Source organism: Denitratisoma sp. agr-D3, from assembly GCF_054658675.1.
This window is the reverse complement of sequence record NZ_BAAGIA010000001.1, coordinates 562,501-676,929: the sequence shown is the minus strand read 5'-3', so window position 1 is coordinate 676,929 and position 114,429 is coordinate 562,501. Positions and strand designations below refer to the sequence as shown.

Below are 114,429 nucleotides of genomic sequence, written 5' to 3'. Positions count from 1 at the left end.
GTCGGAAGCGCAGTAAAGTTCAGTACGGTTGCAGGTGGACAGGATGGCCGCCTCCCGCACCGCTTCCCGCCGCAACAGATCGTGCAGGGCCTTGGGCAAGCCGACCACGTCGAACGCCACCTGCTCGCGCACGGCGAGGGGGGCAGTAACATGGTTGAGACCGAGGGCAAATACCTGCATAAGCGGTGGGGAAAAGGTCGATGGCGAATTATACGGGCAGGGCCTGCATAATGCCGCGAAGATGGCCGGGGTGATCCGGGTCTCGGGCAGGGACCAGCAGGGGATCATCTCCGCTGCTCGCGGATCAGGCACCCTAAACCCCCACTATTCCCAGGTTTGATAGGGTATTACCAAAGGAGTATTCTCGGAAAGCTAAAAAAACAAAGTTGCCGGCTTCGGCAACAAGGAGGAACGTGATGCAGACCGACCCATCCGCCGCGACGGCGCAACGGGTGCCCCGCGACTATTGCTGGCTTTCCACGGCCGAACTGAAGCCGGGCATGGTGGTCGCCAGGCCCCTGTTTGCCAGTGCCGGCATGAAGGCGACCATCCACTTGGCCGTGGGCAGCACCATCACGGCGGGGACCATTGACCAGATCATCAGCAAGGGGGTCGAATGCGTCGCCGTGCGCCTGGACACCCCGCCCGACGCCACTACTCTCGCCGACCTCGCCAGCCGCCACGCGGCGCGCCTGGGAGAGATTTTCGGTCCCGCACCGGACGAACACTGCCGCCCCTTGCTGGCGGCGCTGCTCGAGGATGGTCCCAGCCTATGCTGAACGCCGACACCCTGGCGGACAACGTGGCCCAGCTGGCCAAGATCCTGCCCCCCTTCCCGCAGATCGTCACCGCGCTGCTGGACCAGCTCCAGGACGATGAAACCTCCATCGAAACCCTGACCCGGCTGGCTCGCAACGACCCGGTCATTTCCTCCGGCATCCTGGCCACGGCCAATCGCATACGCCGCATCAATGCCCAGGCGGACATCCACGATCTGTTCATTGCCGCCTCGCTGATCGGCATCGATCAATTGCGGCGCGTCGTGGTGGCCGCCGCCATGAACAAATTCACCGCCGGAGAAAAAGGCGCCACCTTCCTCCTCAGCCACTCCCGCGCCGTCGCCATCGTCGCTCAGGAGCTGGCCATGCTGTGCGGCGTCTCCCCGGAAAAGGCCTACGTCGCCGGCATCCTGCACGACGTCGGCCAGCTTTGTTTCCACATCATGGACTCGGCCCTCTTTCACGAGGTGTACCTGGCATCCGCCAGTGACGGTCGCCTCACGGACCGGGAACGGGAAACCTTTGGCGTGGACCACACGATCATTGGCGAAGCACTGGCCCGGCACTGGCAACTTCCCGAGGACTTTGCCGTCGCCATTCGGCTGCATCACGACGATGGCCCCGTCGCCAGTCCATTGCAGGCGGTGGTCAATCTCGCCGAAAGCCTGAGCCGAGCCCTGGACATTCCCCCTTCCCCCAAGAACCGGCTAACCAGGCTCAACGCCCTCGCCGTGGAATTCCTCGGCATCACCTGGGACAGTCCTGAAATCCGGGACTGCTTTGGCCGCTCCCGGGCCCGGTTCCGTCAGACCATGTGCTGACGGAATCGAGCCCGTCGTCACATACAGGCTGCCCCCCCTCAATCCGCGTTACACCGTCCCCCAAACCCTATCTACTTCCGACGAAACGTATCCAGAAATGCCTTGATAGCTGATATCAAAATATCTACACAGCTAGCTGAAAGCTAGCTTAGTAAGTCAACCACATAATCTGCAATGGCTAGGCTAGATGTCAGCCCCGGTGACTCGATGCCAAACAGATTGATGAGTCCCGAAACCCCATGACATTCTGGCCCCTGAATAAGGAAATCGGCAGCAGCTTCACCGGGGCCTGTAATCTTAGGACGAATCCCGCAGAAAGCTGGAACCAAGGCGCCATCTTGTAATCTGGGCCAATAACGGCGCACTTCAATGTAAAAATGATCTGCCCTAGACGGCGCCACACTGTAGTCCAATTGAGAAACCCATTCGACATCCGGGCCAAAACGACCTTGTCCCCCAAGATCCAAAGTCAAATGAACCCCCAGCCCTCCGGGCTCCGGGACTGGATAAATAAGATGCGAAAAGGGTATTTTTGCTCCGTGAGCATAGTAGTTTCCTTTAGCCCAATGAGTAGGCGGAATACGATCTTGGGGAAAGCCTAATACTGATGCTGCTACCCTTTGGGCAGACAGGCCTGCTGCATTGACCACGAAATGTGTCTGCAAAGACGATTTGCCATCTGGAGTGTCGACATCCAATCGAATACTCTTTGCAGAAACGTCCCCTGAGACAACCGCACTCCGGCGAGCGAGCACGGCACCACTGCGCTCGGCATCACCAAGGATTGCCAACATCAATCCGTGGCTATCCACAATCCCGGTCTCTGCTGACAATAAAGCCGCTTTACACTGAAGCTCGGGTTCCCGCATGCTGGCTTGTAGCGAACTAAGCATTTCAAGACCAGTGACACCATTGGCAAGTCCCTGAGCATAAAGTGCCTCCAACTTACCAACTTGCTCATCACTCGTTGCAACGATCAACTTGCCACAGCGACGATGAGAAACACCATGGTCTTCACAGAAATCATAAAGCCGTCTATTGCCCTGAACACATAAAGTGGCTTTGAGCGAATCTTTCGGATAGTACAGCCCAGCATGGATCACTTCACTGTTGCGAGCACTCGTTTCGGTACCGAAGGTTTCATGCCTTTCGAGAATAACTGTCTCATATCCCCGTAATGCTAGTGCCCTTGCACAAGCCAATCCGACCACCCCCGCCCCAATGACAACCGCATCAACTGATTCCATGATAGCTACCAACATAAAGATGACGCGGAGAATAGCCCAAAAACGGCGGAATCACTGACCGCCAAATCGGCCGAGCCTAGACTCTCGTATCTCAAGCTCGCCACCAAACCCGCTGAGATGGCAGAATTCCCTACTTTCCATATTAGTCACACCATGGCTCTCGCCTTGCCACAGTTGCCTCGTCTACTTGCACAGAGTTCGGTTCTTGTGCTTTGCGCCACCCGGCGCCTGGCCCAGGCATTGGGCCAACAATACGACCAGTTGCAAGCCGGTGCCGGGCTGGTCCGTTGGCCGACCCTGGCGGCCCGCACGGTGGGGGAATGGCTGGCCGAACAGGCGGAGGTGTTGCAATTGCGCGCCGACGAGGCCCAGCTGTCGGCCCAGCCGTTGTTGCAGCGGCGCCCCCTGGGCGGCTTCGAGGAAAGGCTGTTGTGGGAAGGGATCATCAGCGGATCCCTGGAGGACGGACAGCGATCCCTATTCGATATCGCCGCCATGGCCGCCACGGCGAAGGAAGCCCATGCCGTCGCCGTGGGCTGGAAGCTGCCCCTGGATGGCGCTTTCGCCAGCGATGAAACCCGCCGTTTCCTGGCCTGGCGCAAGGCTTTCCTCGCCGCCTGCGACAAGGCCGGCCTGGTGGACGAAACCCGCCTGCACTGGGCCCTGCTGGCCTTGATCAGCAACCCCGCCGCGGTTCCGAGCCTGCCGCGACACATCCTGCTCGCTGGCTTCGACCGCTACACCCCCATCGAACAGTCTCTCCAGGAAATCTGCCGCGAGCGCGGCTGCTGGGTGGACGAACTCGATACCGCCCACCCCGCCGTGCAAGACGACGCGGAGGATCAGGACGAACTATGGGAGCGGGAGGCCGACGCCGGACCACAACGGCAGCGTGCCGTCTCCTATCCCGACACGGCCGCCGAATGCCTCGCCGCCGCCCTCTGGGCCCGGGCCCGACTGGCGGACAATCCCCAGGCCCGGTTGGGTATCGTCGTCCCCGACCTGGCCGCCTGTCGCACGCTGATCCAGGACACCCTGGACGACGTGCTCGCTCCCTGGGCCATCCGTCCGGCCGGGGCCGAGGGGGCCCGGCCCTACAACATCAGTCTCGGCCTGGCGCTGCACCGCCATCCCCTGGTGGCGACGGCCCTGGCACTGCTGCGCCTGGTCGCCATGCCCAAGCCCATTGAACAGGGCCAGTTCAGCCAGTTGCTGCGCAGCCCCTACTGGTCCGCCGGCGGCAGCGAAGCCGACGACCGGGCCCGCATCGAAGCCGGCCTGCGCCAGGGGGTGGCGCCCAAGGCCAGTCTGCGCCGCTATCTGTCCTTCGCCACGTTCTACGGGGAGCGCCATGCCCTGGCCGTACCGCGCTTGCTGGCCGACCTGGACGCGCTGATCCAGGCCGGCGACCAGCTGCCCCGGCGCAAAGCCCCTTCCTACTGGGCCGAAGCCTTCCTCGCCCTGCTCGACCAGGGCGGCTGGCTGGCCGAGCGCACCCTTACCAGCCACGAATACCAGACCCGACTCGCCTTTCTGGAAGAGACCCGCAAGCTGGCGGGACTCGATACCCTATTGGACGAAGTGAATGCCGCCACCGCCCTCAAGCACCTGACCCAGTTGTGCGGGGAGCGGGTCTTCCAACCCAAGACCCAGGGCAATCCGCCCATCCAGGTACTGGGCCTGCTGGAAACCACCGGCCTCAATTTCGACGCCCTCTGGGTGATGGGCATGACCGACGCCGCCTGGCCGCCCCCGGCCCGGCCCAACCCCCTGCTGCCCGCCGAATTGCAGCGGGACCGGCGCACCCCCAACGCCAGCGCCACGGTGCAGTTGGCGTTTGCCGCCACGGTGCAGCGTCGGCTGGGCCGCAGCGCGCCGGAGGTGGTGTTCTCCTGGCCCCGCAACGAAGGCAGCAGCGGGCTGCGTCCCAGTCCGCTCTTGTCCAGGCTGCTGCCGGCCGAGGAACGGGACGCCCCGGACTCGCCCCACTGGGCCAAGCACCGCGACCCGGCGGCCTTCGCCCCGCCCCTCGACGACCACTTGGCACCACCGGTGGCGGAAGGCGAGACCGTCCAGGGCGGTACTTGGCTGCTACGGGCACAGGCCATCTGCCCCGCCTGGGCCTACTACCAGTACCGGCTCGGCGCGAAGAAACTGGAAACACCGGTGGAAGGCCTGGACCCGGCGCAACGGGGCAGCCTGGTGCACGACACCCTGGAGTATTTCTGGCGACAGGTGAAAACCCTGCACGCCTTGCAGGCCATGGACGACGACCGCCGCCGCGATGCCGTGCTGGCCGCCATCGATGCCGTGCTGGCCGGCCACGACGAGGACCCGCGCCGGGAGTCCCTCAAACCCCGCTTCCGTGCCCTGGAGCGGCAGCGCATCCTGCGCCTGGTGATGGGTTGGCTGGCGGTGGAATTGCAACGGCCGCAACCGTTCACCGTGGTCGCCTGCGAGGAATCGGTACGGGTGGAAATCGAGGGTATCGCCGCCAACATGCAGATCGACCGCATCGACCAATTGGAAGACGGCCGCCTGCTCGTCATCGACTACAAGACCGGTGCCGCCATCGATACCCAGAACTGGGCCACGGAGCGCATCACCGAACCGCAATTGCCCATCTACGCCGCCATCGCCCAGCCGGCGGACAACGCCATCGCCGCTGTGGTGTTCGCCAAGGTACTGCTGGACGATCCGTCCTTCATCGGCCTGGGCGAGGAAGACGGCCTGCTGCCCAAGGTGGCGGGCCTGGACAGCAAGGCGGGACGCAAGCTGTTCGCCGACAGCCAACGTTTCCCCGACTGGCCCAGCGTCCTCGAACACTGGCGGCAGCGCATCGCCGCCATCGCCCGGGAAGTGAAGGCCGGCGAGGCGGCGGTGAGCTTTAGCGACGAAAAGGACTTGCGTTACTGCGACGTCCTGCCCCTGCTGCGGCTGGCGGAACGCAAGGCACAGCAGGAAAGGGCCGGCCATGAGTCATGACGACGACGCCCTGCTGAACGCCGACGGCGCGGCGCGCCGCGCCGCCCTGGCGCGGGAATCCATCATCGTCGAGGCCCCCGCCGGCGCCGGCAAGACCGAACTGCTGACCCAGCGCTTTCTGGCCCTGCTGCCCACGGTGCAGGACCCGGAAGAGATCGTCGCTCTCACCTTCACCAACAAGGCGGCAGCGGAAATGCGCGCCCGCATCGTGGACAGCCTGGCCCTGGCCGCCTCGGGCCAACGTCCCGGCGATGACCAGCCCCACAAGCAAATCACCTACGACCTGGGCCGCCAGGTGCTGGCGGCGGACGAAGCCCGGGATTGGGGCCTGCGCTACCACCCGGGCCGGCTCCAGGTCACCACCCTGGACGCCCTGTGCGGCAAGCTGGCGCGGCAGATGCCCTTCCTCTCCCGCTTCGGCGCCCAGCCGGCGGTGAGTGCCGACGCCGCCCCCCTCTATCGCCAAGCGGCGCGCAACACCCTGGACATGCTGGAAGACGACGGCGAGGAAACCGTCGCCGCCCAGGAAGTACTGACCCGGGTGTTGACCTATTTCGACAACGACGCACGCAAGGTGCAAAGCCTGCTGGAAGCCATGCTCGCCACCCGCGACCAGTGGCTGGGCCACATCCACGGCCAACACCATGACAGCGGACCGAGCCGGACCGCCCTGGCGAGCCTGGTCAACGACGAACTGGCCGCCATTGCCACCGCCCTGCCGCCTGCCCTGCAACAGGCCATGATGGCCGCCGCCCGCTACGCTGGCGACATGGCCCGGCAAAACGGCGGCGCGGACAACGTGGCCAATCTGCTCGACTGGACCCGCCCCCTCGCCGGTCATGCCGAGGAACTGCCCCGCTGGCGCGGCCTGGGGGAGTTGCTGCTGACCAGGACCGGCACCCTGCGTAGCCGTTTTGACCCGACCCTGAAACTCAGCGAGAAAGACGTCAAACCCCTGGCCGAAGCCCTCAAGGACGTCATCGCCACCCTCAAGCAAAGCGCCAGCAGCGAGGCGCAACTGGCCCGCATTGGCCAACTGCCCGACCCGCAGCCGGGCGAGGACGAGTGGCAATTGATCGCCGATTTCGCCCTGCTGCTGACCTTGGCCTCGGCCCAACTCTGGCTGGTGTTCCTCGAGCAGCGCCAGGTGGACTTCATCGAGGTGGCCCAGAACGCCCTGGCCGCCCTGGGCAGCAGCGAGGCCCCGAGCGAATTGCGGGAAAAGCTCGACTATCGCCTCAGCCATCTGCTGGTGGACGAATTCCAGGACACCAGCCCGGTCCAGGTGCGGTTGCTGGAACAACTCACCGCCGACTGGCAGGCGGAGGATGGCCGCACCCTGTTCCTGGTGGGCGATCCCATGCAGTCGATCTACCGCTTCCGCAAGGCCGACGTGGGGTTGTTCCTCAAGGTGCGGGAACGGGGCATCGGCGGCATCCGCCTCAAGCCCCTGCGCCTTTACCGCAACAACCGCTCCCAGCGGCAACTGGTGGCGTGGGTGAACGCCACCTTCCCCAGCGTGTTCGCCGCCGCGGACGATCCCCGCCGCGGCGCGGTCAGGTTCGCCCCTGCCGCCCCGACCCTGGGCAGCGCCCCCGAGGCCGGGGTGTGGATCCATCCCGTCGTGGACGGCGCGGATGGCGAGATGGAGGAAGAGGGACCGATGGATCACCGGGAAGCACGGCAAATCATCAGCCTGTTGCGCCAGACCCGGCGGGAGGACCCCAACGGCAGCATCGCCGTGCTGGTGCGCGCCCGCAGCCATCTGCAAGCCCTGGTCAGCGAACTGCGCCAGGAAGCTGCCGATCTGCGCTACCAGGCAGTGGAAATCGAGGCCCTGGACCAGCGGCAGGCGGTGCAGGACCTGCTGTCCCTGACCCGGGCCCTGCACCACCGGGCCGACCGGGTCCATTGGCTGGCGGTGTTGCGCGCGCCCTGGTGCGGCCTGACCCTGGCCGACCTGCACGTCCTCGCCGGCGACGACCATCGCCGCACGATCTGGCAGTTGATGCAGGACGATGCCCGTCTCGGCCGGCTCAGCGACGACGGTCGGCAACGACTGGGCCATGTCCGCGCGGTGCTGGCGGAGGCCTTCGCCCATCATGGCCAACACCGGCCCCGACGCTGGGTGGAAGGCGTCTGGCAATGCCTGGGCGGCCCCCTCTGCCTGCGGGACGACAACGATGCCCTCGACGTTGAGGCCTTCCTGACCCTGCTCGACGGCGCGGAAAGCCAGGGCAGCCTGGACCTGGAGCAGCTGGCGGAGGACATGGCCAAGCTCTACGCCGCCCCCGATCCGGCGGGCGGCGCCATCCAGTTGATGACGGTGCACAAGTCCAAGGGGCTGGAGTTCGACACGGTGATCCTGCCCGGCCTGCATCGCCCCCTGCGGGGCAACGACCGTCCCCTGCTGGTGTGGGAGCAGGTGCTGCTCGACGACGGCGACGAACACCTGGTGGTCGCACCCCTGCCGCGCAAAAAAACCGACAAAAGCGGTCCCCCCAGCCGTTACGACTACCTGCTGGAATTCGAGAAGCAACGCGCTCAGCATGAAAGCCAGCGCCTGCTTTACGTAGCGGCAACCCGGGCCAAGCGCCAACTGCATTTGTTCGGCGCCGTGAGCCCCAGCGGCAAGGAGGGGGAAATCTGTCGCCCACCGGCCAAGAACGCCGCCCTGGCCCTGCTCTGGCCCGCCATCGGCGGCGAGTTCGAGGCAGCCGTAACGTCCCGGGAGGAAAAAATCGGCGACGACGCCACCGTGGCGCCCCCTTTCACCCCCCGCCTGGAACGGCTGGCCGCGCCGGCCATCGCCACAGCCCTCGGCATTCCCCCGGGCGCGGTCAAAGCGGATGCCGGCAACGACGAATTGGACGCCGCGACGGCAAGCCACAGCCTGGAGGCGGACATCGGCATCCTGGTGCATCGTTATCTGGAACTCATCGCCGACGACGATCCGGCCCGCTGGCCCAGCACCCGCCTGGCCGCCTTGACCGAGCCGGTCCGACGCTGGCTCCTGGCCCGGGGCCATGGTCCCGCCGCCGCGCAACAGGGCACACAGACGGTCCTGCGCAACCTGGGCACCACCCTGGACAGTACCGAGGGACGCTGGCTGCTCAGGGCCCGGCCCGGCTCCGGCAGCGAACTGGCCCTCACCAGCCGGGAGGACAACGGTCTACGCGCCCACGTGGTCGATCGCAGCTTCATTGATGACGGCATCCGCTGGATCGTGGACTACAAGAGCCTTTTCGCCGGCACCGACGTGGATGACGCCACCCTCCGCCAGCAGGCGGAAACCCATCGCCCCCAATTGACCCGCTACCGGGGACTGTTCGAGGACACGGGCATTCCCGTCCGCTGCGCGGTTTTCTTCACCGCCCATGGCCGCCTGATTCCCCTGGACGACGCACCAGCCGGCTGACGGCCGTGACGGCCGACCTTTTCTTTATATAACTTTTGTTATATAAATCGAAAATCGTCATATTTGCTTCATACTGCAAATAAGTTTGCCATCCACATCGCCTGGAGCCCTTCGCCATCTCCATGACCACCGTCCCGAGCCTGCGCCGCCTACTGGTGCTCTCCGTTTCCCTCACCCTGGTGCTGTGCGTTGCCGGCGTCCTGATGCTGGCCAACGTCCTGCAATCCCGGGAGGTGGAGCGGCAATCCGCGCAGCGCATGGCGACGGTGGCGAAGAACGCCGAGCACCGCGTGTTGATCAGCCTGCAAGAGCGGTTCTATGAACTACGCACCGTGGGCGAAACCATCGGCCGTGGCGAACGCTTCTCCATCCAGGGCCTGCAACCCGTGTTCGACCAGATGCTGCGGGAATACGAAGGCTATGCCTGGATCGGACTGACCGACCGCCAAGGCCGCGTCCTGGTGGCCAGCCACGGCCATTTACTGGGCCGGTCCATGGCGCAACGGCCCTGGTTCCAGCGCAGCCTGAGCGGCCCCTACATCGGCAGCGTGCACCGGGCGGAAATGCTGGCCCCGCTCTTGCCGCCCGATGAGGATGGCCTGCCGCCGCGCCTGCTGGACATCGCCATCCCCATCGGCCCGGAGGGCAAGAGGGAAGCTGTCCTCAGCGGCCGCCTCAACTGGTTCTGGCTCGACGGCCTGTTGCAGGAATACGAACTGGAGTCCTCCCAGGGGGTTCACCGCCAGGTGCTGTTGCTGGATGAAAAAGGCATGGTATTGCGCGGGCCGAAGAACCTGGTGGGCAGCCCCCTGCCGGATCGCCCACCCGGCACGGGCGATGCCCCCAGTCATTGGGCCACGGCCGATTGGCTCAATCTGGCCCAGGCGATCCCCGACGACCCCAAGCTCGGCTCGCCACGATGGACATTGGTGGTGCGGGAAAGCCGCGAGGACCTGGTGCACATCAGCCACCAGATGCGCAGCGCCCTTATCGTCGCCGCCCTGCCCTTGCTGGCCCTCTTCCTCGCGGCGATCTGGCTGCTGGGACGCTACATCGCCCGGCCCCTGGAACAAATCAGCCAGGCCGCCGGAAAAGGCGAGGACATTCCCAACGTCGCCGGTTACCGGGAAGCCCGCGAACTGCAAGAAAACCTGCGGCGCATGACCCAGGAACTCAAGGCTCAGCACGCCCAGGTGGAAGCCGAGGTGGAGGCCCGCATGGCCGAAATGAACCAGCTGCTGAAGGCCCTCAACATGCACACCCTGGTGACCATGGCGGACAGCAAGGGCAACATCACGTATGTGAACGACCTGTTCTGCCAAGTCAGCGGCTACAGCCGGGAAGAAGTGCTGGGACAGAACCATCGGGTGGTGAAGTCGGACGTGCATTCACCGGAGTTCTACCAGGACATGTGGGCCACCCTCACGGCGGGGAAAATATGGTCCGGCGTTGTCTGCAATCAAAAGAAGAACGGCGAGCTCTACTGGGTGAAAAGCGTGATCGCCCCCGCCGACCCCGGCAATCCCTCGCCCCACGCCTTCGTCTCGGTGCGCACGGACATCACGGAACTGATGGAAGCCCAGCAGACCCTGCAACGGCTCAGCAACGACCTGCTGCGGCGCAGTGCCCTGACCACGTTGCTCAACGACATCACCGCCACCGCCAACGAAGCCTTCGACCGCCGCGATGCGATCCGCCGCTGCCTGGCCAAGGTGTGCGACTTCATGCATTGGCAGGTGGCCCACGCTTACGTGATCGACCCGCAGAATCCCAGCGTCCTGCGCTCGTCGAAGCAGTGGTATCTCTCCAATGCCCGCCGTTTCCAGGCATTCCGGGAACAAACCGAAGCCCTCTGCTATCGGCGCGGCACGGGCCTGCCGGGACGGGTGCTGGAGTTGCGGCGCCCCGTGTTCGTCACCACCAGCGAACCCCACGAAACGGCCCATCTGCCGCGCTATCGGGCCGGGGTGGAAGCCGGCCTGAGCGCGGCCCTGGGCATACCGATCACCGCCGGCGATGAAATCCTCGGCGTGGTGGAATGCTTCGGCGTGGGCATCCCCCAGGTCGACAATGAACTGATGGAAACCTTTCGCAACATCGGCGTGCAAATCGGCTTCGCCTTCAAGCGCCACGAGGATGCGATCACCCTGCAACAGGCCATGGATGCCGCGCAGAAGGCCAACCGCGCCAAGACCGAGTTTCTCTCCAGCATGAGCCATGAACTGCGCACCCCCCTCAACGCCATTCTCGGCTTCGCCCAAATCCTGGCCAACAGCACCCGCCACCCCCTCAATGAAAAACAGGCGGGACAGGTGCAGCACATTTTGCGCAGTGGCGAATACCTGCTGCACCTGATCAACGAAGTCCTCGACCTGTCCCGCATCGAGTCGGGGCGGCTCTCCCTGTCCATTGAAAAAACCAGCTTGCGGGCCATCATGGAGGACTGCATCGCCAAGGTGCTGCCCCTGGCGGAGCAGGCTGGCATCACCGTCGAGACCCAATGCACCATCGACGGCGGCGACGCCCTGGTGCGGGTGGACCGGGTACGGCTGCAACAGGTCATGTTCAACCTGCTGTCGAACGCGATCAAGTACAACCGTCCCCAGGGCTCGGTCCGGGTCCGGGGGGAAACGGACGGCCCCGGTCACGTCAAGGTCACCATTGCCGACACCGGCTACGGCATACCGCCGGAACGCCAGGCCGAGATGTTCCAACCCTTCAACCGGCTCGGCGCGGAGAATAGTGAAATCCAGGGCACCGGCATCGGCCTCACCATCACCCGCCAACTGATCCACGCCATGCACGGCGACATCGGCTTCACCAGCTGCGCTGCCGGCACGGAGTTCTGGGTGCGGATTCCCATCGCCGGCGCGGACACGGAAACGCTCGCACGCGAACTGCCCACCGAGGTCGACACCGTACCGCTACGGCACGAAGGCACCCTGCGGGTGCTCTGCGTCGAGGACAACCCGTCCAACATCCAGCTCATGCACAGCATCTTCGACAACCTCGCCGGCTACGAACTGCGCATGGCCCGATCCTGCGACGAGGCCTTCGGCCTGATCCGCGCCGGCAAGCCCGACATCATTCTGATGGACATCAACCTGCCGGGCATCTCCGGCATTGAAGGCACCGCCATCCTCAAGGCGGACGAAAGCACCCGCGACATCCCCATCATCGCCCTCAGCGCCGATGCCATGGAGGAAACCCGCCAGAAGGCCTTGGCAGCGGGCGTGGTGGAATACTTGACCAAGCCGGTAAAGGTGAATCTCTTGCTGGCCAGCCTGGAGCGTGTCGCCCATGGACAAGATGCCTGATTTCGACAATCTCGACAGTTGGATTTACGCCGCCCGCATTCTGGTGGTGGACGACAATCCGGCCAATGTGGAACTGCTTCTGACCATTCTCGACGAAGCCGGCTACGACCAGGTGGACGGCCTGACCGATCCCCGGGAGGTCCTGCCCAAGCACCTGGAGCGTCGCTACGATCTGATCCTGCTCGACATCCGCATGCCTCACCTGGACGGCATCCAGGTGCTGGAACTGCTCTCGCCCCACATCCGCGCCGACTATGTGCCGGTGATCGTCCTCACCGCCCAGAACGACCAGGAAACCCGGCAGAAGGCCCTCCATGCCGGCGCCCGCGACTTCCTGACCAAACCATTCCAGCACTGGGAAATCCTGCTCCGCATCCGCAACACCCTGGAGTCCCGGGCGTTTTACGTGATGGAAAAGCAGCGGGCGGCGCGCCTGCACCAGGAGGTCCTGGACGCCACCGCCGAAATTCGCGAAACCCAGATGGAACTCCTCAGCCGCCTGGGCCAGGCGGCGGAATTCCGCGACACGGAAACCGGCGCCCACGTGGTGCGGATGAGTCGCTACTGCATGATCCTGGCCAAAAAACTTGGCCTCAGCGACGAGGCGGCGCAAATGCTGCTGGCCATCTCCCCGATGCACGACGTGGGCAAGGTCGGCATTCCAGACAGCATCCTGCTCAAGCCGGGCAAGCTGACCCCGGAGGAATTCGAGCAGATGAAAAACCACTCATGGATCGGCTACACCCTGCTCGACGGCCATTCGTCGGAACTGCTGACCCAGGCCAAGACCGTCGCCCTGACCCATCACGAAAAATGGGACGGCAGCGGTTACCCGCGGGGACTGAAGGGCGAGGAAATTCCCCTGGCCGGTCGCATCTGTGCCGTGGCGGACGTTTTCGATGCTCTGACCAGCCGTCGCCCCTACAAAGAAGCCTGGCCGGTGGAGCAGGCGGTGGATTATTTGCGCACCCACGCCGGCAGCCACTTCGATCCGCAAGTGGTGCAGGCCTTCATCGACAGCCTGGACGACATCCTCTTGGTGCGGGCCAGCCACCCGGATGAAAGCCACGCCATGACGGCGCCGGAGCAGCAGCCCTAGCAGGCCCCGGCCGTCACAATACGGTCCGGTCGCTCTCCGCCCGGGCGCGGCGGGACAACAGGGTTCCCGTCGCCACCACCAGCAAGGCTCCCAGCACACCGGCCAGCCAATGCACGCCATGACCCGCCGGCAAACGGCCGGTCAGCAGGGGATCGGCCACCAGCATGTCCCCCGCCACATAGCCCAGCAGCGCGGCGCCCAGGGTCACGACCACCGGGAAGCGTTCCATCAGATGCAGCACCAACTGGCTGGAAAAAATGATCAGGGGAATGCTCACGGCCAGGCCGAACAGCAGCAGCCAGAGGGAATCGTGGGCCGCCGCCGCAACGGCGATGACGTTGTCCAGGCTCATGACGAAGTCGGCGACGATGATGGTCTTGACGGCACCGATCAGGCGGGAGGAGCCCTCGATGTCATGTCCCTCCTCGTCCTCGGGCAACATCAACTTGGTGCCGATCCACAACAGCAACAGCGCACCGATGATCTTGAGATAGGGCAGCCCCAGCAAGGTGGCGGCCAGGGCCGTCAATGCCAGGCGCAGGCCCACGGCGCCCACTACGCCCCAGAGGATGCCCTGCTTGCGCTGCTGGGGCGGCAGGTTGCGGCAGGCCATGGCGATCACCACGGCGTTGTCGCCGGAGAGCAGCAAATCGATGACGATGATTTGAAAAACCGACAGCCAGAAGGCAGAGGAAACCAGATCCATAAATACCGAGGACGAAAATAAAAAAACCGCGCCGGCTGACGCCGACGCGGTTTTATACCCGATTAAGGGAGATTACAGCAGGGCCTTGAGCAACTTGCCCATTTCGGACGGGTTGCGGGTCACCTTGAAACCACACTCTTCCATGATGGCGAGCTTGGCATCGGCCGTGTCGGCACCGCCGGAGATCAAGGCGCCAGCATGGCCCATGCGCTTGCCCGGAGGGGCGGTCACGCCTGCGATGAAGCCGACCACGGGCTTCTTCATGTTGGCCTTGCACCACAGGGCGGCTTCGGCTTCGTCGGGGCCACCGATTTCACCGATCATGATCACGGCGTCGGTTTCGGGGTCGTCGTTGAAGGCCTTCATCACGTCGATGTGCTTCAGACCGTTGATGGGGTCGCCACCGATACCAACGGCGGAAGACTGGCCGAGACCGATTTCGGTCAGCTGGGCCACGGCTTCGTAAGTCAGGGTGCCGGAGCGGGAAACCACGCCGATGCGACCCTTGCGGTGGATGTGACCGGGCATGATGCCGATCTTGATTTCATCGGGGGTGATCAGGCCGGGGCAGTTGGGGCCCAGCAGCAGGGTCTTCTTGCCACCGGCGGCTTCCTTGGCCTTCATCTTGTTGCGCACTTCCAGCATGTCGCGGACGGGGATGCCTTCGGTGATGCAGATGGCCAGGTCCAGATCGGCTTCCACGGCTTCCCAGATGGCGGCAGCGGCGCCGGCGGGGGGCACGTAGATGACGGAGACGGTGGCGCCGGTTTCCTTGGCGGCATCCTTGACGGAACCGAAGATGGGAATATCAAAAATCTTTTCGCCAGCCTTCTTGGGGTTCACGCCAGCCACGAAGCAGTTCTTGCCGTTGGCGTATTCCTGGCACTTCTCGGTGTGGAACTGACCGGTCTTGCCCGTGATGCCCTGGGTGATGACCTTGGTGTCTTTGTTGATGTAGATGGACATTCTTCTTCCCCTTACTTGACGGCGGCGACGATCTTCTGAGCGGCCTCTGCCATGCTGTCGGCAGAGATGATGGGCAGACCGGAGTCTTTCAGGATCTGCTTGCCCAGGTCTTCGTTGGTGCCCTTCATGCGCACCACCAGGGGTACGGACAGTTTGACTTCACGCGCAGCAGTCACCACGCCGGTGGCGATGGTGTCGCATTTCATGATGCCGCCGAAGATATTCACCAGAATGCCCTTGACCTTGGGATTCTTGAGCATGATCTTGAAGGCTTCGGTCACCTTCTCGGTAGTGGCACCGCCGCCCACGTCGAGGAAGTTGGCGGGCTCGGCGCCGAACAGCTTGATGGTGTCCATGGTGGCCATGGCCAAACCAGCGCCGTTCACCAGACAGCCGATGTTGCCGTCGAGGGAGATGTAGGCCAGATCAAACTTGGAAGCTTCGATTTCGTCGGCGTCTTCTTCGTCCAGGTCACGCAGGGCGACGATTTCGGGATGACGGAACAGGGCGTTGGAATCGAAGTTGAACTTGGCGTCGAGGGCGATGATGTTGCCCTTGCTGTCACGGTTCAGGGGGTTGATTTCGACCAGGGAAGCGTCGGTTTCCATGTAGCAGGTGTAGAGCTTCTTGCACAGGTCGACGAACTGGGGCACGGAGTCTTCCGGCAGGGTGATGCCCTTGGCCAGTTCCTTGGCTTGGGCGTCGGTCACGCCAGCCAGGGGATCGATGAAGATCTTGACGATCTTTTCGGGAGTGCTGTGAGCCACTTCCTCAATGTCCATACCGCCTTCGCTGGAGGCAATGAAAGCCACCTTTTGGGAAGCACGGTCGGTCACCAGGGAAATGTAGTATTCCTTCTGGATGTCTGCGCCATCTTCGATGTACAGACGACGCACCTTCTGGCCTTCCGGGCCGGTCTGGTGGGTCTTCAGCTGCATGCCGAGAATCTGGCCGGCCAGCGTTTTCACGTCGTCGAGGGACTTGGCGACCTTCACGCCACCGCCCTTGCCGCGACCGCCCGCGTGAATCTGGGCCTTGACCACCCAAACCGGGCCGCCCAGCTGCTTGGCAGCCTCGACCGCCTCTTCGACGGTGAAGGCGGGAATGCCGCGCGGGACCGCCACGCCGAATTTCTTCAGGATTTCCTTGCCCTGATACTCATGGATCTTCATGCGTCTTCCTTGCTGTAAGGTGCGTTGAGATTTTTGATACGGACCGAAGCGGAACGATGCAGGCCCTTATGGAGCCGAACGGGAGCGCATCGCCTTTGGATTCTGACCGTGCCGCCGTTTTTGAGCGGGTCGTCAATGATAACCCATTCAGAAGAATAAAACTCTTACCTCAACCACTTACGACTTGCTTACGCAAACAGGGAGACGGCGGCGGCTAGGCCGTTTCAAGCCGCCGGGCGCTGGGTCTGGACGAGGAAAAAGCGGCGGGAAACGAAGGCGGAATCGGTGAAACTGCAATTGGCCCCCGGATTGGCCCCGGTGCCGTAAAAGTCGGCATAGGCGGCGTACTGGTTCATCAACACCTTCCCGGTCAAATTCAGGTGCAGGGGCACCCCCAGGCGCAAGGAAACGTCCTCGGCCAGGGCCTGGAAATGGGGATTGAGCGAATGGAGCCCGAACGCCAGGGCGCCGTGGTGTTCCATGACCTTTTCCGCCAGGACGAGGGCCTCGGCCGTGGTGGCCGCTTCGGTGAGAAAACAGACCGGACCGAAGGGCTCCCCTTCCAGGGGGCGGCCGTCGCGGCTGCCGATTTTCACCAGCATCGGACTATGGACGCGGGCCTGGGGCCACTGCGGGTGCTCCAGGGGCGCGGAATCCCGCAGCACCTCGCCGGCCTGACGAGCCAGGGCCAGGGTTTTCAGCAGGCGTTCGCTGCGCAGGCAACCGAGCACGTCCAGGGCCCGTTCGCCCTCATCGCAGAAGCGCCCCAAAGCCAGGGCCAGATCCCGGCCGAACTGCTCGGAGGAGACGATGCCCTGGGGCGTTTTCACCCCCTCCCGCGTCGTCAGGATCAAGCGCGGCGTGGCGCCCAACTGGCCGGAATTGAGGCACAGGGTCAGGGTCAGGTTGCGCAGCAGGCCGCGATAGTCGTCCGTGCCATCCACCACCACGCAGTTGAGGCTGGACTTTTGTGCGAACAACACCGCCTGGTGGGCATTCTCTTCCAGCCACTGGCCCTGCAAGCGACCGCCGGTGTAGTCGATTAGCCGGACCTCGGTCTTGAGGGCGGCGATGCGCGCCATGGTGCCGGTTTCGTCGTCCACCAGCAGGCTGATCAGGTCGGGATCGAAACCCGCCTCCTTGAGCACGCCCCGGGCCGTGGCGACGGTGATGGCCAGGGGCAGGATCACCTCCGGATGGGGTTTGACCATGACCGGGTTGCCCGTGGCCAGGTTGGCGAAAATGCCGGGGAAGGCGTTCCAGGTGGGGGACACGGAACAGGCCACCACCAGCCCCATCCCCCGCGGCACGGGGGTGAAGGTCTTGTCCATGGCGATGGCGCCATGCCGATTGCCGCGGGTCCACGTGGAACGGCCAGGCACCTGCTTCATTTCCCGATAGGCGCAGGCAACCGCCTCCAGGCCCCGGTCCAGGGCCTGGGCCACGGAAAACTGATAGGCGAAGCTGAAGGACTGGCCGGTGGTGTGCATGGCCGCCTGGGCCAGTTCCACGCCATGGGCTTCCAGGCGCTTGAGGATTTCGATGCAGACGCCCACCCGCGCCTCGGGACCCGCCTTGACCCAAGGTACCAGGGCGCCGCGGGCGGCCAGGATCAGGGCATCGGGATTACAGACGGGATAGGAGACGTTGAGGACGAAGCCGTAGGGCGACACCTCGCGCCCGTTGCGCCCCACCACCCCCGGTTGGTCCAGATAGAAAGAGGCATCGCGGTAGGCCTGGAAGGCCGCCTTGCCCGCCGCCAGGCTTGCTTCATCAAGGGCAGCGGGGTTCTCGGTGAAGGGCGTCCAATAGACCCGGTTGCCCACCGCCGCTAGCGCCTGTCGCAACAGGGGCAGATGGTGGTCGAACAACTGGCTGGGGGTCATAGGGGCTCCGGGAATGACGCGGGCTCCCACTCGAAACGGAACCCTGAAACCCTCGAATGATAGCCAAGTCTGCCGTTGCCGTGCCGCCACCGACTTGCCGGGAGCATAATGGCGCCCTCGCGGGAACGACAAAACGGAGGCGAACCATGGTTGACCCGACATCCCCAGCCCAGGAAATAGCGGTCCTCGGCGGCGGTTGCTTCTGGTGCCTGGAGGCTGCCCTGAGCCAGTTGCAAGGCGTGGCCTCGGTGGTTTCCGGCTACAGCGGCGGCGCCCTCGATCACCCGGATTACCGCAGCGTGTGCAGCGGCCATAGCGGTCATGCGGAGGTGGTGCGGATCGCCTTTGATCCGGCCGTCATCGACTACCGCACCCTGTTGCTGGCCTTTTTCGCCATCCACGACCCCACCACCCTGAACCGCCAGGGGGACGACGTGGGCAGCCAGTACCGTTCGGTGATCCAGTTCCAGAATTCAGAACAGGAAACCATCGCCCGCCGACTCATCGCCGAACTGGAAGCGTCGGGCACCTGGCAAGCCCCGGTGGTGACCGAACTGGTGCCGGCAGCGCCCTTCTGGCCCGCCGAGGAATACCACCAGCGCTATTTCTCCCGCAATCCGGAACAACCCTACTGCCAATACGTGGTGGGCCCCAAGACCCGCAAGTTGCGGGAACTGTTCCGCGACCGACTGAAGGCGTGAGCCGTCCCGGTCAAGCCGGGTTGTCCACCTCCACGTAGGTGCAGTCCAGGCCGCAGGCCGCCGTCAGGTGGCGGGCCAGGGCCTGGACGCCGTAGCGTTCCGTGGCGTGGTGGCCGGCGGCAATGTAGGGCACGCCGGATTCCCGTGCCAGGTGGGTGGTCTGTTCGGAAATCTCGCCGCTCACGTACACGTCCGCGCCGGCGGCAATGGCCTGTTCGAAATAACCCTGGGCACCGCCGGAACACCAGGCGATGCGCCGTACCGGCCGCGTGCCGTCGCCCACCAGCAGGGGTTGGCGCGCCAGGACCCGCTGCAAATGATCTGCCACGTCCGCGGCGCTTTGCGTCGATGTGGGGCGGCCAAGGAAGCCGATGTCCTGGTCGGCAAAGCGTCCCTCCACCTGCCAAACGGCCAGGGCACCCCATTGGGCGTTGTTGCCCAGTTCGGGATGGGCATCCAGGGGCAGGTGGTAGGCGATCAGGTTGATGTCATGGCGCAGCAGGGTCCCCAGGCGGGACTTGCGCAGCCCCGTGACGCGGCTGTCCTCGCCCTTCCAGAACCAGCCATGGTGCACCAGCACGGCATCGGCCCCGGCGGCAACCGCGGCATCGAGCAAGGCCTGGCTGGCGGTGACGCCGCAGACGATTTTGCCGACTTCCCCCCGACCTTCCACCTGTAGGCCGTTTGGGCAATAATCGCGAAAACGGCCCGCCTCCAACAAGGCGTCCAGATAACTGCACAACTCATTGCGCTGCATCACATCCATCCCCACTATGAAACGACTTTGGTTGATCTTCGCACAGACGGTGACGGTCTGCATCGCCGCCCTCTTCACCGTCCAGACCCTCAAGCCCGAATGGCTGCACCGGGATAGCGCCACCGGCGTCGTTACCGTGCAGGAAGCCGGCGATAGCGGCGCCGATAGCCGGCGCGTTGCCAGCTATGCCGACGCCGCGCGCAAGGCCCTGCCGGCGGTGGTGCACATCTACACCTCCCAGGAAGTCCGCACGCCGCGCAACCCCCTGTTCAACGACCCGCTGTTCCGCCACTTCTTCGGCGACCGGGGCGGCGAGGAAACCCAGCGCCGGGCCGGCCTGGGCAGCGGCGTCATCGTCAACGCCGAGGGCTACATCCTGACCAACAACCACGTGGTCGAAGGGGCCGATGCCATCGAGGTGGCCCTCAACGACGGCCGCAAGCTCAAGGCCAAGGTGGTGGGCACCGACCCCGAATCCGATCTGGCCGTGGTGCGCATCGCCGCCCCGGAAAAGCTGCCCGTGATCACCTTTGCCAACTCCGACGCCCTGCGCGTGGGCGACGTGGTGCTGGCCATCGGCAACCCCTTCGGCGTCGGCCAGACCGTCACCTCCGGCATCGTTTCCGCCCTGGGCCGCAGCCACTTGGGCATCAACACCTTCGAGAACTTCATCCAGACCGACGCCGCCATCAACCCCGGCAACTCCGGCGGCGCCCTGGTAGACAGCAATGGCAATCTGGTGGGCATCAACACCGCCATCTATTCCCAGAGCGGCGGTTCCATGGGCATCGGTTTCGCCATTCCCGCCTCCCTGGCCCGCAGCGTGCTCGATCAGATCATCAAGAACGGGGCGGTGACCCGGGGCTGGGTCGGCGTGGAAATCCAGGAGATCACCCCCGAACTGGCCGAGTCCTTCCGCCTGCCCAACACCAACGGTGCCCTGATCGCCGGCATCATGCGCGGCAGCCCCGCCGACAAGGCTGGCATCAAGCCCGGCGACGTGCTCCTGTCCATCAATGGCAAACCGGTGAGGGACGCCCAGTCCCTGCTGGAACTGATCGCCGGCCTGGAGCCCGGTCAGACCGGCACCTTCCACCTGCGGCGGGAAAATCGGGAAGCGGACGTGAGCGTCACCGTGGGCAAGCGCCCCAAGCCTTCCCAGGGCTGAAAGCCCGGGACTAGGAGGCGCTGGTTTCGGTCAGGGCGGTGGTCTTGGGCGCCACGAAGCGGGCGCAGAACAGGCCCAGCTCGAACAGCAGACACATGGGCACCGCCAGCATGACTTGTGACGTCACGTCGGGCGGCGTCACCACGGCGGAAATGACGAAGGCGCCCACCACGGCGTAGGGACGCATCTCCCTCAGCTTTTGCAGCTGGACCACGCCAAAACGTACCAGCAAGACCACGATCACCGGCACCTCGAAGGTAGTGCCGAAGGCGACGAACATGGTCATGACGAAGGACAGGTACTGCTCGATGTCCGGCGCCGGGGTGATGCTGCTGGGCGACACCTCGGCGATGAACTTGAACACCGTGTTGAAGACGAAGAAATAGCAGAAGGACATGCCGGCCAGAAACAGGGCGGTGGTGGCGACGATCACCGGCAACACCAGCTTCTTTTCGTGGGCGTACAGGCCGGGCGCGACGAAGGCCCAAGCCTGGTAGAGCACGATGGGCAGGGCAATGACGAAGGCCACCAACAGTGTCACCTTGAGGGGCACCAGGAAGGGCGTCACCACCCCCGTGGCAATCATCTTGGTGCCCGGCGGCAGGGTGGCGATCATGGGCTGGGCCAACAAGTCGTAGATCTTGCCGGACCAGGGCATCATGGCGAGGAACAGCAACAACACGGCGCCCATGGCCTTCATCAGGCGCTGGCGCAGCTCGATCAGGTGGGAGACAAAGGTCTCCTGGATGCTATCGGATTCAGCCATGATCAGGCCTTGCTCGCGGGGGACTCGGCCGACGCGGGGGGATGGGATTCGGCGAATAGGTCGGCCTGGCCCGCAGCGACGGCCGGGGCTTCGCTCGGGGCAGCGGAGGTCACGGTCGGCACGACCATCGACTCGCCCACGGATTGAGTGGCAGCGGCCGCAGGCAAGGCAAGGTCGGCCGTATCAGCCGCAGCGACCGTTGCCACGGGCGCGGGCGCAGGATCGTCCAGGGCGGTCGCGGCGGAATGGACATCGGTTTCCAGGCGCGCCAACTCGGTCTTGACCTCAGTTTCCATGGCCATGACCCGGTCGTAGGTTTCCTGCTGGATGCGCTTGAGTTCCTCCAGCTGCAACTCCCGGTTCACCTCGGCCTTGACGCTGTTGAAATAACGCTGGGCGCGCCCCAGCAGGCCGCCCACGGTGCGGGCGACGGCCGGCAGGCGCTCGGGGCCGATCACCACCAGGGCGACCACCGCGATCACCATCAATTCGGAAAAACCGATGTCGAACATCCGGACTGCGCCAAGCCACTCAGGACTTGGTCTTTTCCTTCACTTCCACGTCGATGGTGCGACCGGTGACCTGCTCGGGTTCGCGCGGGGCATCGCTGTTGTTGCCTTCCTTGACGCCTTCCTTGAAACCCTTGACGGCACTGCCCAGGTCCTTGCCGATGTTGGCCAGTTTCTTGGTGCCGAAAATCAACACCACGATGACCAGCACGATCAACCAATGCGTAATGCTGAAACTGCCCATGTCGTTCTCCTTTGAATGGGGTTAGCGGACCACCATGGGTCCGACGGGCTCGGGGCCGCCCAGGATGTGGATGTGCAGGTGGAACACCTCCTGCCCACCGATGCGGCCGGTATTGATCAGGGTGCGGAAACCGTCCGTCAGCCCGACGCTGCGGGCCAGTTCACCTGCCTTGACCAGCATCTTGCCCAGCAGTTCCTGATGCTCCGGCCGCGCCTCGTCGAGGCTGGCCAGGTGCTGCTTGGGAATCACCAGGAAGTGTACCGGGCGCTGGGGATTGATGTCATGAAAAGCGAAGATATCGTTATCCTCGTAGATCTTTCGGCTGGGGATCTCGCCCTTGGCAATACGGCAGAAGATGCAGTCGCTCACTTACTGGCTCCGGCTCTTCTTTTCGTCGATGCCGGAAATGCCTTCCCGGCGGCGGAACTCCACCAGCACGTCGTCCACGCCGATGCCCATGTGGGCCAGCAGGACCATGCTGTGGAACCACAGGTCGCAGGTTTCCCGCACCAGGTGCAGACGGTCGCCATCCTTGGCGGCCATGATGGTCTCCGCCGCTTCCTCGGCCACCTTCTTGCAGATGGTGTCGGTACCCTTGGCGTAAAGCCCGGCCACGTAGGAAGAATCCGGCGCGGCGCCCTTGCGTTCAAGCAGGGTGGCCTGGAGGCGGTGCAGCACTTCCATGTCGATCATTTTTACGGCCTTTCTCCCATGCTCTTTCCCACGGAAAGAGGCGACGGGTATTCGCGGGCCAGGCCCGCTCCAAAGAAAACGCCCGACCGCCCCCTGTGCAATCTCATGGCGGCCCAGCGGCGGCTCACTTGTAGATCTCCTTGGGATCTTTGAGTACGGGATCCACCGCCTGCCACTGATCGGTTTCCAGGCGGTTGAAAAAACAGCTGCGGCGGCCGGTGTGACAGGCGATGCCACCCCCCTGCTCCACCTTGAGCAGGATCACGTCGTCGTCGCAATCCTTGCGGATTTCCACCACTTTCTGCACGTGGCCGGATTCCTCGCCCTTGTGCCACAGCTTGCGGCGGGAACGGGACCAATAAACGGCCTCGCCCAGCTCGGCGGTCTTGGCCAGGGCCTCGCGGTTCATCCAGGCGAACATGAGCACTTCGCCGCTGGCCGCATCCTGGGCGATCACCGGCACCAGGCCGTGTTCGTCCCACTTGATTTCGTTCAGCCAGAGGGACATCAGAGACGGACCTCGATGCCGCGCTGCTGCATGTATTCCTTGGCCTGGCGCACGGTGTATTCGCCATAGTGGAAGATGCTGGCGGCCAGCACCGCATCGGCCTTGCCTTGACTGACGCCATCGGCCAGATGCTGCAAGTTGCCGACACCGCCGGAGGCGATGACGGGAATGTTCACCGCCTCGGACACGGCCCGGGTCAGGGCCAGGTCGAAACCGGCCTTGGTGCCGTCCCGGTCCATGCTGGTGAGCAGGATTTCACCAGCACCGAGGGATTCCACCTGCTTCGCCCATGCGATGGCGTCCAGGCCCACGTTCTTGCGGCCACCGTGGGTGAACACTTCCCACTTGCCGGGACTGGTCTGCTTGGCGTCGATGGCCACCACGATGCACTGGCTGCCCACCTTGCCGGAGGCATCCGCCACCAACTGGGGGTTGGTCACCGCGGCGGTGTTCATGCTCACCTTGTCGGCGCCGGCGTTGAGCAGGCGGCGCACGTCGTCCACGCAGCGCACCCCGCCACCCACGGTGAGGGGAATGAACACCTGCTCGGCACAGGCCTCGACGATGTGCAGGATGATGTCCCGCTCGTCGGAACTGGCGGTGATGTCGAGGAAGGTGATTTCGTCGGCGCCCTGCTCGTCATAGCGGCGGGCGATTTCCACCGGGTCGCCGGCGTCCCGCAGCTCGACGAAATTGACGCCCTTGACCACGCGGCCGGCGTTGACGTCGAGACAGGGGATGATGCGCTTGGCCAGCATGAATTACTTCTTGGCGCTGAGCTTGTCCGCCTCGGCCTGGGCCTTGGCGAAATCCAGCTTGCCTTCGTAGATGGCGCGTCCGGTGATGGCACCGGTGATGCCCTCGTCCTCCACCGCGCACAGGGCCTTCACGTCGGCCAGGCTGCCGATGCCGCCGGAGGCGATGACGGGAATGCGCAGGGCCTGGGCCAGCTTGACCGTGGCCTCGATGTTCACGCCTGTCAGCATGCCGTCGCGGCCGATGTCGGTATAGATCACGCCCTCGACGCCGTAGTCCTCGAACTTCTTGGCCAGGTCGATCACGTCGTGGCCGGTGAGCTTGGACCAGCCATCCACCGCCACCTTGCCGTCCTTGGCATCGAGACCGACGATGACGTGGCCGGGAAAGGCGGAGCAGGCGTCGTGCAGGAAACCGGGGTTCTTCACCGCTGCGGTGCCGATGATCACATAAGTGAGGCCGTTGTCGAGGCAGCGCTCGATGGTATCCAGGTCGCGGATGCCGCCGCCCAGCTGGACGGGAATCTCGTCGCCGACCTCCTGGAGAATGGCCTTGATGGCGGACTCGTTCTTCGGCTTGCCGGCGAAGGCGCCGTTCAAGTCCACCAGATGGAGTCGGCGGGCACCCTGATCGATCCAATGGCGGGCCATGGCGGCAGGGTCGTCGGAAAACACGGTGGCATCGTCCATATCGCCCTGTTTGAGGCGCACACAATGTCCGTCTTTCAGGTCAATAGCGGGTATGAGCAGCATAAGCGTCGAAGGGGCGTGAAATTCGCGGGAAAGGGGGACGGAGGTTGGGATCAGGGGTTCCACTGCATGAAGTTGCGTAACAACTGCAAACCGGACTGGGCGCTTTTTTCCGGATGGAATTGAACAGCGGCGATGTTATCCCGAGCCACCGCACTGGTAAAGGCGATGCCATAGCGGGTGGTGCCCAGGGTCAGGGCCGGGTCCGTCGGCGCCACGTAATAGCTGTGCACGAAGTAAAAGCGGGCGTCGTCGGCGATGTCTTGCCAGAGCGGATGGGGCTTGGCCTGGTGCACTTCGTTCCAGCCCATGTGGGGCACCTTGAGGGGGCTGCCGTCGGCCGCCACCATCACCCCACCCCGAGGAAACCGGGGCACTTGTCCGGCCAGGATGCCGAGGCCGGGCACATCGCCCTCCTCGCCATGGTCGAACAGCATTTGCAGGCCAACGCAGATGCCGAGGAAAGGCTTTTCCGCGGCGGCGCGGATCACCGCCTCCTTGAGTCCACGGCTGGTCAGTTGCGCCATGCAATCGGGCAAGGCGCCCTGGCCCGGAACCACCACCCGCTGGGCGCTGGCGACGACGGCCGGATCGGCGGTAACGATGACCTGTGACGCGGGCGCGACATGCTCCAGGGCCTTGGCCACGGAACGCAGGTTACCCATGCCGTAATCAACGACGGCGACAGTGCTCATGGTCGTGCTCGACGAGTAAGGGGTTGTTAGAGGGTGCCCTTGGTGGAGGGGATACCGCTGGAACGGGAGTCGGCCGAAACCGCCATGCGCAGGGCACGGCCGAAGGCCTTGAACACGGTCTCGGCCTGATGGTGGGCGTTTTCCCCCTTCAGGTTGTCGATGTGCACGGTAATGGCGGCGTGGTTCACCAGGCCCTGGAAGAATTCCCGCACCAAATCCACGTCGAACTCGCCGATGGCGGCACGGGTGAAGGGCACGTTGAAATCGAGGCCGGGACGTCCGGACAGATCCACCACCACCCGCGACAGAGCCTCGTCCAGGGGCACGTAGGCGTGGCCGTAGCGCAGCAGGCCCTTCTTGTCGCCCAGGGCCTTGGCCAGGGCCTGGCCGAGGGTGATGCCGATGTCTTCCACGGTGTGGTGGGCGTCGATGTGCAAATCCCCGGTCGCCTTCACCGTCAGGTCGATCATGCCGTGGCGGGCGATCTGGTCCAGCATGTGGTCGAGAAAACCGACACCGGAAGAGAGATCGGACTTGCCCGAGCCGTCCAAGTCGAGACGGACGGACACCTGGGTTTCGAGGGTGTTGCGAGAAATTTCGGCTTGCCGCATGGCTGGGGAAAATGAGGGCTGAAAGCGGCTGCATGATACCATTTTGGCCTCTCGCCGCGCGCCCTGGCGCCCGCTTTCCGCGCCCTGGCGGCGCCCCTTCCTGCCGACCCGCACAACGTCCCATGAGCCGCTTCTGGAGCCAAACCGTCCAAACCCTGACTCCCTACGTCCCTGGGGAGCAGCCCAAACTGGCCAATCTGGTCAAGCTCAACACCAACGAAAACCCCTACGGCCCCTCGCCCCGGGCCATCGCCGCGATGCAGGCGGAACTGGGCGACGGCCTGCGCCTCTATCCCGATCCCAGCGGCGACAAGCTCAAACAGGCCGTGGCGGCCTTCCATGGCCTGGCAAAGAACAATGTCTTTGTCGGTAACGGTTCCGACGAGGTGCTGGCCCACGTCTTCCTCGCCCTGCTCAAGCACCCGCGCCCCATCCTGTTCCCTGACATCACCTACAGCTTTTATCCGGTCTATTGCGGCCTCTACGGCATCGATTACCGGGCCGTGCCCCTGGATGGGCAATTCCGCCTGCGGGCGGAGGACTATGCCGCCCCCAACGGCGGCATCATCTTTCCCAATCCCAACGCCCCCACCGGCATCCTGCTCGGCTTGGACCAGGTGGAGGCCATCCTCACCGCCAATCCCGACTCGGTGGTGGTGGTGGACGAGGCCTACGTGGACTTCGGCGGCGACGCCATTCCCAGTGCCGCCGGCTTGATCGCCCGCCATCCGAACCTGCTGGTGGTGCAAACCCTGTCCAAGTCCCGCTCCCTGGCCGGACTGCGGGTCGGCTTCGCGCTCGGCGCCGCCGAGTTGATCGAGGGCCTGGAGCGGGTCAAGGACAGCTTCAATTCCTACCCCCTGGACCGCCTCGCCCTGGCCGGCGCCACAGCCGCCCTGGAAGACAGGGAATATTTCGACGCCACCCGGCGCCGGGTCATGGCCAGCCGCGACGCACTGACCGCCCACCTGCAGCGCCTCGGCTTCGAGGTGCTGCCCTCCGCCGCCAACTTTGTCTTCGCCCGCCATCCCGGCCGGGATGCGGCGGATCTGGCACGACTGCTGCGGGAACGCAGCATCATCGTGCGCCACTTCGCCAAGCCACGGATCGACCAGTATTTGCGCATCACCGTCGGCGACGAGGCGCAATGTGCCGCCCTGGTGGCCGCTTTGACGGAAATCGTCGGATAATCCCCCTCGTCCCGACGGAAAGGGCGGCCTCCGCAGAGGGGCCGTCACCGATACCGCAAGAGAAACGGCCTCCAGGCCGACGGCGGTTCCGAAGACACATGGAGGAGACGAGACCCGTATGGGCACAATCTTGAACGGCCTCACCGCCCGCCGACGTTTCTGGCTGGCGTTGATCCTACTGGGCTTCCTGATGACGGGGCCCTTCTTGCTCACCGCCACCGTCCTCCTGCTGGACATGCCGGCGGAGGAACGGCAGACCCTGATCCAGGTGCTCCAGCACCGCATGCCCATCGGCGTCGTGCTCACCATGGCCGGCTTCGCGGTGGGCGCCGCCCTGTTGCGCCACCTGTTTGAACAGTACGTCACCGGCCTGCATCGCATGGCCGAACACCTGCGCCTGATGCTGGGGGCCAACCGGGATTTCCGCGTCACGCCCGAAGGCCCGCCGGAAGTGCAGGAACTGGCCCGGGCCGCCAACGAACTGGCCCAACAGCGGGACAGCCTGCTGCTCGACGTGGAACAGCAGATCGCCGCGGCCAAGTCCAGCGTCGAAAGCGAGCGCAATCGCCTGGCGGCCCTGATGTCCGAACTGGCCATGGGCGTCATCGTCTGCAATCTGGATGGCCGCATCCTGCTCTACAACCAACGGGCCCGCAGCCAGTTCGGCGTCGGCCTGCCCACCGGGGCCGCCTGCCCGACCCTGGCCCTGGGCCGATCCATTTACGCCCTGCTGGACCGCAAGCGCCTGGCCCACGGCCTCGCCCTGATCGAACAACGCCTGCGCGGCGGCAACCTGCATCCCGTCACCCACTTCGTCATCACCTTGCGCGAAGGCCGCCTCCTGCACCTGCACATGGCGCCGGTACTGGCCGGCGGCGACACCGCGCCCGCCGCCATCAGCGGCTACGTACTGACGGTGGAGGACATCACCCGCCGCTTCGAGCGGGACGTCCAGCGCAACCACGCCTTCCACACCCTGACCGCCGGACAGCGCAGCCAGTTGGGGCACATGGCGGAAGGCGGCGACGGCGCCCTCAAGCGCGCCCTGGCCGATATCCAGGCCCAGTTCGACCGGGACGCCCTGGCCCTGATGGACACCCTGAAAAGCCCCTGGCCCCTGGAGGACATTCCCGCCGCCGACCTGGTCGCCGCCCTGGTCCAGGGCCTGGCCGCCCATACCAGCCTGAGCCTGAAGCCCGAGCCGGTGGCCGAGCCGCTGTGGGTCCAGGCCGACAGCTACGCCCTGATCGAGGCCGTGGTCTTCCTCGCCCAACGCCTGGAGGACCAGTACGAATTGCGGGAATTGCGCCTGGCCCTCCACGACGACCCCGCCGACCCGGGCCGGGCCAGTCTGGACCTGATCTGGAGCGGCACCCCCATGTCCTCGGAAACCCTGTTCACCTGGGAGCTGGACCCGGTGGCCGGCAGCGACGCCGACGCACTGACCCTGCGCCAGGTGATGGAGCGCCACGGCGGCACGCTGCGCTTCCTCCACGACAGCGCCGCCCACCGCCGCATCCTGCGCCTGTCCCTGCCCCTGGCCGCGCCGCCGGCGGCAGAGGCCTTGCGCGCGGGCAACACCGCCGGCAGCAGCCGTCCCGAGTACTACGACTTCAATCTGTTCGACTTCCACCACGAGGGCGTGGACCTGGAGCAGAAACTGACGGCCCTGGCCTGCACCGCCTTCGATACCGAAACCACCGGCCTGGAGCCGTCCAAGGGGGACGAAATCATCCAGATCGGCGCCGTCCATCTGCTCAACGGCCGCCTGATCGCCCAGGAAACCTTCGACCAACTGGTCAATCCGGGCTTCCCCATCAAACCCGAGGGCATCCCCATCCACGGCATCACCGACGATATGGTTCGCCACCAGCCCGGCATCGATGCCGTCCTGCCGAACTTCCACGGCTTCTGCGCCGACACGGTATTGATCGGCCACAACGCCGCCTTCGACATGCGTTTCCTGCAACTCAAGGAAGCCCGCAGCGGCCTGCGTTTCTCCCAACCGGTGCTGGATACCCTGCTGCTGTCCACCCTGATCCATCCGGGACAAGAGTCCCACCGGCTGGAAGCCATCGCCGAGCGCCTGGGCATTCCCCTCGGCCAACGCCACAACGCCCTGGCCGACGCCCTGATGACGGGACAGTTATTCCTGCGCATGCTGCCCCTGCTGGCGGACAAGGGCATCGTCACCCTGGGCCAGGCCCTGGAGGCTTCGGAAAAATGCTGGCACGCCCGCCTCAAGTACTGAGCCCTTCTCCTTCCCGCTTTCCATCCGCCCCAGCCAGGAGGCTTTCGCCATGACCGCAACGCGCAGCAAACGGCTCAATCTGCACAGCCCCCTGGCGGACTTCATCCGCCAGATGCCGGTTTCCGTCACGCCGGAAACGCCCCTGCGGGAAGTGGTGGCGACCATGGCCGAAAAAGCCATCGGCTCCGTGGTCGTCGTGGAACCGGAAAACCTGCGCCCCCTGGGCATCTTCACCTTGCGCGACCTGCTCAAGCAGGTGGCCGCGCCGGACTTCGACCTGGACCGCATGGTCCTCGGCACCCTCGGCCACCAGCCCCTGGTGGCCCTCAACTGGCGTGCCACCGCCTACCAGGCGGAAATGCTGCTGGCCCGCCACGGCATCCACCACATCGTGGTGGTGGACAGCGCCGACCGCCTGGCCGGCGTGGTTTCCCAGAGCGACATCCTCGACGTCCAGCGCGGTGGCGCCAAAGCCATGGCCAGCGCCATACGCGGCGTGCGCGATGTGGGCGGCCTGGTGGCGGCAGCGGAGGACATCCGCCGCATCGGCCGTCAGATGCTGAACGAAGGCGCGGCGGCGGAGCAATTGACGGAAACCCTGTCCACCCTCAACGACCTACTGGCGGTGCGCTTGCTGGAACTGACCTGCCTCGATTTTTCCTTGCCCCGGGTGGACTGGTGCTGGCTCGCCTTCGGTTCCGAGGGACGCTTCGAACAAACCCTGTCCACCGACCAGGATAACGGCATCATCTTCCGCGCTCCGCCGGGGGAGGAGGAAGCCCTGCGCAACGTTTTCCTGCCTTTCGCCCAGGAAGTGAACCGCCGCCTCGATACCTGCGGCTTTCCCTTGTGCAAGGGCAACATCATGGCCGGCAACCCGGACCTGTGCCGTTCCCTGGACGAATGGAAGGAGCGCTTCCTGGCCTGGATGCGTAGCGCCGATCCGGAGGCCCTGCTCAACGCCACCATTTTTTTCGACTTCCGCCCGATCCAGGGCCACACCGAGCTGGCGGAGGAACTGCGCGAATGGCTGCTGGCGGCGATCCCCTCGGAACCCATGTTCCAGCGCTTCATGGCGGAAAACGCCTTCCGCGCCAAGCCGCCCCTGGGGTTTCTCGGCAACTTCCTGACCGACAAAGGCGGCGACCATCCTCGCACTATCGACCTCAAGGCCTTCGGCTCCCGCCCCTTCGTCGATGCGGCCCGCATCCTCGCCCTGGCCAACGGCATCGGCGAGACTTCCACTGCCCAGCGACTGCGGGCCCTGGAGAAAAAAGGCAAGATGGCGGGCGAGGATGTCAGTGCCCTGGTGGATGGGTTTTACTTCATCCAGCAACTGCGCTTGCGCAACCAAGAGGCTGGCGCGGAGGAAGGCCGGGCGAACCGCATCGACCCCCACCGGCTCAACCGGCTGGACCGACACGTGCTGAAAGAGGCCTTCCAACAGGCGAAGCGCCTGCAACTCAAGTTGCAGATGGAGTACCGGCTGTAGAACGCCGCCCCGCAGAAGAGGGCCACGCTCCCCTGGTCAACAACGAACCTAGGGGGCGGCGGCCCGGCGGCTGGCGACGTCTTGCAGGGTCGAGGCCACGGTGCGGATCAACTCGGCCTCGTCCACCGGTTTGCTGATGAAGCCGTCCATGCCGGCATCCTTGCAGCGTTGCTGGTCCTCCGCCATGACGCTGGCGGTCATGGCGATGATGGGAATCTGTGGATCCAGCACCACCGGATAGTTGGCGCGAATGCGGCGGGTGGCCTCGTAGCCGTCCATGACCGGCATCTGACAATCCATCAGCACCAGGTCGTAATTGTGGCGGGCCAATTTGAACAAGGCCTGCTCGCCGTTCTCGACCACGTCCACATGGTGACCGTGCTTGGTCAGCATGGCCTTGGCGATCATCTGGTTGGTGCGCACGTCTTCCACCATCAGGATGTTGCCCTGGCCCTTCTCCGGCGCGCTCTTGACGACTTCCTCGTGCTTCGCCTTGGGCTCCGCCGGCTTGCAGGGGATGCGGAACCAGAAAACGCTGCCCACGCCGGGACGGCTTTCCACCCCCACCATGCCCCCCATCAACTCCACCAGGCGGCGGGAAATGGACAAGCCCAAGCCCGTACCGCCGTAACGGCGGGTGACGGAACTATCGGCCTGAGTGAAAGGAGAAAACAAGCCGGGTAGTTTGTCGGCGGGAATGCCGATACCGGTGTCCTTCACCTCGAAAAACAGCATCGGCGCCGCATCGGCCTCCTGATGCAGCCCGGCGATGATGGTGACGCTGCCGTCGTGGGTGAACTTGATGGCATTACCCACCAGGTTCAGCAGCACCTGGCGAATCCGTACCGGATCCCCCGTGACCCAGCGGGGCATGTCCGGCGCCAGACGGCTTTCCAGGGAAAGGGATTTCTCCTTGGCCCGGGGCAGCATCAGGTCCACCGTCTGCTGCATGATTTCCGTCAGGTCCATGTCCACCTGCTCGATATCTAGGCGCCCAGCCTCGATCTTGGACAGATCGAGAATGTCGTTGAGGATCGTCAGCAGGCTATTGGCGCTTTCCGAAATGATGTCCACATACTCCTGCTGTTCCTTGTCCAGGGTCGTGTGCTTGAGGAGCTGGGCCATGCCCATGACGCCGTTCATGGGAGTGCGGATTTCGTGGCTCATGTTGGCCAGAAATTCGCTCTTTGCCCGACTGGCGGTTTCGGCCGAAAGCCGCGCCTGCATCAAGGCTTGGCTGCCCTGCTGTAGTTGATGGTTACGCCGCACCAGCAGGACGATCAAAACCGCGATGACGCTCAGGGATAACAGGATGAGGGCAGCCGGAATTTGATATTGGCGCCAGATATCCGCCAGGGTAATCGGCTCCACCCGGTCAAAGGGCGGAGACTTGAGTTCCCGCATGATGGTTTCCACCGGCAGATAGTCGGCGGGCGGGGCAAAACCGGCGATCCCGGCGGCCAGGGAAACGGGGCTGTCGGCTTCCAGCAGCATCAGGCTGGAAGCAATCTTCCGCACCCGACGGCTGTCCACATGGGGTAAGGCGACGAAGGCCCACTCGGGATACAGCCGCGTGGACACCAGGTAGGGAAACCCGGGAAATTGCTGGGGATTGATGATGCGTAGGCGAGCGACATCCAGTTTGCCCTCCCGCGTCAGTTGCTCGATCATGCCGGTGCGGACGAAACCGGCATCCGCACGCCCATCCAACACCGCTTTGACCACGTTGTCGTGGCTGCCCATTTCCTCGAAGCGCACGTCGCCGGGCAGGCTCAGGCCGGCTTGGCGCAGTTCGTAGGCCTGGGTTTGATAGCCCCCCAGGTACTTGAGTCCCGGCACGGCGATGTGCTTGCCCTTTAGGTCGGCCAGGACCTGGGGCGAGCCCGCTTCATTGCGGGCGACAATGACGCCCCCCAGCCGCTCGGTGGCTTGTCCATTTTCCAAGGCGATCTGGGTTGCCAATGCGCCCGTCAGATTGAACTGGGTGCGCACCAGCACATAGTGGCTGGGATTGGTCAGCAGCAAGTCCAACTGCTTTGCCGCTAGGGCACGCTCGATTTCTTCCTGGCTCAGCACCCGCAGCTTGACATCGACATCCCCCAGTTCCTGCCCGAGGTAGTCGGCCAAGGCTTGGTAGCGCTGTTCCAACACGTCCTTGGCGCGATAGGCAAACACACCCAAGGTCAGCGTGTCCTTACCCCAGCCTACGCTCGCCAAGCCTCCCAAGCAGAGCAAGCAAAGAAACAATTTAATTTTCTTATACAAGGCGTTACACACTTTCATGAAAGGGGTTTCTGCCGATTGCATGTTTTGATTATGCTCCTTTTGCTTCTTCTTATTGTGACGGTCGTCCAGCGGGTCGGGAATGCCACGAGCCCGCCTTGCACTATGCATGGATCCGTTTTCTTAGACCGAAAACCATCCATCATTCTACCCAGTGGGCATGGTTCTGTCGCCCATGCCCAAAAAACAAAAGGCCCCGGATTCCGGGGCCTTTTGCAGCCGGACCGCCCGAAGGCGGCCGGTAAAAACATCAGTGGGCGGAAGCAGCCGCGGCACCGATGCCGGTTTCGGAACGAACCTGCTGGGCTTCGAAGCCGGCGCGGTCGATCTTGGCCCGTTCGCTGTTGTCCGTGATGGAGAACAGCCAGATACCTACAAAGCCGGCAGTCATGGAGAACAGGGCAGGAGAGGTATAGGGGAAGGGCGCGCTGCCTTTGGGATTACCCATCACAGCAACCCAGATCGAGTCGGACAGCACGGTCAGCACCACGGCGGTGATCAGACCCAGGAAACCGCCGATGAAGGCGCCACGGGTCGTCACGCCACGCCACAGGATGGACAGCAGCAGCACGGGGAAGTTGGCGGAAGCGGCGATGGCGAAGGCCAGGGACACCATGAAGGCGATGTTCTGCTTTTCGAAGGCGATACCCAGCACCACGGCCACGACACCCAACGCCACGGTGGTCATCTTGGACACGCGCATTTCGGTCGCGCTATCCACGTTGCCATGACGCCAGACGGAAGCGTACAGGTCATGGGACACGGCGGAAGCACCGGACAGGGTCAGACCAGCAACCACGGCCAGGATGGTGGCGAAGGCCACGGCGGAGATGAAGCCGAGGAAGATGTTGCCGCCCACGGCGTTGGCCAGGTGGATAGCCGCCATATTGCCGCCGCCCTTCAGGCCGCCCTTCACCGCATCCAGGAACTCGGGATTGGTGGAGACCAGCACGATGGCGCCGAAGCCGATGATGAAGGTCAGCATGTAGAAGTAGCCGATCCAGGTGGTGGCCCAGAACACGGACTTACGAGCTTCCTTGGCATCGGGAACGGTGAAGAAGCGCATCAGGATGTGGGGCAGACCAGCGGTACCGAACATCAGGGCCATGCCGAAGGAAATGGCGGAGATGGGGTCCTTGACGAAGGAGCCGGGAGCCATGATGGACTGACCCTTGGCGGCAGCCTTGGCCATATCGACGCCTGCAGCCGCGGCCGCAGGATCGGCTCCGGCCTTGACGGCCTCGGCGATCAGGGCCTTGGTGGCACCGTCAGTCTTGATGGACACGGCCTTGGCAAACAGAGCCTCGGGGCTGAAACCGAACTGGGACAGCACCATGAACACCATGAAGGAAGCGCCGGACAGCAGCAGCACGGCCTTGATGATCTGCACCCAGGTGGTGGCGGTCATGCCACCGAAGAGCACGTAGACCATCATCAGGGCGCCCACGATCACCACGGCGATCCAGTATTCCAGGCCGAACAGCAGCTTGATCAGCTGACCGGCACCGACCATCTGGGCGATCAGGTAGAAAGCCACGGTCACCAGGGTGCCGGAAGCCGCCAGGGAGCGGATGCGGTTCTGTTCGAAACGGTAGGCGGCCACGTCGGCGAAGGTGAACTTGCCGAGGTTGCGCAGCCGTTCCGCCATCAGGAACATGATGATGGGCCAGCCCACCAGGAAGCCGATGGAATAGATCAGGCCATCGTAACCGTTGGCGAACACGGCGGCGGAAATCCCCAGGAAGGAGGCCGCGGACATGTAGTCACCGGCGATCGCCAGGCCGTTTTGGAAGCCGGTGATACCGCCGCCGGCCGTGTAGAAGTCCGCCGCGGTCTTGGTCTTGGCAGCGGCCCACTTGGTGATCCAGAGGGTCGCGGCAACAAAGACGCCGAACATGATGATGGCGGTCCAGTTGGTGGCTTGCTTTTCCGCTTGCCCTTCTAGGGCGGCGGCGAGCACGGGATTGGTGGCCGCCCACAGGCAGAGGGGGGCCAGGAGTTGGATCAGACGACGCATTATTTGATCTCCTTCAGCAGCTTGGCGGTCATTTCGTCGAATTCGGTATTGGCACGGCGCACGTACAAGCCGGTGATGATGACCGTGAACACGATCAAACCGATACCCACGGGAATGCCCAGGGTGGTAACGCCTTCGCCGATCTTGCGGGCAAACAGTTCCTTGTCGAAGGCGATCACGGCGATGTAGCCGTAATAGGCCACCAACATGATGATGGTCAGCACCCAGCCGTAGGCGGTGCGCTTGGCCTTCAACTCTTGGTAGGTGGGATTACTTTGGACTTTTTTAACCAAGTCTTCCTGCATGGTATGTCTCCTTCCGGTTGGTACTTCGGTGACCGGCCGAGGCGAACCCCGGCGCGATTCCTGGATGTAGCGGTAGCCAAACTACAACAACGACATCGTTTGGTTACCTCAACATTTTAGGAGTCTAGTAATCAGTTCTGACTCGTTGCTTACAACCCGAATGCCGGATGCAAGAAGATGAACATCCCGGAGGCAGAGGTATGTCCGCTGCAACGCAGCAAAACAACAGGGGGAATGGCGGCGAAACGCGGTCGCCTAGATGTGGTGGATTTCCCGGTCCTTGGTTTCCGGCAAGAAGAAGGTGCCAACCAGGGCAGTGACCAGGGCGGTCACGACCGGATACCAAAGACCGTAATAAATGTCGCCGGTGGCCGCCACCATGGCGAAGGCCACCGTCGGCAGGAAGCCGCCGAACCAACCATTGCCGATGTGGTAGGGCAGGGAAAGGGAGGTGTAGCGAATGCGGGCCGGGAACAGCTCCACCAGCCAGGCGGCGATGGGGCCGTACACCATGGTGACGTAAATGACCAACAGACTCAGGAGTCCCAACACGACCGGAATGTTGATCTGGGCCGGGTCGGCCCGGGAAGGGTAGCCGGCCTGGCGCACGGCGCTCAGCATGGCTTGGTCGAATTCGGCGAAACGGTACTTGAACTGCTCGGGCGGCACCTTGGTGCCGTCGAGGCTTGGCACTTCGACACTGCCAACCCAAATATGGGCCGGGCTGCCGACCGGACCGGGACGCAAGCTGTAAGGCACGGCTTTTTTCGCCAGCCAGCCCTTGGCAATGTCGCAGTCGCTGAGGAAACGGGCCTTGCCCACCGGGTCGAATTGCACCGAGCACTGGGCCGGATCGGCCACCACCACCACCGGGTTCAATTGCTGGGCCTTGAAAATGGCCGGGTTGGCATACTCGGTCAGGGCCTTGAAGATGGGGAAGTAGGTCGCGGCCGCCACGATGCAGCCGATCATGATGATGGGCTTGCGGCCGATGCGGTCGGACAGGGAGCCGAACAGCACGTAAAAGGGGGTGCCGATGACCAGGGCACCGACCATGAGCAGATTGGCGGTCTGGGGATCGAGCTTGAGGGCTTGCAGCAGGAAGAACAGGGCGTAGAAGTGGCCCGTGTACCAGACCACCGCCTGACCCGCCGTACCACCGAACATCACCAGAATCACCACCTTCAGGTTGTCCCAACGGGCGAAGGACTCGGTCAGGGGCGCCCGGGAGGCCTTGCCCGCATGCTTCATGCGCAGGAACACCGGCGACTCGTTCAACTGCATGCGGATGTAGATGGAGACGATCAGCAGCAGGATGGAAATCAGGAAGGGCAGGCGCCAGCCCCATTCGTCGAACTCCTTGCCCAGCCAGGAACGACAGACCAGGATCACCAGCAGGGACAGCAGCAGGCCGACGGTGGCGGTGGACTGGATGAAACTGGTGAACAGTCCCCGCTTCCCCGCCGGCGCGTGCTCGGCCACATAGGTGGCCGCTCCGCCGTACTCACCGCCCAGGGCCAGGCCCTGCAACAGCCGCAGGGTGATCAGGATGATCGGCGCCAGCATGCCGATCTGGTGGTAAGTGGGCAGCATACCCACCACGGCGGTGGACAGCCCCATAATCAAAATGGTGACCAGGAAGGTGTACTTGCGCCCGATCAGGTCGCCCAGGCGGCCGAACACGATGGCCCCCACCGGGCGCACGGCAAAACCGGCGGCGAAGGCCAACAGGGCAAAGATGAAGGCCGTAGTCTCATTGACGCCGGCAAAGAACTGTTTGCTGATGATGCCGGCCAGTGAGCCGTAGAGATAAAAGTCGTACCACTCGAACACCGTGCCCAGGGATGAGGCCACCAGTACCCGCCATTGGTCCCGATCAAGGCCGCCGCGCCACCAGCCGCGACCTTGGCCGGACGACGGGGAAGCGGAAGGCGGCGGGGACGTCACATCAGTCTCCCTCGGCGGCGGCCAGCGGCAAGGAAACCGTGACCAGGGTACCGGGATGCAGCGCGGGCACCCCCATCGTGGCCTGGCCGCCGTGCAGATCGGCGATCTCGCGGACGATGGCGAGGCCGAGGCCACTGCCCTCCTCCGCCGTGTACAGGCCGCGATAAAAACGGTCGAACACCAATTCGCGTTCTTCCGGCTGGATACCGGGACCGGAATCCTCCAGTTGCAGCAAGGCGTTGTCCCGCAGAGTCTTCACCCGCAGGGTGATCCGGCCCTCGGGCGGCGTGTACTTCACCGCGTTGTCCATCAAATTGACCAGCATTTCCCGCAACAGGAACTTGCTGCCGGTGATGACCACGGGCTGCGGATCCTCCTCGTAACCGAGGTCGAGATTCTTCGCCAGGGCGCGGTCCGCCCATTCCTCGGCCACGGAACGGGCCACTTCCCGCAGGTCCAGCGGAGCAAACTGGCTGGCCTGCTGGGTCGTCGCCTCGGCCCGGGCCAGGGAGAGCAACTGCTGGCTCAGGTGGGACAAGCGCTCCGCCCCCAACGCCACGTTGCGCAAAATGCTGCGCAGGGCCTGGGGATCGTTTTCGCGCAGGGCAATCTCGGTCTGGGTGCGCAGCCCGGTGAGGGGGGTCTTGATCTGGTGGGCGGCATCGGCGATGAAGCGGCGCTGGGCATGGAGATTGTCGTCAAGGCGCTTCATCACGGCATTCATGGCCTCAATCAGGGGCCGGATTTCCTCGGGGATGCCGGTGGTGCTGACCGGGCTCAGATCGGAGGAGCGCCGCCGGCGCAAATCCTGTTGCAGCCGTTGCAGGGGCGTGATGCCCCGGGCCAGGCCGAGATAGACCAGCAGCACCGCCAGGGGCACGATGACGAACTGGGGCACGATCACCCCGGACACCATGCTGGCCGCCAAACCCTGGCGCTTCTTGCGGGTTTCCGCCACCTGCACCAGGACCACGCGCCCGCTGTCCGCCACGGGGAAGTAGCCGAAGGCCACCCGCACCTCGTCGCCGCCGATCTCCTCGTCCCGGTAACGCACGCTTTCCGGCTCGCCGCCTTCGGGAATGTCCACCCAGGGAATATCCTGATCCCCGGCGACGATCTGGCCCTTTTCATCCACCACTTGATAGAACACCCGGTCCCGGGCGTCCGCCCGCAGCAGGTCGCGAGCCACACCTTGGTAGCTGAAATTCACGGCGCCGCGCTGGACGCTCAACAACTTGGCCACCGCGCGCACGTCGTTGGCCAGTTGTTCGTCGTAGGGCTGATTGGCGATGCTGTTGGCGGCCTGATAGGTCATCAGGATGGAGATGGCCCAGAGGAACAACAACAGGGAGAAGATCCAGAGCAGGATTTCCCCGAGCAGGGAATCAAAAGCGAAGTGCAACCACCAGAAGCGGCGTTGCTCAGACATGCTCGACCGGTTTTTCCAAACTGTAGCCGAGCCCCCTCAGGGTGGTGATGCGGATCCCCAGGGGTTCCAGTTTCTTGCGCAGGCGATGGACGTACACCTCGATGGCGTTGGTGCTGACCTCCTCGCCCCAGCCGCAGAGATGATCCACCAGGTGTTCCTTGCTCACCAGGCGCCCCACCCGCAGCATCAGGATTTCGAGCACCCCCAGCTCCCGGGCCGACAACTCCACGAGCTGGTCGCCGGCGGTGACCACCCGCTCCGCCTGGTCGTACACCAGCGGCCCCACCTCGATCTGACGCGGCTGTCCCGTGCCACGGCGAGTCAAGGCGCGCACCCGTGCCTCCAGCTCGGGCAGGGCGAAGGGTTTGGTCAGGTAGTCATCGGCACCGGCGTCGAGGCCCTTGACCCGGTCTTCAACGCCATCCTGGGCGGTGAGGATCAATACCGGCAGGGGAGACTTGCGGTTGCGCAGGCGGCGCAACACTTCGATGCCGGGCACCTTGGGCAAGCCGAGATCGAGGATCAGCAGATCGAACTGCTGGGACAGCAAGGCGGTATCCGCGTCGGCGCCATTGCCCACATGATCCACCGCATAACCAGACTTCTTCAGCACCTGCACCAACCCGTCGGCAATGATCGGGTCGTCCTCGGCCAGCAATATCCGCATGGGGTTACAACCTGCGTAAGTTGAACGTCAGAGGGCCGCCGTAGATTTCGGCTGCACCGTTCTCCTTTGATTGATTCGGCCTGAGAACATCGCCGCCGCATGACGACCGCGAGTTTTCCGGGGTGGGAACTGCTGCCTCCCCGCGCCTTTTCCTTGTTAAGTCTAACACGGCACCCGCTGCCAAACCCTTCCCACGCCTGCCCGACGCCCGTTTCCTGCCGGTGCACCGCAGCACGTTGGCCCGTTGTCTTTGCCTGTTTCCGCTGTTGACTTCCGTCACAAAGCGGTCATCCTCGTTTTCCTAGAATCAGACCATCCGTACTTCGTACTTTGTTCTGCGCGCCAAGCGCAAGGAGGATGAAAATGAGTGCAACGATGCAAGCTGCCGTGGTCCGTGCCTTCGGCCAACCCCTGGTCATTGAGGAAGTGCCCGTGCCGGAAGTTCCCCCCGGTCAAGTGTTGGTCAAGGTCGTCGCTTCCGGCGTCTGCCACACCGACCTGCACGCCGCCGACGGCGACTGGCCGGTGAAACCCAATCCGCCCTTCATTCCCGGCCACGAAGGCGTCGGCCACGTGGTCAAGGTGGGCGCCGGCGTGACCTACCTGAAGGAAGGCGACCGGGTCGGTGTGCCCTGGCTGCACACCGCCTGCGGCCATTGCGAACACTGCATCACCGGCTGGGAAACCCTCTGCGACAACCAGCAGATGACCGGCTACACCGTCAACGGCAGCTTCGCCGAATACGTGCTGGCCGACCCGGCCTACGTGGGCCACCTGCCGGACAACCTGGACTTCGCCCCGGCCGCACCCATCCTCTGCGCCGGGGTCACGGTGTACAAGGGTCTCAAGGTGCTCGATTGCAAACCCGGCGACTGGGTGGTGATTTCGGGCATCGGCGGTCTCGGCCACATGGCCGTGCAATACGCCAAGGTGATGGGCTATCACGTGGTAGCGGTGGACGTGGCCGACGACAAGCTGGCCCTGGCCCGCAGCCTCGGTGCCGACATGACCATCAACGCCGCCCAGCAAGATCCGGTGGCCGAGGTGCAAAAAGCCCTGCACGGCGCCCACGGCGTGCTGGTCACCGCCGTCTCGCGTACCGCTTTCGCCCAGGCCGTGGGCATGCTGCACAAGCGGGGCACCATGTCCCTGGTGGGTCTGCCTCCCGGCAGTTTCGACCTGTCCATTTTCGATGTGGTGCTCAACGCCAAGACCGTGCGCGGTTCCATCGTCGGCACCCGCAAGGACCTGGAGGAAGCCCTGGCCTTTGCCGGCGAGGGCAAGGTCAAGTCCCACTACAGCACCGACAAGCTGGAAAACATCAACGACATCTTCGCCCGCATGCGGGCCGGCAAGATCGACGGCCGCATCGTCCTCACCTTCTGACCGCCGGCAACGACGCCCCCATGGGGCGTCTTGCCGCGCTCAGTCCTTGACGCCGAACTTGCGCAGGATGTTTTCCAGGGGGCAGAACTTGGTGAAGCCGCTCTGGAACAGATTGGCGCCGACGAAGGCGGTGAACCAGAGCCAGGATAGCTTGCCCATGTCCGCCTGAGCGTTGACATGGGCCAGGGTCAGGGAGATGAGGATGAAGGCGCCGGCGAAGATGCGGACGAATTGATTGACGGTCATGGTCAGGTCTCCTGATTAGGGGTGGGGGATGCGGTTTCTCATGGCCGCGTAATACAGCACCGGGATCACCACCAGGGTCAGCACGGTGGACACCAGAATGCCGAAGATCAGGCTGATGGCGAGCCCGTTGAAGATGGGGTCGTCGAGGATGAACAGCGCCCCCAGCATGGCGGCCAGGGCGGTGAGACCGATGGGTTTGGCCCGCACGGCCGCCGAGCGCATCACCGCCGTGGCGAACTCCACGCCCTCGGCCACCTGCTGATTGATGAAGTCCACCAACAGGATGGAGTTGCGCACGATGATGCCCGCCAGGGCGATCATGCCGATCATGGAGGTGGCGGTGAACTGGGCGCCGAACAGGGCATGACCGGGCATCACGCCGATGATGGTGAGCGGAATGGGCGCCATGATGATCAGCGGCACCAGATAGCTGCCGAACTGGGCCACCACCAGCAGATAGATCAGCACCAGGCCCACGGCGTAGGCGGCGCCCATGTCGCGGAAGGTTTCGTAGGTGATCTGCCACTCGCCGTCCCACTTCAGGGCGTAGGCGGCGTAGGGGTCCTTGGGTTGGTGGATGAAGTATTCGTCCAGTCCTGCGGGCAGCTTGCTGCGTATCCCGAACATGCCGTACAGGGGAGAGTCCAAACGCCCGCCCATGTCGCCGGTCACGTACACCACGGGCAGCAGATCCTTGTGATAGATCACCTGCTCCCGGCGGCTCTTCTTCACTTCCACCAGTTCCGACACCGGCACCAAGGCGCCGCTGCTGGCCCGCACCCGCAGGCGCAGGAGCTGGTCGATGTTGTCCTGCCGCTCGGCGGGCAGCACCACATGGACCGGCACTTCGTACTTCGATTCCCCGTCATGCACCGGCGTCACGTCCTCGCCGGAGAGCGCCATGCGCACCACGTCCACAATGTCCCGCTGGGCCACACCGGCCAGGGCGGCCTTGGCCTGGGAGACCCGCAGCACCACCTTGTCCGCCGGAGCGCTGATGGTGTCATCCACCCCAACGATGTCCGGCGTGGCCTCGAAAGCCGCCCGCACCTGTTTGGCGGTGGTGATCTGACCGTCGTAGTCGGGGCCGTACACCTCGGCCACGATGGGCGATAGCACCGGCGGCCCGGGAGGCACTTCCACCAGCTTGGCGTTGCCGCCATGGGCCTTGGCCACCGCCAGCACCTTGTCGCGGATGGACACGGCCACCTCGTGGCTCTTGCGACTGCGGTGGTGCTTGTCCACCAGATTGACTTGGATGTCGCCCATTTCCGGGTTGCTGCGCAGGTAGTACTGGCGCACCAGGCCGTTGAAGTTGATGGGGCTGGCTACCCCGGCATAGGCTTGGTAGTCCCGCACTTCTTCCACCTCGGCCAGCACCGCCGACATTTCCCGCAGCACCCGGGCGGTTTCTTCCAGGGGTGTGCCCACGGGCATGTCCAGCACCACCTGGAATTCGCTCTTGTTATCGAAGGGCAGCATTTTCAGGATCACCAGCTTGAACACGCCGAGGGATACCGAAATCACGATGGCAGCCCCGATGCCGAGCCAGAGCTTGCGCCGGTTGGCGCTGCCTGCCGCCCCCAGCAGCGGCGTCATGATGCGTTGGGACAGCGCATCCAACTTGCCCGCCAGTTTCTGATCCTTGGCATCGTCACCGCCATGGTGGCCGTGCTTCATCAGCTTCAACGCCAGCCAGGGCGTCACCACAAAAGCAATGGCGAGGGAGATGAACATGCCCATGGAGGAGTTGATGGGGATGGGGCTCATATACGGCCCCATCAAGCCCGAGACAAAGGCCATGGGCAGCAGGGCGGCGATCACCGTGAAGGTGGCCAGAATGGTGGGGCCGCCCACCTCGTCCACCGCACCGGGGATGATCTCCAGCAGGGTCTTTTCCGGGTACAGGGCCTGCCAGCGGTGGATGTTCTCCACCACCACAATGGCGTCGTCCACCAGAATGCCGATAGAAAAAATCAGCGCGAACAGGGACACCCGGTTCAAGGTAAAGCCCCAGGCCCAGGAGGCAAACAGGGTGGCCGCCAGGGTCAGGGTGACTGCCGTGCCGACGATCACTGCCTCCCGCTTGCCCAGGGCAAACAACACCAAGAGCACGACGAAGGAGGTGGCGAACACCAGCTTGCCAATGAGCTTTTGCGCCTTGTCCGTGGCGGTTTCGCCGTAGTTGCGGGTCACGGTGAATTCAATGCCCTCGGGAATCACCGTGCCCTTGAGCCCCTCGGCCCGGGCGATGACGGCCTCCGCCACATCGGCGGCGTTGACGCCGGGTTTCTTGGAGATAGACAACGTCACGGCTGGACTCTCGCACCCAACTCCGTTCGTGCTGAGCTTGTCGAAGCATGAATGGAATGCATCGCCATTTTCCCGCCCTTCGACAGGCTCAGGGCGAACGGTAGCTGCACCTCGACCAAGGCCAAACCACACATAACGACTCGGCTGATCCGGCCCATCAATCACCTTGGCCACGTCCGCCACGGTGATGGGCCGCCCGTTCTGCACGCCCACCACCAGGGCCTTCACGTCGGCGGCGGATTCGATATAGGTGCCGGTCTGCACCAGCACTTCCTTGCCGCCGCTCACCAGACTGCCGGCCGGTTGCGAGGCGTTGGAAAGCTGAAAGGCGTTTCGCAGATCCTGGGCCGTCACGCCGTGGGCGTTCATGCGCTCGGTGTCCATGGCGACGCGAATCACATGACCGGGACCGCCGATGGTTTCCACGTCCCGGGTGCCACCGATGCGCTTGAGTTCGATCTCCGCCGCGCGGGACACCTGCTGCAACTCGAAGGCCGACTTGTCCGGATCGCGGCTCCAGAAGGTCAGCGCCACGATGGGCACATCGTCGATGCCCTTGGGTTTGATGATGGGCTGGCCGACGCCCAGATTCGGCGAGAGCCAGTCCTGATGGGAATGGATGGTGTCGTAGAGCCGCACCAGAGCCGTCTGGTTGGGCACGCCCACCTGGAACTGCACGGTGATCACCGCCATGCCGGGGCGGGAGACGGAAAACACATGGTCGATGCCCGCCATGCGGGAGAGCACCTGCTCCGCCGGTCGCGCCACCAGACTTTCCACATCCTTGGCCGAGGCGCCGGGGAAAGGCACCAGCACATTGGCCATGGTCACGTCGATCTGGGGCTCTTCTTCCCGGGGCGTGATCAGGGTGGCAAAGAGGCCCAGCAACAGCGCCACCACCGCCACCAGGGGCGTCAAAGGATGGTGCAGGAAAAAGTCGGCCAAGCGGCCCGACAGGCCGAGGGAAGAACGTTCCTGCCCAGGCGCGGAATGACTCATTTCTTCACCGCCGCCATGCCCGCCTTCACCGGTTCCAATGCCACGGTTTCACCACTGGCGATGCCGGCCAGCACCTCGATGCCATCGGCCATGGTCTCGCCCAGGCGCACCTGGCGCAGGCGCGGTTGGCCCTGGCCGTCGAGCACATACACCAGGGTCACCTCGCCCCGGCGCACCACTGCGCCAGCAGGCACCAGCAGTTTCTCGGCCTTGCCGGTGACCAAGTGCAGACGGGCAAAAGCGCCGGGGACGACGCCCTCGGTGTTGTCCGCCAGATAGGCGCGCACCGTGGCGGTATGGGTGCGGCCATCCACCGTCGGCAGCACTTCGACCCGCACCGCGTCCAGCCACTTGCCGTTTTCCGTGAATTCGATCCGCGCCTTCAGGCCGCTTTTCGCGCCCTTCATTTCCGCCAGTTGCTGCTGGGGCACCGCCGCCGTCACCCGCAGGCTGCGGGGATCGAACACCGTCATCAGGGGCTTGCCCGGTGCCGCCATTTCCCCCATTTCGGTCAGGCGCAGGCCCACCACGCCGCTCATGGGCGCGGTGATGGTACCGTAGCCCGCCCCCACGCCGGCCTGGGCCGCCATGGCCTTCGCCGCCTTGTAGTCGGCCTCGGCCTTGTCCAGGGCGGCGGCGCTGACGAACTTCCTTTCCATCAGGCTGCGGGTGCGCTCGTATTGGGCCTGGGCCTGGATCAACTGGGCCTGGGCCGCCGCCGCGCCCTCCGCCGCTTCCCGGGAGTCGATACGCATCAACACCTCACCGGCCTTGACCCGGCTGCCCGCATCGACCCGCACCTCCAGCACCCGACCATTGACCTGGGCCGCCACGGTGGCCTGGCGCACCGCCTCCACCGTGGCCTCGGCGGCCAGGGTGCGATCCACGGCGCGCAGCACCACTTGCTGGCCGCGCAAAGGCTCGCCTGCCCAAACAGGGGAAAGCGCGGCCCCCAGCACCAGGGCGGACAAGAGGCAAAAGGTCGGTCGGAAGAGCATGTCGGCGATTGAGCGGAATGAGTTCATATATAAGTATATTCTAATGGTTGTATTTCAAGGGCCGCCGGGACGCGGCTCTGTATCCTCCGTCACCAAGGCTACACTCCCTTCCCATCATGGATACCCCCCGCATCGACACCGCCCCGCCAGAACTCCCTCCCTACCCGGGCCTACGCTTGGAACAAGTGCAACTGGTGGAGGGAACCGCCGCAACCCAGGCCATGGCCGCGTTGATGGACTGCGACGTGCTGGGCTTCGACACCGAGTCCAAACCCACCTTCCGCAAGGGGGAGGAATCCACCGGTCCCCATCTGCTGCAACTGGCGGCGCTGGATAGGGCCTGGCTGTTCCCCCTCACCGCCCGCTTCGACGGTGACCTGCTCAAGCCCCTGCTCGAATCGGAGCGCATCCTCAAGGTGGGCTTCGGTCTCAAGGACGACCTCAAGCGCCTCGCCGGCAAATACGGCATCCAGATGCGGGGCGTGGTCGATCTGTCCATCGCCCTGCGCGGCATCCAGCGCCAGGACTTCGGCGCCAGGACGGCCGTGGCCCACTTTCTCGGCCAGAAACTGCAAAAGTCGAAAAAGATTTCCACCACCAACTGGGCGCGGCTGCCCTACACCCCGGGCCAGATCCTCTACGCCGCCAACGACGCCCACGCCGCCCTGGCGGTGTACCTGGCCTGGCAAAAACAAAAAGAAAATTCACCGCCCCCTGTCGAAAAGGATGGTCGCCCATCGTCATGACCATGATGGACGGCCTACCGGTCGGTCCGTCTCCCCATGACACTCAGGAGTCCGCCATGCAATACACCATCGCCATCTACGAAACCCCGGAGGGCTTTGCCTCCCGCACCGACCCGGCCCTCGCCCAGGACTATTGGTCCGGCACCATGCACTATCTGGCCGCCCTCAAGGAAGCCGGCGTTTTCGTCGGCGGAGCCGGCCTGCAAGGGCCGGAAACGGCCACCACCATCCGTTTCCAGGACGGCAAGCACCTGGTCCAGGACGGTCCCTTCATCGACGTAAAGGAGCAACTGGGCGGCTTTTTCATCATCCGGGCCGACAACCTCGACGCGGCGCTGAAGTGGGCAGCCCGCTTCCCTCCCCGTCCCGGCGTGGTGGTCGAAGTCCGCCCCAATGTGCCCCAGGACGGTGGCTGATCCCTCGCCCGACCCCGAGGCCGCCGAACAGGCCGAGGAGCGGGCGGCTATCGCCGTCCGCCAGGCCTCGCGCAAACTGGTGGCCTTTCTCGCCGCCCGCAGCGGCGACATCGCTGGGGCGGAGGACGCCCTGGCCGATGCCGTTTGCGCGGCGCTGGAACACTGGCCCCAGAGCGGCGTGCCGCGTTGTCCCGAGGCATGGCTGCTGGCGGTGGCGCGGCGGCGCCTGATCGACCAGGCCCGGCATCGCCAGGTGGCGGATGCCTACGCCGCCGACTGGCTGGCCCTGTCCTCGGAGGCCATGGTCCACGCGGACGAAGGCGCCCGCTTCCCGGACGAACGCTTGCGGCTGATGTTCGTCTGCGCCCACCCGGCCATCGACCCCGGCATTCGCAGTCCACTCATGCTGCAAACCGTCCTCGGCCTGGACGCGGGCCGGATCGCCTCCGCCTTTCTCACCAAGCCGGCTACCATGGGCCAGCGCCTGAGCCGGGCCAAGCAGAAAATCCAGAAGGCCCGCATCCCCTTTGCCATTCCCGCCAGCGCTGAACTGCCCGAGCGCCTGGGGGCCGTGGCCGAGGCCGTTTATGCGGCCTTCACCTGCGGCGGCGCTCCAGCATCCCTCGGCCCCCTGGGTGGCGAAGCCTTCACCCTCGCCGCGCTGCTGGTGGAACTGTTGCCGGAGGAACCGGAGGCCTTGGCCTTGCTGGCCTTGATGCAATACCACTACGCACGGCATCCCCCCAGCCGCGGCGCCCCGACCGCGTATTTACCCCTGTCGGCGCAGGATCCCGGCCAGTGGTGCCCAACCACTTTTCAAGCAGCGAACCGGCTCCTGGCCAAGGCCGCGAGCCATGGTCGTCTCGGTCGTTTCCAGATCGAGGCGGCAATCCAACAAACCCACATGCAAGGGCGGCTGTCGGGACGGGAAGACTGGGCGGCCCTGACCGCCCTCTACCAGGGATTGCTCGCGATCGCCCCCACCCTGGGCGCGGCGATTGCCGCCATCGCCGTCCAGGCCCGGGCCGAATCACCGGCGGCCGCGCTGGCCGCCCTCGACCGCCTGCCCGCGCACCCGCTCCAGGACTACCAGCCCCACTGGGCCTTACGCGCGCAGCTGTTGGCAGATTGCGGCCGTGGACAGGAAGCCCGCCAGGCCTACGACCGCGCCATCGCCCTGTGCACCGACCCGGCGACCCGAACCTTCCTGCAAAACCGTCGCGACCGCCGCGACGGCTGAAGCCACGCGCGGCTAGTTGAGCGCGGCGCCCTGCTCCAGGCGTTCGAGGAAGGCGCGCGCCTCCTCGTGGCCCAGGCCCGCCGCCTGGCGCAACCAGCGCAGGGCCAGCTTGGGATTGCGCGGCACGCTCTGTCCCACGCCGCGATAGTAGGCGCTGCCCAGTTCGTACTGAGCGTTGGCCTCGCCCAGGGTGGCGGCCCGGCGCAGATGCTTGACGGCGAGCTTGCCGTCGCGCCGCACGCCCTGGCCGTGGAGCAGGCAGAAACCGACGCAATACAGCACGTAGGCGTCCTCGTGCTGGGCCAGGGCCTGTTCGTACCAGCGCCAGGCCTCGCGCGGGTTCTGTTCCACCCCGAGGCCGTCGTAATACAGATCACCCAGGGCCACCTTGGCATCGAACAGGGTGATGGCACGGCGGAACCAGAGCGCCGCCTGGGCAGGGTCCTGTTCCACGCCCCAACCGTGGCGGTAGCACTCGCCGAGGCGAAACGCGGCTCGGCGATGGCCCAGTTCGCCGGCCTTGCGGTAGAGCACCGCGGCCTTTTCCATGTCCGCCGGCACGCCGTCGCCCCCTTGCATGAAGGCCTCGGCCCGGGCGAACCAGTACCGTTCCAATTCGCCCAGGGCGGGCTTCCAGCCCGCTTCCGCGGCGGCCCGCAACAATTCCTCGCCCCGCGCCAAGTTGATGTGGGTGCCGATGCCGTGCAGGTAACAGCGCCCCAGTTCGGCCTGGGCATGCACATCGCCGGCCGCGGCGGCGGCGCGGTAGAACTCCACCGCCGCCGCCACGTCGGGCTTCACGCCCTCGCCGTGTTCATGGCAATCGCCCAGCCAGACCTGGGCCGCCACGTCCCCGCCCTCGGCGGCGCGGCGATACCAGGCCAGGGCCTGGTCCTTGTTTTCCGCCACGCCCTCGCCCCAGCGATAGCAGTGGCCGAGCTTGAGCTGGGCCTTGGCGTGGCCCTGGCGGGCGGCGGCCCGATACCAGCGCACGGCCTCCTCCATGTCCTGGGGCAAACCACCGTGGCCGAAGGCATGGGCCTCGCCCAGGGCGAACTGGGCTTCCCGGTGGCCCTGAGCGGCGGCCCGGCGGAACCAGGCCAAGCCCAGTTCAATATCCTTGTCCACGCCGTGGCCCTGGAAGTGACACTGCCCCAGGAAAAACATGGCACCGGGAATGCGCGCCTTGGCCGCCTCGGCGAACTGGCGCACGGCGGCGCCCACGTCCTGGGCCACGCCCTCGCCGGAGTACAGACAGAGCCCCAGGCAATAGCGGGCGGCGGGGATATCCCGCTCCGCCGCCAGGGTCCACAGACGGACCGCCTCCGCCCGGTCCTCCGCCAGGCCCCGGCCGAAAAAGCGGCAACGGGCCAGCAGGTCCCAGGCGTTGGCCTCCCCCTGCTCGGCGGCGGCCTTGAGCCAATGGGCGGAGCGGACGAAGTCCACCTCGCCGCCCTCGCCGAAATACCAGATCCGGCCCAGCCAGTACTGGGCATCGCGTATACCTTGCTGGGCCATGGTTTCCAGCAACTGACGGGCACGGGGAACGTCCGCCGCCATGCCGTCGCCGCGTAACAGGCACAGGGCCAACCAGGTCTGCCCGCGCGGATCCTGGCGCTCCGCCGCCGAGCGGAACAGGCGGGCAGCCTCCGCCACGTCCGCCGCCAGGCCGTGGCCGTGATACATCAACCAGCCCAACACCGCCTCTCCGGCCCCGCATTGGGCCTGGGCGCTGCGGGTGGCCCACAGCACCGCCCGCACGTGGGACTGGGTTGCCCCCTGGCCGCTGGCGTGGCGCCAGGCCAGTTCCGCCTGGGCCCGGGCGTTGCCGGCCTCGGCCATGCGATCCAACTCCGCCGCGGGCACGTCGCGCCAAAAAGCATCGGCCGGACCGAGCAAGGCCAGGGCCCGTTCCGCCCCCCGCACCACCAATTGGCTGTCGAGGGCCTCCCTGAGCAGACCCAGCGCGAGGGAGGAGGAAAGGGCGGGAACCGAAGCTGACATGGTTGTAAGAATAGGCGATGGAAGCGTCATAAAAGCACGGCGCGGAAGGGCTGTAGCTTTATCCACAAAATCTGTGGATAAACGTGTGAATAGAAGTGGATTGCCCCGGCTAAACCGGCCTGCCGCTTGGCTTCGCCACAAACTGGCGCAAAATTGCGCAATCTCGATGACTCTATAAAAATCAAACGGTTATGAAAAAACAGCGGCAATGACGCAGGTTTCACGCTGGGCGTGAAATTTGTTTGACAAAAACATAAAAAGCATTCCCGGGGCGGTGGAAAACTTTGCTGGATTGATGACACGATTCTGTAACCAAGCTGTCACAAGGCCCCGCGCCAGAAACGCTATGACTTTCGCCGGAGGAATAACCATCCTATATCAATAGTTATAGTCAATGGGCATTCCTGCAAAGGGGTGGCGGAGGCAATCCCACGAGCCCCCGGCCATCGTTCGGCATCCGGGGAAAGCGGTCCCGCCGGGACGCCCAGGGTGCCGGCCCCTTGGGCTTTGGCCCTACAATTCCGGCCTCCTTCATCGTGCACCGCGTCATGGCCCAGGACACCCTTACCGTCAGCGAACTCAACCGCCTTGCCCGCCAGGCCCTGGAGCGGGCCTTGCCCTTGTGCTGGGTGGCGGGCGAAGTGTCCAACCTGACCCGGGCCGCGTCGGGCCACGTCTACTTCACCCTCAAGGACGAGGGCGCCCAGGTGCGTTGCGTCATGTTCCGCTCCCGCGCCCAGTTGCTGCCCTGGCAACTGGCGAACGGCCAGCAGGTGGAAGCCCGCGCCCTGGCCGGCCTGTACGAGCCCCGCGGCGACTTCCAGCTCAATGTGGAAGCAATGCGCCGGGGCGGCCTGGGCCGACTGTTCGAGGCCTACGCCCGGCTCAAGGAACAATTGGCGCAGGAGGGCCTGTTCGCCGAGGAGCGCAAGCGTCCCCTGCCCGCCTATCCCCGCGCCATCGGCATCGTCACCTCGCCCCAGGCCGCCGCCCTGCGCGACGTCCTGGCCGCCCTGCGGCGCCGGGCAGCCCACGTGCCGATCATCCTCTACCCCACCCTGGTCCAGGGCGAGGGCAGCGCCGCGCAAATCGCCGCCGCCATTGACGCCGCCTCGACGCGACAGGAATGCGACGTGCTGATCGTGGCCCGTGGCGGTGGCAGCATCGAGGATCTTTGGGCTTTCAACGAGGAGATCGTGGCCCGGGCCATCGTCGCCGCATCGATGCCCGTGGTCAGTGGCGTCGGCCACGAGACCGACGTCACCATCGCCGACTTCGCCGCCGATCTGCGCGCCGCCACCCCCACCGCTGCCGCCGAGCTGGCAAGCGCCGGCTGGCATGCCGCCGCCGCCGAGGTAACGGCGTTGTCCGCCGGGCTGAAAAACGCCATGGCCTGGCAGTTGGACAGCCTCTACCAGCGCCTGGATTGGCTGCAACGGCGGCTGGTGCATCCGGCCCAGCGCCTGGCCCGTTCGCGGCAACACTTGGCCCTGCTGGCTGGCCGCCTGGCCGCCGCCAGCCGTGCCGCCCTGCGCCGCAGTGAGCAGGTCGTGCATGGCCTCGCCCTGCACTTGCAGCGGCGCCGTCCCGATCCATCGCGCCAGGCATCCCGCTTGGCCAGCCTCGCCAACCGCCTGGAAAGCGCCACCCAGAACCATCTGCAACAACAACGGGCGACCCTGGCACAACTGGCCGCCAGCCTCGCCGCCCTCAATCCGGAAGCCACCCTGGCCCGGGGCTACGCCATCGTCCGCGATGGCGACGGCAAGCCGGTCGCCGACGCCGCCCAATTGCACCCCGGCGCGACCGTTCACCTGCAATTCGCCCGGGGCCGCGCCCAGGGCCGCATCGACAGCATCCAGCCCGAAACGAAAGCCAGCAAGACAACCAAGGGCAATTGAGTTTGCCCATGACCTCCATAGGCCTGCGCTGTTGTCATCGGCGTCGACCGCCACTACACTCGTGAGCTGCCGCTCCTCGCGAGCGCCAACCAACCCAACACAGTCCCTCAGGAGAAGAACCATGGCATTCACCCTGCCCGCCCTGCCCTACGCCCAAGACGCCCTGGCACCCCATATTTCCGCCGAGACCTTCGAATACCACTACGGCAAGCACCACCAAGCCTATGTGACCAACCTCAACAACCTGATCGCCGGCACCGAGTACGAAAGCCTGGGTCTGGAAGAAATCTTCAAGAAGGCCCCCGCCGGCGGCATCTACAACAACGCCGCCCAGGTGTGGAACCACACCTTCTTCTGGAGCAGCCTCAAGCCCAACGGCGGCGGCGCTCCCAGCGGCGCCCTGGCTGACGCCATCAACAAGAAGTGGGGCTCCTTCGACGAGTTCAAGAAGGCCTTCCAGGCTTCCGCCGTCGGCAACTTCGGTTCCGGCTGGACCTGGCTGGTGAAGAAGGACGACGGCTCCGTGGACATCGTCAACACCGGCGCCGCCGGCAACCCGCTGAAGAGCGGCGAAGGCAAGCCCCTGCTGACCATCGACGTGTGGGAACACGCCTACTACATCGACTACCGCAACGCCCGTCCCAAGTTCGTGGAAACCTTCCTGGCTTCCCTGGCCAACTGGGACTTCGCCAGCGCCAACTTCGCCTGATCAGCACAGATCCGGTTGCGACCTCCCGGTCGCGCGGCAAAAGGGCATCCATCGGATGCCCTTTTTCTTTGTGCCGCCCGTGTCAGAAGTTAAAGACGGTCTTCAGCATCACCGTGCGGGGATCACCGAGGGGAATCACGTTGTTGTTCAGCACCCCGGCGAAATACTCCTTGTCGAAAATGTTCTTGATGCTCAGCAGCAGTCGATAACCGTTGCCTTCGTAGCTGACGCTGGCGTCGGCCACGGTGTAGGCGGGAATGCTGTAGGTCACCGACGGGCTGGTTTTGCTACCCTCGAACCGTGCCCCCAGCCCGAAGCCGAAGCCGCGCAGGGGGCCGGAACGGAATAGGTAGTTACTCCAGACGCTGGCGCTGTGGAGCGGCACATTCTGCAAGCGGGCCCCGATCGGCAGGGTGGTGTCCCGGGTGATGCGGGCATCGGTGTAGGACCAGGAACCGGTCAAGCTCCAACCATTGCGCAGGTCGGCGGAGATTTCCGCTTCGAGTCCCTTGGTCCGCTGCTCACCGGTTTGAATACTGAAACTCGTGTTGTTGGGATTAGTCGCCAACGCATTCTGCCGCGTCAGTTCATAGCGGGCAATCGTGGCATTGATGCGCCCCTGGTCGAACTGAAACTTGATCCCAGCCTCGCCCTGTTGCCCAGTCTCCGGCTGGAATTGCTGGCCGTTCACATCGGTATCGCCGAGGGGCAGGAAGGACGTGGCGTAGCTGATATAGGGGGCAACATTGGGCGTGGCCTGGTACATCAGCGCGCCGTTGCCCGTGGTCTTGGACAGGGACTGCTTGCTGGTGGTTTTTTTCAGGTGGTTTTCCACTTCATTGTCCGCATAGTCCTGACGGGCCGCCAGGGTGAGGCTCAAGCGATCGCTGAGCTCCACCCGGTCCCGCAGATAGAAAGCGGCGTAGCTGATGGTGGTGGTGTTGAAAGAAGTAGGTGTCGTCGGGAAACTGATTGCCGAGTAGTAAACCGGATTGCTCAAATTCAGAGGAGCAACAGTGAAACCGCTGGTAGTGGCGTTGCGCAACTTGTCCCGATTCAAATCCAGGCCCAACATCACGGTCTGTTTCAGGCCGAGGATGTTGAAAACCTTCTCGACATTGCTGTCCAGGGCCACGGAGTTCTCGTGCACGTCCTGCAAGGTGCCGGTGCGGTTCTGGGTGATGCCGTTGGCCGCCAGTGTGCCCAAGAAAACGCCACGCCCCTGCATGTCCATTTCCGTAATGCGGAAGTTCTGTTGCAGTTTCCAACCCGATGAAAACTGGTGAGTCAGGGCATAACCCACTTGCGCCTGCTTGGCCTGATAGGGACCAATGCCGGGGTCGCCCATGAACAGGCTGCGGGAAATGCTCACGGCCGGGTTGGCGAAAAGACTACCCCGTAGCGGCAAGCCTTGCTGCCGCAAATACTCCCGATTATTGAAGGATGCCAGCAGGACAAAGTCGGTCGCCGGTCCCAGGTCAAGAGACAGGGATGGTGCTAGATATTTGTTTTTGAAATACACGAAATCGGTGGGATCGTCCTGATCGGAAATCATGCCGTTCACGCGAAAAGCGCTTTTCCCCGACTCGGAAAGGGGACGCCCCAGATCGAAGGTCAGTTGTTTGTAGCCATAGCTACCCACGCCCACGCCGACCTCGTTGAAGGACTCCGCCTTGGGGCGCTTGCTGATCATGTTCACCATGCCCCCCGGCTGGACCAGGCCGAAATTGATCGAGGCCGGCCCCTTCAACACCTCCACCCGCTCAACGCCGAAAATTTCGTTGGCCATCCAGTTGCCCTGATTGACCCGCAGCCCGTCCACGTAAACCGACTCCGATGCCCGCTGGCCGCGAATATAGAAATCGTCCCAACCGCGCCGACCGTAGCTTCCCGCCGAAACCCCGGCCACCCCTTGCAACGCTTGGCTCAGGCTGGTGACTTGGCGCGAATCCATCTGTTCCCGGGTCAGGACCGTGATGGACTGAGGCGTCTCGAACAAGGGCAGATCGGACTTGCTGGTGCTGCCCGCCCGTCGCGCGGAAAAACCGGACTCATCGCCCGCCACGGCGGTGACCGCCACCTCCGAGAGTTGGGTCTCTGCGGTTGCGGACTGACCAAGCGCCAGATGGGGGTGATAAAGCAGGCTCAATGCGGCGACGGCGGCAAGCCGTGGGGGAACGACAGGGGAAACGCCCTTGGTGAAGGGTTGTGTAAACATTGGGGACTCACATGTAGGTTTTATTTTGACCAATCGCCTGCCACGCGGACAGACAAGGGCGACACCAAGCCAACGCCCCTCTCTGCCGACCGAAAATGGCATGAGCGAGGGCTTGCCTTCCAGCGAGGAAGACCGAGGCTTAAGCAGGGGGAAGATGCCCTTTAGGGCACGGCGAGCGGCACGTTACGGTAGCGCACGAAGTTCTCCTGGAAAGAATGCTTGCGTGGCTGGCTGCCCGGGACAACAGGAACTGGCTGGCTGATCATGCCCTTGATGTGCAACCAAGGGCGCTTGCATTGAAGCGGTTGTTGATAGTAGTTCTCATCTTCTGCTGAGTCAAGGTATCCGCGGCGAAGACGATCGGTCGCCTTGAATAACCTTAAAACGACAGGGATAACCAGAGCATGCAGAGACCCCATGCCCCCACCGCTATGCTGATCGTTCCAGCGTTGCCCTTCTGGCGCGACCACGTCGGCGGTCGCTTTCCAGTACATGAGGAACTCAAAATAAAAACGGGGCCCGAGGCCCCGTTTTTATTGCTCGGCATCCGAGGCGGTGTTACTTCACCCCCTGACCCAGCTTCTTGCCGTTCACCTCGACGCCGTACAAGTTGATGCCGTCGTTGTCGTGGAAACGCTTGCGGGTTTCGTCGATGCTGCCGTTCACCAGGCGCGGATCCTGGGGACGCTCGTGGGAATTGATGAAGGCGGCCACGTCCCAGGCTTCCTGGTCGCTCAGGGTCTCGCCCCGGCCGAGGGGCATGTTGTGCTGGATGAAACCGGCGGCGGTGTTGATCCGGTGCATGCCCGCGCCCCAGTTGTAGGAGTCCTTGCCCCACAGAGGCGGGAACACGGAGGTCACGCCCACCTTCTTGCCTTCGCCGTTGGCGCCGTGGCAGAGGGCGCACTTGGCATCGTAGACCGCCTTGCCGCGGACGATGTCGTAGCCCCCCTTGGGCGGCGGCGGTTCGTCAAAGCCTCGCCCCGGCAGGGCTTTGCCCGTCGGCGCGCCGGTGGACATCCAGTAGGCGTAGGTGGTGAGGGCGGTGAGGATTTCGCTGTCGGCGGCGGGGGCCTTGCCGTTCATGCTGAACTGGAAGCAGCCCTGCATGCGCTCGACGAAGGTGTTCACCTTGTTGTTCTTCTTGCGATAGGCCGGATACATGGGATAGGCGGCCCACAGGGGCGCTGAGTTGGCCTTGCGGCCCCGGTCGATGTGGCAGTTAACGCAGTTCATCTCATTACCCACGTACTCCGGCGCCAGGGCCTTGGTGTTCATGAAGATGTCCTGGCCACGGCGCACCAGGTCGCCGAAAGCATTGTTGGGAATTTCCTTGTCGGTGGGCGGCTGGAAAAACTTCAGCTCCGGCGCCTTGGCCGGCGCCTTGGGCAGTTGGGTCTGGTCGTCCAGTCGGGGATTGCGGGCAGGCTCGGCCGCCTGGGCGTGGTGCAGGACCAGGCACAGCAGGGCGGGCAGCATACGGAGGGCAAGTGTTTTCATGGTTGTCATCACTCAAATTGGGGCGGGGTTCACTTCAGCGCAGCCGATGCTGGCTTTCGTCGAAAGCCTCTTTCGATTCGCCGAGGCCGGCGAAATAGGCAGCCACGGCCTTGATCTCGTCATCGCTCAAATCCTTGGCGATGTGCTGCATCAGGCCGTTGGGGTCGTTGCGCCGGGTGGCGGGCACGGCGGCCATCGCCTTGATCTTGCCCTTGGCGCGAACGGCCGGCTTGCCGCGCCAGGCGTGCAACTGGGCCTCGATGTACTCCGCTGATTGGCCGGCCAGGGGCGGGAAGGTACTGCCCACGCCCACGCCGGAGGGGCCGTGGCAGAGGGTGCACTCGGGAATATTGCGCTCCCAGGCGCCGCGCAGGGCGATCCAGGCGCCGCTGCCCTGCTCGGGACGCTCGACGGGGCCGGCCTTGACGTTCACCTTGGGCATCTCGGCGTAGGCCTTGGCGACGGCCTCGATCTCTTCGTCGCTGAGGGACTTGGCGACGGGTTGCATGATCGGATTAATCCGCAAGCCGGCACGAAGGTCCCGCAATTGTTTGGTGACGTACTCGGCGGGCAAGCCGGCCAGGCGAGGGAAACCGCCCGCCGCCATGCCCTTGCCGTCGGTGCCGTGGCAGGTGATACAGGGCAAGGCCGCCGGATTGGCGCCGCCTTTTTGCATGATGGCTTGGCCGTCGACGGCATGGGCCGCCAAGGGAAGCTGCGTCAGGGCGCAGCCCAATAAGAAGAACAGCGACTTGAAACGCGACACGTTCACGGGAAATCTCCTGGGTTGGCGATGAAATCGTTAACAAGCCGATTCCCCGTCGCAACGGGGAATCGGCCGACTCGGCGCCGCCTCATCCACGCGGAATGGGCGGCATTGTTATTCCTTTGGCAAATACTCAGTAACGAGCATCCACCGGCTTTTTATCCTTGGGCCAGTCCTTCACCTTTTCCGGGAAGTCCGGGCGGGGTTGGTGGGAGAAGTATTCGGCCACGTCCACCACCTCCTGGTCCGTCAGGTCGTTGCCCTGGCCCAGGGGGAACTTGTTGTGGAAGCCGATGGGCATGTTGCGCTTGACGAAGGCGGCGGCGGTGTAGGTACGCGCCATGCCGGCACCGATGTTGTAGGACTCGTCGCCCCACAGCGGCGGATAGACGTAGCGACCGTCGCTGCGCTTGAGGCCCTCGCCATCCTGGCCATGGCAGACGGCACATTGCGCGGCATAGACTTTCTTGCCGTTGTCCGCGTTGGGCACGATGGACGGATCCACCTTGCCCACGCCCCGACCTGCGACCTTGTCACCGGGCTTGGTTTCCCGCTTCATCCAGTCGAAGTAGGCGACCATGGCCTTCATGTCGGCGGAGTCCACCGGCAGGGGCTTGCCGTTCATCGAGCGCTTGAAGCAGCCGTTGATGCGGTCTTCCAGGGTGATGATGCGACCGGCGCGGGGAGCGTAGCTGGGGAAAAAGGCCGAGACGCCGACGAAGGGCGAACCGTCCGCCACGGTGCCGGCGTTCAGGTGGCAGCTGGTGCAGTTGAGAGCGTTGCCGACCTTCTCCGGCAGCAGGGCCTTGGTTTCCACGTGGAGGCGCATGCCCCGCACCAACTGGTCGGCGTTGGGCTTGGCCAACATGTCGGCCAGGCGCGGCGTGTCGAAGGGGCTGGAATCGGTCTTGGGATCGAGCTCGGCCCGCATCTTTTTCACCTCGGACGCACTCACGGCGGAAGCGCCGCCGCCCCAACTGGCGCGAACGAAAGTGAGGATATCGGCGATCTCCTGGTTATTGAGTCGGGCGAAGCCGGGCATGGTGAACACCCGGGGATGGGCGGCGGTGGAGGCCGTCTTGCCGCCGGTGAGGACGATGTGCAGCAGGGTGGCGGGATCGCCGGAGGTCACCGTCGGGTTCTGCGCCATGGGCGGGAAAATCTTGTCCACGCCACCGCCATCGCTACGGTGACAGTCGCTACAGAATTGCAGGTAGCCCAGGCCGCCGCGACTGTTGTAGAGCTTGGCCGGCACCGCGGCCACCACCGTCTTGGGCGTGGCGGGCACCGCCAACTCGCGCTCGCCGGGAGGCAGGGACTTGAGGTAGGTGGCGATGGCGACCAGATCCTCGTCCTTCACGTGCTGGGTGCTGTGATGGATCACCTCGGCCATGTTGCCGGAGGCGGTGGCGAAACGGTTCTGCCCGGTCTTGAGGAACAGGGCGGTGTCCTCCACCGTCCACAAGCCGCGCAGGCTCAGGGCGCGCCAGGACTCGACGGTTTCCCCGGCCAGGTAGTACTTGCCCTTGTCGCCGCCGTCACCCATGGCTTTTTCCTGGAAGCCGATGCCGCGCGGGGTATGACAGGAACCACAGTGGCCCAGACCCTGCACCAGGTAGGCGCCACGGTTCCAGACCGCGTCCTTGCCCGGCTCGGGCTTGAAGGGCGTCGCGTCGAGGAAGGCCCAGTTCCACAGGGACATGCCCCAACGCATGCTGAAGGGCCAGTGCATCTCGGACGGCTTGTTGGCCTGCTTGACCGGCGCCAGGCCCTGCATCAGGTAGGCGTAGAGAGCCTGCATGTCCTCTGCCGTCATCTTGGCGTAGGAGGGATAGGGCATGGCCGGATAGAGATTGTGGCCGTCGGCGGCGATGCCCTTGCGCATGGCCCGGTCGAACTTCTCGAAGGAGTAGGTGCCGATCCCGGTATCCCGGTCTGGCGTGATGTTGGTCGAATAGAGCTTGCCGAAGGGGGTGGCGAGTTCCCGTCCGCCGGCCATGGGGGCGCCCTTCTCCGTGGTGTGGCAGGCGACGCAATCCCCCAGATGAGCCAGGTAGCGGCCCCTGGCAACGATGTCGTCGTCCGCCGCAAAGGCCCGGCCCTGGGCCAGGACCACCAGGGCCAATATCAGGAAGGCGGCCGCCATCACGTCCCACAGATGGTCACCAAAAGGATGCGGCAAGGCCTGGGCCCGGGGGGCTGTCGACCGCTGATCCATGCGGGTGTTCATGTCCATTCTCCTTCTCGCTAGTTTGCAGCGAGTGTACGGAGACCGGCCGTAGCCGGCTATTCGGACATCGGACTAAGGCAATAACCGATATCGGTTAGTCGAGGCTGGCGGGGTCGGCGCGCAGGATGAGCCGGGCCAGTTCGGCCACGCTGCCGGTGTCGGTCTTGCTCATCACGTGCTGGCGATGCACGTGCACCGTGTTGTCGCTGATACTGAGCTGGCGCGCGATCTCCTTGTTGGCCAGGCCCTGGGCCAACAACCGGGCCACTTCCCATTCCCGGGCGGAAAGCCGGTCCAGGGTGGCCTTGGCCTCGCGCTGGCGCAGATCGGCGGCATGGCGCGCCAGGCTCAACTGCACGGCGCTTTCCACCGCGTCGAGGAATTGCTGGTCCTTGAAGGGTTTTTGCAGGAAATCCACCGCGCCGTTTTTCATGGCCTGCACGGCCAGTTCCACGTCGCCGTGGCCGGTCATGAAAATCACCGGGAACAGGGAGCTCGCCCCCTGGAGGCGACGCTGAAGTTCCAGGCCGCTGATGCGCGGCATGCGGATGTCCAGCACCAGGCAGCCGCCCCCGGCGGACAGACCCGGCGCTGCCTGGAGAAAGGCTTCTGCCGAGTCATAGCCGACGGCCTGCCAGCCCGCCGATTCGAGCAGGAAGACCAGGGAGCGGCGGAAGGGAGCTTCGTCGTCCACCACGTGGACGACGGGGGCACTGTCGGGATGGTTCATGCGGCATTCTCCACGGTGGGCGAGGTATCGTCGGCATGGTCCTCGGCCAGGGGCAGGCTGAAACGGAACAGCAGGCCGGGCTTGGCGTCCTCGGCCTGCAATTCGCCGCCGTGGGCCTCGACGATGGTCTTGCAGATGGACAAGCCCAGGCCCAGGCCGTCCGGCTTGGTGGTGAAAAAGGCCTCGAAGATATGGGCTTGCAACTCGGGGGTCAGGCCTGGCCCGTGGTCGCGTACCGTCACCAGACAGCGGTCCCCTTCCCGGGCCAGGGCCACCTCGATCGGCGCGGTCACATCGACGCCTTGCTGGGCATCCCAGGCATTCTTGAACAGATTGAGCAGCACCTGCTGGACTTGCAGCGGGTCCACCAGCACCCGTCGTTCCGTCGCCGACAAGGCATGGCGCAGTTGGATGACGGGGGCCTGGGGCAACACCCCGCCCAACAGGGTGGCGGCCTCGCGCACCAGGGCCGCGATGTCGTGGACTTCCCGCACCCGGCTGCGCTTCCTGGCGAAGGCGCGGATACTGGCGAGGATGCCCGCCGCCCGATCCGATTCGGCGGCGATCTCCTCCGCCGCCTGGCGCAGGGCCTGGGGCGACAGGTTGCCACTGTCCTGACGGCGCAACAGACTGCGGGCGTAGTTGCCCATGGCGGCCAGGGGTTGATTCAACTCGTGGGCCAGGGTGCCGGACAGTTCCCCCAGGATGGACAGGCGCGATAGGTGGTCCATCTGCTGTTGGCCGGCCTGGATGCGGGCCTCGAGCTGGTGGCGCTCGTCGAGCAACTGACTCAGCTCCCGGGTGCGGCGCTGGACCAGGTGTTCGACGCGGAAGGTGTAGCCGCCCCAGAACAGCAGGGCGATGAGCAGCACCGCCAGGCCGGGCCAATAACGCTGGAACAGGGCGTCCCAACCCGTCTCCCGGAGGAAGGCGTAGGGCCCGACCTTGAGGCTTTTCAGCAGTTCATGGACGGGATGGTAGTCGGCCGGCACGGTCCAGGTCTGGCCGGTCTCGTCCGGCGGCACGGACAACAAAGCGAGCATCACCTCCCGCGACAGGGGCGGCGGCGTGCCCTCGGCAGCGGCGAAGGCCCAACCCGGATAAAGCGGCGTGGTGACGCGGCAGGCGAAGGTTCCCGGTCGCGGCGAGATGACCCGCAACTGGCCGGGACGCAGGGTGCCGTTGCGCTCCAGGCGCTCGAGCAGGCAGGCCCGCAATACGCCAGCGTCGGCGCTGCCCTTGAGCACGGCATCCACCACCCGGGTCATGGGAAAGTCGGTGAACAGGGGCGTGGGATTGCCTTGTTCGGGGTCGAGGCCGAAGCGGCGCAACTCGGCCCAGGCCAGTTGGTAACCGCCGAAGGCCGCCGGCGCCACCGCCGCCAGGGTCTTGCCGTTCAGGTCGGCCAGGGTCTGGATGTCCTGACGGGTGTCGAGCACCACCACCGCCGAGCCGACGATGTGGTCGGGATCGGTCAGTCGGTTGGACACCTGCGTTGCAAGGCGGGTCACGCCGCTTTCGGCTTCAAGGGTGACGTAATGGCCGGGGTTGGTGACGACGAAATCCAGCTCGTCGGCCCGGAGCGCCTGGGTCATGCCGGCCAGGTCGTAATGGCGCAGTTCCACCCGCTTGCCCGGCAGGCGCCGCTCCAGTTGGCGCGCCAGGGAGGACCAGCGGATTTCCGATTCCTCCATGTCCTGCCAGGCCAGCACGCCGATGCGCACCGGCGCGGCGGCGTGGGCAGCCAGGCCGAGCAGAATGCCAACGAGGAAGAGAAGGACGGCGCGCCGGGACCAGGACATGGGGGCGATTCTAACAATGCCCCCGCCATGGCAGCCCCGCTCGGGTGCGGGCGGGGCACGGCGCAACGGCTCAGGCCAGGGCGCGGTCCACGATTTCGAACACGTCCCGCGACAAGCCCGCCTGGGCCCGCAGCCCCTCCAGGGCGGCGCGGGCCTGGGCCTGGCGGTCGGCGTCGAACTTGCGCCAGCGGTCGAAACAGCGGGCGACCCGGGCCGCCACCTGGGGATTGACTCCGTCCAGCAGGCCGATCTGCTCCGCCAGGAAGCGATAGCCGGCACCGTCGGCGCCATGGAAGCGGACGTGGTTGGCGCCGAAGCTGCGCAGCAGGGCATGCACCTTGTTCGGGTTGCGCAGGTCGAACACCGGATGGTGGGTCAGGGCGCGCACCTCCGCCAGGGTTTCCCGCCGCCGGCTGGTGGCCTGCACCGACAGCCACTTGTCCATGACCAGGGCCTCGCCGCGCCAGCGCGCGAGGAAGGCATCGAGGGCCTGACGCCGTTCCGGGCCGTCGCTTTGGGCCAGCACCGCCAGGGCGGCGAACTGGTCGGTCATGTTGTCGGCGTCGCGGAACTGGGCCAAGGCCAGGGCGCGCCCGGCATCGCCGTCATCCTCGCCAAGGTAGCCGAGGCAGACGTTGCGCAGGGCGCGCCGGGCGGCTTCGCGGTTGCTGGGCTGGTAGGCCTCGCGCGGCGCCAGGGCGCGGTAGGCCTCGGCCAGGACGGCGCCGAGCCCATCGGCCACGGCCCGGCGCAAGGCGTTGCGGGCGTCGTGGAGGGCATCCGGGTCCACCAGGCTCATCTGTTCGGCCAGGGTGGCCTCGCCGGGCAGGGACAACACCTCGGCGGCGAAGGCCGCGTCGCCGCCGGCCAGGGCCTGGGCCAGCACCTTGCCCAGGGCGTGGACGAAGGCCGTCGTGTCCATCCGGGCGCCGCCGGCGGCGGCCAGGATCAGATTGCCCGCCAGGCGTTGGCCGGCCTCCCAGCGATTGAAGTTATCGCTGTCGTGGGCCAGTAGGTGCAGCAGGTCGTCGTCGCCATAGGGGAAGTCCAGCACCACCGGCGCCGAGAAGCCCCGTAGCAGGGAAGGCACCGGCGCGGCCGGCACGTCCTCGAACACGTAGCGGCGCTCGGCCTTGTCCAGGGCCAGCACCCGCTGGGTCGGCCCGCCGTGCTCGCCGGCCAGGTGCAGGGGCAGGTCGGCGCCGTCGGGCCCCACCAGGCCCAGCACCACGGGCAGCAGATAGGGCCGCTTTTCGTCCTGGCCCGGCGTGGGCGGGCAGGACTGGGCCAGGGTCAGGGTGTAGCGCCGCGCCGCTGCGTCGTACTCGCCCCGGGCACTGACCCGGGGCGTACCCGCCTGTTCGTACCAGACCATGAAGGGCGTCAGATCCAGGCCCGAGGCGTCGGCCATGGCGGCGACGAAATCGTCGCAGGTCACGGCCTGGCCGTCGTGGCGGGCAAAGTACAAATCCATGCCCTTGCGGAAGTTGGTCTTGCCGATCAGGGTCTCGATCATGCGCACCACCTCGGCGCCCTTCTGGTAGACCGTGGCGGTGTAGAAGTTGTTGATCTCCATGTAGGCGGCGGGCCGCACCGGATGGGCCATGGGGCCGGCATCCTCGGGGAACTGCCCGGCGCGCAAGGCGCGCACGTCGCGGATGCGGCTCACCGCCCGGCTATGCACGTCGGCGCCGAAGCCCTGGTCGCGGAACACGGTGAGCCCTTCCTTGAGGGACAGTTGGAACCAGTCGCGGCAGGTGACCCGGTTGCCGGTCCAGTTGTGGAAATACTCGTGAGCCACCACCCGGTCGATGTTCTCGTAGTCCACATCGGTGGCGATGTCGGGCCGGGCCAGCACGTACTTGGTGTTGAAGATGTTGAGGCCCTTGTTCTCCATGGCCCCCATGTTGAAGTCGCCCACCGCCACGATCATGTAGTGGTCCAGGTCGCACTCCAGGCCGTAGACGTCCTCGTCCCACTTCATGGATTTCTTCAGCGCCGTCATGGCGTGGCCGCATTGGTCCAGCTTGCCCGGCTCCACGTAGATCGCCAGTTGCACGGCCCGGCCCGAGGTCGTGACGTAGGTGTCGCGCAGCACGTCCAACTTGGCCGCCACCAGGGCGAACAGGTAGCTGGGCTTGGGGAAGGGGTCCTCCCAGGTGGCCCAATGACGTTCGGGGTGGCCCCCGTCACCGTCGCCCGCCTCGTCGCCCAGGGCGATCAGATTGCCGTTGCCCAGCAACACCGGCAGCGCGGCCTTGTCGGCGTGCAGGGTCACCATGTAGCGGGCCATCACGTCGGGCCGGTCGGGAAACCAGGTGATGCGGCGGAAGCCCTGGGCCTCACACTGGGTGAAATAGCCGTCGGCGGAGCGGTAGAGCCCCGACAATTGGGTGTTGCCGTCGGGGCGGATGCGCACCAGGGCTTCGAACACGCAGCGGTCCGGCAGGTCGGGCACGGTCAGGCGGTCCGCCGTCAGCCGGTAGCAGTCCGGCGTCAGACGCTTGCCGTTCACCGCCAGGGCCAGGGTTTCCAGCTCGTCGCCGTCCAGCACCAGGGGCGAGCCGGCGGGGGCGGCGGGGTTGCGGCGCAAGGTCAGGCGCGAGGTGATGCGCGCCTCGCCGGGGCGGAAATCCACGTCCAGATGCACGGTATCCACCCAGAAGGCCGGCGGCGTGTAGTCCTTGAGATGGATGGTTTGCGGCGTATCGGTTTTCATGGCGGCTCCGATAAATGATCAAACCGACATGATAGGAGAAGCCCTTGCCCCGCCGAAATGGAATTTTTCTGTCTCAGCTTTTTCACAAAGGTCGGGCAGAATCAGTCGATTTTCGCCCCCATCCCCGTCCGCCCCATGTTTCATCGTTTTTCCGCCCTCGGCCTGGTGGCCGGTATTTGCGCACTGGCCCTGCCACACGCCCAGGCTGCCCGGCCCATGCAAACCGACGACGCCCGCATTGTGGACGACAAGGCTTGCCAACTGGAAAGCTGGGTACGGCGCAATCAGGACAGCAGCGAATACTGGGCCATGCCTGCCTGCGCCTTTGGCAATTTTGAATTGACCGTGGGTGGCGCCGAATTACGGCAACAGGGTGGCGACATCCACCGTGACCTGCTTCTCCAGGGCAAGACCCTGCTCAAACCGCTGACGTCCGATGGCTGGGGGCTTGGCTTCACCCTCGGCAATCAGCGCAAGGGCAGCGATATCGGCGGCAGCTCCCTGGCCGGCGATCTCTACCTCAACCTGCCGGCCACCTTTGCCTACCGCAACGACCAGCTTTTGTTTCATGCCAACCTGGGATGGCTGCGGGAAAAAGCAAGCCGCCATCAACACACCACCTGGGGCCTGTCGGCAGAAACGGCGGTAACGCAAAGCACGTGGCTCATCGCCGAGACATTCGCCAACGATGGTGGCAAGCCGTTTGTTCAACTAGGCATGCGCCAGTGGATCGTTCAAGACCGTGTCCAACTGGATGCCACCTGGGGTGACCGCATCCACGGCACGGGGGAACGCTGGATTTCCATCGGCCTGCGTCTGCTATCCCCGCCGTTCTTGCCTTAAACGACCAGCGCGACACCCTCTCAGCGGATCGGGTCGCTCCACAAAACACACAAAACCGGGGAATTTCAGCCTTCCCTCGTTTTCCCCATTAACTCCTGTGCTGATCGGACGTTATCCCTTTTGCCCCCAGCAGAAGGAGAGCCATCATGCCCAGCTTCAAGCCCCAACTCAGCGCCGTGATCACCATCCTCGTCATCGCCCTGGCCGCCGCCATCGCCCTGCCGTCCCTGGCGGGTACGCCAGAAAAAGGCTTGATCGAACAGCGGTAAGCCCCCCCAAAAAAAACATCATTAAATCTTGACCCCGGCACCTGGCCAGACTAGACTTAGCTAACCACTAATATAGCAGTCTGGTCAATCACTTACCGCCCGGGGTGGACTTGTCGGATCTCGACAGCCGCCTACGGGAAGGGTTACCGGGAAGCGCGTTCAAGACTGCCCCAACACATGGAGAGTGCCATGCAAGCGATCAATATGCTGCAAGCCAAGACCTCGCTATCGCGTCTGGTCGAGGCCATTGAACAAGGCCAAGAGCGTGAAATCGTGATCGCCCGGAATGGGCGCCCTGCCGCCAAGCTGGTGCCGATAGACGCCGCTCCCGCCGGCCAGCGAATTGGCGTTGCCAAGGGGTTGTTCGTGGTACCGGACACCATCGACGCGCATAATGAAGAAGTGTCCCGGTTATTCACAGGCGAGGGAGCGGCTTGAACCTCCTGCTCGACACCCATGTCGCGTTGTGGGCCATCACCGATAGCCCCAAGCTGCCATCCAAGGCGCGCGAATTGATCGCCTCGCCGAGAACCACCGTTTGGATCAGCACCGCAAGCATTTGGGAAATCGCCATCAAACACTCGCTTGGCCGTGGCGACATGCCGATTTCAGCGCAGGACGCACTGCGCTACTTTTCCGAATCAGGATATCGACAACTTCCCATCGAAGCAGAACATGCCGTCGCCGTTGCGGACCTGCCCATGCACCATCACGATCCGTTCGATCGCATCCTCGTGGCTCAGGCACTCATAGAGCCGATGCGACTGATGACCCACGACGCCCTAGTGGCGCTCTACAGCGACACCATCATCCAGATTTGAGCCGCAGACATTTCCTCGGGCCAGTGCCTCTTGTGTTTGCTTAGTTCTTTCCATCGCGAAAACGCATAAGAAAAAACTGATCAAGGAAATGCAAATCTAGTTTCTGCCATTCGAGTCACCTAAGCAGGGCGACGGAACGGCAGATGCGTGGCCGCCTCATTGCGGTACTCCTCCGCCGCGCCATCCACTTGCGCCAAATGGCGGGCCAGGAGGGCGCGCATTTCCGGGTCGGCGATCCAGTGGGCGGTGACCACCCTGGTCGGCTCGAAACCGCGGGCGATCTTGTGCTCGCCGCCGGCGCCGGGCTCGAAGCGGGTCAGGCCCTGCCCGATGCAGTATTCGATGCCCTGGTAGTAGCACAGCTCGAAATGCAGGCCGGGCACGTCCTCCGCCGCGCCCCAATAGCGGCCGTAGAGGGTGTCGTTGCTGCGGAAGCAAATGGCGACGGCAACGGCGCGGCCGTCGCGGTTGGCGACGAAGAGCTGCATCGCTTCCCCCATGGTCTCCCCCATCGCGGCGAAGCACTCGGCGGAAATGGCCGGATGATTGCCGTAGCGCAGGAAGGTGTCGGCATAGAGCTGGTGCAGCCGGTGCCAGAGCAGGTCGGGGACTTCGTGGCCGGCCAGGCGCTGCAATTGCACCCCGGCCTCCCGCGCCTTGCGCCGGTCGGCCTTGACCTTGCGCCGCTTGTCGGCGGCGAAGCTGGCGAGGAAGTCGTCGAAGTCGGCATAGCCCCGGTTGAACCACTGGAACTGCACCTGGGGCTGGATCAGCAGACCCGCCTGGGCCAGCTGGTCGGCGTCCTCATCGCGGGGAAAGGCCACGTGCCAACTGGAGGCGCCCCAGTCCGCCGTGGCCGCCAGCGCGGCGCGGATCAGCTGCGGCTTCAATGCCGACGGCGCGAGCAGGCGCGGGCCGCTGACGGGGGTGTAGGGCAGGCCGGTGACCAGCTTGGGGTAGTAGGCATGGCCCAGTCTTTCCCAGGCACCGGGCCAGGACCAGTCGCGCAGGAAATCGCCGAAGGAATGCTGGCGCAGGTAAAGGGGCATCCAGCCGACAGCCTCGCCGCGGGCGTCCCGCAGCAGCAGGTGGCGCGGCTGCCAGGCCATGGCCGGCCCGGCGGCGCCGTGGTCCTCGAGCACGTCAAGGAAACCCGGCGCCAGGAAGGGGTCGGCCACCGCCCGCAAGGGAGGCGGAACGGCGCTGATCCGGTCGAGGAATTCGACGCGGCAGTCGTCAAGGTCGACAACGGCATCCATGGCGCGAGTGTGCCCCATAATTCGGGTCTTGCCATCGTCGGCGCGCCGCGCCCGTGTTCCATGACCGCCTCTCCGATTCAAACCGCCTCCTGGGTCCTGGCTGGACTGGCCCTGTTGCTGGTGCTCCAGCTCCACTTGCTGCCGGCCCTGCTGGCGGGACTGCTGGTGTTCGAGCTGGTGCGCATCCTGGCGGGCCGCCTATCCGGCGGCAAGGCCCGGCTGGCGGCGGTGGCGATCATCGCCGTGCTGGTGGTGGCCACCATCAGCCTGGTGGCGGTGGCCCTGGTGGCCTATTTCCGCTCCGATGCCGGCAGCCTGCCGGCCCTGATGCAGCAGATGGCAGAGATCATCGACCACTCCCGCGCCACCCTGCCCGACTGGCTGGCCGCCCTGCTGCCCGCCGACGCGGACGCCATCCACAACGCCTCGGTGCGCTGGCTGCGGGACCACGCCAACGAGTTGCAGGGATTGGGCCAGGAGGCGGGACGGGGATTCGCCCACGGACTGATCGGCATGATCATCGGCGCCATGGTGGCCCTGCACGAGGCCATCGACCCCACCCTACGCCGCCCCCTGGCCCAGGCCCTGCAAGAGCGCGCCCTGCGCCTGGCGGAAGCCTTCCGCCGCATCGTCTTCGCCCAGGTCCGCATCGCCGCCCTCAACGCGATCTTTACCGCGATCTACCTGGCCCTGGTGCTGCCCCTGTGCGGCGTGCATCTGCCCTTCACCGGCAGCATGATCCTGTTCACCTTCATCGCCGGCCTGTTGCCGGTGGTGGGCAACCTGCTCTCCAACACGGTGATCGTGGTGGTGAGCCTGACCCATTCCCCCGCCATCGCCCTGGGCTCCCTGTTGTTCCTGGTGTTGATCCACAAGCTCGAATATTTCCTCAACGCCCGCATCGTCGGCGGCCGCATCCATGCCAAGGCCTGGGAACTGCTGCTCGCCATGATCGTGATGGAGGCCGCCTTCGGCCTGCCCGGCGTGGTCGCGGCGCCGGTGTACTACTCCTACCTGAAGGACGAACTCAAGGCCCGGGGGCTGATATGAAGGCCAGACCGACGCGCGCCGAGGTCTGCCCCTGCGGCAGCGGCCAGCCCTATGCCGACTGCTGCGGCCCCTGCCACCAGGGCACGCCGGCCGCCACGGCGGAAGCCCTGATGCGCTCGCGCTACAGCGCCTATGTGCTGGGCCTGGCGGACTATCTGCTCGCCACCTGGCACCCGGACACCCGCCCGCCCCACCTGGACCTGGAGGAAACGCCCAAGCCCCAGTGGCTGGGACTGGAAATCCGTCATGCCGGGGACGACCAGGTGGAATTCGTCGCCCGCTACAAGGTGAATGGTCGGGCCCACAAGCTCCACGAGTTGAGCCAGTTCCGCCAAGTAGACGGGCGCTGGCACTACCTTTCCGGCACCTTCCCCGACGCTGCCTGAGGCCGCCCGTGCTGCCCATCCTCTACCGGGACGAGCACCTGCTGGCGGTACACAAGCCGGCGGGGTTGCTGGTCCATCGCAGCAACCTGGCCCGGCAGGAGGAGCGATTCGCCGTGCAATTGCTGCGAGACCAGATCGGCCAGCGGGTGTATCCGGCCCATCGCCTGGACCGGGGCACCTCGGGCATTCTGGTGTTCGCCCTGACGCCTGAAGTGGCGCGGAACCTGGGCCTCGCCTTCATGGACAAGGACGTGCAAAAACGCTATCTGGCCCTGGTGCGCGGCCATCCCCCCGAAGCCGGAGAGATCGACCATCCCCTGGCCCGTATCCGCGACGCCTACGAAACCGCCCTCGGCGAGGAGACAGACGCGCCCGCCCAGCCCGCCCTCACCCGCTATCGTCGCCTCGCCACCTGGGAATTGCCCCACGCCGTGGACCGCTACCCCACCAGCCGCTATGCGCTGCTGGCGCTGGAGCCGGTCACCGGGCGCCGCCATCAATTGCGCCGCCACCTGAAGCACATCAGCCATCCCATCGTCGGCGACGCCACCTACGGCAAGGGCCGGCACAACCGACTGTTCCAGCGCCTATTCGACAGTCATCGCCTGCTGCTCCACTGCGAGGCCATGGATTTCCGCCATCCCGTGACCCAGGCCTCCCTGGCCCTGCGGGCGCCCCTGGCCGAAGATTTCGCCCGGGTGGTGGCCGCCCTGGATAATGGCGGCCACGCGTCGTAGCGCCAAAACCGATAACACCGACAGCCCAAGGAGTCCCCATGTCCCTCACCGCCCTGCTCGGCATCGACCTGCCCATCCTCCAGGCCCCCATGGCCGGCGCCCAGGGCAGCGCCATGGCGATTGCCGTATCCAATGCCGGCGGCCTGGGCGCCCTGCCCGCCGCCATGCTCGACGCGGCGACCCTGGCCAAGGAGTTGACGGCCATCCGCGCCGGAACGACGCGGCCCTACAACGTGAACTTCTTCTGCCACCAGCCTCCGCCCGCCAATCAGGCGGCGGACGCGGCCTGGGCCAAGCTGCTGACGCCCTACTATGCCGAGCTGGGGCTGGACCCCGCCAGCATCGCCCCCGGTCCGGGGCGGGCGCCCTTCAGCCCAGCCCTGGCCGACGTGCTCGACGATTTCCGCCCGCCGCTGGTGAGCTTCCATTTCGGCCTACCGGTGCCTGAACTCCTGGCGCGGGTGCGGGGTTGGGGCAGCAAGGTCATCGCCTCCGCCACCACCGTGGCCGAAGCCCGCTGGCTGGCGGAACGGGGCGTGGACGCGGTGATCGCCCAGGGCGCCGAGGCGGGCGGCCATCGCGGCTGCTTCCTCGACCCGGACCCGCTCCATGCGGTCGCCGAGCAGTTGGGCACCTTCGCCCTGTTGCCCCAGGTGGTGGCCGCCGTGGATGTGCCGGTGATCGCCGCCGGTGGCATCGCCGACGCCCAGGGCGTGCGAGCCGCCCTGGCCCTGGGGGCCGCCGCCGTGCAGGTGGGCACGGCCTACCTGCTGTGTCCCGAGGCCACCATCAGTCCCCTGCACCGGACGGCCCTGCGCAGCGCCGATGCCGAGCGGACGGCCCTCACCAACCTGTTCTCGGGCCGGCCGGCGCGGGGCATCGTCAATCGCCTGATGGCGGAGCTCGGCCCCCTCAATGCCCAGGCACCGGCCTTCCCCCTCGCCACCGCCGCCATCGCGCCGCTACGGGCGGCGGCGGAAGCCCTGGGGCGCACGGACTTCACCCCGCTCTGGTCGGGGCAGCACGTGGGCAATCGGGAGGGCTTGTCGGCGGCGGAATTGACCCGGCGCCTGGCGGGCCGGGACGACTGATCAACGGCACCGGTGTCATTCCCGCCCGGCGCCTGGTTCGGGTCAGGCGTTGCCGGGGCGGGAGCCCAGCGACGAATACTGCGTCGGTTGCCCGCAAAAGACGCGGGGCCCCGCCTCGGCGGGGGCGACGGGCCTGGAAAGACAAAGCGATGCCGCGGCATCGCCCCAGGCTTATTTCACCTGGAGCAGGATCTTGCCGATGTGCCGGCTCGACTCCATGAGTTCATGGGCCTTGTCGGCCTCGGCCAGGGGGAACACGGCGTGGATGCGGCTCTTCACCTGGCCGGCGGCCACGGCGGGCCAGACCTGGGCCAGCAGGGCATCGCGGATCGCGGTTTTCTCGGCCACGCTGCGGGGACGCAGGGTGGAGCCGGTGACGGTGAGGCGCTTGAGCATGACCGGCATCAAATCGCATTCGCCCTTGCTGCCCTGGAGGAAGGCGATGATGGAAAGACGGCCGTCCTTGCGCAGCACGCTCAGGTTTTTTTGCAGGTAGGGCGCGCCCACCATGTCCAGCACCACATCCACCCCCTGGTCGGCGGTGAGGCGGCGCACCTCGTCCTTGAAGTCGGCCTGGCGGTAGTTGATGACGTAATCGGCGCCGATGGCCCGGCAGGCGGCAGCCTTCTCGTCGCTGCCGACGGTGGTGAACACCTCGCAGCCGGTGAGCTTGCCGAGCTGGATGGCGGCCAGGCCAATGCCGCCGGAACCACCGTGCACCAGCAGGCGTTCGCCGGCCTGGAGGCGGCACATGTCGCGCAGGTTGGACCAGACGGTGAACCAGTTTTCTGGCAGGCCGGCAGCCTCGGCCAGGGTGAGCCCGGTGGGCACCGGCAGGGCATGGCCAGCGGGAACGACGCAGTATTCGGCGTAGCCGCCGCCGGGTGCCAGGGCGGTGACCAAGTCACCCACCGTCCATTGGTCGACACCCTCGCCCAACGCGGCGATCCGACCCGCCACTTCCAGGCCGAGCACGGGGGAGGCACCGGGCGGCGGCGGATATTTGCCTTCCCGTTGGATCACGTCGGGCCGGTTGACCCCGGCGTAGTGCACTTCGATCAGGATTTCGCCAGGGGCGGGCACGGGTGCCGCCCCTTCGACGAGACGCATGCAGCCGGGCTCGCCGCCCTGGCCGTGGTCGATGTAACGCATGGGAATGTCCTTACTGGGGCGCGGGCACGCGCTCGATGCCGGCCAGGGGCGTGCCGGCGGCGAAGCCCTTGCGCTTGAACCAGCCCAGGTTCATTTCGAGGGCGAAACGGGCGGGCTTGGCGGCGCAATGATTGTTTTCGGTCTTGGGCTGCATGTCCTCGACGTTGATGATCTGACCCCTGTCGTCGAGAAAGGCGACGGAAAGGGGGATCAGGGTGTTGCGCATCCACATGCAGTGGCGCTGGGCATCGGGGAAAACGAACAACATGCCGTGGTTGTCGGCCATGGCTTGGCGGAACATCAGGCCCTGCATGCGGGTTTCCAGGGTGTAGGCCACTTCCGCGTCAATGCGGTGGATGCCCATCGAAAAGTCCATGGGCAGGAACTGCTGGGCATGGCTCAGGGCGGCGGCGCAAGCAAGAGCAGCCGCGATGAACGTTTTCTTCAACATGGGGTGACTCCGAAGGGGAAGATGGCATTTTCCCACTGAGACCGGGCCCTGGCGCGGGCGGAAATGAAAAAGGGCTGGAAAACCAGCCCCTTGTCTTGCGTTGCGACGGCTTACTTGACTTCGGCGGGCGCGGCGGCGGCCTTCTTGGCCTTTTTCTTGGCCTTCTTCACCTTGTGCTTGGCCGGGGCGGGAGCGGCCGCCGCGGGGGCAGCAGCAGGCGCGGGATCGGTAACCTTGGGCGCATCGGCGGCGATGGCGGTGGTGGCGGCAAACAGGCCAGCGATCAGGACGGACATCAACTTGGACATGGTGAATCCTTTCAAGATGGGGTTTTCAGTTTGGCACCGGTGAAAAGCCGCCGCGTGTCCTTACCCCTAACGTTGCGCGACCGGGAAAGTTGACCCGGGGCGGCCTTTTCCCGCGCCGGGGGTGACGCCACTTCAATTTCGCGCCACTGCCCAGGCGCCAGACCCGCCAAGGTCCAGTCGCCCACGGCCCAGCGGATCAGGCGCAGGGTGGGATGGCCCACCTTGGCGGTCATGCGCCGTACCTGGCGGTTCTTGCCTTCCTTGAGGGTCAGTTCCAGCCAGGCGGTGGGAATGGCGGCGCGGTAGCGGATGGGCGGGTTGCGCGGCCAAAGCCCGGCGGGTTCGTCGATCAGGCGCGCCCGGGCGGGGCGGGTGACGAAATCGCCCAGGTCCAGGGGGGCCTGGAGCCGTTGCAGGGCGTCGGCGTCGGGCAGGCCCTCGACCTGGGCCCAGTACACCTTGGCCAGCTTGTGGCGGGGATCGGCAATCCAGGCCTGGAGGGCGCCGTCGTCGGTGAGGATCACCAGGCCTTCGCTGTCGGTATCGAGCCGGCCGCAGGGATAGACCCCGGGTACGGGCACGAAGTCCTTCAGGGTCGGCCGCCCCTCGCTGTCGGTGAACTGGGTCAGAACGCCATAGGGCTTGTTGAGCAGGATGACGCGGGCCATGGGGTCAAGACAAGGGAACGGGACGGAAGTCCGCCCGGCTTGGGGTCAGCGGCGGAACCGGACTGGCCAGCAGAGAGGACCGCCCCCTGGCCGGAGACAAAACAAAAACCCCGTCCTTCCAAAGAAAGGCGGGGTTTTGCATGACCGACTGCTGTCTGGCCGGCAGCATTGCCGGCCGCCTGAAAATTACAGGCCCTTGATCGCAGCGGACAGGCGGCTCTTGTAGCGGGCCGCGGTGTTCTTGTGCACGATCTTCTTGTCGGCGATGGAGTCGATGACGCTTTGGGACTCCTTGAAAATCGCCTGGGCGGCGGTCTTGTCGCCAGCTTCAATCGCCTTGCGCACCTTCTTGATGGCGGTACGCAGGGTGGAGCGTTGGCTCATGTTGTGGGCACGCTGCTTGACGGCCTGACGGGCGCGCTTGCGGGCTTGGGCGGTATTGGCCATATCTGTTAGTCCGTATTACAGGAGTCGGGAAAAGCGCGCGAGTATAGGGCTTTTCTTTTCCGCTGGCAAGACCTGGACGCTGATCCCCTGAAAACAAAGGGGCCCGGCCGGCCAAGTCTGGCCGCCGGGCCCCGGGCATGACGCGAGGTCATGCCGCAAACCACCGTTTTAGGCCGCTGCGATGCTCTTCAGGGCGGCGTTGAAGGTGGCGCTGGGACGCATGATGGCAAAGGCCTTTTCCTCGTCCAGCTTGTAGTAGCCGCCGATATCCACCGGCTTACCCTGCACCGTCTTGAACTCGGCCACGATCTGGGCCTCGCTCTCGGTCAGGGTCTTGGCCAGGGGGGCGAAGTGCTTGGCCAACTCCTTGTCCTCGCTCTGGGCGGCCAGTTCCTGGGCCCAATACAGGGCCAGATAGAACTGGGAACCCCGGTTGTCCAGTTCACCGGTCTTGGGCGAGGGGGACTTGTTGTTGTCCAGCAGCTTGCCGGTGGCGGCGTCCAGGGTCTTGGCCAGGAGCTTGGCGCGGGGGTTGTTTTCCTTGATGCCGAGCTCTTCCAGGGACACGGCGAGGGCCAGGAACTCGCCCAGGGAATCCCAGCGCAGGTGGTTTTCCTGGGTCAGTTGCTGCACGTGCTTGGGCGCGGAGCCGCCGGCACCGGTTTCATACATGCCGCCGCCGTTCATCAGGGGCACGATGGACAGCATCTTGGCGGAAGTGCCCAGTTCCATGATGGGGAACAGGTCGGTCAGGTAGTCGCGCAGGATGTTGCCGGTGACGGAAATGGTGTCCAGACCGCGATAGACCCGCTCCAGGGTGTAGCGCATGGCGCGGACCTGGGACATGTGCTGAATGTCGAGGCCGGTGGTGTCGTGGTCCTTCAGGTACTTTTCCACCTTCTTGATCAGCTCGGCCTCGTGGGGACGGTAGGGGTCCAGCCAGAAGATGGCGGGCATGCCGGAATTGCGGGCGCGGGTCACGGCCAGCTTGACCCAGTCGCGGATGGGGGCATCCTTCACCTGGCACATACGCCAGATGTCGCCCTTTTCCACGTTCTGGGTCAGCAGCACTTCACCGGTGTTGATGTCCACGATGTTGGCGATGCCGTCTTCGGCGATTTCGAAGGTCTTGTCGTGGGAACCGTATTCCTCGGCCTGCTGGGCCATCAGACCCACGTTGGGCACGGTGCCCATGGTGCGGGGGTCGAAGTTGCCGTGCCACTTGCAGAAGTTGATCATCTCCTGATAGATGCGGGCGAAGGTCGACTCGGGCATGACGCACTTGCTGTCGTACTGCTTGCCGTCGGCGCCCCACATCTTGCCGCCGGCACGGATCATGGCCGGCATAGAGGCATCGACGATGATGTCGTTGGGAGAGTGGAAGTTGGTGATGCCCTTGGCGGAGTCCACCATGGCCAGGCGGGGACGGTGTTCCTGACAGGCGTGCAGGTCGCGGATGATTTCGTCGCGCTTAGACTCGGGCAGGGTCTTGATCTTCTCGTAGAGGGTGGCCATGCCGTTGTTGACGTTGATGCCCAGTTCGTCAAACAGCTTGCCGTGCTTCTCGAAGGCTTCCTTGTAGTAGATCTTGACGCAGTGGCCGAAGACGATGGGGTGGGACACCTTCATCATCGTTGCCTTGACGTGCAGGGAGAAGAGGATGCCGGCTTCGCGGCAGTCTTCCAGTTCCTTCTCGTAGAACTCGCACAGGGCCTTCTTGCTCATGAACATGGAGTCGATGATTTCCCCTTCCTGGAGGGAAACCTTGGGCTTGAGCACGGTGCTCTTGCCGCCCTTGGCGATCAATTCCATGCGCACGTCGCGCGCCTTGTCCAGGGTCATGGACTTTTCGCCGTGGTAGAAGTCGCCGTGGTCCATGTGGGAAACATGGGTCTGGGACCACTGCTTCCATTCGCCCATGGAGTGGGGGTGCTTCTTGGCGTAGTTTTTGACGGCAGCGGGAGCGCGGCGATCGGAGTTGCCTTCCCGCAGCACGGGGTTCACGGCGGAGCCGAGGCAGCGACCGTAACGTTGGCGGATGGCCTTTTCCTCGTCGGTCTTGGGGTCCTCGGGATAGCTGGGAACGGCGTAGCCCTTGTCTTGCAGTTCCTTGATGGCGGCCATCAGCTGGGCCACGGAGGCGCTGATGTTGGGCAGCTTGATGATGTTGGCGTCGGCTTGCAACGTCAGGCGACCAAGGGCGGCCAGGTTGTCGGGCACCTTTTGCTCTTCGGTCAGAAATTCGGGAAATTCCGCCAGAACCCGGGCGGCCACGGAAATGTCACTGGTTTCGACTTCGACGCCGGCCGGTGCGGTGAACGCCCGGATGATCGGCAAGAAGGAACAGGTCGCCAACAGGGGCGCTTCATCCGTGAGTGTGTAAACGATCTTCGAGTTGCCTGCTGCCATGCTTCCCCCTGGGGTAGTTATGAGTTAAGCGGACCGGACGCTTGCCGGCGATCTTCCGCCGATTGTGCCGGCAGAAGACCGGAAGTATCCCTCGGCCCATGCCCCGCAGTCAATCTAAGAGCCTATTTGCCGCGGACATGGCCTAACATTGCGCGCCATGAATTTGCTCAAGACCCTCGCCACCGTCAGCGGCATGACGCTGCTGTCCCGCATCCTCGGTTTCGCCCGGGACTTCATCATCGCCCGGGTGTTCGGCGCGGGCATGGCCACCGACGCCTTTTTCGTCGCCTTCCGTCTGCCCAACCTGCTGCGCCGGCTATTCGCCGAGGGTGCCTTTTCCCAGGCCTTCGTCCCAATCCTGGCGGAGTACCGCAACCGCCAGGGCGAAGCGGAGACCAAGCGCCTAGTGGATCACGTCACCACGGCCCTGTTCCTGGCGGTGCTAGTCATCACGGCGGTGGGCATGATCGCCACGCCGCTCATCATTTATTTGTCGGCACCGGGCTTTTCCGCCGATCCTGAAAAATTCGAACTGACGGTGACCCTGACGCGGATCACCTTCCCCTACATCCTCTGCATGTCCCTCGTGGCATTGGCCGCGGGCATCCTCAATACCTGGAGCCGCTTCGCCCTGCCGGCCTTTACGCCGGTATTGCTCAACCTGGCGATGATCGCCGGCGCCTGGCTGCTGGCGCCCTACTGCCAGCCGCCGGTATTGGCCCTGGCCTGGGCCGTGTTCCTCGGCGGCCTGCTGCAACTGGCGATCCAGGTCCCGGCCCTGGCCAAGATCGGCATGCTGCCCCGCTTCAGTTTCAGCCTCCAGGACGAAGGGGTGCGCCGCATCCTCAAGTTGATGGCCCCGGCCGTGGTGGGCGTGTCGGTCTCGCAAATTTCCCTGCTGATCAACACCATCTTCGCCTCCTTCCTGGAAAGCGGCAGCGTCTCCTGGCTCTACTACGCCGACCGCCTGATGGAATTCCCCGCCGGCCTGCTGGGCGCCGCCCTGGGTACCATCCTGCTGCCCAGCCTGTCCAAGACCCACGCGGCGGGACAGCGGGAGGAGTTCTCCGCCCTGCTCGACTGGGGCCTGCGCCTCACGCTGCTACTGACCCTGCCCGCCGCCCTGGCCCTGGCCCTGCTGGCCGTGCCCCTACTCTCGGCCCTGTTCCAGCACGGTGCCTTCACCGCCCACGACGTGCTGCGCACCCGGGAAGCGCTGGTGGCCTACGCCCTGGGGCTGGCCGGCCTGATCCTGGTGAAAATCCTGGCACCGGCCTTCTATGCCCGCCAGGACATCCGCACCCCGGTCAAGATCGCCCTGCTGACCCTGACCCTGACCCAATTGATGAACCTGGTCTTCGTCTTCGCGCTGCACCTCGGCCATGCCGGCCTGGCCCTGGCCACCGGCCTGGCGTCCTGTCTCAACGCCGCCCTGCTGTTCCGCGGCCTGCGGCAGCGCCAGGTGTATCAGCCCGGCGCCGGCTGGCCGACATTCCTCGCCAAGCTGGCCCTGGCCATGGCGATCATGGGCCTGGTGCTGGCCTGGGGCATGGGCGAAGAAGCCGCATGGCTGCATTGGTCCAGCCTGACCCGCCTGAGCCACCTGGCCGCGTTGGTGGCCGGCGGCGCGGGCGCCTACCTGGGCAGTCTGTGGCTGCTGGGCTTCCGCCTCAAGGACTTCACGCGGCGAGCGGTTTGACCGCCCGCGGCCCTTAGCAGATATTGTTATCTGCTTATGGGAAAGCCGTCTTTGTGGACGCAGAAGACTCCATTACATTGACGAGGTCATTCATCCCAACCGGAGATCCCCATCCATGAAAATCGCCAACGACGTCACCGAGTTGATCGGCAACACCCCCTTGGTCCGCCTCAACCGTCTCAGCGCCGGCCTGTCCGCCCAGGTGGTCTGTAAACTGGAATATTTCAACCCCGGCCACAGCGTCAAGGACCGTATCGCCGCCGCCATGATCGAGGCCGCCGAAAAGGCCGGCAAAATCAACCCGACCACCACCACCCTGGTCGAGCCCACCAGCGGCAACACCGGCATCGGCCTCGCCATGGTGGCCGCCGCCAAGGGCTACAAGCTGATCCTGACCATGCCCGAGTCCATGAGCAAGGAACGCCGCCTGCTGCTCAAGGCCTACGGCGCCGAACTGGTACTGACCCCCGGCCCCGACGGCATGGGCGGCGCCATCGCCAAGGCCAAGGAGATCGCCGCTTCCGGTCCCAATTACTTCATCCCCCAGCAATTCGAGAACCCCGCCAACCCCGAAGTCCATCGCAAGACCACGGCCGAGGAAATTTGGCGCGATACCGATGGCCAGGTGGATTACGTGATCTCCGGTGTGGGCACCGGTGGCACCATCACCGGCGTGGGTGAAGTGCTCAAGGCCAAGAAACCCGGCGTCAAGATCGTCGCGGTGGAGCCCGACGCCAGCCCGGTACTGTCCGGTGGCGCCAAGGGGCCCCACCTGATCCAAGGCATCGGCGCCGGCTTCGTCCCCGCCATCCTCAACACCCAGGTCTATGACGAAGTACAACGGGTAAGCAACGACGACGCCCTGGAAACGGCGCGCCGCGCCGCGACCGAGGAAGGCCTGCTGGTGGGCATCTCCTCCGGCGCCGCCCTGTGGGCCGCGCTACAGGTCGCCAAGCGCCCCGAAGCGGCGGGCAAGTTGATCGTGGTGGTGATCCCGTCCTATGGCGAGCGCTATTTGTCCACCAAGCTCTACGAGCATTTGGCGGTCTAGGCTGCGGCATGGCACAGCCGCCTGCGGGCGGCCAGAAAAGACAAAGCCCGCCAATCGGCGGGCTTTGTCTTTGAAGATCGGCGTCGCGCCGATGCTCCGCTTTAGGCCTTCTGAATATTGGAAGCCTGCTTGCCCTTGGGACCTTGAGTCACGTCGAAGGAAACCTTTTCGCCTTCCTTCAGTGTCTTGAACCCGGACATGTTGATGGCGGAGAAGTGAGCGAACAAGTCCTCGCTGCCGTCATCGGGGGTGATGAAACCAAAACCCTTGGAATCGTTGAACCACTTAACGGTACCAGTTGCCATATAACTAACCCTCTTCCTTATCTAAGTCGAAACGATCCGGCCAGACTCGAAAAACATCTTGCCCGTACCGGGACATGCCAGGACAAGTTCACGACTAGGGAAGGGGCCATGCGGGTATTCAGAAGGCTGAAACTGCGGGGCGATCGTCACTGCGTGGAACTCTTGAACCTGACACGTTTCGCCTTTTACTGACGTTTAATCCAAGCGTCAAGCACTTTTTTTGCTGCAGAACAACACTCCATCGGCCCAAGGTTATATTCCTTAACAAAACACCTCCGGAATCTGCCTTTAATCCGCAGCAAGGGCCTTGAAAAGCGCCCGATGATTCGCATTAGAATGAAACCATGCCAGATCGCAAGGAAAACAGTCACCGGGAAGACAGTGTCGTTCTCGAGCCCCGCAAGAGCCGCGTCAAACCGCCGCCGCTATACCGGGTCCTGCTCCTCAACGACGATTTCACACCGATGGACTTTGTGATCGTGGTGCTGGAAAAGTTCTTTGCCATGAACCGGGAACAGGCAACGGTTGTCATGCTCAAAGTACATAGAGAAGGTAAGGGTGTCTGCGGCGTCTACCCCAAGGACGTGGCAGCCACAAAAGTGGAACAGGTTAGTGCTTTTGCACGCCAACACCAGCACCCGCTGGCTTGCGTGATGGAGGAAAGCTAAATGATCGCCCAGGAACTCGAAGTCAGCCTCCACATGGCCTTTGTCGAAGCCCGGCAGAAACGCCACGAATACATTACCGTCGAACATCTGCTCTTGGCCCTGCTCGACAACCCCTCTGCTGCCGAGGTGCTGCGCGCCTGCGCCGCCAACGTGGATGAGTTGCGCAAGGAGCTTACCGCCTTCATCGACGAGCACACGCCGATCGTGCCGGGCAAGGACGACATCGACACCCAGCCCACCCTCGGCTTCCAGCGCGTGATCCAGCGCGCCATTCTCCATGTCCAATCCTCCGGCAAGAAGGAGGTCACCGGCGCCAACGTGCTGGTGGCCATCTTCGGCGAAAAGGATTCCCATGCGGTGTATTTCCTGCAAAAGCAGAACGTCTCCCGCCTGGACGTGGTGAACTACATTTCCCACGGCATCGCCAAACAGGAGCAACCGGCCAGCAAGCCGGAGGAGCCGGTGGAATCCGAAGCGGAAAGCAGCGAAAAGAAATCCGCCCTGGACAGCTACACCCAGAACCTGAACGAACAAGCCCTGTCCGGCAAGATCGACCCCTTGATCGGCCGCGAGAAGGAAGTGGAACGGGTGATCCAGACCCTGTGCCGCCGCCGCAAGAACAACCCCCTGCTGGTGGGCGAGGCTGGCGTCGGCAAGACCGCCATCGCCGAGGGTCTGGCGTGGCGTATCGTCGAGGGCCGGGTGCCGGAAATCCTGGCAGACGCGGTGGTCTACTCCCTGGATATGGGCTCCCTGTTGGCGGGCACCAAGTACCGGGGTGACTTCGAGCAACGGCTCAAGGCGGTGCTCAAGCAGTTGCTGGACAACCCCAAGGCCATCCTCTTCATCGACGAAATCCACACCCTGATCGGCGCCGGCGCGGCTTCGGGGGGGACGTTGGACGCCTCCAACCTGCTCAAGCCGGCCCTATCCTCGGGCAGCCTCAAGTGCATCGGCGCCACGACCTTCACCGAGTACCGCGGCATTTTCGAGAAGGATCACGCCCTCTCCCGCCGCTTCCAGAAGGTGGATGTGAACGAGCCCTCGGTGGACGAGACCGTGGCCATCCTGCGCGGCCTCAAGTCGCGCTTCGAGGAACACCACAGCATCAAGTACTCGGCCGCCGCCATCACCACCGCGGCCGAGCTGGCAGCCAAGTACATCACCGACCGCCACCTACCGGACAAAGCCATCGACGTGATCGACGAGGCCGGTGCCGCCCAACGCATCCTGCCCAAGTCCAAGCAGAAGAAGCTGGTGGGCAAGCAGGAGATCGAGGAAGTGGTGGCCAAACTGGCCCGCATCCCGCCGCAACACGTGTCGGCCGACGACCGCTCTTCCCTCAAGAACCTGGACCGGGACCTGAAGAACATGGTGTTCGGCCAGGATGCCGCCATCGCCGCCCTGGCCAAGGCCATCAAGATGTCCCGCTCCGGACTGGGCAACCCGCAAAAACCCATCGGCAGCTTCCTTTTCTCCGGCCCCACCGGCGTCGGCAAGACCGAGGTGGCACGTCAATTGGCTTACTGCATGGGCATCGAGCTGATCCGCTTCGACATGTCCGAATACATGGAGCGCCATGCGGTGTCCCGCCTGATCGGCGCGCCTCCCGGCTACGTCGGCTTCGATCAGGGCGGTCTGCTCACCGAGGCGGTGACCAAGAAGCCCCATGCGGTGCTGCTGTTGGATGAAATCGAAAAGGCCCACCCGGACGTCTACAACATCCTGCTCCAGGTGATGGATCACGGCACCCTGACCGACAACAACGGTCGCAAGGCCGACTTCCGCAACGTGGTGATCATCATGACCACCAACGCCGGCGCCGAGGCCCTGCAAAAAACCACCATCGGCTTCACCAGCAGCAAGCAGGCAGGGGACGAAATGGCTGACATCAAGCGCATGTTCACTCCCGAGTTCCGCAACCGGCTGGATGCCATCATCTCCTTCAAGCCCCTGGATACCGAAATCATCCTGCGGGTGGTGGACAAGTTCCTCATGCAACTGGAGGGTCAGCTCCACGAGAAGAAGGTGGAAGTCATCTTCACCGACGCCCTGCGCGCCTGGCTGGCGGAAAAGGGCTTCGACCCCTTGATGGGCGCCCGGCCCATGTCGCGCCTGATCCAGGACACCATCCGCTCCGCCCTGGCCGACGAACTCCTGTTCGGTCGCCTCGCCCATGGCGGCAAGGTGATCGTGGACTTCGATCCCGATCGCCCCGCCGACCAACAGGTGAAACTGGTGTTCGACGAAGCGGTTGCCGCGCCGGTGTAAACACCACGAAGAAAGGGCTTTATTCTTTCTTAAGGGGTGACAGTTTGATGTCAGCATAAGGGGGCTTCGGCCCCCTTATGCTGTCCGCCTGTCAGGAGACCCCATGCTCGGCCCCCAAGCCTCACGCCTCAGGATTCTTGTCGTCGATGACGAAGAAGCCAATCTGCTTTTTCTCGACAAGGCCCTAAGCCGCAAGGGCCACCAGGTCATCCTTGCCCACAATGGAGAGGAAGCGCTATCCCTGTTTGAGCGCATGCAGCCCGACCTGGTGCTGATGGACGTGATGATGCCCGGTTGGGACGGATTCGAAACCACCCGCCGCATCCGTGCCGGCGGCGGTTCGGGCAGCCGCTGGATTCCCCTGATCTTTCTCTCCGCCGTGGGGCGCACGCCGGACATGGTCAAGGGCATGGCATCCGGTGGTGACGACTACTTGGTCAAGCCGGTGGACCTGGCCCTGCTGGAATCCAAAATCGCCGCCATGCAGCGCATCGCCCTGCTCCAGCGCGACCTGGAGACCAAGAACAGTGCATTGGCCCAGGCCCATGCCAGTAGCGAACACCAAAAACAGACCTCGGTGAAGATCTTCAGCCGTTTGATGCGGCTGGAGAACATGCCCCTGCGCCATATCCAATTTCGCGTACTGCCCTGCGATGCCTTCAGCGGCGACTTGGTCGGTGCCGCCGAAGGCCCCGATGGCAGCATCTACCTGTTGTTGGCCGACGCAGCCGGCCATGGCCTGGACGCCGCCGCCACAGTGCTGCCCCTGATCAGCCATTTCTATACCTTGAGCGAACGGGGCCACCCCCTCGCTCACATCGCCCGGGAAATGAACCAGCGTCTCCATGAATTGCTGCCCACCCAGCATTTCGTCGCCGCCCAATTGCTCAGGGCCGATCCGGCCCGGGGCCTGCTGGAAGTGCTCAATGCCGGCATGCCGTCCGCCTACCTGCTCAATGCCGACGGCAGCCTGCGCCGTGAATTCCGCTCCAATTACCTGCCCTTCGGCCTGCAACTGCTCGAACAGGAGGAATACCAGCCGGAAATGAATTTCGTCTGCCCCGGCCAGCAAGTCCTGCTCTGCTCCGACGGACTGACCGAATCCGGCACCGAGAACAACAATCCCTTCGGCATCGACGGCGTGCTTGCCGCGGTCAACTCCGCCCATGCGGCGGAAAGCCGCATGGGCGCGGTACTGGCGGCCTACGAACGCCACCGGGCCGGGCGCGAGGCGGAGGACGACGTTTCCATCGCGGTGCTGACCATTCCCGAATGGCCGGCTGCGCAATTGGTGGGCTACGCCCCGGCACTCAGCAGCCCGCCTGAACAGGCAGAACCCGGCGCCTTCAGCTTGCGGCTCGGCCCCGACCACGTGCGCAACCCCAATCTAGTGGCTAACCTGGTGCAAATGCTGAGTAACTCCCGGCTCATCCCGCCCAGCCTGATTCGACCGATTTTCTTCAGCATGAAGGAACTCCTGGCCAACGCCGTCGACTATGGTCTGCTCAAGCTCGACAGCCGCGCCCCCGCTTGTAGCAGTGAGGAAAGTTGGCAAACCTGGCGCACTGAGAGGCGTCAACGCTTGGCCGACTTGGACCAAGGCTACGTCGTCATTGATGTGGAGACCCTGGCTGCCAGCCAAGCCATCACTCACGCCCGCTGGCGACTCACCGTCGGCGACAGCGGTGACGGCTTCAACACTCAACGGGTGCAGACCATCCAAGGCGGCCTGGCCCGTATCCAGCGACTGACGGGCAGTCAGCCCGTATTCAACGAACAGGGGAACGTCGTTGCCGTCGAATTCCCCTGACACCACCACCGTCATCCCGACGGCGGACCTCGGTGCCGAGGCCTCCTATTTGCGCTTGGCCCTGGATAGCCACGCCATTGTCAGCATCGCCAACGTCGATGGGACGATCATCTACGTCAATGACAAGTTCTGCGAGGTTTCAGGCTACCGCCGTGACGAACTGATCGGTGCCGACCATCGCATCCTGCGCTCTGGCCAACATTCCCGCGAATTTTTCCACGACCTATGGCAGACCATCCGTGCCAACCGCATCTGGCAAGGCACCATCTGCAATCGCAGCAAGACCGGTCGGCTCTACTGGGTGGCATCCACGATCGTGCCCTTCCTGGACAGCGCCGGCAACATTTACCAGTACATCTCGGTGCGTACCGACATTACCCGCCAGATGCGCACCGAGCAGTTGCTTGCGGCCATGTCCCGCGCCCAGTCCGAGATTCTTTTTGAAAGCAAGCCGTCCCGGGTCTTTTCCGACCTGCTGGATCAAGTGCTGCAACTGACCGACAGCCCCTTCGGCCTGATCGGCGAGGCCTTCCCCAACGCCGACCAGGCGATCGCGCTCAATCTTTTCGCGGTCAGCTCCCTGACCCAGGGCCCCTGCGGCGAGCCGGTCTACCACCACCACATGCCGGAGAACATGGACGACTGCGGCACCCATCCGCTCTTCCGTAGCGTGATTACCTCGGGCAGCACGGTCATCATGAACGAGCGGGACGCCGCCGATGATCGTCTCCCGGGCAAGCATCCGCCCTTGCAGCATCTGCTCGGCCTGCCTTTCACCCGCAACAACGGCACCCTGGGCTTGCTTGCCCTGGCCAACCGACCTGGCGGCTATGACGAATCCCTGGCTGACCTGCTGTCTCCGATGACCGTGGCCTGCGCCAACATGATTGAAAGCATCCGCCTTGAGCGCAAGCGTCTCAGCGCCCTCGAAGCCCTCAAGATCGCCAAGGAAGAAGCGGAAAAGGCCAATAGCGCCAAAACGGAATTCCTGTCGCGCATGAGCCATGAATTGCGCACCCCCCTCAATGCCATCATCGGCTTCAGCCAGTTGATGGAGACCGACCCGGTCGATATCCCGCCGCCGTCCCACCGGGAGAATATCGAGCAAATCCTCAAGGCCGCCTGGCATCTGCTGGAACTGATCGACGAAGTGCTCGATTTGGCCCGGGTCGAATCCGGTCGTCTTGAACTGCAACTGGTGCCCCTGGACATCGGCCCCGTCATCGACGAATCCCTACTCCTGGTGACCCCCATTGCCCAACAACGGAACATCCTCATTAGCTGGGTCAGCCCACCGACACCCCTGTGGGTGCGGGCGGACAGGATCCGGCTCAAGCAGGTGCTCATCAACCTGCTGTCCAATGCCATCAAGTACAACCGCAGTGGCGGCACCGTCGCCGTGGTGTCCCTCGACAACCCCACCCACGCCGGCGTTTCCATCAGTGACACGGGCTGCGGCATGGATCAGGAGGCCTTGCTGCGCCTCTACGAACCTTTCATGCGCTTCGGCGACACCAGCCAAGCCCCTGGCGTCGGCATCGGCCTGAACATTTCCCGCCGTTTCGTCGACTTGATGGGCGGCCACCTGGAAGTGAACAGCACGCCGGGAGAAGGCAGTACGTTCACGCTCTGGCTGCCCCGGCACGCTCCTGAGTAAGCGGCGCCTCCCTTTCCGTCAGTCCATCTTTCCCGGCCAACGCCGCTGACCGGGCCTTCCATTCCAATCCGTTCCCCCACCAAAATCATTTCACGATAAGAATTCCATTTTGCATTGCAAAATGGAATTCTTATCCCATTGTTAATGAACAAAAAAATTAATTCTTATGTCTTATATAAGACATAAGAATTGTCTCTATACTTTCATCACCCGCTGCCACCATGGAAGTGGCCCCGGAATAAGAAGTTTCCTTCCCCTCGTCAGCCTTTCAACAAGGAGTTCACCATGAGCACACGCCAACAACAGATCGAAGCCCTGAAGAAGGATTGGGCAGAAAACCCCCGCTGGAAGGGTGTCAAGCGCGGCTATAGCGCCGAGGACGTGGTGCGCCTGCGCGGTTCCCAACAAATCGAATACACCCTGGCCAAGCGCGGCGCCGAAGGCCTGTGGGCCAAGGTCAACGGTGGTGCCAAGAAGGGCTACGTGAACGCCTTCGGCGCCATCACCGCCGGTCAGGCCATGCAGCAAGCCAAGGCCGGCCTGGAAGCCGTGTATCTGTCCGGCTGGCAGGTTGCCGCCGACGGCAACACCTCCGAAACCATGTATCCCGACCAGTCCCTGTACGCCTACGACTCCGTCCCCACCATGGTTCGCCGCATCAACAACACCTTCAAGCGTGCCGACGAAATCCAATGGTCCCGTGGTATCGAGCCCGGCTCCAAGGAGTTCATCGACTACTTCCTGCCCATCGTGGCCGACGCTGAAGCCGGTTTCGGCGGCGTGCTCAACGCCTTCGAACTGATGAAGAACATGATCGCCGCCGGCGCCGCCGGTGTGCACTTCGAAGACCAGCTGGCTGCCGTGAAGAAGTGCGGCCACATGGGCGGCAAGGTGCTCGTGCCCACCCAGGAAGCCATCGAAAAGCTGATCTCCGCCCGCTTCGCCGCCGACGTGATGGGCGTGCCCACCCTGATCCTGGCCCGGACCGATGCCGAAGCCGCCAACCTGCTGACTTCCGACCACGACAGCCGCGACAAGCCCTTCTGCATCGGCGAGCGCACCCAGGAAGGCTTCTACCGCGTCAAGAACGGCCTGGAACAAGCCATCTCCCGCGGCGTCTCCTACGCGCCCTACGCCGACCTGGTGTGGTGTGAAACCGGCACCCCCGACCTGGGCTTCGCCCGCGAATTCGCCCAGGCCGTGCATGCCGCCTGCCCCGGCAAGCTGCTGTCCTACAACTGCTCGCCTTCCTTCAACTGGAAGAAGAACCTGGACGACAAGACCATCGCCAAGTTCCAGGACGAGCTGTCTGCCCTGGGTTACAAGTACCAATTCATCACCCTGGCCGGCATCCACATCAACTGGTACAACACCTTCAAGTTCGCCCACGCTTACGCCCGCGGCGAAGGCATGAAGCACTACACCGAAATGGTGCAGGAGCCCGAATTCGCCGCCCGCGAACAAGGCTACACCTTCGTCTCCCACCAACAGGAAGTGGGGGCTGGCTACTTCGACGACGTGACCACCGTGATCCAGGGCGGCTCTTCCTCCGTGAAGGCCCTGACCGGTTCCACCGAAGAAGAACAGTTCCACTAATCAGCGTTGAGCGGCAGCCCATGCGGCTGTCGCCCTTTACGCCGCAGCGGTCCGCCGCTGCGGCGTTTTTATTGGTAACCCGCCAACCGCACCGTGGCGGGTCCGGTACCCAATTCAGCCGGGGCACAGCTTGAGGCGCCCACGTGCGTGCTATTTAAGGCACAAACCAATCCCAGCCGCCGCTTGCCAGGGGAAGTTAGCCAACAAGGCGTGGGGGCCGGCACCGATACCGGCCACAAGCCGTGGAAAAGGGCGCCATTCCCTGCCATTCAAGGCCGATTCGGCGAAGTTGCCCCGATATAATGGCGGCCACAAAAACACCCCGAATATCCATGCGTAATATCACCCTCTCCCGCTTCCTGATCGAGGCCCAACGGGACCAACAGCTTATTTGCGCCGACCTGCGCTTGCTGGTCGAAGTGGTGGCCAAGGCTTGCACCGCCATCGCCGTTGCCGTCAACAAGGGGGCCTTGGCCGACGTGCTGGGCTCGGCGGGCTCCGACAACGTGCAGGGCGAGGTGCAGAAAAAGCTGGACGTTCTTGCCAACGACGTTTTGCTGGAGGCCAACGAATGGGGCGGCCATCTCGCCGCCATGGCCTCTGAGGAAATGGAACATCCCCACCCCATTCCCCACCGTTATCCCAAGGGCGAATACCTGCTGCTGTTCGATCCCCTCGACGGTTCCTCGAATATCGACGTCAATGTCTCCATCGGCACCATCTTTTCCGTATTGCGCTGTCCCGCCGGCGTCGAACCCGATGAAAAAGCCTTCCTCCAGGCAGGACGAAAACAGGTGTGCGCCGGCTACGCCGTCTATGGCCCCGCCACCCTGCTGGTGCTCACCCTGGGCCAGGGCGTCCATGCATTCACCCTGGATCGGGAAAGCGGCACCTTCCACCTGACCCAGGAGAATCTGCGCATTCCCGAAGACACGCAGGAATACGCCATCAATGCCTCCAACGCGCGATACTGGGAGGCGCCGGTACAGCGCTACATCGCCGAGCTTCAAGCCGGCAAGGAAGGCCCCCGGGGCAAGGATTTCAACATGCGCTGGGTGGGCTCCATGGTGGCGGACGTGCACCGCATCCTGAGTCGCGGCGGCGTGTTCCTCTACCCCAAGGACAGCAAGGATGCTGGCAAGGCGGGCAAGCTGCGCCTGCTGTACGAGGCCAACCCCATGGCACTGCTGGTGGAGCAGGCGGGCGGCGCGGCGACGGATGGCCGCCGGACCATTCTGGACATCGCCCCCGGCAACCTTCACCAGCGTGTGGCGGTGGTGCTGGGATCGCGTAACGAGGTGGAACGCGTCACCGCGTACCACCAAGGCTGAGGATCGAAGCGAAGATGGACTTGAGCAACAAGACCGGGCTGCTGATCGACGACATGCCGGAAATGCGCTCCAGCGTGCGCATCCAACTGGCCGATGGCGGCCTGGAGAAGTGCGACCAGGCGCGCAACATCAAGGAGGCCGTGGACAAGCTCAGTCTCAAGCAATACGACCTGGTGGTCTGCGACTACAACCTGGGCCAGGGGGCCGACGGCCAGCAACTGCTCGAGCTGTTGCGTCGCCGCCATCTGCTGCCGCTGACTTCCGCCTTCCTCATGATCACCGGCGAAACCGGCTATGAACAGGTCGCCACCGCGGCCGAGTACTCGCCCGACGATTACCTGCTCAAGCCCTTCACCTCCGAACTGCTGCGCAGCCGCCTGTCCCGCATCCTGGAAAAAAAGGAAGCCCTGACGCCCCTGTACCGGCACCTGGGGGAAAAGGGCGACCCATTGCAGGCCCTCGCCGCCTGCGACGAATTGCTGGCGGGGAATAGCCGCTACAGCTTCGACATCCTGCGACAAAAGGGGGAGCTGCTGGTTGCCCTGGGTCGTCGCGACGAGGCCCTGGCCCTGTACGAAAGCGTCTTGGCCCAACGGTCCACCCCTTGGGCCGAGGTGGGCAAGGCCCGCATGCTGGCAGCCGACGGCAACGAAGAAGCGGCCAAGGAACACCTGGCGCGGGCCCTGGAGGCCTATCCCAACTACCTGGCGGCCTACGACTCCCTGGCGGAACTGCTGGAAAAAACCGAGCCCGCCGCCGCCCAGGAAATCGTAGAAAAGTCATTGGCGGTCGCCCCCACCACCCAACGCCATCGCCGGCTGGGCGCGCTGGCCCTGGAAAACAAAGACTTCACCCGGGCCGAAACCGCTTTCAAGCAAGTGGTGGAAAAGGATCGCACGGGCTTTTTCAAAAGCCATGACGACTACGCCGGCCTGGCGAAGAGCTATTCGGAACAAGGCAAGAACCAGGAAGCCCTGGCCGCCGTGAAGGACATGGGGCAGCACTTCACCCGCAGTCCCGAGCTGGAGGCCCGCCAGGCCGCCCTGGAAAGCCAGGTGCACATCAAGGCCGGCAACAAGGAAGCAGCCAAGGCGGCCCTGAAAAAAGCCATGGATTCCCAGCAGGGCAACGCCCTGGATGCCAAGACGCAACTGGAGATCGCCCACGCCTGTTTCGCCGCGGGCGAAGAAGAGAATGCCAAGAACATCATCCGCAACATCGCCGAGGACCACCAGGAAAACGAGCAGGTGCTGCAAGCGGCGCGCAAGGTGTTCGTCGAGGCGGGTCTCGAGGAAGAAGGCAGCGAGTTGCTGGACGACACCCGTCGTCGCATGGTCAAGCTCAACAACGAAGCGGTCACCCTGGCCAAGGCCGGCGAGCTGGAGCGGGCCATGGCCATGCTCAACGAGGCCGCCGACCGCCTGCGCAACAATTCCCAGGTCGCCATCAACGCGGCCCTGGCCCTGCTCATGCACATTCATCGCAACGGCATGAACACGGAAGTCCTGGAACGGGCCAGCCGTTACATTCGCCAAGCCCGTCACGCCAACCCCGACCATCCGCGCCTGCCGGAAGTGGAAGGCCTCTACCGCAAGCTCGCCCCGCCGGACAGCCCGGCGCCCTGAAGAAGGAAGCGCCCCATGGACGACCTCATCGCCGCCACCCTGCACGACGCCAAGAATGGCTTGAACGCCCTGATGGCCTGGCTGGACCAGGCCCGCAGCTCGGTCTCGGCGCCGGCCCTGGAACAGGCCCAACGCCAGGTGGAGCGCATCAATGCCCAGTTGGTGGAACTCCTGGCCCTATACCGGGAAGATCGCGGCATCCTGCGGCTGGCCATCGCCGATCACGACCTGCTGGACTTCCTCGATGACATGAAAAGCGAGTGGCTGTCGCCGCCGGACACGACGGTGACGATCCAATGGCCGGACAGCAGCCCCGTGCCGGTCTGGGCCTTCGACGCCTATCAGGTCAAGCTGGTGTTGTTCGATGCCCTGCGCAACGCCCTGCGCCACGCCAAACAAACCATCGCGCTACGCATCGAAAAAGATGCCGAGGGCGGCTTGCGTTTCGTCGTCGCGGACGATGGTCCGGGCTTCGCCGAAAACAACCTGGTCAAGGCCATGGATGCGGCAGGCAGCGGTCTCGGCCTCTCCTTCGCCCGCATCATCGCCGAGCATCACCGGACGCCGAGCGGCAAGACGGGCCGCATCGAAATGCAAAACGCCCCGCAGGGCGGGGCGTTGTTCTCCTTGCTACTGCCTTAGTCTGCCTTCGTTCGCGGCCGGCAAGCCCGATCGCCAGGGCGGTCTAGGCCGTCGGTACCGTCTCGGCAAAGGACGGGCGCTGCATCAGTTTTTCATGCAGCCGGGCGAGGTTGGGAAATTCGCCGCGCCAATCGATCTCGGCAAAGCGCAAATCCAGATAACCCAGGGCACAGCCGGTGGCGATGTCGGCCAAGCCGAAATGGGTGCCGGTGCTCCAGGGATTCTCCCCCAGTTCGGCGGCAATCCGCGCCAGGCTGCGCTGCACCACCGCCCGGTTACGCTCGATCCAGGCGGCGCTCTGCTCTTTCTTGCTGCGCATGGTTTCCAAACGGATCGCCACTGCGGCGTCCATCAGGCCGTCGGCCAAGGCTTCCTTCTGCTTGACTTCGATGCGCTCGCGGCTGGGCTGGGGCAGCAGCTTGTTGTTGGGTGCGGCGTTATCCAGGTATTCGACAATGACAGGGGAATCAAACAGGGCGGTATTGTCGTCAAGCACCAGGACCGGCACGCGGGCCAGGGGGTTGTAGCTGATCACCGGTCCTTCGGGATCGGCGGCGACCACGACCTGAAAATCGCAGTCGATCTTTTTTTCCGCCAGGACAACGCGGACCTTGCGGGTATAGGGGCTGGTCAGGGAACCAAGAAGCTTCATATTGTTGTGCTGTGGAGAATGCTGGGGTGCAACCCCGCCCCGCATGCGGGACCACTGGTTGCAGTGCAGTATAACACCCGCCCCCTGCCACCATCGGCGGCCCCGCCAGGGCTGGGACCGCGCGTGCCCATGTTAAAATTCGGCCCGTTTTTCAGCGACTTCCCACGGTTCCCCGCCATGTCCTTTGCCCTTACCGCTTTGTCTCCCCTCGACGGCCGATATGCCGACAAGGTGGAGTCCCTCCGCGCCCACTTTTCCGAATTCGGCCTGATCCGCAACCGGGTCAAGGTGGAAATCGAATGGCTCAAGGCCCTTGCCGCCGCTCCCGAGCTGGCCGAGATCCAGCCCTTCTCCGCCACCACCGTGGCCGAGCTGGATGGCGTGATCGCCGCCTTCTCCGTGGAAGACGCCGCCGCCATCAAGACCATCGAACAGCGCACCAACCATGACGTGAAGGCGATGGAGTACTGGCTCAAGGAACGCCTGGCCAACAACACCGAAGTGATGCGGGTCACCGAGTTCATTCACTTCGGCTGCACCTCCGAAGACATCAACAACGTGTCCCACGCCCTGATGCTGCGGGACGGTCGCGAAGCTTCCCTGTTGCCGGGCCTGACCAAGATCATCGCCAAGTTCCGCGAACTGGCCCACGGCCTGGCTGACCTGCCCCTGCTCTGCCGCACCCACGGCCAGCCCGCCAGCCCGTCCACCCTGGGCAAGGAAATGGCCAACATCGCCGCCCGCCTGATCCGGGCCGAGAAGCAGATCGCCGCCGTGTCCCTGACCGCCAAGTTCAACGGCGCCGTGGGCAACTACAACGCCCACCTGTCGGCCTACCCCGACTTCGACTGGGAAGCCTTCAACCAGAAGTTCATCGAATCCCTGGGCCTGGAGTTCAATCCCTACACCATCCAGATCGAACCCCACGACGCCATGGCCGAGCTCTACGACGCCATGGCCCGGGCCAACACCATCCTGATCGACGCCAACCGGGACATCTGGCAATACATCTCCCTCGGCTACTTCAAGCAGAAGCTCAAGGCCGGCGAAATCGGTTCCTCCACCATGCCCCACAAGGTCAATCCCATCGACTTCGAAAACTCCGAAGGCAATCTGGGTCTGGCCAACGCCACTCTGCGGCATCTGGCCGAGAAGCTGCCCATCTCCCGCCTCCAGCGCGACCTGACCGACTCCACCGTACTGCGCAACATGGGCGTGGCCTTCGGCTACACCGTGCTGGCTTTCGAATCCTGCCTGCGCGGCCTCAACAAGCTGGAAGCCAATCCCGCCCAACTGGCCGCCGACCTGGACGCCTGCTGGGAAGTGCTGGCCGAACCGGTGCAGACCGTGATGCGGCGCTATGGTGTCGAAAATCCCTACGAACAGTTGAAGGAACTCACCCGGGGCAAGGGCATCGACAAGGAGGGCCTGCACGCCTTCATCAAGACCCTGACCATCCCCGAGGCCGAGAAGCAACGCCTGCTGGCGATGACCCCCGGCAACTACATCGGCAAGGCCGCGGCCCTGGCCAAGCGTATTTGACGACGCCCTTCACGATTGACGGAACAGCATCATGGCCTTTGCAGACAACCTCAAGCAGCTCCCCAAGACCTCCCACATCCTCGCTATCCAGTTGCTGGACGGCGAGGGTAACGAAGCCGCGCTGATCGAGAACAAGCCCGGCCAGGCCGGCTCCCTCACGGTGTACAACCATCTGAGCCAGATCTACGGCGCCATCACGGCCGAGGCCGCCCGCAAGGGGCTTGAACTTTATGCCGAGCACACAGTCGATGCCCAGGCCCATCCTGGCAAGCATCCCAATATCGATCGCTTGATCGCCATCGCCGGTGGCGGCCCCACCCTGCGCGTCAAGCACGTGTTCGCCACGGGTAACGAATAGTCCTACCGTCGTTCCATCAACCCAGCTAGGGAGATTCTCATGAAACTGAAACATGCCATCGTCGTCGCCGTCGGTTTTGCCATCGCAGCCCCCGCCGCCTTCGCCCAAATGAAGACCGAGGATGCCATCAAGGTCCGCCAAGCGGGCTATCGCTTCATGGCCTGGAACATGGGTCGCATCGATGCCTCGGTGAAGGGCGAGTTCAAGAAGGACGAAGTGATCAAGGCCGCCAACGTGATCGCCGCCATCGCCAACTCCGGCATGGGCGCCCTCTACCCCGCCGGCTCCGACAAGGGTGTCGGCTTCCACGAGACCGCCGTGAAGCCCGAATTCTTCGAGGCCGCCAACGGCAAGAAGCTGGGCGAAATCGCCGGCAACTTCAACAAGGAAGCCAACGAGTTGGCCAAGGTCGCCGCCACGGGCGACAAGGAAGCCGTCAAGGCTCAATACGGCAAGCTGGGACAGACCTGCAAGGCCTGTCACGACGACTTCCGCAAGAAGGACTGAGTCCTCCCGGACCACAAAAAAAGCCACCCGCGGGTGGCTTTTTTTGTGGTGCGCGCCGACTTACCAAGCCGGGGTCGCCACCACCGCTGGCGGCGGCAACAGGGCGCCGGAGGCGACATACACCGCGGCACCGGCAATCACCACCGCAATCACAAACGCCACCAGCCCGCCCCCCTTGGCAGCCTCGCCCTCGGCCTCCTTCCAGCCGGTGATCATGGGCCGGACCAGGTTGTCCTTCTTGGCGTGGGCGTAGAACATGATGGCTGCCACGTGGGCCACCACCAGGGCGATCAGCACCGGCTCCATGGACTCATGCAATTCCGTCAGGCCGTGGCTCAGGCTTTCGCTGACCAAGGCCGCCAGCGGGCCGTAAAAGCTGCTGTCGTCATTGGAAAACAGGCCGCTGGCCACCTGGATGCCCACCACCGTGAGGATGGCCAGTACGGACAGGGCCCCCAGCGGATTGTGGCCAAGGCCATGCCATTCCCCCTTGAGGTAGGCCTTGATGGATTGGGGGCCGCGGACGAAGGTACGGAAGCGGGCGTAGGTAGAGCCGATGAAGCCCCAGACGATGCGGAATACCAGCAAGCCGAGGATGGCCAGGCCGATGCGGCCATGCCACTCCATGATGTCGAGGCTCTCGGTGACGAAGGCGCCGGCAATCAGGGCCACCAGCAGCCAGTGGAATAAACGGGTGGGAAGATCCCAAATCTTGATGCGGGCCATGACGGATTCCTTTCCAAAAAAACACGGGCTCGATAAATCGAGCCCGTATTAAACAATGCCAAGCTTAGGGCCGGGTTAAACGACGGCTTCCTGTTTTTCCACCTTGGCCTTGATGAATTGCTCGCGGGACACCCCCAGCCACATAACCAGGGGGCTGGCCACCAGGACGGAAGAATAGATGCCGAAGCAGATGCCGATGGTCAGGGCCAGGGCGAAATAGTGCAGGGCCTCGCCGCCGAAGATCAGCATGGAGGTCACCATCAACTGGGTGCAGCCGTGGGTGATGATGGTGCGGGAGATGGTGCTGGTGATGGCGTGGTTGAGCACGTCGGGCGTGGACAGGCCGCGCTTCTTGCGGAAGGTTTCCCGCACCCGGTCGAACACCACCACGGATTCGTTCACCGAGTAGCCCAGCACGGCCAGTACCGCCGCCAATACCGGCAGGGAAAATTCCCACTGGAACAGGGCGAAGAAGCCGAGGATGATCACCACGTCGTGCAGGTTGGCGATGATGGCGGAAACAGCAAAGCGCCACTCGAAGCGGATGGCCAGGTACACGACGATGCCGATGATCACCAACAACAGGGCCAGGGCGCCGTCGGAGGCCAGTTCCTTGCCTACCTGGGGACCGACGAACTCCACCCGCTTCAGGCTCGGCGTGTTGTCGACATCGGCACTGTTGAGGGAGGCCATGACCCGCTCACCCACCTTGGAGGACTCGGCGTCCTTGGACAGGGGCACGCGGATCAGCACGTCGCGGGAAGTGCCGAAGTTCTGCACCTGGGTGTCGGTGAAGCCGTCGCTGGCCAACTTGCCGCGGATCTTGTCCAGATCGGGCGCCTGAACGTAGCTCACTTCCATCAGGGTGCCGCCGGTGAATTCGATGGAGAAGTGCAGGCCCTTGACCACCAGGAAGACCACGGCCAGCACGAAGGTGATCAACGAGATGACGTTGAACACCAGGGCATGGCGCATGAAGGGGATGTCTTTTTTGATGCGGAAGAATTCCATGATTGCGTTCCCCGATTACTTGTTGCTGGTGGTGATGCCGGGTTTCCAGACCTGGCCGATGGACAGGCTGGTCAGCTTCTTGCGGCGACCGTAGATGACGTTGACGATGGCGCGGGACACCACCACCGAACTGAAGATGGAAGTCATGATGCCCAGGCAGTGCACCACGGCGAAGCCCCGCACGGGACCGGAACCGAAGATCAGCAGGGCGATGCCGGCGATCAGGGTGGTCACGTTGGAGTCGAGAATGGTGGCCCAGGCCCGGTCGTAACCGGCCAGGATGGCGGCTTGCGGCGTGCTGCCGTTGCGCAGTTCCTCGCGGATGCGCTCGTTGATCAGCACGTTGGCGTCGATGGCCATGCCCAGGGTCAGGGCGATGGCGGCGATACCGGGCAGGGTCAAGGTGGCTTGCAACAGGGACAACAGGGCCACCAGGAACAGCAGGTTGGCGGACAGGGCCAGCACGGACACGGTACCGAACAGCAGGTAGTAGATCACCATGAAGGTGGCGATGGCGGTGAAGCCCCACAGGGTGGAGTGGAAACCCTTGCTGATGTTGTCGGCGCCCAGGCTGGGGCCGATGGTGCGCTCTTCGACGATGTCCATCGGCGCGGCCAGGGAACCGGCCCGCAGCAACAGGGCGGTGTCGTTGGCTTCCTGGGTGCTCATGCGACCGGAGATCTGCACGCGGCCACCGCCGATTTCGCTGCGAATGACGGGGGCAGTGACCACTTCACCCTTGCCCTTTTCGATGAGCAGGATGGCCATGCGCTTGTTCACGTTCTCGCGGGTCACGTCCTTGAAGATGCGGGCGCCGGCGGAGTCCAGGGTCAGATGCACGGCCGGTTCGTGGGTCTGGCCGTCGAAGCCGGGCTGGGCGTCGGTGAGGCGGTCGCCAGTGAGCACCACCTGCTTCTTCACCAGCAGGGGACGACCGCCCCGCTCCACGTAGTATTCGTCGCCGGCGGGCACCTGGCCCTTGGCGGCGGCTTCCATGATCACCGGATTGGCGCTGGCCTCGTCGTCCACCATGCGCACTTCCAGGCTGGCGGTGCGGCCCAGGATGTCCTTGGCCTTGGCCGTATCCTGCACGCCGGGCAGTTGCACGACGATGCGGTCGGCGCCCTGTTGCTGGATCACCGGCTCGGCCACGCCCAGTTCGTTGATCCGGTTGTGCAGGGTGGTGATGTTCTGCTTGAGGGCGAATTCCTGGATGGTCTTCTCGGCGGTGGGCTTGAGCGTCGCCACCAGCTTGTAGTCGGCGCCATCCTGTCCTTCGGCCAGGGCCAGGTCGGGCTGCTGGCTGTTGATGGCGGCCTTGGCCTTGTCCCGGGTGTCGGTATCGCGGAACTTGATGACCAGGCTCATGCCCTCGCGGCTGATGCCGCTATGGCGCACGTTCTTGTCCCGCAGCAGGCTGCGCAGGTCGGCGCCGGTGGCGTCGAGGCGCTTGGTCAGCGCGCCCTTCATGTCCACCTGCAACAGGAAATGCACGCCGCCCCGCAAGTCCAGGCCCAGGTACATGGGCAGGGCGTGGAGGGAGGTCAGCCAGTTGGGGGAATTGGACACCAGGTTCAGGGCCACGCTGTAGGCCGCGTCGTTGGGGTCGGGAATCAGGGCCTTTTCGATGACGTCCTTGGCCTTGAGTTGGGTGTCGGTGTCCGCCAGCCGCACACGTATGCTCTGGGGATCCGCATGGAGACCGGTGTTGGCGATGCCGGCGACCTTGAGGGCGTCCTCCACCTTGCCGAGCAGGGCGGTGTCCACCTTGATGGTGGCCTTGACGCTGGACACCTGCACCGCAGGCGCCTCGCCGAAGAAGTTGGGCAGGGTGTACAGCAGACCGAGCACCAGGGCGATGATCACCGTGGCGTTCTTCCAGAGAGGGTAGCGATTCATTTTTCGGAGTCGGACGGAGAAAGGAAAAGAGCCGAGGAACGCTCCCCGGCTCTTGGCTGAAGGTGCTTACAGCCCCTTCAAGGTGCCCTTGGGCAGCAGGGCGGCGACGGCGTTTTTCTGGATTTGCATGACGACGGGGCCTTCCTTGCCTTCCGCCACTTCCACGGCCAGGTAGTTTTCGCCCACCTTGGCAACGCGGCCGGCGATGCCGCCCTGGGTCACCACTTCGTCGCCCTTTTGCAGCTCGCTCACCAGGCGTTGGTGTTCCTTGGCCTTCTTCATCTGGGGACGGATCATGAGGAAATACATGACCACGAACATCAGGACGATGGGCAGGAAGCTCATCAGACCACCACCGGCATCGGCAGCGGCGCCAGCAGCTTGGGCATAGGCATTGGAAATCAGCACGTTATTGGCTCCATAGGGGATTGAAATCAGCCCGGGATTATACCGGGCGGCGCATCATTGCCGCGCCCATTCAATCGGGCGCGGTTTTCATGAAACTGGGCCACCGTCGCGGCGAAGGTCCCTTGCTCCAGGGCCAGTCGCAGTTCGGCGGTAAAGGTCTGGTAGTAATGCAGATTGTGGATGGTATTGAGGCGGGCTCCCAGGATTTCCCCGGTACGGTGCAGATGGTGGAGATAGGCCCGGGAGAAGTTCCGACAGGTATAGCAGCCGCAAGTTTCATCCAGGGGACGAACGTCGCTCTTGTAGCTGGCGTTCTTGATCTTGATGTCGCCCCAACGGGTGAACAGCCAGCCGTTGCGGGCATTGCGGGTGGGCATGACGCAATCGAACATGTCGATGCCCTGGCCGATGCCGTAAACAATGTCCTCCGGCGTGCCCACCCCCATCAGATATCGGGGCTTGTGCTGGGGCAGGCGCGGCGCGGTATGGGCCAGGATGCGACTGAACTCCTCCTTGGGCTCGCCCACGGAAAGGCCGCCGATGGCGTAGCCGTCGAAGCCGATGTCGGTCAGGCCGGCCAGGGACTCGTCGCGCAGATATTCGTGCATGCCGCCCTGGACGATGCCGAACAGGGCGTTGGCATTGCCCAGCCGGTCGTGCTCGTCCCGCGATCGGCGCGCCCAGCGCAGGGACAGGCGCATGGACTCGGCGGCCTGGCGCTCGTCGGCGGGATAGGGCGTGCATTCGTCGAAAATCATGACGATGTCGGAGTTCAGCGTGTGCTGAATCTGCATGGAGTCCTCGGGTCGCATGAACAGGCGGTCGCCGTTGATGGGCGACTGGAACTTGACGCCCTCCTCCGTGATCTTGCGCAGATCCCCCAGGCTGAACACCTGGAAGCCGCCGGAGTCGGTGAGAATGGGCCGCTGCCAGCCCATGAACTTGTGCAAGCCGCCATGGGCGCGGATCACGTCCAGACCGGGACGCAACCAGAGGTGGAAGGTGTTGCCCAGGACGATGCGGGCGCCCATGTCCTCCAGTTCATTGGGGGCCATGGCCTTCACCGTGCCGTAGGTGCCCACGGGCATGAACACGGGGGTTTCCACGGTGCCGTGGGCCAGTTCCAGGCGGCCGCGCCGGGCTTGGCCGTCTTGGGCGAGGAGTTCGAATTTCATGACAAATCCTGACGATGGATCAGCATGGCATCGCCATAGCTGAAGAAACGGTATTCGTGATCGATGGCGTGGCGATAGGCGGCGCGGATGTTGTCCATGCCGCCGAAGGCCGACACCAGCATGAGCAGGGTGGACTTAGGCAAATGGAAATTGGTCAGCAACAGGTCGGCCACCTGGAAGATGAAGCCCGGGGTGATGAAGATGTCGGTATTGCCGCTGCCCGCTTGCAGGGCACCGTAACGCGCGGCGGACTCCAGGGTGCGCAGGCTGGTGGTGCCCACCGCCACCACGCGGCCACCCCGGGCGCGGGTGGCGGCAATGGCGTCCACCGTGGCCTGGGGAATGGCGTAGCGTTCGCTGTGCATGCGATGGTCGGCGATGCGCTCCACCCGTACCGGCTGGAAGGTCCCCGCCCCGACATGGAGGGTGACGTGGGCGATGTCGATGCCCTTGTCGCGCAGAGCTGTCAGCAGCGCCTCGTCGAAATGCAGGCCGGCCGTGGGCGCCGCCACGGAGCCCTTTTCCCGGGCGAAAACGGTCTGGTAGCGGCTCTCGTCCGCTTCGGCGGCACTGCGCTCAATATAGGGCGGCAGCGGCAGGCGGCCGTGCTGCTCAATCAGGTCGAGGGCATCCGCCGGGAAACGCAGCAGGTAGAACTCCCCTTCCCGCCCCAGCACCTCGACGCCGATCGACCCTTCCAGCAACAGGCGACTGCCAGGCTTGGGCGACTTGCTGGCCCGCACCTGGGCCAGGACGTCCGTGGCGTTGAGGGGGCGTTCCACCAACACCTCCACCTGGCCGCCGCTGTCCTTCTGGCCCAGCAGGCGGGCGTGGAGCACCCGGGTGTCGTTCATCACCAGCAGGTCTCCGGCCCGCAGCAAGTCCGGCAGATCACGGATGGAACGGTCGGCCAGGTGCCCGCCGCGCATTTCCAGTAGGCGGCTGGCGGAGCGCTCGGCCAGGGGCGCCTGGGCGATGCGCTGAGGGGGGAGATCAAAGTCGAAATCGGCGAGGGTGTAGTCCATTCGTCCACTCATGGGGTTGCCGCGGCGCGCAAGGCAAGGGGATGGGCAAGGGAATGGCCGTTCGCCAGCAACAATCCCGCCCGCCGCAAAAAAACACCGCTATAATCCGCACCCTTCATCGGGCGCGCTGTTCTGGCCGCGTCCGTCTGAGCCGAGATGGCGGAATCGGTAGACGCAGCGGATTCAAAATCCGCCGCCGCAAGGTGTGAGGGTTCGAGTCCCTCTCTCGGCACCAAATCCCAGCTTCCCAAGACTTCCATAGCCTCCAGGCCGACGCCCCATGGGCATCGGCGCCGCTTGCCGCCCATCATTCCTTGAAGGGATTCTTGGTGGACTTGTACTGGATGCGCAGGGGCGTGCCCTGGAGCTTGAAGGTCTCCAGGAAGCTGCGTTCCAGGTAGCGCGTATAGGAGTCCGGCACGTGGTCCAGGGCATTGCCGTGAATCACGATGATGGGAGGATTGCTGCCCCCCTGGTGGGCATAGCGCAGCTTGGGCTTGAACAGGCCGTGGCGCGGCGGTGACTGCTTCTGCACCGCGTTGAGCAGGGCCCGTGTCAGCTTGGGCGTAGGCAGTTTGACCATGGCGGCGGCGTAGGCCTTGTCCACCGAACCCAGGACGCTGACGATGCCCTGGCCGTTCAAGGCCGAAATGGTGTGGGTGCGGGCGAAGCCGAGGAAATTGAGCTTGCGCGCCACGTCCTGCTTGACCCGTTCCTTGCGGTAGTCGTCGATGGCATCCCACTTGTTGATGGCCAGCACCAGGGCCCGCCCCGCTTCGATACAAAAACCGGCGATGTGGGCATCCTGGTCGGAAATGTCCTGGCTGGCATCCAGCATCAGCACGACCACGTTGGCTTCTTCCACCGCTTGGAGGGTCTTGATCACCGAGAACTTTTCGATGGCCTCGAACACCTTGCCCTTGCGCCGCAGACCGGCGGTGTCGATCAGGGTGTAGTGCTTGCCGTTGCGTTCGAAGGGAATTTCGATGGCGTCGCGCGTGGTGCCGGGCATGTCGAAGGCAATCACCCGCTCTTCGCCGAGCAGGGCGTTGATCAGGGTGCTCTTGCCCACGTTGGGACGACCGGCGATGGCGACGCGGGGACCGCGAACCGCCTCGGCATCCTCGTCGTCCTCGGGGAAAGGCGCCAGGGCGACGTCGATCAGTTCGCGCACGCCGTCGCCGTGGGCGGCGGAAATCACCATGGGGTCGCCGCAACCCAGTTCGTAGAACTCGGCACCGACGATGGCGCGCTCCATGCCCTCGGCCTTGTTCACCACCAGGTGCAGGGGGCGACCGGAACGACGCAGGCGGTCAGCGATCACCTTGTCCTGAGGCGTCAGGCCGGTGCGGCCGTCCACGATGAACAACAGCACGTCGGCTTCGGCAATGGCGGCCTCGGCCTGACGCACCATCTCATGGACGATGCCCTCCTTGACCTGGGGCTCGAAGCCGCCGGTATCCACCACCAGATAGGGACGGTCGCCGAGACGGCCATGGCCGTAATGACGGTCCCGGGTGAGGCCGGGTTGGTCCGCCACCAAAGCGTCCCGGGAACGGGTCAGGCGGTTGAAGAGGGTGCTCTTGCCCACATTGGGACGTCCCACCAGGACAAGGGTTGGTTTCATTGAGACTCAGTCGAAGGCGATGGCAGCCAGGGTGCCATTGGTGGTTTGAATCAGTACCGCATCGCCGAGGCGGCGGGGGTCGGCCTTGATGGCGCTGCCATCCAGGGCGGCCCGGCTGGCGAAGGAACCGTCGTCGCGGCGCAGGGCATGGACGTAGCCCTGGGCATCACCCACCACCACGTAGTTGCTGATGACCAGGGGCCGGGTCAAGCCCCGGTTGGCCAGCTTGACTTGCTTCCAGGCGCTGGCCCCGGCCTTGCGGTCGTAGGCGATGACGTTGCCCTTGTCGTCGCTGACATAGGCATTGCGGCTGTCCAGGTCCATGCCGGCGAAGGAGGAAACGTCCTTGGCCCACAGGGTCTGGGCATTGCTCGCATCGAAGCAGGCCACCCGGCCCTGGTAGGCCACGGCACAAACCTCGCGGCCGCTGATGACCGGGCTGCTGGTGATGTCGGCGACGCGCTCCAGTTCGGTGGCACCCTTGGGCAGGGCCACGGTCACTTCCCACACGGCGGCGCCGTTGTTGAGGGCCACGGCCACCAGCTTGCCGCCGGCAAAGCCGGACATCAGGGCGCCGGGCACGGCCACCATGCCGGTGGCGGCGCGCAGACTCAGGGCCGGCGTGCTGCGCTGATAGACCCAGCGGCGCTTGCCATCGGCAACGTCGAAGGCGTAGATACGCGCATCGCCGCTACGCACCGCCACCAGTCCCTCGGTGATCAGGGGCGCGGACAACACTTCGGAGCCTACCTTGGCCTGCCAGAGCGGCGCACCGGTGTCGGCGTTGAAGGCCAGCACGTCGCCCTTGGGGGTGCCAACCACCACCAGCTTGCCGTCGCTGCCGACGCCGCCGGACAGGGGCTGGCCGGCATTGACGCGCCAAGTTTGGCGGCCGTTTTCGATGCGGGTCAAACTGCCATCCGCCGCCGCGGCGAACACGCTGTCGCCGACGATGGCGGGAGAAAAGACGAAGCTGCCGGCGTTGCCGACGGAGACGCTCCACAGCACCTTGTTGGCGACGGCCTTGCTGTCCAGGGTCACCAGGGGGGCCGGCAGGGTCTTGGGATCGGGCTTGGCACCGAAGGGATTGAGGGCGTCCAGGGATGAGCAGCCGGCAAGGCCAGCGGCCAGGAGGACGGCCAGCAGGGTCAGCGGACGCTTCATCATTGGGCGCCACCCAGGCTGTCGAGCTTGGCCTGCAAGACCTCGTGATAGGCCCGGTGTTGTCCGGCCGCGCCGTCCTTTTCCTGTTTTTCCAGGGCGGCCAGGGCGGCTTGGTAGGCGCTCTTGGCCTCGGCCTTCTTGTCCTGGCTGGCCAACACGTCGCCCTTCAATTCGGCGAAGCGGGCCGCATAGGCCGGGGTGGATTCGCCGCCCAGGGCCTTGAGGGCCGCATCGTAGGATTTTTCATCCAGCAACAGGGTGGCCAGCCGCAGGCGGGCCAGGTCGCGCAAGGCCTCGTCCTTGGCGTTTTCCGCCGCCCATTGCAGATGGGTCTGGGCATTCTTGGCGTCGTCGGTTTCCGCCGAGACCTTGCCCGACAACAGGGCGCCCATGGCGGCGTAGGTGGTGCGCGGGTATTTGTCGATCAACTCACCGGCCAGTTGCCGCACCTGCTTGCCATCGCGGGCATTGGCGGCTTGTTCAATACCGGCATAGAGGCCCGCGGCCTGGGTCGCCTGGCTGCGCTGATACCAAGCCCAGCCCTGCCACGCCACGGCCACCAGGGCCGCCACGGCAAGGGCGAGAGTCACCAGGTTGCCGTATTGCTTCCACCAGGTCTTCAGTTCGTCCAGTTGTTCCTGTTCTTCCAGGTCGTACACAGCCATCGTCTTCTCCACTGCGGCAAACACCGCGATTATTCTTCCGATCCAAAAATCCAGTCGGCCGCCGTTTCGGCCAAATGCTCCATCGCCACGCGCTTTTGGGCATTCTCCGGCGCATTGCGTGCTTCCTCGTCCAGGCGCAGGGGCTTGAGACTGACCTCACCCGCCTCGGCTTCCTCGTCGCCGATCACCGCCGCCAGGGTGGCGCCGGAACCATCGGCCTTTTTCATCTGGGACTTGAAGCTGCCGCCGCCGCAATGGAGCTGCACGGCGAAGCCCGCATCCCGCAGCAGTTCGGCGGCCTTGAAAGCGTGACGGGCGGCGGCTTCACCCTGGTGTACCACGTACACGTCGGGGGCCGGTTTCTGGTGCTCGTTGCCCTGGTCCTTCCACAGGGCCAGCAGACGCTCGATGCCCATGGCGAAACCGCAGGCGGGCGCGGGCTTGCCGCCCAACTGGCCGACCAGGCCGTCGTAGCGGCCACCGGCGCAGACGGTGCCCTGGGCGCCGAGCTGGTCGGTGATCCACTCGAACACGGTCAGGTTGTAGTAGTCCAGGCCGCGCACCAGGCGGGGGTTGATCTTGTAGGGAATGCCGGCGTCCTTGAGGATGTTCTGCACCCCCTCGAAATGCTTGAGGGACTCCTCGCCCAGGTAGTCGATCAGCTTGGGCGCGGCGTCCACGATGTCCTGCATCTCGGGATTCTTGGTATCGAGAATGCGCAGCGGGTTGCTGTGCAGGCGACGCTTGGCGTCCGCATCCAGGCGGGCCTCATGCTGTTCCAGGTAGGCGATCAGGTCGGCACGGTGGCGGGCGCGCTCATCGGCCTGGCCCAGGGTATTGAGTTCGAGACGGATGCCTTCCAGGCCCAGGTCGTCCCACAGGCGGGCGCCCATGAGAATTTGCTCGGCATCCACATCGGGGCCGGCGAAACCCAGCGCCTCCACGCCCACCTGATGGAACTGGCGGTAGCGGCCCTTCTGGGGGCGCTCATGGCGGAACATGGGGCCGGTGTACCAAAGACGGCGCGGGCCGTCGTAAAGCAGATTGTGCTGGAGCACGGCGCGCACGCAGGAGGCGGTGCCTTCGGGGCGCAGGGTGAGCCTCTCGCCGTTGAGGCTATCCTCGAAGGAATACATCTCCTTCTCAACGATGTCGGTCACCTCGCCGATGGCGCGGCTGAACAGGGGCGTGGGCTCCACCAGGGGCATGCGGATGGGACGGTAGCCGTAGGCGCGCAACCACTCGCGCACCAGTTCCTCGAACTGCTCCCAGAGTTCGGCTTCGTCGGGCAGGATGTCATTCATCCCACGGATGGCTTGCAGGGTCTGGCTCATTGTTTCCTAACTTCAGCCACGGGCCGCATAGCGGCTGGCCACGTAATCGTCGATGATTTTCTTGAATGCTTCGGTCAGGCCGTCGCCGCGCAGGGTGGTGACGCGCTCGCCGTCCACATAGACCGGGGCCACCGGTTCTTCGCCGGTGCCGGGCAGGGAAATGCCGATGTTGGCGTGCTTGCTCTCGCCGGGGCCGTTCACCACGCAACCCATCACGGCGAGGGTCATGTCTTCCACGCCGATCCGCGCCAGCTTCCACTGGGGCATCTGTTCGCGGATGTAGCTTTGCACGTCCTGGGCCAGTTCCTGGAAGTAGGTGCTGGTGGTGCGACCGCAGCCGGGGCAGGCGGCCACCAGGGGCATGAAGGAACGCAGCCCCATGGTTTGCAGGATTTCCTGGGCGACGATGACCTCCTTAGTCCGGTCACCATTGGGTTCCGGCGTCAGGGAGATGCGGATGGTGTCGCCGATGCCTTCCTGCAACAGCACGGACAAGGCCGCCGTGGAGGCGACGATGCCCTTGCTGCCCATGCCGGCCTCGGTCAGGCCCAGGTGCAGGGCGAACTCGCATTGGGCGGCCAGGTCGCGGTAGATGGCGATCAAGTCCTGCACGCCGGAGACCTTGCAGGAGAGCACGATATGGTCGGCGGGCAGGCCCAGTTCCACGGCCTTGTGGGCGGACTCCAGGGCCGAGGCCACCATGGCTTCGCGCATGATCTCGGTGGCGTCCTTGGGCTGGGCGCGCTTGGCGTTTTCGTCCATGACCCGGGCCAGCAGGGACTGGTCAAGGCTGCCCCAATTGACGCCGATGCGGACCGGCTTGTCGTACTTGCAGGCGATCTCGATCAACTGGGCGAACTGTTCGTCGCGCTTGGCGCCCTTGCCCACGTTGCCGGGATTGATGCGCAGCTTGGCCAGGGCCTCGGCGCATTCGGGCACTTCGGTCAGCAACTTGTGACCGTTGAAATGGAAGTCCCCCACCAGGGGCACATCCAGGCCCATGGCCAGCAGGCGCTCCTTGATCTTGGGTACCGCAGCCGCGGCTTCCCGGGTATTGACGGTGATGCGCACGATCTCGGAACCGGCCCGGGCCAGTTGGGCCACCTGCATGGCGGTACCGAAGTCGTCCACTGTGTCAGTGTTGGTCATGGACTGCACCAGCACGGGATGATCGCCGCCCAGGAAGACGCCGCCGACGCGGACGGCATGGGAACGACGGCGGGCCAAGGGGCCGCGGGGAATGGAAACACTCATGGGGTTGGATTTCAGTCCAGCGTCAGGCGGGCGACTTCGTCCCGGGCATAGGGCTGGAGATTCACTTTCTGTTCGTTATAGACGACCTTGACGGCGGAAGCCTTGCCCACCCACACCTGGAAGGGCGGCTTGCCCATGGCGACCTGGTGGCTGCCGGCAGAAAACTCGCCGGTCAACACGACGCGTTGGTTCGCATCCTTGATTTCGATCCAGGACCGTCCGTCAAAATCCAGGACGATTTGCTTTTGTCCCGGCACCGGTTGCGCCGACGCGGCAGGCGTAGGAGTGGCGGGAGCAGGGACAGCCTTCGCTGCGGGAGCCGGCGCAGGCGTAGGGGCGGCGCTTGCAGCCGGGGCAGCGGGTGCGGCCTTCGCCGGCACGGGTGCCGGTGCTGGCGTAGGTGCTGGCGCCACCGCTGGTGCGGGAAGCGTTGCGGGCGTTGCGGGCGTGGCGGCAGCCGGTGCCGGCACGGGCTCCGCCGCCGGCGCGGTCACGGCAACGGGGGTCGGGGCGGCGACGGCAGCGGATGCCACGGGCTGGGGCGCTTCCTCTTCCTTGACGGCAGGGCTGACGACGCTTTCCCCACCACCGAGTTTTTCGTTCAGGCTTAGCCAATAAGCAGCCACGGCCAGTACCACCACCAGGGCCATCGCCAGCAGCAGCCATTTCTGATTGCGTTCGACGAAGGGCTGGGTGGAGGCTTCGCCCATGTTGGTGGGGGCGACGATCTCGGCCTGGGAAGGCGGCGCGCTGGCATCCAGCAGGGCCAACAGAGGAGCATCGTCCATTTTCAGGAAACGGGCGTAGCTGCGGATGAAGCCGCGCAGGAAGGTCGCCCCTTGCAAAACCTCGTAGTTGTCGGCCTCCAGCGCCTCAAGTTGGCGCACGCCGAACTTGAGGGTGTGGGCCACCTCGCTCAAGGACAGACCACGGGCTTCCCGCTCCGCCTTCAACCGGCTACCCGGCATCACAACGGGGGTGGGCTCAGGCGTTGTCTCGGCCGTCAGCAGATCGGCCACTTGCAGTTCTTCGCTCATTCGAATCGCCCTTGGGACAACAACAATGTTTCATTGGAATCGGGGAAGCGCTGCCGCAACTGGGAAAAGTAGCGGGCCTCCTCGCTACGGTCTCCACTCTTGCGGGCAATGCGCAAGCCCAGCCAGGCTGACGCGGCGGTCATTTCAGTTTTGCGGTGGAACTCGGCCAGGCGCAAGCGCGCTTCGCCGATGCGGCCCGTCCGGTAGTTCAAGTCGGCCAACAGGAACAGGCTGCGCAGATTGTTCGGGTCCAGACGCAAGGCACGCTGGAGGAAGGTTTCCGCCAAGGCCTCATCGCCATTCTTGGCGGCGCACTGGGCGGCGTTGTTCATGGTGAGGGCCGGGGTCCCGTACAGGGGATTGCGCATGGCCGTTTCGAAATAGCTCATCGCCTTGGCGTAGCGGCCGGTTTCGCAAAGGAACCAGCCGTAGTTGTTGCTGATGTCGGGGTCTCCAGGGGCGATGCTCAAGGCGCGCTGGAAGGCATCCTCAGCCTGGGCATTGTCCTTGAGCTCCAGGTTGATCAAGCCCAACAGGTTGTAGGCCAGAGCATAGCCGCTGTCGATGTCGAGGGCGACCCGGGCCTCCTCCAGGGCAGCCACCAGGTTCTTGGCCTCGTAATAGGCAAAACCCAATTCGGTATGGATGCGGGCCCGGTTGCGCACGTCGCTGCCGACCGCCTGTTGGGACACGGGCTGCACCACTTGCCGCGGCGCCGTACTGGTGCAGGCGGCAAGCAAGGCCAACAAGGGGATCAGGAACAGGCGGCTCACGGGGCGACCTCCACCAGGGGAATGCTGCGCTGCGCGGTACGGCCGGACTTGTCCTTCACCTGTCCGGCGAGCTGGCCGCAGGCGGCGTCGATGTCGTCGCCCCGGGTCTTGCGCGTGGTGGTGACGATGCCGGCGCCCATGAGGATGTCGGCAAAACGCCGCACCCGCTCGGCGGGAGAGCGACCGAAGGGGGACTTGGGGAAGGGATTGAAGGGAATCAGGTTGAACTTGCAGGGAACGTCCTGCACCAGCCGGATCAGGGCGCGGGCATCCGCATCGCTGTCGTTGATGCGGTCCAGCATGACGTATTCAAAGGTGATGAAGTCACGGGGCGCCTTCACCAGATAACGTTGGCAGGCGGCCATCAAATCCGCCAAGGGGTATTTTTGGTTGATGGGGACCAGCTTGTCCCGCAGGTCATCCCTCGGCGCGTGCAGGGACACTGCCAGGGCCACAGGGCAGGCATCGCGCAGACGGTCCATGGCCGGGACGATGCCGGAGGTGGAGACGGTCACCCGCCGCCGGGACAAGCCGTAGGCATTGTCGTCCAGCATCAGATTGAGGGCGGTCACCACATTGTCGAAATTGGCCAGGGGTTCGCCCATGCCCATCATCACCACGTTGCTGATGATGCGCTCGCCCTTCGGGTCTCGGCCCAGGGCTCGGTTGGCCTGCCACAGTTGGCCGATGATCTCGGCCACGGTCAGGTTGCGGTTGAATCCCTGCTTGCCCGTGGAGCAGAAAGCGCAATCCAGGGCGCAGCCGGCTTGGGAGGAAATGCACAGGGTGCCGCGGGTTTCCTCGGGGATGAAAACGGTTTCGATGGCGTTGCCGTTGCCCACGTCCATCAGGAACTTGCGGGTACCGTCGTCGGAAGTCTTGTCCGAAACGACCGGGGGCGGCTGCACTACCGCGTTCGCCTTGAGCTTTTCGCGCAAGCTCTTGGCGATGTCGGTCATGGCATCGAAGTCATCCTGCCCGAAACGATGGACCCAGCGCTCCACCTGGGTGGCGCGGAACGCCTTCTCGCCCAATGCGGCGAAATAAGCGGTCAGGCCGGGGCCATCGTAATCGAGCAGGTTGATGGTCATGCGTGCCGAATTAACGCTTGTAGACGTTCAACGCGGGGAAGAAGTAGGCCACTTCCACGGCGGCGGTTTCGGGCGCGTCGGAGCCGTGCACGGCGTTGGCGTCGATGGACTCGGCGAAATCGGCGCGGATGGTGCCCTTGTCGGCCTTCTTGGGATCGGTGGCGCCCATCAGTTCGCGGTTCTTCAGAATGGCGTTTTCACCTTCCAGCACTTGCACAAAGACGGGGCCAGAGATCATGAAGTCCACCAGATCCTTGAAGAAGGGACGTTCCTTGTGCACGGCGTAGAAACCTTCGGCTTCGGCGCGGGACAATTGCACCAGGCGGGCGGCGGCGATCTTGAGGCCGGCAGCCTCGAAACGGCTGATGATCTGGCCGATCACGTTCTTGGCAACGGCATCGGGTTTGATGATGGACAGGGTGCGTTCAATCGCCATTTGTTTCTCCTTGGGAAATTTCCCGTTTGGTCTTGAAAAGTACCGGATTTTAGCAAGTCGGACAGGCAAACTCTAACGTGATTCCATCTTCTTCCGGCCCGCAGCGGTATTTTTCGGCGATTCCCACGCCGTGAACCCAAATCAGCTCGTCGCCATGGAAAAGCAGGGGCAATTTTGCCCGCCACCACGGAGGGCAATCCGACTCCCGCAACAGGTCTTTCAGCGACCGGTGATGCTTGCCGTCGAGGCAAATTTTCTCCCCCCCATGCCGGGGGCGCAGCGAGCATGGCAGGGTCAAGCGCCCCATCGCAATGCCCTCCCCCCTGACGGGAGTAGTGATGATGTAACCGCCGCCCCACTCCGCTCGGGATTCCCCCTGCCATGGACGGATCGTCAAATCAGGCGGCTCAGCCAGGGGAAGGACAAAGATTCGATCCCGATAACGCCGGATTTCATGGGCGCCGACGCGCAAGCACACTTGCCGGTCCGGCCCGGCGCCCAGCAATTGGGCGGCGGCTTCGTCCAGCCAGCGCGCCGACGGCAACCTGAGGCCTTGCCGGCGCAGATTGTAGGCCAGGGCATTGAGCGCCCGGGCATGTCCTTTTTCTTGTCCCAATTGGCGTAGCAAGTGCCCAGGCAATGGGGCCTCGGCGGCACCGTCTTCTTCCGCCAATTGTTCAAGCAAGTCCTGCCCCTGGGCAAAATGCGATGCTGCCGTCGCCAGATTTTTCCGGGCACCGTGAAACCGACGCTCCAACTCGGGCAACACCTGGTGGCGCAAGTAGTTGCGCTGATGCTGGGTCGATGCGTTGCTTTCATCCTCGATCCAATGCAATCCTCGCCGTGTGGCGTATTCCCGCAGCTCACCTTGCGCACAAGCCAACAGGGGGCGCAATACCCGTCCTTGACGCTGGGGGATGCCGGCCGCGCCAAGCACGCCCGTTCCCCGCAACAGGTTCAGCAGCAGGGTTTCCGCTTGGTCGTCCTGATGATGGGCTTGCAGAATGAAATCCGCCGCTACATGCACAAAGGCCTCGTAGCGGGCACGTCGGGCCTCGGCCTCCAGGCTAGGGCGCTGCCGGTCAACCGCGACCCGTACTGCCTCGAAGGGGATACCCCGAGCCTGGCACTGGGCTCGGCAGTGGGCTTCCCAGGCGTCGGCGTTGGGACTGAGGCCATGGTTGACGTGGATGGCGCTGAGCTGGATGCGACTGTTCGAGGCCGCGCAAAAGGTTGCCGCCGCATCCAGCAGAACGGTCGAATCCAACCCGCCCGAATAAGCCACGCAGAAACGGATGGTGCCGGTGTCCGGCAACAGGGGTCGCAGGAACGCCGTCAGCGCCGCGACAACCCTGTCATCAGTGGTGGGCGAGTTCCTTGAACTTGCCATAACTCATGAGACGCTCGAAACGGCGCTCAATGAGTTCGGCCGAGGACAAGTCCGCAACTTGTTTGAGGGACTCCTGCAAGGCCTTTTTCAAGGTGGCGGCCACGGCCTTATGGTCACGATGGGCGCCGCCGACCGGCTCATTGATGACTTTGTCCACCAGCCCCAGGGATTTCAAGCGCGTGGCCGTGATCCCCATGGTTTCGGCGGCATCGCTGGCGCGCTCGGCGCTCTTCCACAGAATCGAAGCGCAACCTTCGGGCGAAATGACCGAATAAACCGAATATTGAAGCATCAGCACGGCATCGCCGACAGCAATGGCCAAGGCGCCGCCGGAACCACCCTCGCCAATCACGGTGGTGATCAAGGGCACCTTCAATTGCGCCATTTCGAACAGGTTGCGGCCGATTGCTTCGGATTGGCCTCGCTCTTCGGCATCAATGCCGGGATAGGCACCCGGGGTATCGACGAAGGTGAAGATCGGCATGCCGAACTTTTCTGCGGTCTTCATCAGGCGCAAGGCTTTGCGATATCCCTCGGGACGGGGCATGCCGAAGTTGCGCAGAATCTTTTCCTTGGTGTCACGGCCCTTTTGGTGGCCGATCACCATGCACGACTGTCCGTTGAATCGCGCCAAGCCGCCGATGATCGCCCGGTCGTCGGCGAATGCGCGATCACCATGCAGCTCCTCGAAATCGGTGAAGATGTGCTCGATGTAATCGAGGGTGTACGGCCGCTGTGGGTGCCGCGACACCAACGCGCTCTGCCATGGCGTGAGCTTCGCGTAGATATCCTTGGTCAGGGTCTGGCTCTTGACCTCCAACCGACTGATTTCCTCAGAAATATCCACGGCCGAATCGTTCTGCGCATAGCGCAACTGCTCGATCTTGCCTTCCAACTCAGCGATCGGCTGTTCGAAATCCAGAAAGGTCGTTTTCATATTGCAATTGTACCAAGACCGCTATTCCGTTCGAACGGTTTTATCAGTTAGCAGGAGCGTAGGGGCTGGATTCGCCGTTGTGAGCGCTTGATATCTACAAAGACACACAACCGTTGTGCATGCACGTTGTGAAGCCTATCGAGGCGGAGATCAAGGGTTGATCAAGCGTTGCACGGAAGTGCAACTACAAATGCAAACGCCCCACCTGGAGACAGGAGGGGCGTTTGTTTGAGGGGGGTCTGGCGCTGACCTACTTTCTCACCCGAGTGGGCAATATCATTGGCGCGGTCTTGTTTCACGGTCCTGTTCGGGATGGGAAGGGGTGGTTCCAAGACGCTATGGGCACCAGACTAAACTGGCGTGTCGAGAGGGTGAGCGTATAGCTGTTAGCTCAAGACACATGATTCGGTGAAGTAAAGATTTAATGAGGTTGGTGATGCATTTTGCGCAGAGTTGCTCGTGGTGATTAGCCACTGGCACTCAAAGTTATAGGGTCAAGCCGCACGGGCAATTAGTATTGGTTAGCTTAATGCATTACTGCACTTCCACACCCAACCTATCAACGTCCTGGTCTTGGACGACCCTTTAGGGGAATCGAGTTCCCGGGATATCTCATCTTGAGGCGAGTTTCCCGCTTAGATGCTTTCAGCGGTTATCTCTTCCGTACTTAGCTACCCGGCGATGCGACTGGCGTCACAACCGGTACACCAGAGGTACGTCCACTCCGGTCCTCTCGTACTAGGAGCAGGCCCCCTCAAATATCCAACGCCCACGGCAGATAGGGACCAAACTGTCTCACGACGTTTTAAACCCAGCTCACGTACCACTTTAAATGGCGAACAGCCATACCCTTGGGACCGGCTACAGCCCCAGGATGTGATGAGCCGACATCGAGGTGCCAAACTCCGCCGTCGATATGAACTCTTGGGCGGAATCAGCCTGTTATCCCCAGAGTACCTTTTATCCGTTGAGCGATGGCCCTTCCATACAGAACCACCGGATCACTATGACCTGCTTTCGCACCTGCTCGTCTTGTTGGACTCGCAGTCAAGCCTTCTTTTGCCATTGCACTATCAGTACGATGTCCGACCGTACCTAGAAGACCTTCGTACTCCTCCGTTACCCTTTAGGAGGAGACCGCCCCAGTCAAACTGCCCACCATGCACGGTCCCCGATCCGGATTCACGGATCAAGGTTAGAACCTCAACGACACCAGGGTGGTATTTCAAGGTTGGCTCCACGCGATCTGGCGACCACGTCTCACAGCCTCCCACCTATCCTACACAAGTCCCGTCAAAGTCCAATGCAAAGCTACAGTAAAGGTTCATGGGGTCTTTCCGTCTAGCCGCGGGGAGATTGCATCTTCACAAACACTTCAACTTCGCTGAGTCTCAGGAGGAGACAGTGTGGCCATCATTACGCCATTCGTGCAGGTCGGAACTTACCCGACAAGGAATTTCGCTACCTTAGGACCGTTATAGTTACGGCCGCCGTTTACCGGGGCTTCGATCAAGAGCTTGCACCCCATCACTTAACCTTCCGGCACCGGGCAGGCGTCACACCCTATACGTCATCTTTCGATTTTGCAGAGTGCTGTGTTTTTATTAAACAGTTGCAGCCACCGATTCTCTGCGGCCTCTTCACGCTCCACCCGCGGGGGCTTCACGCTACAAAGGCATACCTTCTCCCGAAGTTACGGTATCAATTTGCCGAGTTCCTTCTCCTGAGTTCTCTCAAGCGCCTTAGAATTTTCATCCTGCCCACCTGTGTCGGTTTGCGGTACGGTCGTCACAGACTGAAGCTTAGAGGCTTTTC

At 64.2% G+C, this 114,429-nt stretch carries 98 protein-coding genes, 1 tRNA gene, 2 rRNA genes and 1 pseudogene (2 of these 102 cut by a window edge); 39 read left to right on the top strand and 63 right to left on the bottom strand.

Annotated features, from left to right (window positions below; genetic code table 11):
• On the bottom strand, positions 1-180 hold the beginning of the coding sequence (gene hemA / locus ACYQ2U_RS03190; RefSeq protein WP_459948885.1) for a glutamyl-tRNA reductase. 1,095 nt of this gene lie to the left of the window's left edge; 180 of the gene's 1,275 nt are visible here — the first part of the coding sequence; the start codon lies at positions 178-180; the stop codon falls past the left edge of the window.
• Between the two features lie 236 nt (positions 181-416).
• On the opposite strand from hemA, the gene ACYQ2U_RS03185 reads away from it, so the two are divergent.
• Together ACYQ2U_RS03185 and ACYQ2U_RS03180 are read left to right on the top strand one after the other, a co-directional pair.
• Positions 417-779 (top strand): hypothetical protein, encoded by a 363-nt coding sequence (locus tag ACYQ2U_RS03185; RefSeq protein ID WP_459948884.1) that lies wholly within the window; start codon positions 417-419, stop codon positions 777-779.
• Complete coding sequence (locus tag ACYQ2U_RS03180; protein ID WP_459948883.1) at positions 773-1,600, top strand: HDOD domain-containing protein; 828 nt, start codon at positions 773-775, stop codon at positions 1,598-1,600. Before ACYQ2U_RS03185 ends, ACYQ2U_RS03180 begins: the two co-directional genes overlap by 7 nt.
• Before the next feature lie 143 nt (positions 1,601-1,743).
• Here the strand turns inward: ACYQ2U_RS03180 and ACYQ2U_RS03175 are convergent, their stop codons facing one another.
• Positions 1,744-2,847 carry an NAD(P)/FAD-dependent oxidoreductase gene (locus ACYQ2U_RS03175; RefSeq protein ID WP_459948882.1) on the bottom strand — a complete coding sequence of 368 codons (1,104 nt, stop codon included), beginning with the start codon at positions 2,845-2,847 and terminating at the stop codon, positions 1,744-1,746.
• A gap of 207 nt (positions 2,848-3,054) precedes the next feature.
• Here ACYQ2U_RS03175 and ACYQ2U_RS03170 point away from each other — a divergent pair, with 207 nt between their 5' ends.
• The 4 genes from ACYQ2U_RS03170 (at position 3,055) to ACYQ2U_RS03155 (ending at position 13,666) form a co-directional block, all read left to right on the top strand.
• Positions 3,055-5,832, top strand: a complete 2,778-nt coding sequence (locus tag ACYQ2U_RS03170) for a PD-(D/E)XK nuclease family protein (protein ID WP_459948881.1) — start codon at positions 3,055-3,057, stop codon at positions 5,830-5,832.
• Positions 5,822-9,250 (top strand): UvrD-helicase domain-containing protein, encoded by a 3,429-nt coding sequence (locus ACYQ2U_RS03165; RefSeq protein WP_459948880.1) that lies wholly within the window; start codon positions 5,822-5,824, stop codon positions 9,248-9,250. The genes ACYQ2U_RS03170 and ACYQ2U_RS03165 overlap by 11 nt, the downstream gene beginning before the upstream one ends.
• 122 nt (positions 9,251-9,372) lie before the next feature.
• Complete coding sequence (locus ACYQ2U_RS03160) at positions 9,373-12,567, top strand: ATP-binding protein (RefSeq protein WP_459948879.1); 3,195 nt, start codon at positions 9,373-9,375, stop codon at positions 12,565-12,567.
• Positions 12,551-13,666, top strand: coding sequence for an HD domain-containing phosphohydrolase (locus ACYQ2U_RS03155; protein WP_459948878.1), 1,116 nt, complete (start codon positions 12,551-12,553; stop codon positions 13,664-13,666). The genes ACYQ2U_RS03160 and ACYQ2U_RS03155 overlap by 17 nt, the downstream gene beginning before the upstream one ends.
• Positions 13,667-13,679: 13 nt before the next feature.
• Here ACYQ2U_RS03155 and ACYQ2U_RS03150 read toward each other — a convergent pair whose 3' ends face one another.
• The 4 genes from ACYQ2U_RS03150 to paaN all read right to left on the bottom strand — a co-directional run bounded on the left by ACYQ2U_RS03150 (position 13,680) and on the right by paaN (position 18,396).
• Positions 13,680-14,372: a TerC family protein gene (locus ACYQ2U_RS03150; protein WP_459948877.1), complete on the bottom strand. Its 693-nt coding sequence runs from the start codon at positions 14,370-14,372 to the stop codon at positions 13,680-13,682.
• A gap of 72 nt (positions 14,373-14,444) precedes the next feature.
• Positions 14,445-15,338 (bottom strand): succinate--CoA ligase subunit alpha, encoded by an 894-nt coding sequence (gene sucD, locus ACYQ2U_RS03145; RefSeq protein WP_459948876.1) that lies wholly within the window; start codon positions 15,336-15,338, stop codon positions 14,445-14,447.
• Between the two features lie 11 nt (positions 15,339-15,349).
• Entirely contained in the window at positions 15,350-16,510 is a 1,161-nt protein-coding gene (gene sucC / locus ACYQ2U_RS03140) for an ADP-forming succinate--CoA ligase subunit beta (protein ID WP_459948875.1), read from the bottom strand.
• Positions 16,511-16,734: 224 nt separating this feature from the next.
• Positions 16,735-18,396, bottom strand: coding sequence for a phenylacetic acid degradation protein PaaN (gene paaN / locus ACYQ2U_RS03135; RefSeq protein WP_459948874.1), 1,662 nt, complete (start codon positions 18,394-18,396; stop codon positions 16,735-16,737).
• A gap of 146 nt (positions 18,397-18,542) precedes the next feature.
• Here paaN and msrA point away from each other — a divergent pair, with 146 nt between their 5' ends.
• Complete coding sequence (gene msrA / locus ACYQ2U_RS03130; protein ID WP_459948873.1) at positions 18,543-19,097, top strand: peptide-methionine (S)-S-oxide reductase MsrA; 555 nt, start codon at positions 18,543-18,545, stop codon at positions 19,095-19,097.
• 10 nt (positions 19,098-19,107) lie between these two features.
• On the opposite strand, the gene ACYQ2U_RS03125 is transcribed toward msrA, so the two are convergent.
• Positions 19,108-19,854: a Nif3-like dinuclear metal center hexameric protein gene (locus ACYQ2U_RS03125; RefSeq protein ID WP_459948872.1), complete on the bottom strand. Its 747-nt coding sequence runs from the start codon at positions 19,852-19,854 to the stop codon at positions 19,108-19,110.
• Between the two features lie 16 nt (positions 19,855-19,870).
• On the opposite strand from ACYQ2U_RS03125, the gene ACYQ2U_RS03120 reads away from it, so the two are divergent.
• A complete protein-coding gene (locus tag ACYQ2U_RS03120) occupies positions 19,871-21,022 on the top strand; it encodes a Do family serine endopeptidase (protein WP_459948871.1) in 1,152 nt (383 codons plus the stop codon).
• Positions 21,023-21,032: 10 nt separating this feature from the next.
• Here the strand turns inward: ACYQ2U_RS03120 and tatC are convergent, their stop codons facing one another.
• The 10 genes from tatC to hisB form a co-directional block, all read right to left on the bottom strand.
• Positions 21,033-21,788: a twin-arginine translocase subunit TatC gene (gene tatC / locus ACYQ2U_RS03115; protein ID WP_459948870.1), complete on the bottom strand. Its 756-nt coding sequence runs from the start codon at positions 21,786-21,788 to the stop codon at positions 21,033-21,035.
• 2 nt (positions 21,789-21,790) lie between these two features.
• Positions 21,791-22,300 (bottom strand): Sec-independent protein translocase protein TatB, encoded by a 510-nt coding sequence (tatB, locus tag ACYQ2U_RS03110; protein ID WP_459948869.1) that lies wholly within the window; start codon positions 22,298-22,300, stop codon positions 21,791-21,793.
• A 19-nt stretch (positions 22,301-22,319) separates the two neighbouring features.
• Positions 22,320-22,541, bottom strand: coding sequence for a Sec-independent protein translocase subunit TatA (gene tatA / locus ACYQ2U_RS03105; protein WP_459948868.1), 222 nt, complete (start codon positions 22,539-22,541; stop codon positions 22,320-22,322).
• A gap of 21 nt (positions 22,542-22,562) precedes the next feature.
• A complete protein-coding gene (locus ACYQ2U_RS03100; protein ID WP_459948867.1) occupies positions 22,563-22,910 on the bottom strand; it encodes a histidine triad nucleotide-binding protein in 348 nt (115 codons plus the stop codon).
• Positions 22,911-23,234 carry a phosphoribosyl-ATP diphosphatase gene (locus ACYQ2U_RS03095; RefSeq protein WP_459948866.1) on the bottom strand — a complete coding sequence of 108 codons (324 nt, stop codon included), beginning with the start codon at positions 23,232-23,234 and terminating at the stop codon, positions 22,911-22,913.
• Between the two features lie 124 nt (positions 23,235-23,358).
• Positions 23,359-23,742: a phosphoribosyl-AMP cyclohydrolase gene (gene hisI, locus ACYQ2U_RS03090; protein ID WP_459948865.1), complete on the bottom strand. Its 384-nt coding sequence runs from the start codon at positions 23,740-23,742 to the stop codon at positions 23,359-23,361.
• Positions 23,742-24,500, bottom strand: coding sequence for an imidazole glycerol phosphate synthase subunit HisF (gene hisF, locus ACYQ2U_RS03085; RefSeq protein ID WP_459948864.1), 759 nt, complete (start codon positions 24,498-24,500; stop codon positions 23,742-23,744). The genes hisI and hisF overlap by 1 nt, the downstream gene beginning before the upstream one ends.
• A gap of 3 nt (positions 24,501-24,503) precedes the next feature.
• Positions 24,504-25,250 (bottom strand): 1-(5-phosphoribosyl)-5-[(5-phosphoribosylamino)methylideneamino]imidazole-4-carboxamide isomerase, encoded by a 747-nt coding sequence (hisA, locus tag ACYQ2U_RS03080; RefSeq protein WP_459948863.1) that lies wholly within the window; start codon positions 25,248-25,250, stop codon positions 24,504-24,506.
• Between the two features lie 50 nt (positions 25,251-25,300).
• On the bottom strand, positions 25,301-25,942 hold the full coding sequence (gene hisH / locus ACYQ2U_RS03075; protein ID WP_459948862.1) for an imidazole glycerol phosphate synthase subunit HisH: 642 nt from the start codon (positions 25,940-25,942) through the stop codon (positions 25,301-25,303).
• Positions 25,943-25,968: 26 nt separating this feature from the next.
• Positions 25,969-26,553 carry an imidazoleglycerol-phosphate dehydratase HisB gene (gene hisB, locus ACYQ2U_RS03070; RefSeq protein ID WP_459948861.1) on the bottom strand — a complete coding sequence of 195 codons (585 nt, stop codon included), beginning with the start codon at positions 26,551-26,553 and terminating at the stop codon, positions 25,969-25,971.
• Between the two features lie 122 nt (positions 26,554-26,675).
• Between hisB and hisC the strand changes: the two genes are divergently transcribed.
• From hisC to ACYQ2U_RS03055, 3 genes are all read left to right on the top strand, one after another.
• On the top strand, positions 26,676-27,743 hold the full coding sequence (gene hisC, locus ACYQ2U_RS03065; RefSeq protein WP_459948860.1) for a histidinol-phosphate transaminase: 1,068 nt from the start codon (positions 26,676-26,678) through the stop codon (positions 27,741-27,743).
• A 118-nt stretch (positions 27,744-27,861) separates the two neighbouring features.
• Positions 27,862-29,994: a 3'-5' exonuclease gene (locus ACYQ2U_RS03060; RefSeq protein WP_459948859.1), complete on the top strand. Its 2,133-nt coding sequence runs from the start codon at positions 27,862-27,864 to the stop codon at positions 29,992-29,994.
• Positions 29,995-30,043: 49 nt separating this feature from the next.
• Entirely contained in the window at positions 30,044-31,486 is a 1,443-nt protein-coding gene (locus tag ACYQ2U_RS03055) for a putative nucleotidyltransferase substrate binding domain-containing protein (RefSeq protein WP_459948858.1), read from the top strand.
• A 48-nt stretch (positions 31,487-31,534) separates the two neighbouring features.
• On the opposite strand, the gene ACYQ2U_RS03050 is transcribed toward ACYQ2U_RS03055, so the two are convergent.
• From ACYQ2U_RS03050 to ACYQ2U_RS03025, 6 genes are all read right to left on the bottom strand, one after another.
• Positions 31,535-33,703 (bottom strand): hybrid sensor histidine kinase/response regulator, encoded by a 2,169-nt coding sequence (locus ACYQ2U_RS03050; RefSeq protein WP_459948857.1) that lies wholly within the window; start codon positions 33,701-33,703, stop codon positions 31,535-31,537.
• 316 nt (positions 33,704-34,019) lie between these two features.
• Positions 34,020-35,786: a cation acetate symporter gene (locus tag ACYQ2U_RS03045; RefSeq protein WP_459948856.1), complete on the bottom strand. Its 1,767-nt coding sequence runs from the start codon at positions 35,784-35,786 to the stop codon at positions 34,020-34,022.
• Positions 35,786-36,091, bottom strand: coding sequence for a DUF485 domain-containing protein (locus ACYQ2U_RS03040; protein WP_459948855.1), 306 nt, complete (start codon positions 36,089-36,091; stop codon positions 35,786-35,788). Before ACYQ2U_RS03040 ends, ACYQ2U_RS03045 begins: the two co-directional genes overlap by 1 nt.
• Before the next feature lie 255 nt (positions 36,092-36,346).
• A complete protein-coding gene (locus ACYQ2U_RS03035) occupies positions 36,347-38,038 on the bottom strand; it encodes an MFS transporter (protein WP_459948854.1) in 1,692 nt (563 codons plus the stop codon).
• A 1-nt stretch (position 38,039) separates the two neighbouring features.
• On the bottom strand, positions 38,040-39,467 hold the full coding sequence (locus ACYQ2U_RS03030; protein ID WP_459948853.1) for a sensor histidine kinase: 1,428 nt from the start codon (positions 39,465-39,467) through the stop codon (positions 38,040-38,042).
• Entirely contained in the window at positions 39,460-40,134 is a 675-nt protein-coding gene (locus tag ACYQ2U_RS03025) for a response regulator (RefSeq protein ID WP_459948852.1), read from the bottom strand. The genes ACYQ2U_RS03030 and ACYQ2U_RS03025 overlap by 8 nt, the downstream gene beginning before the upstream one ends.
• A 363-nt stretch (positions 40,135-40,497) precedes the next feature.
• Between ACYQ2U_RS03025 and adhP the strand changes: the two genes are divergently transcribed.
• Positions 40,498-41,520 carry an alcohol dehydrogenase AdhP gene (adhP, locus tag ACYQ2U_RS03020; RefSeq protein ID WP_459948851.1) on the top strand — a complete coding sequence of 341 codons (1,023 nt, stop codon included), beginning with the start codon at positions 40,498-40,500 and terminating at the stop codon, positions 41,518-41,520.
• Positions 41,521-41,559: 39 nt separating this feature from the next.
• On the opposite strand, the gene ACYQ2U_RS03015 is transcribed toward adhP, so the two are convergent.
• The 3 genes from ACYQ2U_RS03015 to ACYQ2U_RS03005 are packed head-to-tail and all read right to left on the bottom strand — an operon-like array spanning position 41,560 to position 46,076.
• Positions 41,560-41,766, bottom strand: coding sequence for a YgaP family membrane protein (locus ACYQ2U_RS03015; protein ID WP_459948850.1), 207 nt, complete (start codon positions 41,764-41,766; stop codon positions 41,560-41,562).
• 15 nt (positions 41,767-41,781) lie between these two features.
• Positions 41,782-45,078 (bottom strand): efflux RND transporter permease subunit, encoded by a 3,297-nt coding sequence (locus tag ACYQ2U_RS03010; protein ID WP_459948849.1) that lies wholly within the window; start codon positions 45,076-45,078, stop codon positions 41,782-41,784.
• Positions 45,075-46,076: an efflux RND transporter periplasmic adaptor subunit gene (locus ACYQ2U_RS03005; RefSeq protein WP_459948848.1), complete on the bottom strand. Its 1,002-nt coding sequence runs from the start codon at positions 46,074-46,076 to the stop codon at positions 45,075-45,077. Before ACYQ2U_RS03005 ends, ACYQ2U_RS03010 begins: the two co-directional genes overlap by 4 nt.
• A 116-nt stretch (positions 46,077-46,192) precedes the next feature.
• Between ACYQ2U_RS03005 and ACYQ2U_RS03000 the strand changes: the two genes are divergently transcribed.
• The 3 genes from ACYQ2U_RS03000 to ACYQ2U_RS02990 are packed head-to-tail and all read left to right on the top strand — an operon-like array spanning position 46,193 to position 48,478.
• The gene (locus tag ACYQ2U_RS03000) at positions 46,193-46,822 is read left to right on the top strand and encodes a 3'-5' exonuclease (protein ID WP_459948847.1); all 630 of its coding nucleotides are present in this window, start codon (positions 46,193-46,195) and stop codon (positions 46,820-46,822) included.
• A gap of 56 nt (positions 46,823-46,878) precedes the next feature.
• Positions 46,879-47,238, top strand: coding sequence for a YciI family protein (locus ACYQ2U_RS02995; RefSeq protein ID WP_459948846.1), 360 nt, complete (start codon positions 46,879-46,881; stop codon positions 47,236-47,238).
• Entirely contained in the window at positions 47,231-48,478 is a 1,248-nt protein-coding gene (locus ACYQ2U_RS02990; protein ID WP_459948845.1) for an RNA polymerase sigma factor, read from the top strand. Before ACYQ2U_RS02995 ends, ACYQ2U_RS02990 begins: the two co-directional genes overlap by 8 nt.
• A gap of 12 nt (positions 48,479-48,490) precedes the next feature.
• Here the strand turns inward: ACYQ2U_RS02990 and ACYQ2U_RS02985 are convergent, their stop codons facing one another.
• The gene (locus tag ACYQ2U_RS02985; protein ID WP_459948844.1) at positions 48,491-50,482 is read right to left on the bottom strand and encodes a tetratricopeptide repeat protein; all 1,992 of its coding nucleotides are present in this window, start codon (positions 50,480-50,482) and stop codon (positions 48,491-48,493) included.
• A 548-nt stretch (positions 50,483-51,030) separates the two neighbouring features.
• Here ACYQ2U_RS02985 and xseA point away from each other — a divergent pair.
• Together xseA and ACYQ2U_RS02975 are read left to right on the top strand one after the other, a co-directional pair.
• The gene (xseA, locus tag ACYQ2U_RS02980) at positions 51,031-52,383 is read left to right on the top strand and encodes an exodeoxyribonuclease VII large subunit (protein ID WP_459948843.1); all 1,353 of its coding nucleotides are present in this window, start codon (positions 51,031-51,033) and stop codon (positions 52,381-52,383) included.
• A gap of 121 nt (positions 52,384-52,504) precedes the next feature.
• On the top strand, positions 52,505-53,092 hold the full coding sequence (locus ACYQ2U_RS02975) for a superoxide dismutase (protein WP_459948842.1): 588 nt from the start codon (positions 52,505-52,507) through the stop codon (positions 53,090-53,092).
• Positions 53,093-53,174: 82 nt separating this feature from the next.
• Here the strand turns inward: ACYQ2U_RS02975 and ACYQ2U_RS02970 are convergent, their stop codons facing one another.
• The 8 genes from ACYQ2U_RS02970 to pepN all read right to left on the bottom strand — a co-directional run bounded on the left by ACYQ2U_RS02970 (position 53,175) and on the right by pepN (position 65,057).
• Positions 53,175-55,310: a TonB-dependent siderophore receptor gene (locus ACYQ2U_RS02970; protein ID WP_459948841.1), complete on the bottom strand. Its 2,136-nt coding sequence runs from the start codon at positions 55,308-55,310 to the stop codon at positions 53,175-53,177.
• Positions 55,311-55,471: 161 nt separating this feature from the next.
• Entirely contained in the window at positions 55,472-55,804 is a 333-nt protein-coding gene (locus tag ACYQ2U_RS02965; RefSeq protein WP_459948840.1) for a hypothetical protein, read from the bottom strand.
• 64 nt (positions 55,805-55,868) lie between these two features.
• Positions 55,869-56,810: a c-type cytochrome gene (locus tag ACYQ2U_RS02960; protein WP_459948839.1), complete on the bottom strand. Its 942-nt coding sequence runs from the start codon at positions 56,808-56,810 to the stop codon at positions 55,869-55,871.
• A gap of 34 nt (positions 56,811-56,844) precedes the next feature.
• Positions 56,845-57,582: a c-type cytochrome gene (locus ACYQ2U_RS02955; RefSeq protein ID WP_459948838.1), complete on the bottom strand. Its 738-nt coding sequence runs from the start codon at positions 57,580-57,582 to the stop codon at positions 56,845-56,847.
• A gap of 127 nt (positions 57,583-57,709) precedes the next feature.
• Complete coding sequence (locus ACYQ2U_RS02950) at positions 57,710-59,806, bottom strand: c-type cytochrome (RefSeq protein WP_459948837.1); 2,097 nt, start codon at positions 59,804-59,806, stop codon at positions 57,710-57,712.
• 94 nt (positions 59,807-59,900) lie between these two features.
• Positions 59,901-60,536 (bottom strand): response regulator transcription factor, encoded by a 636-nt coding sequence (locus ACYQ2U_RS02945; protein ID WP_459948836.1) that lies wholly within the window; start codon positions 60,534-60,536, stop codon positions 59,901-59,903.
• Positions 60,533-62,338: a sensor histidine kinase gene (locus ACYQ2U_RS02940; protein WP_459948835.1), complete on the bottom strand. Its 1,806-nt coding sequence runs from the start codon at positions 62,336-62,338 to the stop codon at positions 60,533-60,535. Before ACYQ2U_RS02940 ends, ACYQ2U_RS02945 begins: the two co-directional genes overlap by 4 nt.
• Before the next feature lie 70 nt (positions 62,339-62,408).
• Positions 62,409-65,057 carry an aminopeptidase N gene (pepN, locus tag ACYQ2U_RS02935; RefSeq protein WP_459948834.1) on the bottom strand — a complete coding sequence of 883 codons (2,649 nt, stop codon included), beginning with the start codon at positions 65,055-65,057 and terminating at the stop codon, positions 62,409-62,411.
• Positions 65,058-65,192: 135 nt separating this feature from the next.
• Between pepN and ACYQ2U_RS02930 the strand changes: the two genes are divergently transcribed.
• From ACYQ2U_RS02930 to ACYQ2U_RS02915, 4 genes are all read left to right on the top strand, one after another.
• Entirely contained in the window at positions 65,193-65,900 is a 708-nt protein-coding gene (locus ACYQ2U_RS02930; protein ID WP_459948833.1) for a hypothetical protein, read from the top strand.
• 146 nt (positions 65,901-66,046) lie between these two features.
• Positions 66,047-66,169, top strand: coding sequence for a hypothetical protein (locus tag ACYQ2U_RS02925; RefSeq protein ID WP_459948832.1), 123 nt, complete (start codon positions 66,047-66,049; stop codon positions 66,167-66,169).
• 189 nt (positions 66,170-66,358) lie between these two features.
• Positions 66,359-66,607 (top strand): type II toxin-antitoxin system Phd/YefM family antitoxin, encoded by a 249-nt coding sequence (locus ACYQ2U_RS02920; RefSeq protein ID WP_459948831.1) that lies wholly within the window; start codon positions 66,359-66,361, stop codon positions 66,605-66,607.
• Positions 66,604-66,990 carry a type II toxin-antitoxin system VapC family toxin gene (locus ACYQ2U_RS02915; protein ID WP_459948830.1) on the top strand — a complete coding sequence of 129 codons (387 nt, stop codon included), beginning with the start codon at positions 66,604-66,606 and terminating at the stop codon, positions 66,988-66,990. The genes ACYQ2U_RS02920 and ACYQ2U_RS02915 overlap by 4 nt, the downstream gene beginning before the upstream one ends.
• A 119-nt stretch (positions 66,991-67,109) precedes the next feature.
• Here ACYQ2U_RS02915 and ACYQ2U_RS02910 read toward each other — a convergent pair whose 3' ends face one another.
• Positions 67,110-68,249, bottom strand: a complete 1,140-nt coding sequence (locus ACYQ2U_RS02910; RefSeq protein ID WP_459948829.1) for a GNAT family N-acetyltransferase — start codon at positions 68,247-68,249, stop codon at positions 67,110-67,112.
• Positions 68,250-68,309: 60 nt separating this feature from the next.
• On the opposite strand from ACYQ2U_RS02910, the gene ACYQ2U_RS02905 reads away from it, so the two are divergent.
• From ACYQ2U_RS02905 to ACYQ2U_RS02890, 4 genes are read left to right on the top strand one after another with little or no spacing between them, the layout of a single operon-like run.
• Positions 68,310-69,299 (top strand): AI-2E family transporter, encoded by a 990-nt coding sequence (locus tag ACYQ2U_RS02905; protein WP_459948828.1) that lies wholly within the window; start codon positions 68,310-68,312, stop codon positions 69,297-69,299.
• On the top strand, positions 69,296-69,685 hold the full coding sequence (locus tag ACYQ2U_RS02900; protein WP_459948827.1) for a YchJ family protein: 390 nt from the start codon (positions 69,296-69,298) through the stop codon (positions 69,683-69,685). The genes ACYQ2U_RS02905 and ACYQ2U_RS02900 overlap by 4 nt, the downstream gene beginning before the upstream one ends.
• A gap of 8 nt (positions 69,686-69,693) precedes the next feature.
• Entirely contained in the window at positions 69,694-70,422 is a 729-nt protein-coding gene (locus tag ACYQ2U_RS02895) for a pseudouridine synthase (protein ID WP_459948826.1), read from the top strand.
• Between the two features lie 38 nt (positions 70,423-70,460).
• Complete coding sequence (locus ACYQ2U_RS02890; protein ID WP_459948825.1) at positions 70,461-71,513, top strand: NAD(P)H-dependent flavin oxidoreductase; 1,053 nt, start codon at positions 70,461-70,463, stop codon at positions 71,511-71,513.
• Positions 71,514-71,684: 171 nt separating this feature from the next.
• Here the strand turns inward: ACYQ2U_RS02890 and ACYQ2U_RS02885 are convergent, their stop codons facing one another.
• The 6 genes and pseudogenes from ACYQ2U_RS02885 to ACYQ2U_RS02860 form a co-directional block, all read right to left on the bottom strand.
• Positions 71,685-72,665 carry an NAD(P)H-quinone oxidoreductase gene (locus ACYQ2U_RS02885; protein ID WP_459948824.1) on the bottom strand — a complete coding sequence of 327 codons (981 nt, stop codon included), beginning with the start codon at positions 72,663-72,665 and terminating at the stop codon, positions 71,685-71,687.
• Between the two features lie 10 nt (positions 72,666-72,675).
• Positions 72,676-73,116, bottom strand: a complete 441-nt coding sequence (locus ACYQ2U_RS02880; RefSeq protein ID WP_459948823.1) for a DUF192 domain-containing protein — start codon at positions 73,114-73,116, stop codon at positions 72,676-72,678.
• A gap of 110 nt (positions 73,117-73,226) precedes the next feature.
• On the bottom strand, positions 73,227-73,424 hold the full coding sequence (locus ACYQ2U_RS02875) for a hypothetical protein (RefSeq protein ID WP_459948822.1): 198 nt from the start codon (positions 73,422-73,424) through the stop codon (positions 73,227-73,229).
• A 134-nt stretch (positions 73,425-73,558) separates the two neighbouring features.
• Positions 73,559-74,092 (bottom strand): annotated as a pseudogene (locus ACYQ2U_RS02870) (pseudouridine synthase); the annotation flags it as partial.
• 186 nt (positions 74,093-74,278) lie between these two features.
• Positions 74,279-74,539, bottom strand: a complete 261-nt coding sequence (gene rpsT / locus ACYQ2U_RS02865) for a 30S ribosomal protein S20 (protein ID WP_459948821.1) — start codon at positions 74,537-74,539, stop codon at positions 74,279-74,281.
• A 168-nt stretch (positions 74,540-74,707) separates the two neighbouring features.
• Positions 74,708-76,948 carry an NADP-dependent isocitrate dehydrogenase gene (locus ACYQ2U_RS02860; protein ID WP_459948820.1) on the bottom strand — a complete coding sequence of 747 codons (2,241 nt, stop codon included), beginning with the start codon at positions 76,946-76,948 and terminating at the stop codon, positions 74,708-74,710.
• A gap of 157 nt (positions 76,949-77,105) precedes the next feature.
• Here ACYQ2U_RS02860 and murJ point away from each other — a divergent pair, with 157 nt between their 5' ends.
• Positions 77,106-78,647, top strand: a complete 1,542-nt coding sequence (gene murJ / locus ACYQ2U_RS02855) for a murein biosynthesis integral membrane protein MurJ (protein ID WP_459948819.1) — start codon at positions 77,106-77,108, stop codon at positions 78,645-78,647.
• Positions 78,648-78,762: 115 nt separating this feature from the next.
• Positions 78,763-79,698 carry a cysteine synthase A gene (gene cysK / locus ACYQ2U_RS02850; RefSeq protein ID WP_459948818.1) on the top strand — a complete coding sequence of 312 codons (936 nt, stop codon included), beginning with the start codon at positions 78,763-78,765 and terminating at the stop codon, positions 79,696-79,698.
• Between the two features lie 101 nt (positions 79,699-79,799).
• On the opposite strand, the gene ACYQ2U_RS02845 is transcribed toward cysK, so the two are convergent.
• On the bottom strand, positions 79,800-80,003 hold the full coding sequence (locus ACYQ2U_RS02845) for a cold-shock protein (RefSeq protein WP_459948817.1): 204 nt from the start codon (positions 80,001-80,003) through the stop codon (positions 79,800-79,802).
• Positions 80,004-80,347: 344 nt separating this feature from the next.
• Here ACYQ2U_RS02845 and clpS point away from each other — a divergent pair, with 344 nt between their 5' ends.
• From clpS to ACYQ2U_RS02805, 8 genes are all read left to right on the top strand, one after another.
• On the top strand, positions 80,348-80,671 hold the full coding sequence (gene clpS, locus ACYQ2U_RS02840; protein WP_459948816.1) for an ATP-dependent Clp protease adapter ClpS: 324 nt from the start codon (positions 80,348-80,350) through the stop codon (positions 80,669-80,671).
• Complete coding sequence (gene clpA / locus ACYQ2U_RS02835) at positions 80,672-82,942, top strand: ATP-dependent Clp protease ATP-binding subunit ClpA (RefSeq protein ID WP_459948815.1); 2,271 nt, start codon at positions 80,672-80,674, stop codon at positions 82,940-82,942.
• A 103-nt stretch (positions 82,943-83,045) separates the two neighbouring features.
• Complete coding sequence (locus tag ACYQ2U_RS02830) at positions 83,046-84,752, top strand: PP2C family protein-serine/threonine phosphatase (RefSeq protein WP_459948814.1); 1,707 nt, start codon at positions 83,046-83,048, stop codon at positions 84,750-84,752.
• Positions 84,733-86,409 (top strand): PAS domain-containing sensor histidine kinase, encoded by a 1,677-nt coding sequence (locus tag ACYQ2U_RS02825; RefSeq protein ID WP_459948813.1) that lies wholly within the window; start codon positions 84,733-84,735, stop codon positions 86,407-86,409. The genes ACYQ2U_RS02830 and ACYQ2U_RS02825 overlap by 20 nt, the downstream gene beginning before the upstream one ends.
• Before the next feature lie 285 nt (positions 86,410-86,694).
• Positions 86,695-88,005, top strand: a complete 1,311-nt coding sequence (gene aceA / locus ACYQ2U_RS02820; RefSeq protein WP_459948812.1) for an isocitrate lyase — start codon at positions 86,695-86,697, stop codon at positions 88,003-88,005.
• 332 nt (positions 88,006-88,337) lie between these two features.
• Positions 88,338-89,336 (top strand): class 1 fructose-bisphosphatase, encoded by a 999-nt coding sequence (locus ACYQ2U_RS02815; protein ID WP_459948811.1) that lies wholly within the window; start codon positions 88,338-88,340, stop codon positions 89,334-89,336.
• Between the two features lie 14 nt (positions 89,337-89,350).
• Positions 89,351-90,961, top strand: coding sequence for a response regulator (locus tag ACYQ2U_RS02810; protein ID WP_459948810.1), 1,611 nt, complete (start codon positions 89,351-89,353; stop codon positions 90,959-90,961).
• A 15-nt stretch (positions 90,962-90,976) separates the two neighbouring features.
• Positions 90,977-91,603, top strand: coding sequence for a sensor histidine kinase (locus ACYQ2U_RS02805; protein WP_459948809.1), 627 nt, complete (start codon positions 90,977-90,979; stop codon positions 91,601-91,603).
• Between the two features lie 43 nt (positions 91,604-91,646).
• Here the strand turns inward: ACYQ2U_RS02805 and ACYQ2U_RS02800 are convergent, their stop codons facing one another.
• A complete protein-coding gene (locus tag ACYQ2U_RS02800) occupies positions 91,647-92,255 on the bottom strand; it encodes a glutathione S-transferase N-terminal domain-containing protein (RefSeq protein ID WP_459948808.1) in 609 nt (202 codons plus the stop codon).
• Positions 92,256-92,432: 177 nt separating this feature from the next.
• Here ACYQ2U_RS02800 and purB point away from each other — a divergent pair, with 177 nt between their 5' ends.
• From purB to ACYQ2U_RS02785, 3 genes are read left to right on the top strand one after another with little or no spacing between them, the layout of a single operon-like run.
• Complete coding sequence (gene purB / locus ACYQ2U_RS02795; RefSeq protein ID WP_459948807.1) at positions 92,433-93,797, top strand: adenylosuccinate lyase; 1,365 nt, start codon at positions 92,433-92,435, stop codon at positions 93,795-93,797.
• 31 nt (positions 93,798-93,828) lie between these two features.
• A complete protein-coding gene (locus tag ACYQ2U_RS02790) occupies positions 93,829-94,155 on the top strand; it encodes a DUF2322 family protein (RefSeq protein ID WP_459948806.1) in 327 nt (108 codons plus the stop codon).
• Positions 94,156-94,194: 39 nt separating this feature from the next.
• Positions 94,195-94,662: a c-type cytochrome gene (locus tag ACYQ2U_RS02785; protein ID WP_459948805.1), complete on the top strand. Its 468-nt coding sequence runs from the start codon at positions 94,195-94,197 to the stop codon at positions 94,660-94,662.
• A gap of 60 nt (positions 94,663-94,722) precedes the next feature.
• Here the strand turns inward: ACYQ2U_RS02785 and ACYQ2U_RS02780 are convergent, their stop codons facing one another.
• The 6 genes from ACYQ2U_RS02780 to queA all read right to left on the bottom strand — a co-directional run bounded on the left by ACYQ2U_RS02780 (position 94,723) and on the right by queA (position 100,906).
• Complete coding sequence (locus ACYQ2U_RS02780) at positions 94,723-95,388, bottom strand: cytochrome b/b6 domain-containing protein (RefSeq protein ID WP_459948804.1); 666 nt, start codon at positions 95,386-95,388, stop codon at positions 94,723-94,725.
• A 75-nt stretch (positions 95,389-95,463) separates the two neighbouring features.
• The gene (secF, locus tag ACYQ2U_RS02775; RefSeq protein ID WP_459948803.1) at positions 95,464-96,399 is read right to left on the bottom strand and encodes a protein translocase subunit SecF; all 936 of its coding nucleotides are present in this window, start codon (positions 96,397-96,399) and stop codon (positions 95,464-95,466) included.
• 15 nt (positions 96,400-96,414) lie between these two features.
• Positions 96,415-98,298 carry a protein translocase subunit SecD gene (gene secD / locus ACYQ2U_RS02770; RefSeq protein WP_459948802.1) on the bottom strand — a complete coding sequence of 628 codons (1,884 nt, stop codon included), beginning with the start codon at positions 98,296-98,298 and terminating at the stop codon, positions 96,415-96,417.
• A 66-nt stretch (positions 98,299-98,364) separates the two neighbouring features.
• Positions 98,365-98,706 carry a preprotein translocase subunit YajC gene (gene yajC / locus ACYQ2U_RS02765; RefSeq protein ID WP_459948801.1) on the bottom strand — a complete coding sequence of 114 codons (342 nt, stop codon included), beginning with the start codon at positions 98,704-98,706 and terminating at the stop codon, positions 98,365-98,367.
• A gap of 26 nt (positions 98,707-98,732) precedes the next feature.
• Positions 98,733-99,881 (bottom strand): tRNA guanosine(34) transglycosylase Tgt, encoded by a 1,149-nt coding sequence (gene tgt, locus ACYQ2U_RS02760; RefSeq protein WP_459948800.1) that lies wholly within the window; start codon positions 99,879-99,881, stop codon positions 98,733-98,735.
• On the bottom strand, positions 99,878-100,906 hold the full coding sequence (queA, locus tag ACYQ2U_RS02755; RefSeq protein WP_459948799.1) for a tRNA preQ1(34) S-adenosylmethionine ribosyltransferase-isomerase QueA: 1,029 nt from the start codon (positions 100,904-100,906) through the stop codon (positions 99,878-99,880). Before queA ends, tgt begins: the two co-directional genes overlap by 4 nt.
• Positions 100,907-101,056: 150 nt before the next feature.
• On the opposite strand from queA, the gene ACYQ2U_RS02750 reads away from it, so the two are divergent.
• Positions 101,057-101,141, top strand: a tRNA-Leu gene (locus tag ACYQ2U_RS02750).
• Positions 101,142-101,213: 72 nt separating this feature from the next.
• On the opposite strand, the gene der is transcribed toward ACYQ2U_RS02750, so the two are convergent.
• The 13 genes from der to ACYQ2U_RS02685 form a co-directional block, all read right to left on the bottom strand.
• Positions 101,214-102,533, bottom strand: a complete 1,320-nt coding sequence (der, locus tag ACYQ2U_RS02745; protein WP_459948798.1) for a ribosome biogenesis GTPase Der — start codon at positions 102,531-102,533, stop codon at positions 101,214-101,216.
• A 6-nt stretch (positions 102,534-102,539) separates the two neighbouring features.
• The gene (gene bamB, locus ACYQ2U_RS02740) at positions 102,540-103,700 is read right to left on the bottom strand and encodes an outer membrane protein assembly factor BamB (RefSeq protein ID WP_459948797.1); all 1,161 of its coding nucleotides are present in this window, start codon (positions 103,698-103,700) and stop codon (positions 102,540-102,542) included.
• Positions 103,697-104,362, bottom strand: a complete 666-nt coding sequence (locus ACYQ2U_RS02735) for a YfgM family protein (protein ID WP_459948796.1) — start codon at positions 104,360-104,362, stop codon at positions 103,697-103,699. The genes bamB and ACYQ2U_RS02735 overlap by 4 nt, the downstream gene beginning before the upstream one ends.
• A 29-nt stretch (positions 104,363-104,391) precedes the next feature.
• On the bottom strand, positions 104,392-105,696 hold the full coding sequence (gene hisS / locus ACYQ2U_RS02730; RefSeq protein ID WP_459948795.1) for a histidine--tRNA ligase: 1,305 nt from the start codon (positions 105,694-105,696) through the stop codon (positions 104,392-104,394).
• Positions 105,697-105,708: 12 nt separating this feature from the next.
• On the bottom strand, positions 105,709-106,950 hold the full coding sequence (gene ispG, locus ACYQ2U_RS02725; RefSeq protein ID WP_459948794.1) for a flavodoxin-dependent (E)-4-hydroxy-3-methylbut-2-enyl-diphosphate synthase: 1,242 nt from the start codon (positions 106,948-106,950) through the stop codon (positions 105,709-105,711).
• An 11-nt stretch (positions 106,951-106,961) separates the two neighbouring features.
• Positions 106,962-107,987, bottom strand: coding sequence for a RodZ domain-containing protein (locus ACYQ2U_RS02720; RefSeq protein ID WP_459948793.1), 1,026 nt, complete (start codon positions 107,985-107,987; stop codon positions 106,962-106,964).
• Entirely contained in the window at positions 107,984-108,760 is a 777-nt protein-coding gene (pilW, locus tag ACYQ2U_RS02715; RefSeq protein ID WP_459948792.1) for a type IV pilus biogenesis/stability protein PilW, read from the bottom strand. Before pilW ends, ACYQ2U_RS02720 begins: the two co-directional genes overlap by 4 nt.
• Positions 108,757-109,851, bottom strand: a complete 1,095-nt coding sequence (rlmN, locus tag ACYQ2U_RS02710) for a dual-specificity RNA methyltransferase RlmN (RefSeq protein WP_459948791.1) — start codon at positions 109,849-109,851, stop codon at positions 108,757-108,759. The genes pilW and rlmN overlap by 4 nt, the downstream gene beginning before the upstream one ends.
• A gap of 10 nt (positions 109,852-109,861) precedes the next feature.
• Positions 109,862-110,287, bottom strand: coding sequence for a nucleoside-diphosphate kinase (gene ndk / locus ACYQ2U_RS02705; RefSeq protein WP_459948790.1), 426 nt, complete (start codon positions 110,285-110,287; stop codon positions 109,862-109,864).
• 49 nt (positions 110,288-110,336) lie between these two features.
• A complete protein-coding gene (gene tilS / locus ACYQ2U_RS02700; protein WP_459948789.1) occupies positions 110,337-111,677 on the bottom strand; it encodes a tRNA lysidine(34) synthetase TilS in 1,341 nt (446 codons plus the stop codon).
• Entirely contained in the window at positions 111,646-112,614 is a 969-nt protein-coding gene (locus ACYQ2U_RS02695; RefSeq protein ID WP_459948788.1) for an acetyl-CoA carboxylase carboxyltransferase subunit alpha, read from the bottom strand. Before ACYQ2U_RS02695 ends, tilS begins: the two co-directional genes overlap by 32 nt.
• A 237-nt stretch (positions 112,615-112,851) precedes the next feature.
• Positions 112,852-112,964 (bottom strand): 5S ribosomal RNA (rrf, locus tag ACYQ2U_RS02690).
• A 140-nt stretch (positions 112,965-113,104) separates the two neighbouring features.
• A 23S ribosomal RNA gene (locus tag ACYQ2U_RS02685) occupies positions 113,105-114,429 on the bottom strand (it continues 1,554 nt past the right edge of the window).

Excerpts from the sequence above, each read along its gene's own strand:
- ACYQ2U_RS03185 (WP_459948884.1), top strand. The coding sequence starts at position 417 with ATGCAGACCGACCCATCCGCCGCGACGGCGCAACGGGTGCCCCGCGAC.
- ACYQ2U_RS03180 (WP_459948883.1), top strand. The coding sequence starts at position 773 with ATGCTGAACGCCGACACCCTGGCGGACAACGTGGCCCAGCTGGCCAAG.
- ACYQ2U_RS03175 (WP_459948882.1), bottom strand. The coding sequence starts at position 2,847 with ATGGAATCAGTTGATGCGGTTGTCATTGGGGCGGGGGTGGTCGGATTG.
- ACYQ2U_RS03165 (WP_459948880.1), top strand. The coding sequence starts at position 5,822 with ATGAGTCATGACGACGACGCCCTGCTGAACGCCGACGGCGCGGCGCGC.
- ACYQ2U_RS03160 (WP_459948879.1), top strand. The coding sequence starts at position 9,373 with ATGACCACCGTCCCGAGCCTGCGCCGCCTACTGGTGCTCTCCGTTTCC.
- ACYQ2U_RS03155 (WP_459948878.1), top strand. The coding sequence starts at position 12,551 with ATGGACAAGATGCCTGATTTCGACAATCTCGACAGTTGGATTTACGCC.
- ACYQ2U_RS03150 (WP_459948877.1), bottom strand. The coding sequence starts at position 14,372 with ATGGATCTGGTTTCCTCTGCCTTCTGGCTGTCGGTTTTTCAAATCATC.
- sucD (WP_459948876.1), bottom strand. The coding sequence starts at position 15,338 with ATGTCCATCTACATCAACAAAGACACCAAGGTCATCACCCAGGGCATC.
- sucC (WP_459948875.1), bottom strand. The coding sequence starts at position 16,510 with ATGAAGATCCATGAGTATCAGGGCAAGGAAATCCTGAAGAAATTCGGC.
- paaN (WP_459948874.1), bottom strand. The coding sequence starts at position 18,396 with ATGACCCCCAGCCAGTTGTTCGACCACCATCTGCCCCTGTTGCGACAG.
- msrA (WP_459948873.1), top strand. The coding sequence starts at position 18,543 with ATGGTTGACCCGACATCCCCAGCCCAGGAAATAGCGGTCCTCGGCGGC.
- ACYQ2U_RS03125 (WP_459948872.1), bottom strand. The coding sequence starts at position 19,854 with ATGCAGCGCAATGAGTTGTGCAGTTATCTGGACGCCTTGTTGGAGGCG.
- ACYQ2U_RS03120 (WP_459948871.1), top strand. The coding sequence starts at position 19,871 with ATGAAACGACTTTGGTTGATCTTCGCACAGACGGTGACGGTCTGCATC.
- tatC (WP_459948870.1), bottom strand. The coding sequence starts at position 21,788 with ATGGCTGAATCCGATAGCATCCAGGAGACCTTTGTCTCCCACCTGATC.
- tatB (WP_459948869.1), bottom strand. The coding sequence starts at position 22,300 with ATGTTCGACATCGGTTTTTCCGAATTGATGGTGATCGCGGTGGTCGCC.
- tatA (WP_459948868.1), bottom strand. The coding sequence starts at position 22,541 with ATGGGCAGTTTCAGCATTACGCATTGGTTGATCGTGCTGGTCATCGTG.
- ACYQ2U_RS03095 (WP_459948866.1), bottom strand. The coding sequence starts at position 23,234 with ATGATCGACATGGAAGTGCTGCACCGCCTCCAGGCCACCCTGCTTGAA.
- hisI (WP_459948865.1), bottom strand. The coding sequence starts at position 23,742 with ATGTCCCTCTGGCTGAACGAAATCAAGTGGGACGAACACGGCCTGGTG.
- hisF (WP_459948864.1), bottom strand. The coding sequence starts at position 24,500 with ATGCTGGCCAAGCGCATCATCCCCTGTCTCGACGTCAACGCCGGCCGC.
- hisA (WP_459948863.1), bottom strand. The coding sequence starts at position 25,250 with ATGCTGCTCATACCCGCTATTGACCTGAAAGACGGACATTGTGTGCGC.
- hisH (WP_459948862.1), bottom strand. The coding sequence starts at position 25,942 with ATGAGCACTGTCGCCGTCGTTGATTACGGCATGGGTAACCTGCGTTCC.
- hisB (WP_459948861.1), bottom strand. The coding sequence starts at position 26,553 with ATGCGGCAAGCCGAAATTTCTCGCAACACCCTCGAAACCCAGGTGTCC.
- hisC (WP_459948860.1), top strand. The coding sequence starts at position 26,676 with ATGAGCCGCTTCTGGAGCCAAACCGTCCAAACCCTGACTCCCTACGTC.
- ACYQ2U_RS03060 (WP_459948859.1), top strand. The coding sequence starts at position 27,862 with ATGGGCACAATCTTGAACGGCCTCACCGCCCGCCGACGTTTCTGGCTG.
- ACYQ2U_RS03055 (WP_459948858.1), top strand. The coding sequence starts at position 30,044 with ATGACCGCAACGCGCAGCAAACGGCTCAATCTGCACAGCCCCCTGGCG.
- ACYQ2U_RS03045 (WP_459948856.1), bottom strand. The coding sequence starts at position 35,786 with ATGCGTCGTCTGATCCAACTCCTGGCCCCCCTCTGCCTGTGGGCGGCC.
- ACYQ2U_RS03040 (WP_459948855.1), bottom strand. The coding sequence starts at position 36,091 with ATGCAGGAAGACTTGGTTAAAAAAGTCCAAAGTAATCCCACCTACCAA.
- ACYQ2U_RS03030 (WP_459948853.1), bottom strand. The coding sequence starts at position 39,467 with ATGTCTGAGCAACGCCGCTTCTGGTGGTTGCACTTCGCTTTTGATTCC.
- ACYQ2U_RS03025 (WP_459948852.1), bottom strand. The coding sequence starts at position 40,134 with ATGCGGATATTGCTGGCCGAGGACGACCCGATCATTGCCGACGGGTTG.
- adhP (WP_459948851.1), top strand. The coding sequence starts at position 40,498 with ATGAGTGCAACGATGCAAGCTGCCGTGGTCCGTGCCTTCGGCCAACCC.
- ACYQ2U_RS03015 (WP_459948850.1), bottom strand. The coding sequence starts at position 41,766 with ATGACCGTCAATCAATTCGTCCGCATCTTCGCCGGCGCCTTCATCCTC.
- ACYQ2U_RS03010 (WP_459948849.1), bottom strand. The coding sequence starts at position 45,078 with ATGAGTCATTCCGCGCCTGGGCAGGAACGTTCTTCCCTCGGCCTGTCG.
- ACYQ2U_RS03005 (WP_459948848.1), bottom strand. The coding sequence starts at position 46,076 with ATGCTCTTCCGACCGACCTTTTGCCTCTTGTCCGCCCTGGTGCTGGGG.
- ACYQ2U_RS03000 (WP_459948847.1), top strand. The coding sequence starts at position 46,193 with ATGGATACCCCCCGCATCGACACCGCCCCGCCAGAACTCCCTCCCTAC.
- ACYQ2U_RS02995 (WP_459948846.1), top strand. The coding sequence starts at position 46,879 with ATGCAATACACCATCGCCATCTACGAAACCCCGGAGGGCTTTGCCTCC.
- ACYQ2U_RS02985 (WP_459948844.1), bottom strand. The coding sequence starts at position 50,482 with ATGTCAGCTTCGGTTCCCGCCCTTTCCTCCTCCCTCGCGCTGGGTCTG.
- xseA (WP_459948843.1), top strand. The coding sequence starts at position 51,031 with ATGGCCCAGGACACCCTTACCGTCAGCGAACTCAACCGCCTTGCCCGC.
- ACYQ2U_RS02975 (WP_459948842.1), top strand. The coding sequence starts at position 52,505 with ATGGCATTCACCCTGCCCGCCCTGCCCTACGCCCAAGACGCCCTGGCA.
- ACYQ2U_RS02970 (WP_459948841.1), bottom strand. The coding sequence starts at position 55,310 with ATGTTTACACAACCCTTCACCAAGGGCGTTTCCCCTGTCGTTCCCCCA.
- ACYQ2U_RS02965 (WP_459948840.1), bottom strand. The coding sequence starts at position 55,804 with ATGTACTGGAAAGCGACCGCCGACGTGGTCGCGCCAGAAGGGCAACGC.
- ACYQ2U_RS02960 (WP_459948839.1), bottom strand. The coding sequence starts at position 56,810 with ATGAAAACACTTGCCCTCCGTATGCTGCCCGCCCTGCTGTGCCTGGTC.
- ACYQ2U_RS02950 (WP_459948837.1), bottom strand. The coding sequence starts at position 59,806 with ATGAACACCCGCATGGATCAGCGGTCGACAGCCCCCCGGGCCCAGGCC.
- ACYQ2U_RS02945 (WP_459948836.1), bottom strand. The coding sequence starts at position 60,536 with ATGAACCATCCCGACAGTGCCCCCGTCGTCCACGTGGTGGACGACGAA.
- ACYQ2U_RS02940 (WP_459948835.1), bottom strand. The coding sequence starts at position 62,338 with ATGTCCTGGTCCCGGCGCGCCGTCCTTCTCTTCCTCGTTGGCATTCTG.
- pepN (WP_459948834.1), bottom strand. The coding sequence starts at position 65,057 with ATGAAAACCGATACGCCGCAAACCATCCATCTCAAGGACTACACGCCG.
- ACYQ2U_RS02930 (WP_459948833.1), top strand. The coding sequence starts at position 65,193 with ATGTTTCATCGTTTTTCCGCCCTCGGCCTGGTGGCCGGTATTTGCGCA.
- ACYQ2U_RS02925 (WP_459948832.1), top strand. The coding sequence starts at position 66,047 with ATGCCCAGCTTCAAGCCCCAACTCAGCGCCGTGATCACCATCCTCGTC.
- ACYQ2U_RS02920 (WP_459948831.1), top strand. The coding sequence starts at position 66,359 with ATGCAAGCGATCAATATGCTGCAAGCCAAGACCTCGCTATCGCGTCTG.
- ACYQ2U_RS02910 (WP_459948829.1), bottom strand. The coding sequence starts at position 68,249 with ATGGATGCCGTTGTCGACCTTGACGACTGCCGCGTCGAATTCCTCGAC.
- ACYQ2U_RS02905 (WP_459948828.1), top strand. The coding sequence starts at position 68,310 with ATGACCGCCTCTCCGATTCAAACCGCCTCCTGGGTCCTGGCTGGACTG.
- ACYQ2U_RS02900 (WP_459948827.1), top strand. The coding sequence starts at position 69,296 with ATGAAGGCCAGACCGACGCGCGCCGAGGTCTGCCCCTGCGGCAGCGGC.
- ACYQ2U_RS02890 (WP_459948825.1), top strand. The coding sequence starts at position 70,461 with ATGTCCCTCACCGCCCTGCTCGGCATCGACCTGCCCATCCTCCAGGCC.
- ACYQ2U_RS02885 (WP_459948824.1), bottom strand. The coding sequence starts at position 72,665 with ATGCGTTACATCGACCACGGCCAGGGCGGCGAGCCCGGCTGCATGCGT.
- ACYQ2U_RS02880 (WP_459948823.1), bottom strand. The coding sequence starts at position 73,116 with ATGTTGAAGAAAACGTTCATCGCGGCTGCTCTTGCTTGCGCCGCCGCC.
- ACYQ2U_RS02875 (WP_459948822.1), bottom strand. The coding sequence starts at position 73,424 with ATGTCCAAGTTGATGTCCGTCCTGATCGCTGGCCTGTTTGCCGCCACC.
- rpsT (WP_459948821.1), bottom strand. The coding sequence starts at position 74,539 with ATGGCCAATACCGCCCAAGCCCGCAAGCGCGCCCGTCAGGCCGTCAAG.
- ACYQ2U_RS02860 (WP_459948820.1), bottom strand. The coding sequence starts at position 76,948 with ATGGCAGCAGGCAACTCGAAGATCGTTTACACACTCACGGATGAAGCG.
- murJ (WP_459948819.1), top strand. The coding sequence starts at position 77,106 with ATGAATTTGCTCAAGACCCTCGCCACCGTCAGCGGCATGACGCTGCTG.
- cysK (WP_459948818.1), top strand. The coding sequence starts at position 78,763 with ATGAAAATCGCCAACGACGTCACCGAGTTGATCGGCAACACCCCCTTG.
- ACYQ2U_RS02845 (WP_459948817.1), bottom strand. The coding sequence starts at position 80,003 with ATGGCAACTGGTACCGTTAAGTGGTTCAACGATTCCAAGGGTTTTGGT.
- clpS (WP_459948816.1), top strand. The coding sequence starts at position 80,348 with ATGCCAGATCGCAAGGAAAACAGTCACCGGGAAGACAGTGTCGTTCTC.
- clpA (WP_459948815.1), top strand. The coding sequence starts at position 80,672 with ATGATCGCCCAGGAACTCGAAGTCAGCCTCCACATGGCCTTTGTCGAA.
- ACYQ2U_RS02830 (WP_459948814.1), top strand. The coding sequence starts at position 83,046 with ATGCTCGGCCCCCAAGCCTCACGCCTCAGGATTCTTGTCGTCGATGAC.
- aceA (WP_459948812.1), top strand. The coding sequence starts at position 86,695 with ATGAGCACACGCCAACAACAGATCGAAGCCCTGAAGAAGGATTGGGCA.
- ACYQ2U_RS02815 (WP_459948811.1), top strand. The coding sequence starts at position 88,338 with ATGCGTAATATCACCCTCTCCCGCTTCCTGATCGAGGCCCAACGGGAC.
- ACYQ2U_RS02810 (WP_459948810.1), top strand. The coding sequence starts at position 89,351 with ATGGACTTGAGCAACAAGACCGGGCTGCTGATCGACGACATGCCGGAA.
- ACYQ2U_RS02805 (WP_459948809.1), top strand. The coding sequence starts at position 90,977 with ATGGACGACCTCATCGCCGCCACCCTGCACGACGCCAAGAATGGCTTG.
- ACYQ2U_RS02800 (WP_459948808.1), bottom strand. The coding sequence starts at position 92,255 with ATGAAGCTTCTTGGTTCCCTGACCAGCCCCTATACCCGCAAGGTCCGC.
- purB (WP_459948807.1), top strand. The coding sequence starts at position 92,433 with ATGTCCTTTGCCCTTACCGCTTTGTCTCCCCTCGACGGCCGATATGCC.
- ACYQ2U_RS02790 (WP_459948806.1), top strand. The coding sequence starts at position 93,829 with ATGGCCTTTGCAGACAACCTCAAGCAGCTCCCCAAGACCTCCCACATC.
- ACYQ2U_RS02785 (WP_459948805.1), top strand. The coding sequence starts at position 94,195 with ATGAAACTGAAACATGCCATCGTCGTCGCCGTCGGTTTTGCCATCGCA.
- ACYQ2U_RS02780 (WP_459948804.1), bottom strand. The coding sequence starts at position 95,388 with ATGGCCCGCATCAAGATTTGGGATCTTCCCACCCGTTTATTCCACTGG.
- secF (WP_459948803.1), bottom strand. The coding sequence starts at position 96,399 with ATGGAATTCTTCCGCATCAAAAAAGACATCCCCTTCATGCGCCATGCC.
- secD (WP_459948802.1), bottom strand. The coding sequence starts at position 98,298 with ATGAATCGCTACCCTCTCTGGAAGAACGCCACGGTGATCATCGCCCTG.
- tgt (WP_459948800.1), bottom strand. The coding sequence starts at position 99,881 with ATGAAATTCGAACTCCTCGCCCAAGACGGCCAAGCCCGGCGCGGCCGC.
- queA (WP_459948799.1), bottom strand. The coding sequence starts at position 100,906 with ATGGACTACACCCTCGCCGATTTCGACTTTGATCTCCCCCCTCAGCGC.
- der (WP_459948798.1), bottom strand. The coding sequence starts at position 102,533 with ATGAAACCAACCCTTGTCCTGGTGGGACGTCCCAATGTGGGCAAGAGC.
- bamB (WP_459948797.1), bottom strand. The coding sequence starts at position 103,700 with ATGATGAAGCGTCCGCTGACCCTGCTGGCCGTCCTCCTGGCCGCTGGC.
- ACYQ2U_RS02735 (WP_459948796.1), bottom strand. The coding sequence starts at position 104,362 with ATGGCTGTGTACGACCTGGAAGAACAGGAACAACTGGACGAACTGAAG.
- hisS (WP_459948795.1), bottom strand. The coding sequence starts at position 105,696 with ATGAGCCAGACCCTGCAAGCCATCCGTGGGATGAATGACATCCTGCCC.
- ispG (WP_459948794.1), bottom strand. The coding sequence starts at position 106,950 with ATGAGTGTTTCCATTCCCCGCGGCCCCTTGGCCCGCCGTCGTTCCCAT.
- ACYQ2U_RS02720 (WP_459948793.1), bottom strand. The coding sequence starts at position 107,987 with ATGAGCGAAGAACTGCAAGTGGCCGATCTGCTGACGGCCGAGACAACG.
- rlmN (WP_459948791.1), bottom strand. The coding sequence starts at position 109,851 with ATGACCATCAACCTGCTCGATTACGATGGCCCCGGCCTGACCGCTTAT.
- ndk (WP_459948790.1), bottom strand. The coding sequence starts at position 110,287 with ATGGCGATTGAACGCACCCTGTCCATCATCAAACCCGATGCCGTTGCC.
- tilS (WP_459948789.1), bottom strand. The coding sequence starts at position 111,677 with ATGGCAAGTTCAAGGAACTCGCCCACCACTGATGACAGGGTTGTCGCG.
- ACYQ2U_RS02695 (WP_459948788.1), bottom strand. The coding sequence starts at position 112,614 with ATGAAAACGACCTTTCTGGATTTCGAACAGCCGATCGCTGAGTTGGAA.